The organism is Desulfobotulus sp. (assembly GCF_034006065.1).
Taxonomy (GTDB): domain Bacteria; phylum Desulfobacterota; class Desulfobacteria; order Desulfobacterales; family ASO4-4; genus Desulfobotulus.
Genome location: NZ_JAVETM010000001.1, coordinates 172,155 through 287,497 on the forward strand (window position 1 = coordinate 172,155; position 115,343 = coordinate 287,497).

General features: G+C 53.7%; 102 protein-coding genes and 2 tRNA genes (2 of these 104 cut by a window edge). 43 read left to right on the plus strand and 61 right to left on the minus strand.

Annotated elements, in window-relative coordinates:
• Nucleotides 1-651, minus strand: partial view of a pyruvate, phosphate dikinase gene (gene ppdK / locus RBR60_RS00760; protein WP_320353706.1) — the 5' portion only. The gene continues 2,064 nt to the left of window position 1, outside the view; the window shows 651 of its 2,715 coding nt (coding positions 1-651); the start codon lies at nucleotides 649-651; the stop codon falls past the left edge of the window.
• A gap of 668 nt (nucleotides 652-1,319) precedes the next feature.
• Between ppdK and RBR60_RS00765 the strand changes: the two genes are divergently transcribed.
• The 3 genes from RBR60_RS00765 to RBR60_RS00775 all read left to right on the plus strand — a co-directional run bounded on the left by RBR60_RS00765 (nucleotide 1,320) and on the right by RBR60_RS00775 (nucleotide 5,842).
• The gene (locus tag RBR60_RS00765) at nucleotides 1,320-3,206 is read left to right on the plus strand and encodes an ABC-F family ATP-binding cassette domain-containing protein (protein WP_320353708.1); all 1,887 of its coding nucleotides are present in this window, start codon (nucleotides 1,320-1,322) and stop codon (nucleotides 3,204-3,206) included.
• Between the two features lie 47 nt (nucleotides 3,207-3,253).
• Complete coding sequence (locus RBR60_RS00770; protein WP_320353709.1) at nucleotides 3,254-3,478, plus strand: hypothetical protein; 225 nt, start codon at nucleotides 3,254-3,256, stop codon at nucleotides 3,476-3,478.
• Between the two features lie 72 nt (nucleotides 3,479-3,550).
• Nucleotides 3,551-5,842, plus strand: a complete 2,292-nt coding sequence (locus tag RBR60_RS00775) for an ATPase, T2SS/T4P/T4SS family (protein ID WP_320353710.1) — start codon at nucleotides 3,551-3,553, stop codon at nucleotides 5,840-5,842.
• A gap of 4 nt (nucleotides 5,843-5,846) precedes the next feature.
• On the opposite strand, the gene RBR60_RS00780 is transcribed toward RBR60_RS00775, so the two are convergent.
• From RBR60_RS00780 to mutY, 6 genes are read right to left on the minus strand one after another with little or no spacing between them, the layout of a single operon-like run.
• Nucleotides 5,847-7,688, minus strand: coding sequence for a M48 family metallopeptidase (locus tag RBR60_RS00780; protein ID WP_320353711.1), 1,842 nt, complete (start codon nucleotides 7,686-7,688; stop codon nucleotides 5,847-5,849).
• Between the two features lie 15 nt (nucleotides 7,689-7,703).
• Entirely contained in the window at nucleotides 7,704-8,249 is a 546-nt protein-coding gene (locus RBR60_RS00785; protein ID WP_320353712.1) for an epoxyqueuosine reductase QueH, read from the minus strand.
• 8 nt (nucleotides 8,250-8,257) lie between these two features.
• Nucleotides 8,258-8,944: a YggS family pyridoxal phosphate-dependent enzyme gene (locus RBR60_RS00790; protein ID WP_320353713.1), complete on the minus strand. Its 687-nt coding sequence runs from the start codon at nucleotides 8,942-8,944 to the stop codon at nucleotides 8,258-8,260.
• Between the two features lie 18 nt (nucleotides 8,945-8,962).
• Entirely contained in the window at nucleotides 8,963-9,568 is a 606-nt protein-coding gene (locus RBR60_RS00795; RefSeq protein ID WP_320353715.1) for a Maf family protein, read from the minus strand.
• A 2-nt stretch (nucleotides 9,569-9,570) separates the two neighbouring features.
• On the minus strand, nucleotides 9,571-10,317 hold the full coding sequence (kdsB, locus tag RBR60_RS00800; protein WP_320353717.1) for a 3-deoxy-manno-octulosonate cytidylyltransferase: 747 nt from the start codon (nucleotides 10,315-10,317) through the stop codon (nucleotides 9,571-9,573).
• A 22-nt stretch (nucleotides 10,318-10,339) separates the two neighbouring features.
• Nucleotides 10,340-11,443 carry an A/G-specific adenine glycosylase gene (gene mutY / locus RBR60_RS00805; protein WP_320353719.1) on the minus strand — a complete coding sequence of 368 codons (1,104 nt, stop codon included), beginning with the start codon at nucleotides 11,441-11,443 and terminating at the stop codon, nucleotides 10,340-10,342.
• A gap of 84 nt (nucleotides 11,444-11,527) precedes the next feature.
• On the opposite strand from mutY, the gene RBR60_RS00810 reads away from it, so the two are divergent.
• On the plus strand, nucleotides 11,528-11,905 hold the full coding sequence (locus RBR60_RS00810) for a DsrE family protein (RefSeq protein ID WP_320353721.1): 378 nt from the start codon (nucleotides 11,528-11,530) through the stop codon (nucleotides 11,903-11,905).
• Nucleotides 11,892-12,503 (plus strand): class I SAM-dependent methyltransferase, encoded by a 612-nt coding sequence (locus RBR60_RS00815; RefSeq protein WP_320353722.1) that lies wholly within the window; start codon nucleotides 11,892-11,894, stop codon nucleotides 12,501-12,503. The genes RBR60_RS00810 and RBR60_RS00815 overlap by 14 nt, the downstream gene beginning before the upstream one ends.
• 51 nt (nucleotides 12,504-12,554) lie before the next feature.
• Here RBR60_RS00815 and RBR60_RS00820 read toward each other — a convergent pair.
• Nucleotides 12,555-12,630, minus strand: a tRNA-Ala gene (locus tag RBR60_RS00820).
• Nucleotides 12,631-13,115: 485 nt separating this feature from the next.
• Between RBR60_RS00820 and RBR60_RS00825 the strand changes: the two genes are divergently transcribed.
• Entirely contained in the window at nucleotides 13,116-14,993 is a 1,878-nt protein-coding gene (locus RBR60_RS00825; RefSeq protein WP_320353724.1) for a peptidylprolyl isomerase, read from the plus strand.
• A gap of 48 nt (nucleotides 14,994-15,041) precedes the next feature.
• Here RBR60_RS00825 and RBR60_RS00830 read toward each other — a convergent pair whose 3' ends face one another.
• Entirely contained in the window at nucleotides 15,042-15,239 is a 198-nt protein-coding gene (locus RBR60_RS00830) for a hypothetical protein (protein ID WP_320353726.1), read from the minus strand.
• Between the two features lie 314 nt (nucleotides 15,240-15,553).
• Between RBR60_RS00830 and RBR60_RS00835 the strand changes: the two genes are divergently transcribed.
• From RBR60_RS00835 to RBR60_RS00845, 3 genes are all read left to right on the plus strand, one after another.
• A complete protein-coding gene (locus tag RBR60_RS00835) occupies nucleotides 15,554-16,246 on the plus strand; it encodes a DUF2760 domain-containing protein (RefSeq protein WP_320353727.1) in 693 nt (230 codons plus the stop codon).
• A gap of 1 nt (nucleotide 16,247) precedes the next feature.
• Nucleotides 16,248-18,470: a PAS domain S-box protein gene (locus RBR60_RS00840; RefSeq protein ID WP_320353728.1), complete on the plus strand. Its 2,223-nt coding sequence runs from the start codon at nucleotides 16,248-16,250 to the stop codon at nucleotides 18,468-18,470.
• A gap of 88 nt (nucleotides 18,471-18,558) precedes the next feature.
• Nucleotides 18,559-18,996, plus strand: a complete 438-nt coding sequence (locus RBR60_RS00845) for a bacteriohemerythrin (RefSeq protein ID WP_320353730.1) — start codon at nucleotides 18,559-18,561, stop codon at nucleotides 18,994-18,996.
• A gap of 73 nt (nucleotides 18,997-19,069) precedes the next feature.
• Here the strand turns inward: RBR60_RS00845 and RBR60_RS00850 are convergent.
• Nucleotides 19,070-19,156 (minus strand) — tRNA-Leu (locus tag RBR60_RS00850).
• A gap of 172 nt (nucleotides 19,157-19,328) precedes the next feature.
• Here RBR60_RS00850 and RBR60_RS00855 point away from each other — a divergent pair.
• Both RBR60_RS00855 and RBR60_RS00860 read left to right on the plus strand, forming a co-directional pair.
• The gene (locus tag RBR60_RS00855) at nucleotides 19,329-19,646 is read left to right on the plus strand and encodes a DUF4389 domain-containing protein (protein ID WP_320353731.1); all 318 of its coding nucleotides are present in this window, start codon (nucleotides 19,329-19,331) and stop codon (nucleotides 19,644-19,646) included.
• Nucleotides 19,647-19,987: 341 nt separating this feature from the next.
• Nucleotides 19,988-21,259 carry a valine--pyruvate transaminase gene (locus RBR60_RS00860; protein WP_320353732.1) on the plus strand — a complete coding sequence of 424 codons (1,272 nt, stop codon included), beginning with the start codon at nucleotides 19,988-19,990 and terminating at the stop codon, nucleotides 21,257-21,259.
• Nucleotides 21,260-21,273: 14 nt separating this feature from the next.
• On the opposite strand, the gene RBR60_RS00865 is transcribed toward RBR60_RS00860, so the two are convergent.
• The 9 genes from RBR60_RS00865 to xseA all read right to left on the minus strand — a co-directional run bounded on the left by RBR60_RS00865 (nucleotide 21,274) and on the right by xseA (nucleotide 31,177).
• Entirely contained in the window at nucleotides 21,274-21,747 is a 474-nt protein-coding gene (locus tag RBR60_RS00865; protein ID WP_320353734.1) for a regulatory protein RecX, read from the minus strand.
• Nucleotides 21,734-22,018 carry a hypothetical protein gene (locus tag RBR60_RS00870; RefSeq protein WP_320353736.1) on the minus strand — a complete coding sequence of 95 codons (285 nt, stop codon included), beginning with the start codon at nucleotides 22,016-22,018 and terminating at the stop codon, nucleotides 21,734-21,736. Before RBR60_RS00870 ends, RBR60_RS00865 begins: the two co-directional genes overlap by 14 nt.
• A 170-nt stretch (nucleotides 22,019-22,188) precedes the next feature.
• Complete coding sequence (locus tag RBR60_RS00875; protein WP_320353737.1) at nucleotides 22,189-23,493, minus strand: pyridoxal phosphate-dependent aminotransferase; 1,305 nt, start codon at nucleotides 23,491-23,493, stop codon at nucleotides 22,189-22,191.
• Nucleotides 23,494-23,794: 301 nt separating this feature from the next.
• Nucleotides 23,795-25,861: an elongation factor G gene (gene fusA, locus RBR60_RS00880; protein ID WP_320353738.1), complete on the minus strand. Its 2,067-nt coding sequence runs from the start codon at nucleotides 25,859-25,861 to the stop codon at nucleotides 23,795-23,797.
• Nucleotides 25,862-25,902: 41 nt separating this feature from the next.
• A complete protein-coding gene (locus RBR60_RS00885) occupies nucleotides 25,903-26,769 on the minus strand; it encodes a TlyA family RNA methyltransferase (protein WP_320353740.1) in 867 nt (288 codons plus the stop codon).
• Entirely contained in the window at nucleotides 26,769-28,649 is a 1,881-nt protein-coding gene (dxs, locus tag RBR60_RS00890) for a 1-deoxy-D-xylulose-5-phosphate synthase (protein WP_320353742.1), read from the minus strand. The genes RBR60_RS00885 and dxs overlap by 1 nt, the downstream gene beginning before the upstream one ends.
• A 38-nt stretch (nucleotides 28,650-28,687) precedes the next feature.
• Nucleotides 28,688-29,599 carry a farnesyl diphosphate synthase gene (locus tag RBR60_RS00895; RefSeq protein ID WP_320353743.1) on the minus strand — a complete coding sequence of 304 codons (912 nt, stop codon included), beginning with the start codon at nucleotides 29,597-29,599 and terminating at the stop codon, nucleotides 28,688-28,690.
• Complete coding sequence (xseB, locus tag RBR60_RS00900) at nucleotides 29,596-29,829, minus strand: exodeoxyribonuclease VII small subunit (RefSeq protein ID WP_320353744.1); 234 nt, start codon at nucleotides 29,827-29,829, stop codon at nucleotides 29,596-29,598. The genes RBR60_RS00895 and xseB overlap by 4 nt, the downstream gene beginning before the upstream one ends.
• Entirely contained in the window at nucleotides 29,810-31,177 is a 1,368-nt protein-coding gene (gene xseA, locus RBR60_RS00905) for an exodeoxyribonuclease VII large subunit (RefSeq protein ID WP_320353745.1), read from the minus strand. Before xseA ends, xseB begins: the two co-directional genes overlap by 20 nt.
• A 439-nt stretch (nucleotides 31,178-31,616) precedes the next feature.
• Here xseA and RBR60_RS00910 point away from each other — a divergent pair, with 439 nt between their 5' ends.
• Entirely contained in the window at nucleotides 31,617-32,300 is a 684-nt protein-coding gene (locus tag RBR60_RS00910) for a Bax inhibitor-1/YccA family protein (protein WP_320353746.1), read from the plus strand.
• Nucleotides 32,301-32,399: 99 nt separating this feature from the next.
• Here RBR60_RS00910 and RBR60_RS00915 read toward each other — a convergent pair whose 3' ends face one another.
• From RBR60_RS00915 to RBR60_RS00925, 3 genes are read right to left on the minus strand one after another with little or no spacing between them, the layout of a single operon-like run.
• A complete protein-coding gene (locus RBR60_RS00915) occupies nucleotides 32,400-33,833 on the minus strand; it encodes a mannose-1-phosphate guanylyltransferase/mannose-6-phosphate isomerase (protein ID WP_320353747.1) in 1,434 nt (477 codons plus the stop codon).
• Nucleotides 33,834-33,881: 48 nt separating this feature from the next.
• Entirely contained in the window at nucleotides 33,882-35,234 is a 1,353-nt protein-coding gene (glmM, locus tag RBR60_RS00920; RefSeq protein WP_320353748.1) for a phosphoglucosamine mutase, read from the minus strand.
• Between the two features lie 24 nt (nucleotides 35,235-35,258).
• On the minus strand, nucleotides 35,259-36,449 hold the full coding sequence (locus tag RBR60_RS00925; protein ID WP_320353749.1) for a protein GlmU: 1,191 nt from the start codon (nucleotides 36,447-36,449) through the stop codon (nucleotides 35,259-35,261).
• Nucleotides 36,450-36,528: 79 nt separating this feature from the next.
• Here RBR60_RS00925 and RBR60_RS00930 point away from each other — a divergent pair, with 79 nt between their 5' ends.
• Nucleotides 36,529-38,148, plus strand: a complete 1,620-nt coding sequence (locus RBR60_RS00930; protein ID WP_320353751.1) for a glucose-6-phosphate isomerase — start codon at nucleotides 36,529-36,531, stop codon at nucleotides 38,146-38,148.
• 9 nt (nucleotides 38,149-38,157) lie between these two features.
• On the opposite strand, the gene RBR60_RS00935 is transcribed toward RBR60_RS00930, so the two are convergent.
• Nucleotides 38,158-39,171 carry a beta-ketoacyl-ACP synthase III gene (locus RBR60_RS00935; protein ID WP_320353753.1) on the minus strand — a complete coding sequence of 338 codons (1,014 nt, stop codon included), beginning with the start codon at nucleotides 39,169-39,171 and terminating at the stop codon, nucleotides 38,158-38,160.
• Nucleotides 39,172-39,636: 465 nt separating this feature from the next.
• On the opposite strand from RBR60_RS00935, the gene RBR60_RS00940 reads away from it, so the two are divergent.
• Nucleotides 39,637-40,155 (plus strand): hypothetical protein, encoded by a 519-nt coding sequence (locus tag RBR60_RS00940; RefSeq protein ID WP_320353754.1) that lies wholly within the window; start codon nucleotides 39,637-39,639, stop codon nucleotides 40,153-40,155.
• 20 nt (nucleotides 40,156-40,175) lie between these two features.
• Here RBR60_RS00940 and RBR60_RS00945 read toward each other — a convergent pair whose 3' ends face one another.
• The 11 genes from RBR60_RS00945 to RBR60_RS00995 form a co-directional block, all read right to left on the minus strand.
• Nucleotides 40,176-40,739: a thermonuclease family protein gene (locus tag RBR60_RS00945; protein ID WP_320353755.1), complete on the minus strand. Its 564-nt coding sequence runs from the start codon at nucleotides 40,737-40,739 to the stop codon at nucleotides 40,176-40,178.
• A 129-nt stretch (nucleotides 40,740-40,868) separates the two neighbouring features.
• Nucleotides 40,869-41,339, minus strand: a complete 471-nt coding sequence (locus RBR60_RS00950; protein WP_320353756.1) for a PilZ domain-containing protein — start codon at nucleotides 41,337-41,339, stop codon at nucleotides 40,869-40,871.
• Between the two features lie 20 nt (nucleotides 41,340-41,359).
• The gene (locus RBR60_RS00955; protein WP_320353757.1) at nucleotides 41,360-43,732 is read right to left on the minus strand and encodes a GspE/PulE family protein; all 2,373 of its coding nucleotides are present in this window, start codon (nucleotides 43,730-43,732) and stop codon (nucleotides 41,360-41,362) included.
• A gap of 88 nt (nucleotides 43,733-43,820) precedes the next feature.
• A complete protein-coding gene (locus RBR60_RS00960) occupies nucleotides 43,821-44,192 on the minus strand; it encodes a hypothetical protein (protein ID WP_320353758.1) in 372 nt (123 codons plus the stop codon).
• An 87-nt stretch (nucleotides 44,193-44,279) separates the two neighbouring features.
• The gene (locus RBR60_RS00965) at nucleotides 44,280-45,335 is read right to left on the minus strand and encodes a response regulator (RefSeq protein WP_320353759.1); all 1,056 of its coding nucleotides are present in this window, start codon (nucleotides 45,333-45,335) and stop codon (nucleotides 44,280-44,282) included.
• 170 nt (nucleotides 45,336-45,505) lie between these two features.
• Nucleotides 45,506-46,492, minus strand: a complete 987-nt coding sequence (locus RBR60_RS00970; protein ID WP_320353760.1) for a hypothetical protein — start codon at nucleotides 46,490-46,492, stop codon at nucleotides 45,506-45,508.
• Between the two features lie 40 nt (nucleotides 46,493-46,532).
• Nucleotides 46,533-47,720 (minus strand): HAMP domain-containing protein, encoded by a 1,188-nt coding sequence (locus tag RBR60_RS00975; RefSeq protein ID WP_320353761.1) that lies wholly within the window; start codon nucleotides 47,718-47,720, stop codon nucleotides 46,533-46,535.
• 15 nt (nucleotides 47,721-47,735) lie between these two features.
• On the minus strand, nucleotides 47,736-48,206 hold the full coding sequence (locus RBR60_RS00980) for a winged helix-turn-helix domain-containing protein (RefSeq protein WP_320353762.1): 471 nt from the start codon (nucleotides 48,204-48,206) through the stop codon (nucleotides 47,736-47,738).
• Nucleotides 48,207-48,276: 70 nt separating this feature from the next.
• Nucleotides 48,277-48,918, minus strand: coding sequence for a hypothetical protein (locus RBR60_RS00985; RefSeq protein WP_320353763.1), 642 nt, complete (start codon nucleotides 48,916-48,918; stop codon nucleotides 48,277-48,279).
• The gene (locus RBR60_RS00990) at nucleotides 48,919-49,530 is read right to left on the minus strand and encodes a GTPase domain-containing protein (RefSeq protein WP_320353764.1); all 612 of its coding nucleotides are present in this window, start codon (nucleotides 49,528-49,530) and stop codon (nucleotides 48,919-48,921) included.
• 18 nt (nucleotides 49,531-49,548) lie between these two features.
• The gene (locus RBR60_RS00995) at nucleotides 49,549-49,944 is read right to left on the minus strand and encodes a roadblock/LC7 domain-containing protein (RefSeq protein WP_320353766.1); all 396 of its coding nucleotides are present in this window, start codon (nucleotides 49,942-49,944) and stop codon (nucleotides 49,549-49,551) included.
• Nucleotides 49,945-50,483: 539 nt separating this feature from the next.
• Between RBR60_RS00995 and RBR60_RS01000 the strand changes: the two genes are divergently transcribed.
• On the plus strand, nucleotides 50,484-51,650 hold the full coding sequence (locus RBR60_RS01000) for an ABC transporter substrate-binding protein (protein ID WP_320353768.1): 1,167 nt from the start codon (nucleotides 50,484-50,486) through the stop codon (nucleotides 51,648-51,650).
• Between the two features lie 58 nt (nucleotides 51,651-51,708).
• Here the strand turns inward: RBR60_RS01000 and RBR60_RS01005 are convergent, their stop codons facing one another.
• From RBR60_RS01005 to RBR60_RS01050, 10 genes are all read right to left on the minus strand, one after another.
• On the minus strand, nucleotides 51,709-53,808 hold the full coding sequence (locus RBR60_RS01005) for an SUMF1/EgtB/PvdO family nonheme iron enzyme (protein ID WP_320353769.1): 2,100 nt from the start codon (nucleotides 53,806-53,808) through the stop codon (nucleotides 51,709-51,711).
• A 136-nt stretch (nucleotides 53,809-53,944) separates the two neighbouring features.
• Nucleotides 53,945-55,126, minus strand: coding sequence for a hypothetical protein (locus RBR60_RS01010; protein WP_320353770.1), 1,182 nt, complete (start codon nucleotides 55,124-55,126; stop codon nucleotides 53,945-53,947).
• Nucleotides 55,127-55,236: 110 nt separating this feature from the next.
• Nucleotides 55,237-56,520: a hypothetical protein gene (locus RBR60_RS01015; RefSeq protein WP_320353771.1), complete on the minus strand. Its 1,284-nt coding sequence runs from the start codon at nucleotides 56,518-56,520 to the stop codon at nucleotides 55,237-55,239.
• Nucleotides 56,521-56,583: 63 nt separating this feature from the next.
• Nucleotides 56,584-56,982, minus strand: coding sequence for a hypothetical protein (locus RBR60_RS01020; protein ID WP_320353772.1), 399 nt, complete (start codon nucleotides 56,980-56,982; stop codon nucleotides 56,584-56,586).
• A gap of 419 nt (nucleotides 56,983-57,401) precedes the next feature.
• Nucleotides 57,402-58,289, minus strand: a complete 888-nt coding sequence (locus RBR60_RS01025; RefSeq protein WP_320353773.1) for a phosphoribosylaminoimidazolesuccinocarboxamide synthase — start codon at nucleotides 58,287-58,289, stop codon at nucleotides 57,402-57,404.
• Between the two features lie 33 nt (nucleotides 58,290-58,322).
• Complete coding sequence (locus RBR60_RS01030; RefSeq protein WP_320353774.1) at nucleotides 58,323-58,844, minus strand: metallophosphoesterase; 522 nt, start codon at nucleotides 58,842-58,844, stop codon at nucleotides 58,323-58,325.
• Nucleotides 58,841-59,209, minus strand: coding sequence for a PilZ domain-containing protein (locus tag RBR60_RS01035; protein ID WP_320353775.1), 369 nt, complete (start codon nucleotides 59,207-59,209; stop codon nucleotides 58,841-58,843). Before RBR60_RS01035 ends, RBR60_RS01030 begins: the two co-directional genes overlap by 4 nt.
• Nucleotides 59,199-60,350 (minus strand): DUF4388 domain-containing protein, encoded by a 1,152-nt coding sequence (locus tag RBR60_RS01040; RefSeq protein ID WP_320353776.1) that lies wholly within the window; start codon nucleotides 60,348-60,350, stop codon nucleotides 59,199-59,201. The genes RBR60_RS01035 and RBR60_RS01040 overlap by 11 nt, the downstream gene beginning before the upstream one ends.
• 9 nt (nucleotides 60,351-60,359) lie before the next feature.
• Nucleotides 60,360-60,977 carry a GTP-binding protein gene (locus RBR60_RS01045; RefSeq protein WP_320353778.1) on the minus strand — a complete coding sequence of 206 codons (618 nt, stop codon included), beginning with the start codon at nucleotides 60,975-60,977 and terminating at the stop codon, nucleotides 60,360-60,362.
• A 77-nt stretch (nucleotides 60,978-61,054) separates the two neighbouring features.
• Nucleotides 61,055-61,915, minus strand: a complete 861-nt coding sequence (locus tag RBR60_RS01050) for a hypothetical protein (protein ID WP_320353779.1) — start codon at nucleotides 61,913-61,915, stop codon at nucleotides 61,055-61,057.
• A gap of 312 nt (nucleotides 61,916-62,227) precedes the next feature.
• On the opposite strand from RBR60_RS01050, the gene RBR60_RS01055 reads away from it, so the two are divergent.
• Complete coding sequence (locus tag RBR60_RS01055; protein ID WP_320353780.1) at nucleotides 62,228-63,553, plus strand: FAD-dependent oxidoreductase; 1,326 nt, start codon at nucleotides 62,228-62,230, stop codon at nucleotides 63,551-63,553.
• A 700-nt stretch (nucleotides 63,554-64,253) separates the two neighbouring features.
• Entirely contained in the window at nucleotides 64,254-65,150 is an 897-nt protein-coding gene (locus tag RBR60_RS01060; RefSeq protein WP_320353781.1) for a sulfite exporter TauE/SafE family protein, read from the plus strand.
• Here RBR60_RS01060 and RBR60_RS01065 read toward each other — a convergent pair.
• Both RBR60_RS01065 and RBR60_RS01070 read right to left on the minus strand, forming a co-directional pair.
• Nucleotides 65,138-66,544 carry a GTPase/DUF3482 domain-containing protein gene (locus RBR60_RS01065; protein WP_320353783.1) on the minus strand — a complete coding sequence of 469 codons (1,407 nt, stop codon included), beginning with the start codon at nucleotides 66,542-66,544 and terminating at the stop codon, nucleotides 65,138-65,140. The genes RBR60_RS01060 and RBR60_RS01065 overlap by 13 nt on opposite strands.
• Nucleotides 66,534-68,060 carry a DUF2868 domain-containing protein gene (locus RBR60_RS01070; protein ID WP_320353784.1) on the minus strand — a complete coding sequence of 509 codons (1,527 nt, stop codon included), beginning with the start codon at nucleotides 68,058-68,060 and terminating at the stop codon, nucleotides 66,534-66,536. The genes RBR60_RS01065 and RBR60_RS01070 overlap by 11 nt, the downstream gene beginning before the upstream one ends.
• A gap of 137 nt (nucleotides 68,061-68,197) precedes the next feature.
• Here RBR60_RS01070 and RBR60_RS01075 point away from each other — a divergent pair, with 137 nt between their 5' ends.
• The gene (locus RBR60_RS01075; RefSeq protein ID WP_320353785.1) at nucleotides 68,198-69,085 is read left to right on the plus strand and encodes a hypothetical protein; all 888 of its coding nucleotides are present in this window, start codon (nucleotides 68,198-68,200) and stop codon (nucleotides 69,083-69,085) included.
• Complete coding sequence (locus tag RBR60_RS01080; protein WP_320353786.1) at nucleotides 69,082-70,269, plus strand: RtcB family protein; 1,188 nt, start codon at nucleotides 69,082-69,084, stop codon at nucleotides 70,267-70,269. The genes RBR60_RS01075 and RBR60_RS01080 overlap by 4 nt, the downstream gene beginning before the upstream one ends.
• A 106-nt stretch (nucleotides 70,270-70,375) precedes the next feature.
• Here the strand turns inward: RBR60_RS01080 and RBR60_RS01085 are convergent, their stop codons facing one another.
• The 7 genes from RBR60_RS01085 to RBR60_RS01115 form a co-directional block, all read right to left on the minus strand.
• Nucleotides 70,376-70,567, minus strand: coding sequence for a DUF362 domain-containing protein (locus RBR60_RS01085; RefSeq protein WP_320353787.1), 192 nt, complete (start codon nucleotides 70,565-70,567; stop codon nucleotides 70,376-70,378).
• 196 nt (nucleotides 70,568-70,763) lie between these two features.
• Nucleotides 70,764-71,588 (minus strand): hypothetical protein, encoded by an 825-nt coding sequence (locus tag RBR60_RS01090; RefSeq protein ID WP_320353789.1) that lies wholly within the window; start codon nucleotides 71,586-71,588, stop codon nucleotides 70,764-70,766.
• Nucleotides 71,589-71,660: 72 nt separating this feature from the next.
• Entirely contained in the window at nucleotides 71,661-73,964 is a 2,304-nt protein-coding gene (locus RBR60_RS01095) for a cysteine synthase (protein ID WP_320353791.1), read from the minus strand.
• A gap of 89 nt (nucleotides 73,965-74,053) precedes the next feature.
• Nucleotides 74,054-75,442 carry a deoxyribodipyrimidine photo-lyase gene (locus tag RBR60_RS01100; RefSeq protein WP_320353792.1) on the minus strand — a complete coding sequence of 463 codons (1,389 nt, stop codon included), beginning with the start codon at nucleotides 75,440-75,442 and terminating at the stop codon, nucleotides 74,054-74,056.
• Between the two features lie 3 nt (nucleotides 75,443-75,445).
• A complete protein-coding gene (locus tag RBR60_RS01105; RefSeq protein ID WP_320353793.1) occupies nucleotides 75,446-75,721 on the minus strand; it encodes a hypothetical protein in 276 nt (91 codons plus the stop codon).
• Nucleotides 75,718-76,371: a dTMP kinase gene (gene tmk, locus RBR60_RS01110; RefSeq protein ID WP_320353794.1), complete on the minus strand. Its 654-nt coding sequence runs from the start codon at nucleotides 76,369-76,371 to the stop codon at nucleotides 75,718-75,720. The genes RBR60_RS01105 and tmk overlap by 4 nt, the downstream gene beginning before the upstream one ends.
• 14 nt (nucleotides 76,372-76,385) lie before the next feature.
• Complete coding sequence (locus tag RBR60_RS01115; protein ID WP_320353795.1) at nucleotides 76,386-76,628, minus strand: hypothetical protein; 243 nt, start codon at nucleotides 76,626-76,628, stop codon at nucleotides 76,386-76,388.
• Here RBR60_RS01115 and RBR60_RS01120 point away from each other — a divergent pair, their 5' ends adjacent.
• From RBR60_RS01120 to RBR60_RS01190, 15 genes are all read left to right on the plus strand, one after another.
• Nucleotides 76,629-78,785, plus strand: coding sequence for an LPS-assembly protein LptD (locus tag RBR60_RS01120; protein WP_320353797.1), 2,157 nt, complete (start codon nucleotides 76,629-76,631; stop codon nucleotides 78,783-78,785).
• 38 nt (nucleotides 78,786-78,823) lie between these two features.
• Nucleotides 78,824-79,819 (plus strand): GHMP kinase, encoded by a 996-nt coding sequence (locus RBR60_RS01125; protein ID WP_320353799.1) that lies wholly within the window; start codon nucleotides 78,824-78,826, stop codon nucleotides 79,817-79,819.
• A gap of 42 nt (nucleotides 79,820-79,861) precedes the next feature.
• Nucleotides 79,862-80,983: an SDR family NAD(P)-dependent oxidoreductase gene (locus RBR60_RS01130; RefSeq protein WP_320353801.1), complete on the plus strand. Its 1,122-nt coding sequence runs from the start codon at nucleotides 79,862-79,864 to the stop codon at nucleotides 80,981-80,983.
• Entirely contained in the window at nucleotides 80,980-81,714 is a 735-nt protein-coding gene (locus RBR60_RS01135; RefSeq protein ID WP_320353802.1) for a nucleotidyltransferase family protein, read from the plus strand. The genes RBR60_RS01130 and RBR60_RS01135 overlap by 4 nt, the downstream gene beginning before the upstream one ends.
• Nucleotides 81,704-82,324 (plus strand): SIS domain-containing protein, encoded by a 621-nt coding sequence (locus RBR60_RS01140; RefSeq protein ID WP_320353804.1) that lies wholly within the window; start codon nucleotides 81,704-81,706, stop codon nucleotides 82,322-82,324. The genes RBR60_RS01135 and RBR60_RS01140 overlap by 11 nt, the downstream gene beginning before the upstream one ends.
• Nucleotides 82,325-82,551: 227 nt before the next feature.
• Nucleotides 82,552-82,857 (plus strand): HU family DNA-binding protein, encoded by a 306-nt coding sequence (locus RBR60_RS01145; protein WP_320353805.1) that lies wholly within the window; start codon nucleotides 82,552-82,554, stop codon nucleotides 82,855-82,857.
• A 2-nt stretch (nucleotides 82,858-82,859) separates the two neighbouring features.
• Nucleotides 82,860-83,876: a DNA polymerase III subunit delta' gene (holB, locus tag RBR60_RS01150; protein ID WP_320353807.1), complete on the plus strand. Its 1,017-nt coding sequence runs from the start codon at nucleotides 82,860-82,862 to the stop codon at nucleotides 83,874-83,876.
• 81 nt (nucleotides 83,877-83,957) lie between these two features.
• Complete coding sequence (locus RBR60_RS01155; protein ID WP_320353808.1) at nucleotides 83,958-84,857, plus strand: stage 0 sporulation family protein; 900 nt, start codon at nucleotides 83,958-83,960, stop codon at nucleotides 84,855-84,857.
• 118 nt (nucleotides 84,858-84,975) lie between these two features.
• Nucleotides 84,976-86,907: a methionine--tRNA ligase gene (metG, locus tag RBR60_RS01160; RefSeq protein WP_320353809.1), complete on the plus strand. Its 1,932-nt coding sequence runs from the start codon at nucleotides 84,976-84,978 to the stop codon at nucleotides 86,905-86,907.
• A 33-nt stretch (nucleotides 86,908-86,940) separates the two neighbouring features.
• Nucleotides 86,941-88,347: a penicillin-binding transpeptidase domain-containing protein gene (locus RBR60_RS01165; RefSeq protein ID WP_320353811.1), complete on the plus strand. Its 1,407-nt coding sequence runs from the start codon at nucleotides 86,941-86,943 to the stop codon at nucleotides 88,345-88,347.
• 143 nt (nucleotides 88,348-88,490) lie between these two features.
• Nucleotides 88,491-89,681 (plus strand): DegT/DnrJ/EryC1/StrS family aminotransferase, encoded by a 1,191-nt coding sequence (locus RBR60_RS01170; RefSeq protein WP_320353813.1) that lies wholly within the window; start codon nucleotides 88,491-88,493, stop codon nucleotides 89,679-89,681.
• Between the two features lie 32 nt (nucleotides 89,682-89,713).
• Nucleotides 89,714-90,793, plus strand: coding sequence for an iron-containing alcohol dehydrogenase family protein (locus RBR60_RS01175; RefSeq protein ID WP_320353814.1), 1,080 nt, complete (start codon nucleotides 89,714-89,716; stop codon nucleotides 90,791-90,793).
• A 228-nt stretch (nucleotides 90,794-91,021) separates the two neighbouring features.
• Entirely contained in the window at nucleotides 91,022-94,753 is a 3,732-nt protein-coding gene (locus RBR60_RS01180; protein ID WP_320353815.1) for an SIS domain-containing protein, read from the plus strand.
• A 184-nt stretch (nucleotides 94,754-94,937) separates the two neighbouring features.
• Nucleotides 94,938-95,777, plus strand: coding sequence for a GGDEF domain-containing protein (locus RBR60_RS01185; RefSeq protein ID WP_320353816.1), 840 nt, complete (start codon nucleotides 94,938-94,940; stop codon nucleotides 95,775-95,777).
• Between the two features lie 139 nt (nucleotides 95,778-95,916).
• A complete protein-coding gene (locus RBR60_RS01190; RefSeq protein ID WP_320353817.1) occupies nucleotides 95,917-96,594 on the plus strand; it encodes a protein phosphatase CheZ in 678 nt (225 codons plus the stop codon).
• 25 nt (nucleotides 96,595-96,619) lie between these two features.
• On the opposite strand, the gene RBR60_RS01195 is transcribed toward RBR60_RS01190, so the two are convergent.
• From RBR60_RS01195 to RBR60_RS01205, 3 genes are read right to left on the minus strand one after another with little or no spacing between them, the layout of a single operon-like run.
• Entirely contained in the window at nucleotides 96,620-97,588 is a 969-nt protein-coding gene (locus RBR60_RS01195; RefSeq protein WP_320353819.1) for an electron transfer flavoprotein subunit alpha/FixB family protein, read from the minus strand.
• Nucleotides 97,585-98,361: a hypothetical protein gene (locus tag RBR60_RS01200; RefSeq protein ID WP_320353820.1), complete on the minus strand. Its 777-nt coding sequence runs from the start codon at nucleotides 98,359-98,361 to the stop codon at nucleotides 97,585-97,587. The genes RBR60_RS01195 and RBR60_RS01200 overlap by 4 nt, the downstream gene beginning before the upstream one ends.
• Nucleotides 98,362-98,414: 53 nt before the next feature.
• Complete coding sequence (locus RBR60_RS01205; protein ID WP_320353821.1) at nucleotides 98,415-98,747, minus strand: flagellar brake protein; 333 nt, start codon at nucleotides 98,745-98,747, stop codon at nucleotides 98,415-98,417.
• A gap of 267 nt (nucleotides 98,748-99,014) precedes the next feature.
• On the opposite strand from RBR60_RS01205, the gene RBR60_RS01210 reads away from it, so the two are divergent.
• The 6 genes from RBR60_RS01210 to RBR60_RS01235 all read left to right on the plus strand — a co-directional run bounded on the left by RBR60_RS01210 (nucleotide 99,015) and on the right by RBR60_RS01235 (nucleotide 104,796).
• Nucleotides 99,015-99,719: a histidine phosphatase family protein gene (locus RBR60_RS01210; RefSeq protein WP_320353822.1), complete on the plus strand. Its 705-nt coding sequence runs from the start codon at nucleotides 99,015-99,017 to the stop codon at nucleotides 99,717-99,719.
• A gap of 16 nt (nucleotides 99,720-99,735) precedes the next feature.
• Nucleotides 99,736-100,932 (plus strand): acyl-CoA dehydrogenase family protein, encoded by a 1,197-nt coding sequence (locus tag RBR60_RS01215; protein WP_320353824.1) that lies wholly within the window; start codon nucleotides 99,736-99,738, stop codon nucleotides 100,930-100,932.
• Between the two features lie 83 nt (nucleotides 100,933-101,015).
• Nucleotides 101,016-101,729: a TetR/AcrR family transcriptional regulator gene (locus RBR60_RS01220; RefSeq protein WP_320353825.1), complete on the plus strand. Its 714-nt coding sequence runs from the start codon at nucleotides 101,016-101,018 to the stop codon at nucleotides 101,727-101,729.
• Nucleotides 101,730-101,752: 23 nt separating this feature from the next.
• On the plus strand, nucleotides 101,753-102,817 hold the full coding sequence (locus tag RBR60_RS01225; RefSeq protein WP_320353826.1) for a phosphotransferase family protein: 1,065 nt from the start codon (nucleotides 101,753-101,755) through the stop codon (nucleotides 102,815-102,817).
• 72 nt (nucleotides 102,818-102,889) lie between these two features.
• Nucleotides 102,890-103,651, plus strand: coding sequence for an SDR family oxidoreductase (locus RBR60_RS01230; RefSeq protein ID WP_320353827.1), 762 nt, complete (start codon nucleotides 102,890-102,892; stop codon nucleotides 103,649-103,651).
• Between the two features lie 311 nt (nucleotides 103,652-103,962).
• Complete coding sequence (locus RBR60_RS01235; protein WP_320353829.1) at nucleotides 103,963-104,796, plus strand: FecR family protein; 834 nt, start codon at nucleotides 103,963-103,965, stop codon at nucleotides 104,794-104,796.
• Between the two features lie 11 nt (nucleotides 104,797-104,807).
• Here RBR60_RS01235 and tsaB read toward each other — a convergent pair whose 3' ends face one another.
• Together tsaB and lon are read right to left on the minus strand one after the other, a co-directional pair.
• Nucleotides 104,808-105,494 (minus strand): tRNA (adenosine(37)-N6)-threonylcarbamoyltransferase complex dimerization subunit type 1 TsaB, encoded by a 687-nt coding sequence (gene tsaB / locus RBR60_RS01240; RefSeq protein WP_320353830.1) that lies wholly within the window; start codon nucleotides 105,492-105,494, stop codon nucleotides 104,808-104,810.
• Nucleotides 105,491-107,929, minus strand: a complete 2,439-nt coding sequence (gene lon / locus RBR60_RS01245; protein WP_320353831.1) for an endopeptidase La — start codon at nucleotides 107,927-107,929, stop codon at nucleotides 105,491-105,493. Before lon ends, tsaB begins: the two co-directional genes overlap by 4 nt.
• Nucleotides 107,930-108,316: 387 nt before the next feature.
• Here lon and RBR60_RS01250 point away from each other — a divergent pair, with 387 nt between their 5' ends.
• The gene (locus RBR60_RS01250; RefSeq protein ID WP_320353833.1) at nucleotides 108,317-109,084 is read left to right on the plus strand and encodes a prepilin peptidase; all 768 of its coding nucleotides are present in this window, start codon (nucleotides 108,317-108,319) and stop codon (nucleotides 109,082-109,084) included.
• 35 nt (nucleotides 109,085-109,119) lie between these two features.
• On the opposite strand, the gene RBR60_RS01255 is transcribed toward RBR60_RS01250, so the two are convergent.
• Nucleotides 109,120-109,629, minus strand: coding sequence for a chemotaxis protein CheX (locus RBR60_RS01255; protein ID WP_320353834.1), 510 nt, complete (start codon nucleotides 109,627-109,629; stop codon nucleotides 109,120-109,122).
• 143 nt (nucleotides 109,630-109,772) lie between these two features.
• Between RBR60_RS01255 and RBR60_RS01260 the strand changes: the two genes are divergently transcribed.
• On the plus strand, nucleotides 109,773-111,761 hold the full coding sequence (locus tag RBR60_RS01260; RefSeq protein ID WP_320353836.1) for an acyl CoA:acetate/3-ketoacid CoA transferase: 1,989 nt from the start codon (nucleotides 109,773-109,775) through the stop codon (nucleotides 111,759-111,761).
• Nucleotides 111,762-111,773: 12 nt separating this feature from the next.
• The gene (locus tag RBR60_RS01265; protein WP_320353838.1) at nucleotides 111,774-112,400 is read left to right on the plus strand and encodes a LysE family translocator; all 627 of its coding nucleotides are present in this window, start codon (nucleotides 111,774-111,776) and stop codon (nucleotides 112,398-112,400) included.
• A gap of 6 nt (nucleotides 112,401-112,406) precedes the next feature.
• Here RBR60_RS01265 and RBR60_RS01270 read toward each other — a convergent pair whose 3' ends face one another.
• Both RBR60_RS01270 and rlmD read right to left on the minus strand, forming a co-directional pair.
• Entirely contained in the window at nucleotides 112,407-114,221 is a 1,815-nt protein-coding gene (locus RBR60_RS01270) for an ABC-F family ATP-binding cassette domain-containing protein (RefSeq protein ID WP_320353839.1), read from the minus strand.
• A gap of 88 nt (nucleotides 114,222-114,309) precedes the next feature.
• Nucleotides 114,310-115,343: the 3' portion of a 23S rRNA (uracil(1939)-C(5))-methyltransferase RlmD gene (gene rlmD, locus RBR60_RS01275; protein ID WP_320353841.1), read on the minus strand. The gene runs 361 nt beyond the window's last position; only the last 1,034 of its 1,395 coding nucleotides appear in the window; its start codon lies beyond the right edge, outside the window; its stop codon occupies nucleotides 114,310-114,312.

The following is a 115,343-nucleotide window of genomic DNA, read 5'->3' on the forward strand; positions in this document are numbered from 1 at the left end:
CTGATCCTCGGGCTTATCAGGAAAAGCGACCCCCAGAACTTCTTTAACCTTTTCCTTGAAGGTCTCACAGAGAGCTTTCAGTTCTTCTGCGGGGATGTCCGTGTCGCTGAGGTAGCCTTTTTTCTCCTTCAGCGCTTCCATGATATGATCCAGCTGGCTGCGGATGCCCATGCCATCAACAGGCTCAATGCCCTCAGCTTTTTCCATAACCACATCGGAATACATCATGATGAGCCTGCGGTAGGCATCATAGACAAAACGTTCGTTACCGGTTTTTTTGATCAAGCCCGGGATGGTATCGGGACAAAGGCCCACATTGAGTACGGTTTCCATCATACCTGGCATGGACTGACGGGCGCCGGAGCGGCAAGAAACCAGAAGAGGATTTGAAGCATCCCCGAATTTCATGCCCATGCCGTCTTCAACATGCTTCAGTGCGGCACTCACCTGCTCACGCAGCGCCGAAGGATAGACTCCGCCGGAAGACAGAAAATCGTTACAGCAGGCCGTACTCAGGGTGAATCCTGCAGGGACGGGGAGTCCCATTTGGGCCATTTCCGCAAGATTGGCACCTTTTCCGCCCAGAAGATCGGCCTGGGTCGCATCGCCATCTGCCTTTCCGTTACCGAAACCGTAAACGTAGGTCGTCATGCTTTTTCCTTCCTTTCCAAAAAACAGCAAGCCTGATAAAAGTGTCTTTTTGTGGGCGTAAGGTCCGTTTCCAAAGTCCACAGCCAGGATGGCGATGGCGCGGACAAGCAAAGAGAGATGCTTTTATGGCTGAAGATGCCAATGCCCTTTCCACGGATGGTAGTAAAAAATATATTTTTTACCCCGGACGGGATTCCACTGGTATTTTTTACTGTATATTCCATTGGTTATGAAAAATTATACAAGAAAGAAATATACGGATCTGCGCATTGCATCCACAAAATCCCTTTCTTCTAGGGAGAATCAGCGGGAAGGGGGGATGAATGCCGACCAGGATGCCAGGGACCAGAAATCAGGGTCTCTCTAAGGATTTTTAAAGGTGAAGTCAAGGAAAAACAAGGTTTTTCCTCCCCAGGCCCCAGGCTTTGACGTTTAAAAATACTTTTCCATGCTGCTTTCCCCATGACCCAAGGCGTGGTATGTTCAAGATTTGAAATTTTGCGGGGAACAGGTAGATGGACCTTTTGCCGCATACGGCCTTTGTGTCTTCCCTTTGGTCTCTGAATGCCCAAATAGGCGAACGAGGACTCAAAAAAGGCACCTTAAAAAGATGAAAAATGCCTTTTAACACGCGGCCAGGATCCAGACAAACCCATGGACGGGTATAGATGATACAGATTGAACACCTCAAAAAAAGTTATGGCAACCAGGATCTTTTTGATGATGTCAGCTTCAAGATCAACCCGCGCGAACGCATTGGCCTTGTGGGAAGAAACGGGCATGGAAAGACCACCCTCCTGCGGATTCTTTCGGGGGAAACCCAACCCGATGAGGGGCAGATCCTCATTCCCAGAAATTATCGGATCGGCTATGTAAGCCAGCATCTTCAGTTTTCCCACCCCAGCATCCGTGAGGAAGTTGCCGCAGGACTGCCCAGGGGAGAAGAAGACGCTCTCTGGAAAGTGGAAAAAATTCTCGCAGGCCTGGGATTTTCCGAAAAGGACATGGCCTCTTCTCCCTCAATGTTCTCCGGAGGTTTTCAGATTCGGGTGCATCTGGCCAAGGTCATCGTTTCGGAACCGGATCTCCTGCTCCTTGATGAACCCACCAACTATCTGGACATCACCTCCATCCGATGGATGGAGCGTTTTCTTGCTTCCTGGCCCAGGGAGCTTGTGCTTATCACCCATGATCGCAGTTTCATGGATCGTGTTGTCACCCACGTGGTGGGAATTCATCGAAAACGTATCCGCAAGGTTCCGGGAGACACGGAAAAATATTACGCACAGATGGCCCAGGAAGAAGAAATCTATGAAAAGACCCGCGTCAACGATGAAAAACGCCGAAAAGAAATGGAGTTGTTCATCCGAAGATTCCGGGCCAAGGCCCGACTGGCCGGAATGGTGCAATCCCGCATCAAAGCACTGAATAAAATGGAAAAACGAGATCGTTTGGAAGACATCCGGGATCTTGAGTTTACTTTCCGATATTCACCCTACAAGGGCCGGTACATGCTCCACGCAAAGGATCTCGAGTTTGCCTATGAAGGTCAGCCTCCCCTGATCCGAAACTTTTCCCTCACCCTCAGTGCGGGTGAAAGGGTCTGCATTGTGGGAAAAAACGGCAGGGGAAAAACCACCCTCTTGCAACTTCTTGCGGGTATTGCAAAACCTGACAGCGGAGTACTGACGCCGAGTCCAGGGCTCCAGACGGGCATCTATGAGCAGACCCATATCAGCCACCTCCATCCCAACCGCACCGTGGAAGAAGAAATCCAGGCAGCACACGGTGATTGCGAACGCCAACTGGCGCGCAACATCTGCGGCGCCATGATGTTTGAAGGGGATGAAGCCCTCAAGCCCATCCGCGTCCTCTCCGGTGGTGAAAAGAGCCGGGTGATGCTGGGACGACTCCTTGTGAAACCGAACAACCTGCTTTTTCTGGATGAGCCCACCAACCACCTGGACATGAACAGTTGCGACGCCCTTTTGGAAGCCATTGACGCCTTTGAAGGTACGGTGGTCATGGTCACCCATAACGAAATGTTTCTCCATGCCCTGGCAGACCGCCTTGTGGTTTTCGGAGAAGGGGGGCCTTGGGTTTTTGATGGGGGATATCAGGATTTTCTTGATAAAATCGGTTGGGAGGAAGAACAGGAAGGACGTTCGGTGGGTGCCATGACCACAAGTCTCAGCCTTGCGGCAAAGGCAACCCAGGAAAGGGGCGGGCCCAGCAAAAAGGATCTGCGGAAAATGCGCTCTGAAATCATCCAACGCAAATCCGCAACCTTAAAGCCCTTTGAAAAAAAAATGGATGCGCTGGAAAAACAAATTGAAGATGCTGAAAAAAGCCTCCATGCCCTGACCGTGGACATGCAGGTCTTTGCCCAGAACGGGGAAGGCATGAAAGTGGCTGAAATCTCAAAATCCATAGCCCATATGCAGTCCAGAATAGACGGTTTTTATACCTCTCTGGACGAAGTCACGCGGAGCTATGAAGATCTTAAGGCCTCTTTTGATGAAAAAATGCAGGCTTTGGGAGATGGGGATGCCTGAGTTTTAAAAAAAAAAATCTGCTTTAAAACTGCTAAGGAGTGCGCTGGATGACAAAAGACAATAAAAATCCCCTGGACATCCTCTGGGCCATGGCTCTCATCGGAGCAGGTATTGGCGTCTTCATCAGAATTCCCCAGGTCATGCCGGGGATTCTTGAAATGGAGATTTTTGCAGGCTCTGGTTTTTTCATACGACTCTGCTTTTATCTCATGGGAATCATTCTCATTGGCGGTGGCGTACGTAAACTGTGGTATCGTTTTTTCAAGGCATAGATTCTTTGCATCCGTATTTTGCCCCTTTATGTCTTGTTGCAGCCATAGGACCTGTATTCTGAGGAGCGGATCATGCACCCAGTGGAAAAAAGCCAGGATGTGCAAACCCTCAAGTCCGAGGTCGAATACCGGACACGCCTGCAGGAAATCACCAATAAGATTTACTCTGCCGCACGCATTGATGAGATTTTCATTGATCTCAAAGAGGAAATCACCTCGCTTTTTGCCTGTGAGCGTCTCACCATTTATTATGTGGATGGTATCAAGCGGGAACTTGTTTCCCGATTTAAAAGCGGAGATGAAATCGGGGAAATCCGCGTGCCCATCTCTACCAACAGCATTGCAGGCTATTCTGTATTTAACCAGAAGCTTGTGAATGTGGGCAATGTGTATGATGAAGGAGAGCTCAGACGCATCGACCCCATCCTTTCCTTTGATAAAAGCTGGGATAAGCGTTCAGGTTTTGTCACTCGTCAGGTTCTGGTGGTGCCGATCATCTATAAAAGCTTTCTGCTGGGGGCCTTGCAGCTTATTAACCGCAAAAACGGAACGGTTTTTGATGCGCGGGATGAAATTTATGTCTCGGAGCTGGCGCAGGTGCTGGGGATTGCCCTGCACAATCAGAAAAGACTGGCCAGCAGCCGCAGGGTGACCAAGTTTGATCATCTTCTTGAAAACCATATCATGACCCAAAAGGAACTCAATGATGCGGTCACCCTTGCGAGAAGTCGTAAGACCAGTGTGGAAAGCATCCTGCTTCAGGACTTAAAGATCAGCAAAAAAGATGTGGGCGAATCACTGGCCCGCTTTTACAAGATCGGGTATCAGGCTTACACGGATCTGCTCCCCATTCCCGGAGAATGGCTGGAAGGCCTTAAGGTGGGATTCATGCGGGCCAACTTCTGGGTTCCTGTGGGTACGGAGGACGGCCAGCCCCTCATTGCCATTGACAACCCCCATGACCTGCAGCGTCTCTCAGAGGTTCGCGCCCTTTTTCCCAATCACAGCCCCATTTTCACCTTCTGCTTTCATGATGATATTCTCCGCTTCATTGACCGTTTTTTTCAGCAGAACCAGGATGGGGCATCCATTGATGAGTTGATCTCCCAACTCAAGGAAGCAGCGGAGGAGGAGGAAGAGGCCGAAGCCGGGGTTTCCGAAGAAAGCAGCGCTGTGGTTCAGCTTGTCAATAAAGTAATCCTGGAGGCGCATGCCAGGGGCGCTTCGGACATTCACATTGAGCCCTATCCAGGCAAACAGAGCACCCAGGTCCGTATTCGTGTGGATGGTGCCTGCGCCGTCTACCAGACCATCCCCTACAGCTACAGGAACGCCATTGTTTCCAGAATCAAGATTATGGCGGATCTGGACATTGCCGAACGCAGAAAGCCCCAGGACGGTAAAATCAAGTTCAAGAAATACGGTGGAAAAGACATTGAACTACGCGTGGCCACAGTGCCGACCCAAGGTGCCATGGAGGATGTGGTCATGCGTATTCTCGCTGCGGGTGAACCCATTCCTCTGAACAAGATGGGCTTTTCCCAGCGCAATTATGAGCATTTCATCCAGGCCATTGAACAACCCTATGGCATTATCTTTGTCTGCGGGCCTACGGGCTCCGGTAAAACCACTACCCTGCATTCGGCCTTAGGATATATAAACAAGCCGGAACGTAAAATCTGGACTGCGGAAGATCCCGTTGAAATCACCCAGAGGGGGCTTCGTCAGGTACAGGTCATGCCCAAAATCGGTTTTGATTTTGCAGCGGCCATGCGCTCCTTTCTCAGAGCGGATCCGGATGTCATCATGGTAGGGGAAATGCGGGACAAGGAAACCACGCAGATCGGTATTGAAGCTTCACTCACAGGCCACCTTGTCTTTTCCACCCTGCACACCAACAGCGCGCCGGAGAGCGTGACCCGTCTTCTGGACATGGGAATGGATCCTTTCAATTTTGCCGATGCCATTCTCTGCATTCTGGCCCAACGTCTGGTGCGGACCCTTTGCAAAAACTGCAAGGAAGCATATCAGCCCTCACGGTCTGAGTATGATGAGATCGTTCGGGAATACGGAGAAGGCTTTGAAGAAAAAACCGGACTTTCATATACTCAGGATCTGAAACTCCACAGACCCAAGGGATGTGATCGCTGTAACCACACAGGCTATGCCGGACGTATGGGACTCCATGAGCTTCTTGTGGGCTCGGATTCCATTAAACGGCTCATCCAGCGTAAGGCTCCCATGGAAGAAATCCGGGAGCTGGCCATTGCCGAGGGGATGACAACCCTCAAACAGGATGGAATTGTAAAAATCTTTGGCGGGAATACAGATCTGCTCCAGGTCCGTAAGGTCTGCATCAAATGAGACTTCAGGGGCTATCCGGGTTTTCCGGGACCCTGAACCTGCGGAGCTGTTCTTCGTAGTAGGTTGTATCCTGGCCCCTCTCCCTTTGAAGCCAGAGCGCCCTTTCCGCAAAACCAAGCGCTTCTGTGGCGCGCCCTGTTCTGTGATATCCTTCGGCAAGGGTATCGAGAATGTGGGGTTCTTGTCCTCTGCTTTTCTCCACTGCCTTTTCCGCATAATAGCTTCCAAGGTCAGGATCCGCGACCTTTCTGTCCTCGGCTGTGATGTAAAGCCAGGCAAGGTTATTGAGCAGTTCCGGATCCTCAGGGGTCAGGATCAGGGCCCTGTGATAGGCGCTGCGGGCTTTTTCCCAGGCTTTCTGCTCCTGATAAAGATCCCCAAGGTAACGCAGGACTCCAGGAGTTTCCGGGCTCCGCTCTGCCTCCACTTCAAGACTGCGGGTGAGAAGCCGCAGACGCAGCTCCGTCGCCGCGCCTGTAAAATGCAGATATCCTCCGCCAAGGCCGAGCAGGAAAAGGCCGCAAAGGTAAAGGGCAAGGCTGCGCCTTACCTTGGCGTCATGCTGAAGGATTTTCCGGGGATTCCTTTCACAGGCTTTAAGAAAATCCATGCGCTCTGAAAGACTGAAATGATGCCAGTTGGGTTTATCCGGATCCTGCCCTGTGAGCTGTCCCAGCATTTCAAAGGTATGAATGAGATGATCGGCCCTACCCTGGACACTCAGGGCAAAGACATCGGCCTGGCGTTCAAAATTACGCATGAAAAAACCAAAGACAAAACGAAAATAAAAGAAAAAGAAAAAAAGGGTGAGGGCGATGGCAAGGCCTGTGGCAACACCTGCGGGCGGCAGGAATGGCAGATGGGGAAGGAAAAAAAAGGAAGCACCCAGCAGAAGGCCCTGATAAAAAAAATCAAGCAGGGCCCAGGAGACCAGAAGAAAACCAGCAAGGATCAGGACATATAAGGGCAGGTGATAGCGCTTTGCATGGCCTGCCTCGTGGGCGATGACCGCTTCCAGGGCTTCAGGATAGAGGTGGCGCAAAAGAGCAGGAGTCACAAGAATATAGCGAAAACGGGACCAGGGCCCCATGATACCTGCGGTGAGCATGCGACCGCCAAAAAGCGGCCAGATGAGAATATCCCGGCATCCCGTACCCGTAAGGCGAAGAACCTTCTCAATGCGATGGCGCAGGGGGCCTTGGGGCAAGGGAGTGCAATTCCAGAATTTCTGTATCCCAATGGGCGCAAAAAGAAAGATCGCCAGAAAAAGGCAAAGAAAATAAATGGTTTGACCTGGGGTACTTTTAAAAACTTCCTGAAAGGCAGAAAAGGGCAATAGCAGGAGAAGATCATGGATACCGGAGAGCAGAAACCAGGGCAAAAGGGCGGGCAGGCTGAGCCCCATCTGCTCCCGGATAAAAGCCTTTGCGTCGGTCCCGGTGTAGGCGCCTGCGGATTTTGATGCGAGAAACCATAGGCCGGACTGCAGCAGAAAATAAAAGGCCATGCTGGAAAAATCCCGCAAAAAAGGGAATACCCAAGCAACGACGTCCGGGCAGAGCAACAGGGGCAGATGCAGGATATGGATGAAAAGCGCAAAAAGTATGAGCAGCAAGACCGTCTGTACCTGGAGCCTCCGGTGACAGGCCTCTGCAAAACCTGCATGGAAGGCCCCAAGGGGCAGGGCCATGGCCCGGCGGTTCCAACGGTCAATGAACATAAAAAAAAGCGTTATGCCAAAAAGGATACACAGCCACCGAAGACCAACGGCTCCGGGATTCGCAACCGGGCTGTGGGTGGTGACCAGGACAAGCGCCGCAATGGTGGAGAAGAGGTGATGAAACATGGGGGGCTATTTTCCCTATCTCTGGGGAGCGGGGGCTTTGTAGTAACGATCTCTTTCGCTGTAAATGCACCCGCAGTAGGGCTGGCGATACATACCCCTTTGCCTGGATACCTCAATACCTTCCTGCCAACCCTCCCTGAAATCCCGGTACAAAAAGGTAAGGCCTGTTTTTTTTCCTACGGACTCTCCGATCTCGCGGATGAGGGCATGGTTCTGGAAACGGCTGTAGAGAAGGGTGGAGGAAAAGGCGTCGAACTTTCCCCTTTTGGCCAGCAGGGCAGTGGCGCTGAGACGTTTATGGTAGCAGATTCTGCAACGATCCGGCTCCCGGAAAACCATATCCTGTAAAAATTTTTCGAGAGCATAGTCCTCCTGGAAAATCACCTTCATATCCATTTCCAGGGCATAAGCCCTCAGGGTTTCTTCCCTGCGCAGACATTCAGCGTAGGGGTGGATGTTGTGGCGATAAAAAAAACCCATAACCGTATGCCCCTCCTCCTTCAGTATGCGCAAAGGATAGATGGTACAGGGACCACAGCAGGTGTGGAGCAGGACTTTCATGATATGCTTTACTCCCTGGCTCCGAAAATGGCCGATCCAATGCGGATGAGGGTAGCACCTTCTTCGATGGCCACCCTGAAATCATCGCTCATACCCATGGAAAGGATATGCAGGGGGGCAGGGAGAAGGGCTTTATGGTTTGCGCTCTGCATCAGTTCCCGCAAAAAGGCAAAATGCCTGCGGTTGTCTTCTTCCTTTTCCGCAGGCGGAGGGATGGTCATCAACCCCTGCACGGCAAGGTGGGGGAGATCCGCGAGATCCTTCAGCAGAGAAAACAGATCTTCCGGCGCAAGCCCGGACTTGCTTTCCTCTCCGCCCAGATGGATCTGGACAAGGATTTTCTGGATTTTCCCCATTTTTTCAGCTTGCTTATGAATTTCCTGGGCAAGGCGCAGGGAATCCACGGAATGGATAAGATCGGCCATCTGCACCACAAGACGGGCCTTGTTGCGCTGCAGGTGGCCGATAAAGTGCCAGCAAAGGGAAAGGTCCTGGAGAGTTTCCGCTTTGGATGCCATTTCCTGGACATAGTTCTCACCAAAGATTTCCTGACCTGCGCCATACGCCTCACGGATCAGGGCTTCGGGTTTGGTTTTGCTCACAGCCAAAAGCTTCACTTCCTGGGGCTTTCTGCCGCAGGCAAGACAGGCGTTTCCTATGGCTTCCCTCAGCGTTTCCAGTCTCTGGGCAATCATGGGTGCATCCTCATTTTTTCAGGGCTGGGCAGGATAGGCGGGCAGAATTCCGACCTGGGCAAGGCTTTCCATGACTTCACAGATGGGAAGGCCCACCACATTGGTATAGGATCCGCAGATATTGGGAATAAAGTGGGCGGCAAGACCCTGGATGGCGTAAGCACCCGCCTTGTCATAGGGCTCATCTGTGGCTGTATACCATGCAATCTCCGCATCCGAAAGGATTTTGAAACGTACATCCGTGGAAACCGCATACACAAGGCGCTTTTGCTTTTCATGGCAGAGAAGCGCCACACCGGTGATCACCTGGTGGGTGATGCCGCTGAGCTTGCGTAGCATGGCTTCGGCATCCTCCCGGTCTCTGGGTTTACCGAGTACCTCATGCCCCACAACCACAAGGGTATCTGCGGCAAGCACAAAGCTTTGCGGATGACGCTGGCTCACGATGGCGGCTTTTTCTGCGGCAAGAATCTGGGCCAGCTGACCCGGCGTATCCGCCTGCACACTTTCTTCATCCATATCACTGGAAAGCACGCGGAAAAAAACGCCCGCCTGCGCAAGAAGCTCCCTCCGTCTCGGTGACTGGGAGGCAAGGATCAGTTCAGGGGGATGGGATGGACGCATCTTCATTCTCCTTTGGAAGAATCTTGCATGAGGGCTTCAATGCGGGCAATGTCTTCGGGCAGATCCACTTCCGGGGAATCATGGGAGGTCATCACCACGCGGAGGGTGTATCCCTGCTCTAAAACCCGGAGCTGTTCGAGCTTTTCAATCTCTTCAAGGGTTCCTGTGGGAAGATCCCTGAAAATATCCAGGAAACGCCGGGTATAGGCATAAACACCAAGGTGCTTGATGTAGGTGCAGGGGGTTTCCCGATCCCGGACATGGGGGATGGTGGCCCGGGAAAAATAAAGCGCGTTTCCCCTGGCGTCCATCACCACCTTCACATCTTTGGGATCCGTGATTTCCCTTGGATCCTGGATGACAAAACCCAAGGTGGTCATGGCAAGATCCGACTCCTTCTGAAAAGGTGCCAGAACCTCATCAATGCATCGGGGATGGATGAGGGGCTGGTCACCTTGCACATTGACCAGAAGATCCTCAGGCAAAAGGCCGAGAATGCGGGCAGCATCCGCAACACGATCCGTTCCGGAACGATTTTCAGGCGAGGTGAGTACCGCCCTGCCTCCGAAATTTTCCACAGCTTCAAGAATCCGGACATCGTCGGTGGCCACCACAACGTCGTCCACGGCTGCGGCTCTGCAGCGTTCATATACATGGCGAATCATGGGTTTGCCTGCAAGGGGGCGTAAGGGTTTGCCCTCAAGTCGACTGGAACCCCAACGAGCAGGAATCACAACAATTTTTCTCATAGACACTCCTTATATGGATATTTCAGGCATACCTCTGAAGCCATGAATGAAGGGCGGGCATGCATTTACGGTTTGCCGCGGGAAAGGCCAGGGTCTGCAGTTCATCGGGAAAGATCCAGCGATGTTCCCTCTGGGATAAGAGAGCAGGGATTTTTTCCCGGGTGCGACAGCCAAAGAGGGTCATGGCAATGCGAAAATGGGTATAGGCGTGGCCAATGGTGCAGAGTTTCTCAGGTTTTTCCAGAATCAGTCCTGTCTCCTCCCGCACTTCCCGGATACAGGCCCTTTCCTCACTTTCTCCTTGCTCGCATTTACCCCCCGGAAATTCCCAGAATCCGGGCAGCATGCCGGTTTCCGGCCTTTTGGTGACCAGGATGCGGAAGTTTTCATCCACAATGGCTGCGCAGGCAACGGAAAAAAAAGGAATGGGTCTTTTTTTTTCCCGCAGGGGATACAGCTCCGTTTTTTTCTGTGCCCAAGCCTCACAAAACAAGGAAACAGGGCAGTCTGCACACTTAGGTTTTGCTGGAGAACAGCAGGTGGCTCCAAGCTCCATCACCGCCTGATTGGCGTCCTTGGGATTTTTGGGATCCAGAAGAAGGGAAGCATGGCGCAGATAATGCCTGTGCGCAGTTCCCGCATTAACGGGAAAGGGGTCTGAGAAAAGCCGGGCCATAACCCTTTTCACATTACCGTCCACCACAGCAACCTGTACATGAAAGGCAATGGAAGCCACAGCTGCGGCAATGTATGGTCCCACTCCGGGAAGTTGGCGCAGGTTTTCAGGATCTTCGGGAAGGCGAGACAACCCCTGCTGCCTCAACCTTTGGGCGGTCTTCTGAAGATTGAAAAGTCGTTGATAGTATCCAAGCCCTTCCCAGCTTTTAAGAAGGGATTCGGGTTCGGCCTGGGCCAGAGCATCCAGATCCGGATATTTTTCCATAAAAGCCTGGTAATAGGGAATCACCGTATCCGCGCGGGTTTGCTGGAGCATGACTTCCGAGATCCAGATCGCATAAGGATCCGTGGTGCGTCGCCAGGGCAGATCCCGTTTATGCGTCCTGTACCAGGAAAGGAGGGCCTTTCGAAAAGCCCTGAGCTCATTTTCTTGTGTGGAAAAATGCATGTTTTTTTTCCATAGGATGTTTCATTTTTTCTCTGATTTTTTTATTCTGGGATCCTTATTCAGGGTCCCCCATAAAAAAACAACATGAACATTGAAGGAGGCGTTGTGGCGGAACTGCGTGTGGTGCTGCACATGGATGAACCCGAAGAAAAACGTCTTGCCATTGGTCTGACCAACCTTGAAAACCTGATCCGGGCTGCCGGAGGCCCTGCCCATGTCAATGCCCACTTTGTGGTGAACGGTCCCGGAGTACTCCTTTTTCGTCAGATGGACAAGTCCCTTGCGCAAAGGCTTTTTGCTCTCTCGGAGGCAGGGGTGCATTTTGTCGCTTGTCAGAATGCGCTCAAGGCCAAAGAGGTGGATGTTTCCGAACTCCCGCCTGGGGTGAAAACCGTCCCTGCAGGGATTCTGGAGCTTGTACGGCTCCAGCAGGAGGATGGTTGCGCCTATGTCAAGCCCTGAGGCCTCGGAGGCTGAAATCCGCTATTACCGGAATAAGGCTGCGGAATTTACCCGCAAAGCCATGGCTGCGGATCCTGCAAGCTTTCTTCAGCCCTTTGTCGTAAGACTCAAACCCGCAGCCCGTATTCTGGATGTGGGCTGTGGGTGTGGTCGGGATCTGCGTTGGTTGCGGGATCAGGGATTTTTGCCCCAGGGACTGGAGCGTTCTCCGGAGCTTGCGGATCTCGCTCGCTCCCATTCGGGGTGCAAAGTCCACCTTGAAGACTTCACATCCTGTGCATCTGAGCTTTTCCAGGTGGATGGTCTTCTCTTCTCCGGAGCGCTGGTGCATCTGCCCCCCTTGCAAGTGGCACAAGTCATTGCAAGATTTCTGCCCTGCCTTTCAGAAGAGGGACGACTCTATGTATCCCTCAAAGAGGGAAGCGGCGTGGAGACGGATGGCGATGGACGGCGTTTTTATCTCTGGGAGGAGGATGCGGGTTGCGCGCTCTGGCAAAGCCTGAGTTTGGACATTTGTTACTTTAAGAGACAAACGTCTGCTGTGGGGACACGATGGCTGGCCTGGGTACTGAGGCCTGAAAAAAATATTCCAGGATAAACGCATAAAAAAAGGATCACCTTCATGATGATCCTTACCGTTTTGATATTTTGGTGGAGCTGAGGGGGATCGAACCCCTGACCTCATGGCTGCCAGCCATGCGCTCTCCCAGCTGAGCTACAACCCCACATGCAGATAACGAGGCACCATCTACCAGCAGAGGCGTCAGGCTGTCAATAAAAAAATAGAAAGGAGCCAAGGAATTTTAAAAGGAGGCCCACTTTTACTTTTCGGGCTTGTGCATCTTAAATCCATGGAAAAAATCATTGAAAAAAGATTGGGATTCTATATTCTTCATAATTTGTGGCAGAATAAAAAATATCATAAGACACTGGCTTCAGGAGGTGATCATTTTAAAGACTGGAATACATTAAAATATTTGAGGGCTGTACCCCAAGCGCCGGTTGTGCGCAAAAAACCATTCGTATTCAGTTTTTTGCTGAAAAGAATGGGGTTTTTCAGCAATCCTATCCACCATCATCCACATTACATGTGAAAATCAGTCCTGATGCGGGAAGCTGTGAAGGGCTTTTTCATGAAAATACCCCTTCCGAGTCCCTGCATCAGGTTTTTACAGGGCTTTCAACTTCTGCAAAAGAAAAGGATTCTTTTATGCTGGCACGGATACGGGAGAAAGCTTCCTCCTGGATGGTCAAGTTTATTCTGGGGATTATCGTCCTTGTTTTTGTCTTTCTGGGAGTGGAAAGTTATCACACAGGAAAACAAAACCGGGTTGCCGTTGTCAATGGAACGGTTATAACCGTGGACGCCTATCGCGCGGAGTACCAATCCCTTGTGGATCAGATCCGTCGTCAGTTCGGTGGGGTGGTCTCCCCTGAAATTCTTGAGCTCTTTCAGGTGCAGGAGCAGGCCCTGCAACGACTCATAGACAGGCAGCTTCTCATGCAGGAGGCCAAGACGCAGAAACTGCAGGTAACGGATGCGGAAGTGACCGCCGCCATTGCCGCCATTCCTGTATTTCAGACCGATGGCCGTTTTGACGCAGCTCTTTATCGCCGTCTTCTGGAAGCCAACGGCATGAATGCGGTCTTTTTTGAAGAACGTCAGCGGGAGGATCTTCTCCTTGGCAAGCTGCAGGAGCTGATTTTTGGCGGAGTTCATGTCTCCAAGGCTGAAGCCCTGGATTTTTACAACGCCCAGAACCAGAAAATTGCCATGGAAGCCCTTGTGCTGCGGCCTTTGGATTTCACACCGGAACCTGTCACAGAAAAAGCACTTGTGGCCCGATATGAAAGTCATAAGGAAAGCTACCGAACAGAACCCATGGTGAAGGCAGCTTATCTTCGTTTTGACCCAGAAGAACTCAAAGATCGCATTGAGATCACCGACGAAGAAGTCCGCCAGGCCTATGAGATGCACATCGAAGATTTCCGGGAGCCGGAAAGGGTGTCCGCCCGTCATATTCTCTTTCAGGTTGATGAAAATGCGGACCAGAACCTTGTGGACGCCAAGTATCAGGAGCTTATGGCTCTTCGTGAACGGATTGTCCAGGGAATGGATTTTTCCGATGCCGCCAGGGAACATTCCCAATGTCCCAGCGCCTCGGATGGAGGGAGGCTTGGAATTTTTCCACGAGAAGCCATGGTTCCCGCATTTTCAGAAGCAGCCTTTGCCCTTGAACTCAATGGGATGAGTCTGCCGGTCCGGACCCGCTTTGGTTGGCATCTCATCCATGTGGATGAGCGTCTGCCCGAAGGGGTGAAGCCCTATGAAGCTGTTGCCGGAGAGCTGCGTTCAGCTCTGAAGGAAGAAAAGGCCAAAAACCAGAGCTATGATATGGCGGATGCGGTATATGACGCTACCCTGGCGGGTGCGGATCTCAAGGAAGTGGCCGCGACCTGGAAACTGACCCTGCATGAGACCTCCTTTTTTGGCCGCAGAGGTCCCAGCTCCGGCGTGGTGGATGCCAGACGTTTTGCGGAAACGGCATTTTCCCTGGCCCACGATGAGGTCAGCGAGCTTGTGGAAATCGGAGACGCCCTTTTCCTGATTTCCATTGTGGATCGCCAGGAGTCAAGCGTACCTCCCATGGATGCAGTGCGCGAACGCATGGTGGCGGAACTTGAGAGGGAAGGGCGGGAGGCCATGGCAAAATCCAAGGCGCAGACCATCCTCGTGGCCCTGCAAAAGGGAGAGCATCCGGAGATTCCCCTTGTCGAGACAGGATTTTTTGGCCGGGAGGAGGAAATTCCCAAGCTCGGAGCCCTGCCCATGCTTAACCGTGCGGCCTTTGCCCTGGATAAGGAGAGCACCATACCCGATGAGCCGGTCCGTCTTAATGAAGGATATGCGGTTTTCCGCATTACAGGACGAACTCTTCCCGATGCGGCCAGTTTTGAAACAGAGCGTCCGCGCCTTGAAAGGGAATTGAAAAACCGCAAGCAAAACCGCATGTATGGTCAGTGGATGGCTTCTTTGCGGGAAAAAGCAAAAATTGAGATAGAACCGGCTTTCCGCCAGGAAGGATAAGAATCCGGGGGTTCAGCATCAGGCGCCATGCCGCTGAACCTTCGGCTTTCAGTCTTCGTTTCTGCCCAGTTCAATGCCCGCAGCCAGTATCGTCTGTATGGCGTCCAGTTCCGGACACAAGGCTGCACATGCGGGCAATTTTTCCTTGCGCTTGCAAGCCAGGCAGGGACTTTTTTTAAGATACCCGATTTCAAAATCAAAGGTGTCTCGCTTGATATAGGATTTTTGACTTCCCATGGTTTTCATGATCTGAGGCTTCCTTGACGATAAATCCTGATGGGGGCTGGCCTTTCAGGGAATAAGAGCCCTTTTAAGCCCAGAAAAGACTCAGCGGACAAAAGCCGCTCTGGTAACCGGCGCTTTCCTGATCCTTCAATAGTGAGGGATCAGGGGCCTTTTGAGTTTTTTGGCGGCATAAAAAAGCCGCACATGAAAAATTTAATCTGGATCTATATCATGTCACACGGGGTTTTGCAAAACCCGGATTCTTTGAAGAACTTTCAACACAAACGCCCAATAGGGCAGGCTACATGACCAGCGGTTTTTTATAAGGAGTGATTGTGAACCCTTCTGTTGTGCTTTCAAGACGTGTTTTCTGGCTTGCTCTGATCTTTTTCCTTCCCTTATCCACCCTCACCGGGTGGTTTGCCTCCTCTGCCTCTCCGGATACCCTGGGTACCTTTCATTCTCTGGGCCCTCTCTTGCCCCACTTAGGTGCCCTTGGGGGCCTGATGGCAGCCCTCATTTTCAGAGCCCTGTGCGCTCTTTTTTTCAGACAACTACCTGAAACAAAGGAAAAAAAAGTTCAAAAAAAGGACGCCAAAGCCTCGGTTGCCCAGCCGGTCGAAGATTCTGAAGCAAGAAAAGCCAGGGAGCAGCGCATGTTTGTGTATCTCCTTTCCGCCCTGCAGAAAGAAGCCCGGCTCCTGGATTTTTTTGCCGAAGACCTGGATCTGTATGAAGATGATCAGATCGGGGCAGCGGTGCGTCCTGTTCACGAAAACGCCCGGAAAACCCTGGCCCGATATCTGGATATGATCCCGGTCATGGAAGAGGAAGAAGGTCGACGTCTCACCGTTCCCAAAGGCTTTGATCCTGGCCGGATCAAGCTTGTGGGCAAGGTGGCGGGGGAACCGCCCTTTGAGGGAATTCTCCGGCACCGGGGCTGGCGGGCCAAAGGCATACGCATGCCCGTATTCAGTGACGCCAGAGGCGCGGATGTTCTCACGCCTTCGGAAGTGGAAATCGTCTAACATGCACTCTGTACGGGATTCCCAGAGACCACCCTTGGGTGTTTTTTTCAACCATCCACACCTGAAAAGAATTTTTACAGATCTTTTTTACGTGGGCCTGGGGCTTGTCTTTATCTTTTTTGTCTTTTTTTTATGGAACTTTCCGGAGTTTGAAAAAAAATTTTCCTACCCGGAAATCACAGCCATGGCTTTGGCCTTGGTTTTTTTTCTGTATGCGCTTCGGAGAAGCTGGGATCAGCTTCAGCTTGCAAAAAAACAACAGGATACTTTGGTTCAGCTGAATTCATACAAGGAAAAGTATAGAAAAATCTTTGAAAATATAAGAGATATTTATTGTGAGGCCCTTTTTGACGGTACGGTGGTAGAAGTCAGTCCTGCGGTACTGGCTTTTACCGGATACAGTCGCGAAGAATTTATCGGAAAAAAAATCCACAGATTCTATGCGGATTCGGAAATAAAAGACACCATGGTCCGCTTGCTGCTCGCCCATGGAGAACTCAAAGATTTTGAGGTCAATTTCCGCACCCGCTGGGGGAATATCTATACAGGCTCCTTGAACTGCATCCTGGAAAGGGACAGAAAAGGGGAGCCCGTACGCGTTTACGGAACCCTCCGGGATGTGACGGAATGGCGTAAAGCAGCCCGTCTTCTGGAGGAAAGTGAACAGAAGTACAGAGGGATCTTTCAGAATATCCAGGATGTTTACTATGAAACGGATATGACCGGAAAATTTCTTGAAGTCAGTCCGGCCATTGAAAGGGTTTTCCATTATCAGCGGGAAGAACTCATCGGAAACAGCTTCTTTGGCTACTGTATCCATCCAGAAAAGGCCAGAAAGATGCTTTTTTCCCAGGCTGAAAGGGAAGGTCTGGTCCAGGATTTTGAATTGCAGCTCAAAGACAGGGATGGCCGGATCCGGGATTTTTCCCTGAATGCGGAGCTGATCCGAGATGAGACGGGCGAACCCCTGAGGGTTATTGGATCCATGCGGGATATCAGTGACCGCAAACGGGTGGAAAGTGCTCTGAGAAGATCCAGGGATGAACTGGAAGGGCGGGTCATGGAGCGCACGGAAGAACTCCTGCTCACCAATCAGAAGCTGCTCCGTGAAATCGAAGACCGCAAACGAGTGGAAAGGGAACTGCTCCAGCGGGAAGAAACCTTCCGCGCCCTTACCGAGAATTCCACGGATATCATCATGCGGTTTTCAAGGGATCTTTCCCTTGTTTTTGTCAACAGCGCCGTCACCCGGATTTCCGGTCTAAAACCCCTGGAAATCCGCAATCACGGACTCTGGCATGTGGGCTTTGACGAAGGGTTCTGTCAGATGCTGGTGCGCCACCTGCCCCTTATATTTGACGGAGGCGTAGCCCGCAGCCTCACTTTTTCCTGTCCGGGCAGTCAGGGAGATCGTGTGTATGACTGGCGCCTCATTCCGGAATGGTCCAGTGACGGCCAGGTTATCAGTGTCCTGTGTACGGGGCGTGATATCACCCGCTTAAAGGCTGCGGAACACAGGATACAGATTCTCACCCAGGAGCTGATCCGGGCCCAGGAAAATGAGCGCCAGAGGATCGCAAGGGATCTGCACGATCATATTGCCCAGGACCTGGCAACCCTGAAAATCATGTCCCAGAATCTTTTCGGAGCCTGGGAGGATGTTCCTCAGGCTCTGCGGATAAAGGCGGAAACTCTGAACCGCACCCTGGGCAATTCCATTCAGGCAGTGCGGGATCTGGCCTATGACCTGCGTCCGCCCACCCTGGACGCCCTGGGTCTTGTGCGCACCCTCTTTGTCTATTGCGAGGATCTCAGCAGCAAATATGGTCTGCAGGTGGATTTTTCATCCGCAGGCCTTGATGCGCTGGATCTGGATTTTGATACGGAAATCAACCTCTATCGCCTGTTGCAGGAGGCCTTAAGCAATGTTCGCAAACATGCCTCCGCAAGGCAGGTGACGGTACGTCTTGTGGCCTCCCACCCCCACATTATTCTCCGCATTGAAGATGATGGGCAGGGATTTCACCCAGAGGTCCGCATGGGAGAGGCTCTGCATGAAAAACGGATGGGGCTGCGCAGCATGGAAGAGCGCGTAGCACTTTTGGGAGGAAAAATGAAGATCCAGTCCTCCCCGGGAACAGGCGCCCGGATCCATATCCAGGTGCCCATGCGTATTCGCCATGCACAAGAAGCGGACTATCTTGTTCCTCCGGCTTCCCCATGATATGAGAGCTTGTGCAGTAGGAGTGGCAGAAGTAAAAAAACATCGTTTGAGCCTTTTTCAGGCCAGCGTCCACGGATCAGGAGAGCGTATGGAACGGATCATATGGGAAGAAAATCTGAACATTTGTGTTCAGAATATTGATGAACAGAAACAGAAAATTGCAGACCACATCAACAGAATTTACCAGAAACACGAGGAAAAAGCCGAGCCCCGCGTCCTCTTTGACCTTCTCAACGACTTAGGGGAGGGGCTGCGCATCCACTTTGCCCTGGAAGAAAAAATCATGCAGCAGCTGGGCTATCCCGAGCTTGCGGAACACCGCAAACTGCATAAATTTTTCATCCGCAAGACCCTCAACCTGCGCCGTCTGATATCCGATGACCCAGACAACATCCGGGATGAGGCTCTGGTCTTTTTGGGTCACTGGCTTGTGGAGCATATCCGAACCGAAGATCAGCGCTTTGGACCCTATGCCAGAACCCGTATTTTTGTGGACCAGCACAGGCGGAACAAACGGGTTCGCTGAAAAAAAAGGGCCGCCTCTTTTAAGGGGCGACCCTTTCAATGTTTTTTAAGCCCGATCTGGTAAAATCAAACGTTGGTGCCTGGAGCGGGAATCGAACCCGCACAGCCTTTCGACCGAGGGATTTTAAGTCCCTTGCGTCTACCATTTCCGCCATCCAGGCACTGGAAACAAAGTGCAGGGTTTTATAGGCTTTCCAGCCTTTTTTGTCAATGTCCGGAAAAAGACTTTTTTTGGCTTTTTCCCATATCAGCAAGAAAAGTCCTGATCGATGATCCGGCATGGGATGATCAGGGTAGGTTTGTTAAATATTTTTACTCATAAGGAGCAGGTGCATGGACCAGGTAAAAAACTTTTTCGTTTCCCGCAAAGACATTGCCGTTCGTTTACTTTATACGGTATTTTTCTTCATTGTCTTTGAATTTCTGAAAACCCTACAGATTTTCCTTTCCTGTGTACAGTTCATATGGGCCCTCGCCACACGCAAGCATCTGGAGCCCCTGCGGAACTTCACCGATCGCCTTGCTGTTCTCAGTTATCGGATTCTGCGTTATATTTCCCTGAATGAAAACCGGCGGCCCTTTCCTTTTACCGAGTTTCCCGAAGCCATGGATCGTGCTGAGTCCGTACGCTTTGACGAAAAAAACGGCTAAGCTCCTTTTTCCATATTCCCGGCGCAGCTTCTGCCCATGGGGTAAATCCCAGGGTTCATGCCACCTTTTCACCTGTTTGAAAAGGTAGGGCAGCATATCCGGCGAAACGGTAATTTTTTTGGGCTCCCCCTTCCCAAATCCCATGGACCAGAGCCTGGAAAAACGGGGGGGCACGAAAAAACCCTGTCTTTTGAGAGAGAAGCGGCATCCTGACCCATGAGCGGAGCGGGCCTTTTTCAGGGCTCTCCCGCTCATTTTTTTTCCCGCATTGACAGCCTCCACCTCAGGCGCTATTAGCACAGATTTTGATATCTGCTCACAGGAAGAAAGGTACAATCAGCATGCGACTTTCCGCATTCGGCAAAAAATTCAGCGGTAACAGCGGTATTTTACAATTGATGGAAGATCTGGGGAATGCCCTGGCCGGGCCTGGAGACATGATCATGATGGGAGGGGGGAATCCGGCCCATATTCCGGAGGTGGAGGCTGCCATGAAAAAACGCCTCTGCGCCATTGTGGACAGTCCTTCAGAAACCCGCAGGATGATTGGTATTTATGATCCACCCCAAGGAGAAAAGGCCTTCATTGCGGAACTGGCCTGTCTGCTGAACCGCCGTTTTGACTGGCACCTGAAACCGGAAAATATCGCCCTCACCAATGGATCCCAATCCGCATTTTTCCTTTTGTTCAATATGTTTGCAGGACCGGATGCAGAGGGCGGACAAAAAAAGATTCTCCTGCCTTTGGCCCCTGAATATATCGGTTATGCGGATGTGGGGCTTGTGCCGGATTTTTTCACAGCCCTTAAACCCAGAATCGAATTTCTCAGAAGACCTTTTTTTAAATACCGGGTAGATTTTCAGCACCTTACCTTGTCGCCGGATATTGCGGCCCTTTGCGTGTCACGGCCCACCAACCCCACAGGAAACGTACTCACCGATGGGGAGATCCTCACCCTGGATGGCCTGGCAAAGGAAGCTGGAATTCCCTTGATCCTGGACAGCGCCTATGGCACTCCTTTTCCGGACATCATTTTCACCGAAGCCCAGCCCTTCTGGAATGAAAATATCATTTTATGCATGAGCCTCTCCAAGCTGGGACTTCCCGCAGCACGCACGGGCATTGTCATTGCAAGGGAAGATGTGATCCAGACCCTTTCCCGCATGAACGCTGTCATGAACCTCGCCACGGGAAGTTTTGGGGCCATGATGGCCCTGGACATGGTCAGGACAGGGGAAATCCTTTCCTTGAGTCAGTCTGTGGTGAAGCCCTACTACCGGGAAAGGGCTGCCCAAGCTGTGGCGCTTTTTGAAAAAGCTCTGACTGGAACGGATTATTTTATCCACAAACCCGAAGGAGCCATTTTTTTGTGGCTCTGGTTCCGGAATCTTCCCATCAGCTCCCAGACACTCTATGAGAGACTTAAAGCCCGGGGCGTTCTCGTGGTTCCTGGCCACCACTTTTTCCCTGGCATTCAGGATGCCGCCTGGCCTCACTGCCAAGAATGCATCCGCGTTACCTATGGGCAAGCGCCCTCCCTGGTTGAAAAGGGCATTGGCATCATTGGTGAAGAGGTGAGAAGGGCCTATGAAGAAAACGGATCCGGCTTATAAAAAAAACTCCGGATTCAGGTAGGGGGGTTTTCTTCCATATGGTGAATGAAGTGCAGAATATCCGAGGATGGAAAACCCCTTGAAAGCAAAAAACGATACAAGGCGGCCTTTTTCTTTGCGGGATCCTTTTGATGCATTTCACCAAGCTTTTTCCGGGCTGCGACAGAAAGCATCGCATCCCCCTCGGCCATCAGGGCTTCCATGACCTTTTCTCCCAGTAATTCTGGGATGCCCCGTTGTTTGAGATCCCGACGTACACGTAAAGGCCCATGGCCTGCACGCAGACCCGATCGCACAATCTGAGAGGCCCTTTCCTCCTCATCCAGATAGCCCCTTTCCATACAGACCCGCAGAGCCTCCTCCACAGCCTCCGTCTCCATGCCTTTTCTGCGAAGCCTCTGCCTCAACTCTTCTCTGGAAAGGCTTTTTCTGCCCAAAAGCAGCACAGCCATCCGAAGCGCCTGGGCAGACGGCTCATGCTCTTTCATCGCTGGGCTTTCCCCATGCCTGGATATAGTAATCAAACTGGGCATTGATGAGTTTTTTGTAAGCGCTTCTGCAGGCATTCATCCGCAACCCCAGATCCTGCACCATATCCCGGATTTCCACTGGAATGCCTTGGAAATCCGAGTACATGAAGGCAAGGGTTCTTTCCAGCTCCGCCTGAAGCATCACACAGGAATCAATGTATGCGCCATAGAGTTTTTTTTGATGACCGATGGACTTTTGCATATATTCGGCAAGGGGGGAAGAGTGCATGGAGCCTCCTTTGGACCAGTGAAAGGGCAGGGGAGGTGCAGGCTTATGGCCAGTGCCTTGTTCATGACTTCAGATGAGGTCTTTTCAGCATAAAGCCCGCTTTGCCATGGCCAGCAGCGGATGCCTGAACAAAACGGGCTTTGGAAGACAAATAGGGTATGGAAATCCGGTCAGGGGGCGGACGCAATGTAGCGTTCGATGCTTTCACCAATGGTTTTCCAGATCCAGGGTCGCTTCTGGTCATCGGTTTCCAGCAGCGTGATACGGAAACCCTGCTTTTTGCAGCAGAATCCGGTGAGGGGAACCACACAGATGCCGGTTGCACCCAAAAGGTAATAGACAAAACGCTTGTCCACCTCCACGCCCTTGACCTTGTTTTCCACATAGGCCCTTACTTCAGGGTTTTCGATGGGAAGGGTCTGCTGGGCATTCAGAGCATGCTCATCAAAAAGAACAGTCATATAAAAAGCTCCGCGTGCGGCGACAACGGAAATCCCCTTAACCTGACTCAAAGCCTCATAGGCTTCATTGGACCGCATCTCAAACATCTTGGCCCGTGCGTCCAGATGGGCCCGATAACGGGGATCACCCATGACCTTGGGAATGGAGAACTGGGGCAGGCTTGTGGAGCACACCTCCAGCATCTTAGCATCCCGTATGGTTTTGATGTAGGTGGCAAACATGGGGAAACGATCCTGGTTGAAAATTTCAATCCAGCCGCAGCGGCTTCCCGGCCAGGGATATTCCTTGGAAATACCCCGGAGAGCCATCCCAGGAACATCACCGATCACCTCACTCAGATGGCAGGTCTGAGCGCCGTTGTAAACAATGTGGGCATAGATTTCATCACAAATCACAAAAAGATCATAGCGCCGTGCAATGGCCACAATGGCTTCCAGCATTTCCTTGGGGTAAACCGCTCCGGTGGGGTTATCCGGGTTAATGAGAAGGATGCCTGCGATGGAATCATTATATTTTACCTTGTTTTCAAGATCCACAAGATCAGGCATCCAGCCGTTGTTGGGATCCAGTTCATAGGTCAGGTGCTCATAGCCCGAATGCGCCGCTTCTGCGGAAGAGTGGGTGGAATAGGCAGGAGAAGGTCCGATGACCCGGGCCTCTCGTTTTAAAAAGCCAAAAATTTTGGCAACCGCATCGCCCAGCCCGTTAAAAAACAGAATATCATTGGCGCAGATTTTGTAACCGCCCCGCTCATTGACCTGGGCTGCAAGAAACTCACGGGTCTCCTGTATTCCCGGGGTCGCCACATAACCGTAGGTTACGTCATCCGCCACCAGATCATGGACGATATCCTTGATCCACTGGGGAACCACTTCGCCCTTCTGTATTGGGTCTCCGATGTTTTCCCATGTGATTTCAACGCCAAGCTGGCGTAAATCATGGGCCACAGCTACAATTTCCCGGATTTCATAGGTGAGTTTTCCCGAACCCACGTGAACGATATCTCTGCGCATACTTCCTTCCTTAAAAGATCGGAAAACCTGAAAGATTAAGAAAAAACAGATCCGTGCTCTGTTCCCGGACAGGAACGGAAACGCAGATGTCTGTACGAAAAACATCCCGACGCGCCTTATCCTGTGCCTGCATACGCAAACACTGCCATAAAGATCTTGCCGGATACAGAAGGATCAGGCTGTTTTCATTGGTTCAGGTTCGTACCAGAGCCGCAAGCTCTTGTAAAGAAAAAGGCTTGTGCAGCACTCCTTTTCCCCTCGGGGATGAAAAGAAACGATGCACAAGCCCTCACAGAACAGATTAATCCGCGTCTTTACGCGCCGCATCAATAATTTTCTGGGCTATTTCCGCGGGTACTTCCTCATAATGGGAGAATTCTGACGTGAAGGTCCCCCGACCGCCGGTCATGGATGTGAGATCCGGGGCGTACTTCTGGATCTCCGCAAGGGGAGCCTGGGCATTGATGGTACCGGTTTTTCCCTCCGTATCCATCCCCATCACCCGGCCTCTGCGGGAGTTGAGATCCCCCATAATATCTCCCATATAATCACTGGGCGCTTTGACATAAAGATTATAAATGGGCTCCAGCAAAACAGGTCTGGCCTCTTCCATCCCTTTCTTATACGCAAGGGATGCGGCAATTTTAAAGGCCATTTCCGAAGAATCCACAGCGTGGAAAGAACCATCATCCGCTGTAGCCCTGAAATCCACACAGGGAAAACCTGCCAGCACACCTTTGACAGAAGCTTCAAGAAGCCCCTTTTCCACCGCAGGTATGTACTGCCGTGGAATGGATCCGCCCACAATCTCATCGGAAAACTGAAAGCCTTCGCCACGGGCCAGAGGTTCAAAACGAATCCAGCAATCTCCGAACTGACCATGACCTCCGGTCTGCTTTTTATGGCGCCCCTGCACGCGCACCTTACGTGTGATGGTTTCCTTGTAGGGAATCTTGGGCGTCTTCAGATCCACATCCACTTTGAACTTACGACGGAGTTTTTCAACAATGGTTTCTATGTGTACCTGTCCCACGCCATAAACAAGAATTTCACTTGTGGTGGGATTGCGTTCCAGCCGTATGGCCTTGTCCTCTTCGGCCAGACGGGCCAAAGAAGCATAAATTTTGTCCTCATCCCCTTTTTTGGCGGCGTAGGCAGCAAAACCCATGCAGGGAGCCAGGGGGGCAACCTGGGGGAATAAGACCGGATAGGATTCATCGCAAAGGGAATCAAAGGTGGCTGTGTTTTTCAGCTTGGCAAAGGCCACAATATCCCCAGGGCCCGCCTCTGTGATGGGTTTTTGCTGTTTACCCGCCATCTGGTAAAGCTGGGAATAACGTTCCTTCTCATCCTTGCCGACATTGAGAAATCCACCATCCTTCCCAAGGGTTCCGGAAACCACCTTGCAGATATTGAGAAGACCTGCAAAGGGATCCACCACGGTTTTAAAGACAAAGGCGGAAAAGGGGGCATTTTCATCATAGGCAATGGCGACCTCTTCATCACCTTTCAGGGCAGGGCGGGGGGGCATATCCAGGGGGCAGGGTGTTGACTGTACGACGAAATCCTGAAAAAAGTCCATGGCAGCACCGCTCAGGCCAGAGCCAAGAAGCACAGGAACAAAGACCCGGTCGGTCACGGCTTTCTGGAGGCCCACCGCCAGCTCTTCACCGGCAAGCTCCTCCCCTTCCAGGTACCTTTCAAGCAGGGTGTCATCAGCTTCCGCAATGGCTTCCACCAGGGCCATGCGCTCATTTTCCACATCCCCCTGCAGGTCTGGGGGAATTTCCATTTTTTTGGATTTGCCGTCATCTCCAAAACCATAGGCCTGAAGATGTAAAAGATCCACAAAGCCCGTGCAGAATTCTCCATCCATGATGGGAAGCTGTACCTTGACGGGCCGTATGCCCAGAAGAATCTCCGCATCCTGAAGGATCTGCTCAAAAATGGTGCGTTCCTTATCCATCTTGTTCACAAAAAGGACCACAGGCTTTTTCTGCTCCGCAGCGCTTTCCGCGGCTTCCTCGGTTTTAACGCGGATGCCATCCACGCCATCAATCACAAGGATCACGGTTTCTGCGGCTTGCATGCAAAGGAGGGTATCGGAAAAGAAATTGGCATTGCCTGGTGTATCCAGCAGCATGATTTCATGCTTTTTCCAGGAAAAAGCATGGAGCCCTGTGGAAACGCTTCCCCTGCGGGCAATTTCCTCAGGTTCAAAATCCATCACGGTATTACCGTCTTCGACACGTCCCATACGGGAAAGAAGCCCGTTGTCAAAGAGGAGGCGTTCTGCGAGAACCGTTTTTCCAGAACCGCTATGACCGACCAGCGCGATATTCCGCTTGAACTTGGCTTTTTCGCTCATCCAATTCCTCCTAATCAAAAGCTGTTTTTTCGTTTATACGTCTATACGTCTCCCTCATGCGAACCGGAAGGCAGAGAAGGCCCGTCTGACAATCCCGAAAATTCGGGCGGCAACGGCGGTTCCACAGACTCCGGATGTTCCTCCATTTTCTGACGTTCAGCCTGGGTCCAGAGCGGCAGGATAAATTCCTGGTTACCCTTGGGCCCCTGAATGGGCGAGGCAATGGCCCTGCCTGCAAAAAAACCTTGCTGGGTGAAAAAAGCCCGGAGATCCGTAACGACCCGAGCCTGAAGCTCTGGGTCGCGCACCACCCCGCCTTTTCCCACCTCACCCTTTCCCACTTCAAACTGGGGTTTGACCAGGGCAAGGATACGGGCGTCTTTTTTTAAAAATTTTCTTACCGCCGGCACCACAAGCCGCAGGGAAATAAAACTTGTATCAATGGTGATCAGATCCATGGGTACATCCACCGCATCCTGGGGCATATGGCGGATGTTCATTCTTTCAATGGTTACAACGCGGGGATCCTGACGCAGAGTCCAGGCCAGCTGTCCGTATCCCACGTCCACTGCAAAGACCCTGGCCGCCCCCCGTTGCAGGAGCAGATCCGTAAATCCTCCTGTGGAAGCTCCCACATCCATGCAGACCATGCCTTTTACGTCCAGGGCCAGGTGGTTCAGGGCGGCCTCCAGCTTGAGAGCACCCCGGCTGACATAGGGAAAATCCGGAACATCGGCAGAGACCTGGGATGTCACAGAAACCTGAGCACCAGCCTTGTCCACCCGCAGGCCATCCACCTGAATTTTACCGGCAAGGATCAGTGCCCTGGCCCTTTCACGACTTTGCACCAGCCCCTTTTCCACAAGCAGAGCGTCCAGCCTTTTCCGGACAGCGTGCGTTTTTGCCATCAGGTTGCTGCCTTTTCCAGCATCTGCAAAGAAACCCTGACGATGGAGGCGACATCCAGGCCGCATTTTCTTCGCAGGGTATCGGGATGGTCATGGGGCATGAAAGGATTTTCCACCCCAAGGCGTCTGACCGGGCAGACCATCCCCCGGTCGGCAAAAAACTCCAGCACAGCCGAACCCAGACCTCCCGCAAGTACCCCCTCTTCCAGGGTCACCATGGGTTTTCCCGACAGCCCCAGGTTTTCAAGGAAGGCTTCATCCAGGGGTTTAAGAAAACGGGCATCCACCACCTGAGCCTCAATGCCCTGGGATGCCAGTATCTCTGCGGCTTCCAGGGCCGCCTGAACGGGTCGGCCCAAAGCAAAAAGGGTTAAGTCCTGGCCTGCACGCAGAATCTCCGCCTTGCCCAGGGGCAGGGGAGGGCAGTCCCAGTCCACGGGAACACCAACCCCCGCCCCCCTTGGATATCGGATGGCGGAAGGCCCATCGTGGGAAAGGCCGGTTTTGAGCATGGCCACGAGCTGGGCCTCGTCCCTTGGCGCCATAATGAGCATGCCTGGGAGGGGACGCAGAGAGGCCATGTCCAGAAGACCATGGTGGGTGGGGCCGTCATCTCCCACAAAACCTCCCCGGTCTATGGCAAAAAGTACGGGATGGCCGTCCAGGCAGACATCATGGACAAGGGAATCATAGGCCCTTTGCAAGAAGGTGGAATAGATGGCCACAACGGGCCTGTATCCCTCCGTTGCCATACCTGCCGCAAAGGTAACCGCATGCTGCTCCGCAATGCCCACATCAAAAAAACGTTCTTTGAATCGGGCCGCGAAGGCAGAAAGTCCCGTTCCTTCGGGCATGGCCGCTGTGATGGCCGCAATTCGAGGATTCTCCTTGCCCATACGGCAAAGGGCCTCGCTGAAAACTTCCGTATAGGTTGGGGGAGAGGGGGCAGCGGGCAGCTTTTCTCCGGTTTTGATATCAAAGGGAGCGACACCATGGAAGAAGGTGGGATTTTTTTCCGCTGGCGGATACCCCATGCCTTTGCGCGTGGTGACATGGAGAAGAACCGGCTCCTGCAGCTCTTTGATATTCTCCAGAATGTCAATGAGATGATCCAACCTGTGGCCGTTGATGGGGCCAAAGTAGTCGAAATTAAACGCCTCAAAGAGCATCCCTGGGGTCACAAAGGCCTTGAAGGATTCTTCGGATCGTTTGGCAAGCTGGTACACATCATCCCCGATCCTGGGCAGGGATTTCAGGAATTTTCCGAATTCCGCACGCAGATCCTGGAGGTATCTTGCGGAAAAGGTCCGGCTGAGAAAGGAGGACAGGGCTCCCACATTGGGAGAGATGGACATGTCATTGTCATTTAAGATGACAAGTAGATTTCCCCTTGAATCCCCAGCGTGGTTCAGGGCCTCATAGGCAAGGCCTGCGGTCATGGACCCGTCTCCGATCACAGCCACAACCTTGTGGTTGTCACCCGACAGCCTTTTGGCATGCGCCATACCCAGGCCTGCGGAAATGGAGGTGCTGGAGTGCCCGGTGCTGAACGCATCATAGGGGCTTTCTGAAATGCGGGGAAAACCTGAAATGCCTCCGGGTTTGCGAAGGGTTTCAAAGGCCTGGCTTCGACCTGTCACCAGTTTATGGGCATAGGCCTGATGCCCCACATCCCAGATCAATTTGTCTCTTGGCGCGTCAAAGACATAGTGGATGGCAAGGGTGAGTTCAACGGCTCCGAGGCTTGAAGCCAGATGCCCTCCATTGCGGGAAGTGACATCAATGATTTTTGCACGGATCTCACTGGCCAACCTGAAAAGTTCCGGCCGCTTCAGTTTTTTAAGATCCGCCGGAGAATGGATGGTATCCAGCAAAGCCAATGCACACACTCCTTCATCAAAACAAAACGGCACGAGTGTCATTGTTTCCGTTCCAGTACATAGGCCGCTATGGCCCGCAGGGGATCCGCTCCGGGCCCGAAGGCTTCCAGAGCGTCCAGAGATTTTTGAATCAATTCTTCAGCCATGGCCTGGGCCTTTGCCATTCCCAGAAGGGAAGGGTAGGTCGCTTTGTGGTTCTGGACATCGGATCCTGCGGTTTTTCCCATTACAGCCGGATCACCCGTGACATCCAGAAGATCATCGGTCACCTGAAAGGCCAGGCCCAGATGGCGGCCATAGGTGGAAAGCGCCTGGATCTCTTCGACGCTGGCCCCACCCAGAACACCGCCACTCCAGACCGAAACCTCAATGAGGGCTCCGGTTTTAAGACGGTGCAGTTTTTCAAGATCCTCCAGATTCAGCATCTGCCCTTCTGCGGAAAGATCCAGCATCTGCCCTGCAACCATCCCTCGGTTGCCCGAAGCCCGGGCAAGGGCCACCACAAGGGAAAGCCCAAGGAGGGGATTGTGGCTGTTTTTCCCGAAAGAGGCAAGGACTTCAAAGGCAAGGGCCTGGAGAGCGTCTCCGGCCAGAATGGCGGTGGCTTCATCAAAGGCCCGGTGACAGGTGGGCCGCCCCCGGCGCAGGTCATCGTTATCCATGGCGGGAAGGTCGTCATGGATGAGGGAATAGGTATGGATCATTTCCAGGGCACAGGCCACGTCCAGACAGCGGTCCAGGGCCGTTTCCCGGTCCTGAACAATGGCCTGAGCCGCCGCCACACAGAGAATGGGACGCAGACGCTTTCCTCCGCCCAAGAGCGAATGGACCATGGCCGCGTCCAGTCGGCTGGCCCAGGGCGCGGTGTCTTCCTTAAAAAAACTTTCAAGGCGTTTTTCCACCCGGATGCGGCAGGCATTCAGGTAAGCTGACAGATCGGCTATGCTCATGCCTCCTCCTGGGGTCCCGTTTCAAAGGAGAAAGGCGCCTCCTCTCCGGATTCCGTCAGCCGGGTCAGGCGGGCTTCCGCTTCATCCAGGCAGTCGCTGCAGTATCGGGAAAGCTTCATCCCTTCTTCAAACTTCCGGATGGCCTTTTCCAGGGCGAGATCGCCCTTTTCCAGTTCTTCCACAATGCCCTGGAGCTGGGCAAGGGCTTCTTCAAAGGTTTTTTTTGCCATGTTCAATTTCCTCAATGCGGCAGCGTAAAAAACCCGCCGCGAGCTGAATTTCCACCGCATCGCCAGGGGAAAGTCCCCCTGTGTGGCTGAGGATAGTTTTTTCCGGAAGCTTTCTCGCCACGGCATACCCCCGGCCCAGGATGGCAAAGGGCCCCAGATTCTGCAGACGATGGTGCAGTCCGTTGAGAAGCATGCGTTGGCCGTGGAGCCTTGAGAAGGCGTGGAAACAAAGATTTTTGTGGCAGGCCATGTGGGCCTTGCGTTCCCTGTGCAGTTTCTGAACCAAAGGGGCAGGGGAGAGGCTGCGCAGCATCCAGGCCAGCTGGTGCTGCTTCCAGGTGCGGATTCGCTGGAAACGCCGCAGCAGGGCCTCCTGGGTTTCATCCAGTCGCATGCGGGAAAGAACCAGGTGTCGGCTGGGATGCAGCAGCCTTTCCCGGAGATTTCGGATATCCCGGTGCAGGTTTTGGATGGAGCCGCCAAAGGTCCGGTGAAGGGATATGGTCACAGATTGTAAGGTGGCTTTGAGCTCTGCCTTGTCCGGAACAGCAGTTTCCGCAGCTGCCGTGGGGGTTGAAGCCCTGAGGTCCGCCACAAAATCCGCAATGGTGTAATCCGTTTCATGCCCAATCCCCGTGATCACGGGAATATGGCAGGAAAAAATGGCGCGGGCGACCTCCTCGGTATTGAAAGCCGCCAGGTCTTCGAGGGAACCCCCCCCCCGGGCCAGAATGATCAGATCGCTTTTGCCCTGCATGGCAATGCGATGCAAAGCCCGGGCGATTTCTTCAGCTGCCCCGTTTCCCTGCACCCGAACCGGAGCAATCTCCAGATGCAGATTGGGATACCGTCTGCCCAGAACCTTGAGCATGTCGTGGATTACAGCCCCATGGGGCGATGTGACAAGGGAGATACGGTGGGGTAAAAAGGGCAGGGGACGTTTGTGGGCGGGATCAAAGAGACCCTCAGCCCCAAGGCGCAGCTTGAGCTGTTCAAAGGCCAGTTGCAAGGATCCCGTTCCCATGGGTTCCACATATTCGAGGATCAGCTGATAACTGCCCCTGGGGGGGTAGACGCCAATGCGCCCCAGCCCGACGATGCGCAGACCAGATTGAAGCTGAAAGCGCAACTGGCGGGCTTGTCCTTTGAACAGAATCGCTGCAATCTGGGCCTCGGCATCTTTGAGGGAAAAATACAGATGTCCGGAAGCGGCTTTGGAAAAATTGGAGATCTCGCCTGTGACCCAGATAAAAGGATAAGCGGACTCCAGGCAGGAACGAATCTCCGAGGTCAGTTCGGAGACCGTATAAATTTTCCGTGTTTCCTTTTCCTGAAGCTCTGTCCCCATGGCGTGTGACGCCGCCTTTCTTCCCAAATCCCCATTTCTTTCTGGGGGGCCAAAGCCACAAGCGCAATCCGCATTGTGTCCTGGCCGATCTCTGAAAAACAGGCGGATGCTCGGCAAATCCAGGGGTTGGGGACCCGGAGGGCATCCAGAGCCTGCGGAAATGGGGCAAATCCTATGCTTTTTTATAAAGTTTGACAAGCGTTTCGCAAGGAAGACCTGGGTCTGATTAACCGATAATGTGAATTATGTAAACTTTTATAGTGCATTTTAAAAATCGTAGGCTCAAATTCCGACTTTCCTTGATTCTGAAGCCAGCCTTTCTTATAGTATCTCTTGCTAAACCGCAGATACGCGGGATGCGGTGCATGTCCCCTGGTGTTCATGCGGAACACGTGAAAACACATGAACCACAACATACTTAAAGGAGGAAAAACACAGCATGGAAAAAATCCTTGCTCCCCATCAGTCCGCCCAGGTCCGCGTCAATGGTTTTATCCAGAGTGTGTACAACTGGATGGCCATCGGCCTTGCTGTCACAGGCGGCCTTGCGTACTTTGTATCCGAACACTTCATCGTCCCTCCGGGACTCTTCTTCATTCTGGTCATTGCCCAGCTGGGCATGGTCTTTGTGCTGGCAGGTAAAATCCAGTCCCTTTCCGCCTCAACGGCCACAAGTCTTTTTGTGCTGTATGCGGCCTTAAACGGCGTCACCCTCTCATGGATATTCCTTGTCTATGCCAAGGCCTCCATTGTTTCAACCTTCTTCATCTGCGCCCTGACCTTTGCAGCGGCCAGTGTCTACGGCATGGTAACCAAAAAGGACCTCACAAGTTTCGGCGGCTTCCTGATGATGGGGCTGATCGGCATCATCATTGCTTCCCTTGTGAACCTCTTCTTCCGCAGTTCTGCGGTGAGCATGATCGTCAGCTATGTGGGCGTGTTCGTCTTCATCGGGCTTACGGCATGGGATACCCAGAAAATCAAGCAGATGGCCCTTGCCCAGCCTGCGGATCTGGACAACGCCACCTTGAGAAAAGGCGCTATTTTCGGAGCGCTTTCCCTGTATCTGGATTTCATCAACCTCTTTATCATGATGCTTCGGATCTTCGGAGACAGAGACTGATCTCTTAAAAAAAATCCCTTTGCCGCACGTAAAAGCATCCGGTGCTTTACAGGTTTCCTGGAAGCGCCGGATGCTTCTTCTTTTAAGCAAACCGCCGCATCAGCCTGGATCCGCGGCCCTTCCGTACACATCATCAAAGCGCACGATGTCATCTTCTCCAAGGTAGCTTCCCGACTGCACCTCAATGAGATCCAGAGGAATTTTACCAGGATTCTCAAGGCGGTGCGTCATCCCAAGGGGAATATAAATCGACTCATCCTCCCGCAGAAGAATCTCCTCTTCCCCCCTCCGAACAATGGCCGTACCCCGCACCACAACCCAGTGTTCTGCACGATGGTAGTGTTTCTGCACGGAAAGCTTGGCACCGGGTTTTACGGTAATGCGCTTCACCTGAAAGCGTTCATCCATGGCCACAGTCTCATAGCTTCCCCAGGGTCGATAGACTCGTCTGTGGGAAATGGCTTCTTCCCGCCTGGCAAGGCGCATGGCGTCCACAAGCTTCCGCACATCCTGAACACGGTCTCTGGGAGATACTAAAACAGCATCCTGGGTTTCCACCACAATATGATTTTCAAGGCCCACAGCTGCGATGAGGCGGTTTTCCGCGTGAAGAAAGGAATGTTTCACATCATGGATCAAGACATCCCCCTGCATAACATTGGCATTGGCGTCCTTCTCGCCCACCTGCCAGAGCGCTTCCCAGGACCCAAGGTCATTCCACCCCGCTTCCAGGGGCACCATGGCCCCCCGCGTTGTTCGCTCCATCACAGCATAATCAATGGAATCCGATGGTGAGGCATGAAAACTCGCAGGATCCAGCCGGATGAAATCCAGGTCCACAGTGGCCTTTTTGCGGGCCGCCTCACAGGCGGAGAGAATTTCCGGAACGAGCAGGCGAAACTCTTCAAGAATAGTCGAGGCCTTGAACAGAAACATTCCAGAATTCCACAAGTATTCCCCGGAATTGACATAGGCTTCGGCGGTCTTGCTGTCCGGTTTTTCCACAAAACTTCCAATGGAGAAGGCCTTGGATGGCAGCGGAACGCCCTTTCGGATATAACCATACCCTGTCTCGGGCGCATCGGGTACAATGCCAAAGGTCAGAAGACGTCCCTCTTGCGCCTCCCCAGCCCCGCACTGCACAGCTTCCAGAAAACGTGAAGGATCGGAAATGAAGTGATCGGCAGGGAGAATCAGCAAAAGCGGATCGCCGTAACGCTCCGCAGCCTCAATGCTGCATACCGCAATGGCCGGTGCAGTATTGCGCCCTTCCGGCTCCAGCAGGATGGCTGTGGTGCGAATGCCTACCTCACGCAACTGCTCTGCAACCATGAAACGATGATCATCATTACAGATGACAATGGGATCCGTGGCCCCCTCCAGGCCCTTCAGGCGCAAAACGGTTTCCTGCAGCATGGTGCGGGTGCTGTTAAGGGAAATGAGCTGCTTGGGATGCAGCTGCCGGGACAAAGGCCAGAGGCGTGATCCGGAACCACCCGCAAGGATGATGGGAACAATCCGTATTTTTTTCATAAAAACTCCGCAAGAAATAAGACAGACATCCGGAATAAGAGAAAACTGTTACAAAACCCCGCCAATTGCAGCCAGAAGTGCAGCCTGAATGGGCGCGCAGGCACGGAGGGCTTTTTCTTCCGAGGCCGCTTCCACCATAATTCTGCATAAAGACTCCGTACCAGAATAGCGCACAAGAATCCGCCCTTTTCCATCCAGGATGTTTTCTGAAGCCAAAATACTTTCCTGCACTTCCCTCAGTTCTTCCAGAGGAGGTTTTTCCCGTACGGGCACATTGATCAAAACCTGGGGATAAGTTTTCATGCACAGGGCCAGCTCCTCCAAGGGCGTCTTGCGACAAAGCCTTGCCAGACGCACCGCAGCAAAAAGCCCATCTCCAGTGCAGTGGGGATCCAGAAAAATCATATGTCCGGAGTCCTCCCCTCCGATACGCCCGCCCTTTTCCCGCATGCGCTCCAGAACCTTGCGATCTCCCACAGCCGTGATTTCATGGGAGATCCCCGCACTCCGAAGGGCTTCGGTAAGGCCAAGATTGCTCATCACCGTGCTGACCAGAACCGGGGGATTCAGCCTTCCCCCTTTTTTTGCCTCAAGGGCAAAGATGGCCAGAAGCAGATCACCCCGCAAAACGTTGCCACTGGCATCCACAGCGATCAGTCGGTCTCCGTCGCCATCAAAGGCCATGCCTGCATGGGCTCCTGTCAGCCGGACCTGGCGCGCCAGGGCTTCGGTGTGTTGAGATCCCACGCCATCATTGATGTTCCGGCCATCGGGATCTGCTGCCATCACTTCGACTTCAGCCCCCAGCCGACGCAGCGCTTCCGGAGCCGCCTGGTACATGGCCCCATGGGCCGTATCCAGAACCAGGCGCAGGCCGGAAAGGCTTTCTCCCTCCCCTGCCCTTTCCACAATAAACCGCACATAAGAGGAAAGCCCATCCTCTGAAGCCCGCATACGGCCGATGGAACCCTGTACAAAAATTTCAGCAGACCGCAGAATCCCCTCAATGGATGCCTCCTCGGAATCCGTGAGTTTGAAACCTTCATGGTTAAAGAACTTGACCCCATTATCCCAGAAGGGATTGTGAGAAGCGGAAATCACAGCCCCGCCTGCGGCCTTATGGTCGCGAACCATGAGAGCCACCGCAGGCGTGGGTAATACACCGGCGTCCACAACATCCACACCCGCCTGCATGATACCAGAGGCAAGAGCCGCTGCGAGCATGTCCCCGGATTCACGGGTATCTTTTCCGATGATGACACAAGGGGCCCCTTCCTTCTGTTCATCCTGGGACAAAAGCCATACCCCCCAGGCCTTTCCAAGGCGCACAATGGTTTCCGCATCCATGGGAGGATGGCCCGCCCTGCTCCTGACCCCATCCGTACCAAAAAAATTTTCCATGCCCTTTTCCTTTATTCCGCACCACTAAAGATTCCGCCATGCACCCGCAAGCCTTGTGTGCACAACACTGCTGAGCCACGCACGCCCGGCTTCCCGCTTTTTTTCATCCAACAGGGCCAGGGTGCCAAGGTAGGTTTTGTCAAAAGTCAGATCTTTGAAAAAAAAATCTTTCAGGACAGCGGTCTCAGCATGCACTTCTGCCTTTTCAGTCTCCGCAAGAAAGGCGCAAACGCTTTCTGCCCTTTCAACCCAGGCGCTGTGCAGGGGGCTTGAAGCCAGAGAGGCCCCATCCAGTGTCCGGATTTTTTCCCTTAGCTGAAGAAGGCGTTCCACCCTTTCCGAAATCCCCGCATCCACCATGGTCACAAGGCCTTGGAGTAGGCTTTCCGGAAAAAAAGGAGAAATCAGTCGGCTTCGGAAAAACACATACCAGGCCTTCAGCGCATGAAGATTGGCGATGTAAAAAAAATTATTCTCCAGAATGCGTCGCAGTCCCGGATAAAGCCCCGCCTTTCTTTCCACATTCCCGGCTTTGAGGGAGGAACCGAAGAGCAGTCGATTTTCCCGTAGCTCATCCTTTCGTTGCAGGGTACCTGCAGCAATGACCGTTCCAAAGGCAAGCCGACAGGGCCCCACAAGCCCCCCCTGCCCTCCCAGAAATATGGGCGCTTTGTCCAGCATCACGCCGGAAGGCACATCCCCCAGCATGGAAGCCGTTGCCTTGTCCTGATCAGGCGTGAAGTTAAAATGGATATAACTGCTGCCCACCTCACTGTGATTCTTAGGGCCTGTGCCTCCGGCCATGAAAATGTCACAGAAATTGATCAGGCTTCCCAGGGTGACATAAGGAAATAAAATGGTCTGCTTCAGCCCAACGGTATGGGCTATGGAAGCGCCTTCCTCAAGAATGCTGCCGCCACGCACATGACTGCCTGTCCCTGCCGAGGCTTTTTCCAGAAAGACAGCGTCCTGAAAAAACCCACCTTTCAACCTCACCTCTCGTCCTGTCCGCACATTATGCAGGGTTGCAGGACCTTCTTCTCCGATGCGGGTACCCGTCAGAAGGAGGGTCTCCTCTCCGGAAATGCGGGATCCCGGATACAGGGTCACCCCAGGCTCAATGCGCTCAAGATCCACATCCTCTGCAATGCAGACCTGCAGCGGATCCGGCATCCGAACACCCTTTTCCAAAAGTCTTGCACAGATACTTTTCATCCTGCTATGCTCCACAACCTGAAGATTGAAAATCCCCTCTACCCAGTCCCTGATCCTCAAAAAAAGGAGCAAAATTCCTGTGTCCCCTTTTCATGCAAAGCTCCAAGACCTTGCCCGGCAAGCAGAGCGGCCTTCTGCCCACCTCAGATCCCTCGTCAAAAAAAACACCCGCTGCAGCAACCTGTTTTTCCACGGCGGTGGGCTGCACCTGGATCTTTCCCGTCAGCGCCTGGACCTTCCCATCCTTCACACGCTGGTGGATATGGCAAGGGAAAAGGACCTACGTCAACAATTTCAATCCATGATGCAAGGGGAATACGTCAATATTTCAGAAAAAAGGCCTGCACTTCATACCTTAGCCAGGGATTGTGATACCACCGTATGGGTGGAGGGGAAAAATGTCGGCCAAGACCTTTTTCATGTGCAAGGCCGGGTTTTCTCCTTTGCCGAAGCCCTGCGAGCAGGAAAAATAAAGGCCGATGACGGTGCAGCCTTTACCCATATCCTGGTTCTGGGTATCGGAGGCTCCCGTCTGGGAACCCAGGCCATTCATGACGCTCTGGCGGGTCGCCATGCGCCCGCCATGGACCTTCGTTTTCTCTCCACCATGGATCCCAATGCTTTTCTCCACGAAACCCGCGATCTGGACCCCAGGCGCACCCTGGTGCTGGTGGTTTCCAAAAGTTTTACCACAAAGGAGGTGCATGTAAACCTTGAGCAGGTAAAGACGTGGATGCAGGCGGCGCATGTTCCTGCCTCAAGGCATCTTGTGATCATAACGGCCCAGGGAAGTCCGGGGGATACGGGGGCCGATGCCTGCCTGGATGTCTTTCACATCTTTGACTTCATCGGTGGTCGCTACAGCGCAAGCTCTGCCGTGGGAATTCTGCCCCTAAGCCTTGTGTACGGGCCGGAGGTGGTGAAAGAATTTCTCGCAGGATGCCGGGAAATGGACATGCACAGCGCCAAGGCCTGTGAAAGCGTCAATCTTCCCCTTCTCGCGGCGCTTTGCGATATCTGGAATGGGGACTATCTCGGATACCCCGCCTTTGCCATGATTCCCTATGCCCATCCTTTAAGAAGCTTTCCTTCACACATGCAGCAGCTTTATATGGAAAGCCTTGGCAAAGAACTGACGGTTTCCGGTAAGCCCCTCCCGGCTTCCTCTCTGGCCATGCTCTGTTTCGGAGATACGGGAACGGACGCCCAGCATTCTTTTTTCCAGATGCTCCACCAGGGACGGGGGATTCCCATCGACTTCATTGGTGTCCTGAACCCTCCGCCCAGCCTTGGCAACCATGAAACCAATCCAGACCCCCACCAGGAACTCTGGGCCAATCTCCTTGCCCAGGCCGATGCCTTTGCCATGGGACGCAGTGAAGGCCGCCCGGAACAGATCTGCCCGGGCAACCGTCCTTCGAGCATCCTCACCCTCACAGATCTCTACGCGAGAGACATTGGCCGCCTATTTGCTTTTCTGGAAGCCCGCACAGTTTATGTGGGATTATTAAAAGAAATCAATCCCTTTGACCAGTTTGGGGTTGAAAACGGAAAAAAGCTGGCCGATACCCTGGTCAAGGCCATGCATTCTTCCCAGCCAGGGGCTGATTCCGGAACCACCCCCCAATACCTCCGGGCCCTCCGCTGCGGGGGATTTTCTGGGATGGATTCAGGAAACAAACCCAGGGCCTGTTCATGAGGGATTTCATCAGACCCCAAAACGGTAGACCAGCCCGGCCCAGGTGAGACCTGCGCCCAGGGCGGTGAGCAGGAGTGTATCCTTTTGCGTGTTGATGCGGCCCATTTCAATGGCCTCATCCATAGCAATGGGAATGCTACCTGCGGTGGTATTCCCGTAACGCATGATGTTGTGGAAAACCTTTTCCTCGGGAACGCCGAGGGCCTTCTGGTAAAACTGGTTGATACGGAGATTGGCCTGATGGGGAATGATGAGATCAATGTCATCCAGGGTCAGTCCCGCCTTTTCCAGAACCTCATGGCTCACTTCGGGCAAACGACGTACGGCATGCTTGAATACGGTTTTTCCTTCCATAACCGGATAATGTCGACCTTGCTCCAGCATTTCCACGGTGATCCGTTCCGGATACCGGGAAGCGGGCACTTCCAGCATCAGGCTCTGGGCATGACGCCCCTGGGCATGGAGGGCAGAGGCCAGGATGCCGATTTCCTGGTCCGTCTCCACGCCTTCCACACAGGCGGCTCCTGCGCCGTCACCAAAAAGAACCGCCACATCTCTGCCCCGGGTGCTGATGTCCAGGCCTGAGCTGTGCACCTCCGCTCCCACCACAAGCACACGATTGGCCATACCGGCCTTGATATAGGCATCGGCAGTGGCCAGACCATAGAGAAATCCCGTACACTGCTGCCGGATATCCAGAGCTGGGGTGGTGTCCAGTCCCAATTTATCCTGCAGAAGGCAGCCGGATCCCGGAAAAAAGATATCCGGACTCAAGGTGGCAAAAATGATGAGATCCAGATCCTGGGCCTTCCACCCTGCCCGGTCCAGAGCGATGCGGGAAGCTTCAAGGCCCAGGTCCGAAGCCCCCACTCCACCCTCTTCCGGGATCCAGTAGCGTTGCTCAATGCCGGTTCGCTGCTGAATCCATTCATCCGAGGTATCCATGTACCGGGTGAGATCTTCATTGGTAACCAGACGGGGGGGAATATAACGACCGGTGCTGCGGATCAGACTGCGCTTCATGAAAACTCCTTTGGCTTCGGGTTCAGATCATGGGGTTAAAGGCATGGGCGGATAGGGAAGGATTGGGACGAGACGCGTGAAGACAGGATAAGATGGTTTGGCTCCCGCATCGGGTGATGCCTGCCCTGCTGCTCAGGGAAGATAACAAAAGCCTTTTCAAATGAGAAGAAAAAGCTTTGTGGAAATTTCATCCCCCCATCTTTACAAAGGCGAACCCATCCAGGCCCTGTGAATGGGATACCCGCGGGAAAGCAAAAAGAAAAGCCCCTTCCAGCCAGGTAAATTTTCTGGGTATGACTGGCGTCCTGGGTCCATCCTGTGATAATAGGTCGCATAGGTCAGACACCACCATCCCACGTAAAACAAGGCTCTTTCTCCGTTGATCCAAGGTTTTCCCTGCACTCCCGCTTCTCGTTTTTTTACGCAGGCGGGATCAAACCTCTCATGAAAGAATGGATTTTTTGAATGGAAGACAAAGAAAAAATCGCTGCACTTTCCGAAGCCCTTGTCGCCTATGCCACGCGCAGCAACGATATCCTGCCCCTTGTGGAGGGGCTTCCCGAGAGCAGTCATATCCCAAGGCCCGCCATGGAATATGAAATGCGCATGCTGAAAATTCTCTCGGTAGGATGGGGGCTTGCTTTTCTTTTATCCGAACACCCGGAAAAAACTTCGCTGAGTGAAGGATTCTGGCAGAAAATCGCCCTGCTTTCCAAGGAAATTGACGCCCTCTGCAAGGATTCCGGCACGGAGATTGATTATTTCGCCGCCTTGCGCCGCCGTCTGGATATGTACGTTTCTGCGCTTACCGAGGCCCAAAATCCCGAAGATCCGGGCCGTGAGGTGGGACTTTGCTATGCCAAACTCTGCGGAGACGCAAAGGATGCCTATGCAGGTGTTGCGGGGAAGCGTGTTTTTACAGGAGTTCTGACCAGTATCCAGGCCTATCTGCAGGAGCACTTCGGGCCTCTGAAACCCCTTTGACAACCATGGACCCAGGGGTTTTAAAGGCCTTGTGGGCATACGGGATCCGGAATACACTCCCGGGCGGGGGCATAGCCCGCCATGAAAGCCTTCACATAGGATGAAAACCGGATACGGTTTCTGGGACTGATTTTCTGGGCAAGGGGGCACTCTGCATGGTGGAAACGATGGGAGCGTCGATTGCCGATGACAGGAAAGGGGTTGTCCGGAATTTGTGCCCAGAATCCACTCCTGCTCCGCACAGACACTTCTTGCAGCCCCATCCATCGGAGCAGGGTCTCATCGGGTTTCCCGTGAAAAAACACCCATGCCATGCCCAAGCGGATCATCTCTTCATTCACGCACAGACCGTTTTCAAGGTAAATCCTCGCGAGAAGACGCCCATATCGGTCCTTGCCCTCGCTTTGAAGATAAAGGTCCTTGCCTGTAACCTGCCTCTTCAGAGCGCGGCGTGAGACTTCTCCTGCGCAACTGCCTTTTTTTTGTCCATGCCCCACTTCCGGCGCATCCAGTCCCCAAAGCCGTACCCATCGACCATCTTTAAGGCGCAGGGTGTCTCCATCCGGAATAAAGTCAGCACGCACCTTTTCCATGGCATGGAGGGGAAAAAACGCCCCAGAGATTAAAAAAAACATAAAAAATGCAAGGATAGAAAGGCCAGCCCCCCCTCCTTGCGTTTTCATACGCCCCATAAGCTTTACTCCCGGATTCTGCTACAAAAAAGCCAGGTAAGGCCCCAGGGAATCCGTGTGTTCCATGGATAAAAATTCCAGCCCCACGGATTTTTCATGGATGTTACGGACAATGGCCTCCCGCTGAATGAGCGGCTGGGCTCCCCTGTCAAGGCGGAACTCAATACCAAGGAGGTCTCCCGGAAAAAGGGGTTGATATACGGGAATCATTACCCTGACTCCTGAGCGGGAAAGATCTTCCACAGTCATGAAACCCTGAATCTCGGTATTTTTGAGCTTCCAGTAAAGGCCTGCAAAGGAAAGGGGTTTCCGGGCAAAACGCCTGCGCTCCAGAAGTACAGAATCCATGCGCCCGCATTTTTTACAGGTGCGCCGTATCCGGACCTTGGTCTGAATCGTCAGGAAAGCACTCACATCCCGGACTGCAGAAAAACCGCAATCCGGGCAGATGAAAGTGGCCTTCTTGTCTTTCACAAAAATTCTCTCCTCCATGGCCCCTCCCCTTTTCCGAGTCAGCTTGCACAGACGCGACGCACTTCTTCAAAATCGGTCATTCCCTGGAAAACCTTGGCAATCCCATCCTGGATCAGCGTGGTCATGCCGTCCGCAGCCCCCTGGATGAACAGCTCTTCTGTGGGGGCGGCCCTTTTGATTAAGAGCTTAACCTTCGGAGTACCCAAAAGCAGTTCATGAATGCCAAGCCGCCCCTTGTACCCCGTATTGCTGCACTCCGGGCAGCCCATTTTTTTATAAAGGTACAGATGTTCATCATATACCAGTCCGGCTTTTTCCATGCCCTCGCCATAGAGCATGCGGATTTCTTCAAACATCTCAGGCGTGGGATGGTACTTTTCCTTGCAGTGATCACAGAGCCGACGCACCAGGCGTTGGGCCATAACGCCCAGGAAAGCATCGGAAAAATTTAATGGATTCAGCCCCATATCAAGAAGACGGGTGACCGTTTCCGGAGCACTGTTGGTGTGGAGGGTAGAAAAAACCAGATGCCCTGTGAGAGAAGCCTCAATCCCGATGGCGGCGGTCTCATGATCCCGCATCTCACCAATCATGATGACATCCGGGTCCGCCCGGAGAAAGGCCCGCATAACCCTTGCAAAATCAAGCCCGATCTTAGACTGGCACTCCACTTGCCTCAGACCTTCCTGGGAAATTTCCACAGGATCTTCCGCAGTCCAGATCTTGATACCCGGTTTGTTAATCTCGCCCAGGGCCGCGTGGAGGGTGGTGGTTTTACCGCTTCCTGTGGGACCCACCACCAGAATCAATCCATAGGGCTGGCGGATAATTTTTTTCAGATGGGTAAGATTCCGATCACTCATCCCCATCCTGCCCAAAGGCATGGCGCCGGACTCTGCAAGGATACGAAGAACCGCATCCTCAAATCCCCCTGCCGTTGGCAGAGTGGCCACCCGGAGTTCAAAGGGTCTAATACCCTTGCGCCGGAATTTAATCTTACCGTCCTGGGGCATGCGACGTTCCGCAATGTCCAGGCGCGCCATAACCTTGATCCTCGAAATGAGCGGTTTTGCCGCCTGGTTGGGCAGTTGCAGGACTTCTTGACAGACACCGTCAATGCGGTAGCGGATACGGGTTTTCTTACTGATGGGAGAAGGCTCGATATGGATGTCTGAAGCTCCTTTGCGGTATGCATTGATGAGAATCTGGTCCACCATGCGCACCGTGTGGCTGGATCCGGCATCGTCATGATCATGCAGACGACTGTCCGTTTCTTCCTCCACCTCCTCAAAGGCCACATCCGGAAGCATGTCAAAGCCCTCTACCGCATCCTCCGACTGCTCCGCATCCACTTCGTCGTGGTTTTCTTTGTAAAACAGGTGAATATACGCTTCAATATCTTCCCTGAATCCCACAAAGAGCCTCAGGTGTGAAGCCTTGAGCAGGGCCTGGGCCTGGTCTGTTTTGATGATGTTTTTGGGGTCATCAATGAGCACATCCACAGCATTCAGATCCCATGCAAGGGGAACCCATTTGTTTTCAAAAAGAAAACTTTTCTTAAGCTTCTGGATCAGTTCAATGGGAACCGGTGTCTTGGGATCAAAGGCCTTGAAGTTGACATTGTAAAAAAGTCGCAGGGATTCCGCAATCTGGGTTTTGGGGATGCGGAACTCTTCCTGAAGCACAGCTTCCACGCTTTTGCCGCTTTTTTTCGCCATGGCCAGGGCCTGCTGGAGCTGCTCTGTGTTGACCAGCTTGTTTTCCAATAAAAAAGCGTAGCGTGAATCATATCGCTGGGAACTGCCAAAACGCGCCAATTCCGCAGCAAGCCCCGGATATCTTGGATTGTCTTCTTTGACCACGTTGAAAAAGGCTTCTGCCACCTCGGTCATCTGACGCTTGCACAGCTCTTTTCCGCAGGCAAAGATCAGATCAAGGCCAAGCTTTGCCTCCACTTCCGCTTCCTTGAGCGCGGTCTGCAGTGGTTCCAGCATGCGGCCTCCGGGATGGGCTGCGCACAGACTGTCCAGTATCCATCGCACGGACTCTTGTAAGGGATAGTCTTTGCTGAGGAGCTTGATGAATTCTCCAAGGGCTTCCTTGTGCAGGCCCAGCTCACCAAAGGCTTTGCCGCTTTGGAGTATATCCGAGGGTTTTTCCTGCTTGCCCCAGGTGCTGCGGATACAATCCAGATCCCTCGAGGAAAGCACCTGGCGGTCGATGCTTTCCATTTCTTTGATTTTTTTATCAATTTCCCGGATTCTTTCGGCAATGCTGTCCGCAGTCTCCGGATCCAGGGATGCTTCGGAAAGAAGGCGTTCATACAACTGACTGGCTTCCGTATACAGGCCGTGTCGATAATATTCCTCTGCTTCACGAATCCGGATCTGCGTATCTGCCGGGGCATTCATGGAGATTCCTTCCTTAATTTTTATGACTTTGAACAAATCTGTATCTATCCGGTCTTAAGGACACGCCGGGAATGCGTTCTCATCCCATTTACAAACGGAATAATTTACTGAATTTTTTTGCTTTTACAGCTTTACGCAGACTTGGCATCAAGGTATCGGAAACCAAACGGATCATATCCGTTGAAGCGTTCCGCCCCATCACCACAATGAGATGGTTGGTTCCAGCCCTTCGCAGCAGTACCTTTTTCTCTTCAAAAAAAAGCTCCACCTCTTCCATTCCTTCAAAACTCTGGATCATTCTGCGCACGCCATCGGGATCCAGGACCGTCTGCCAGGTCCCCTGTTCCATTTTTGAACGAAGCACGGGGGCAAACTCCCATCCGAGAAGTTCTCCCTGTTGGGAAAACAGAACAACCCCTTCAACATCCTGGAGGGCAAGGATTTCGGAAAAAATTTTCATAATTCTCTCGCATACGGATTACAAAACCAAAACAGGCCATCCATCGGCCGTACTCCCACCCCTGATCATCTGATGCATTCGGCGTTTTTACCACTGAAAACGGGGAGGGTGATGGGCAAGCACAGCCACAATCTGCTCCCGTTTGCACCCAGGCAGCAGGGCAAGGACCGTATCCTGTTCATCGGGAAGGAGAATGGATTGGGATCCATGGCCCGCATTGAGATAACAGGCCTTGAGTTTTCCTGCGTCAAAGACCGAACCGATAATCTGGGCATGGGTCACAAGATCCCGCCATGCGGCATCCTGGTAAACACTTTCAATGCCAAGGGACTGCGCTCCGATGGTTTCCAGCCAGGCATAAACCGGGTCCTGAGGAGCAGAGTTGGGCTTATGAACATCTTCTTCAGATTTTGTAGGCAAGGTAGATCGAGGGGCAACAGGAACTTCCGTACGCCTTTCCGATCTTTCATCCTTCAGACGCATGGCCTCCATGAGCAGGGCCTGGAGGTCGGCCTGAATGGCCTCGGTCTGAATCCTGCATTGGTTTTCAATCATAAGCGATACGGGCTGCCAGGCAAGGATTTCGTAAGCTGCGTCCACTCCCCCCAGACCACCCGGCATGCGCGCATGTACAATGTCCCCGTTTTTAAAAAAAAGAAGCCCATAGCCCTGGCTTGGTGGGTGAAGTACGCGCAATGTGCAGGTCTTTTGTTCCATCTCGATCATCTGGGCAAAGGTATCCAGAGAGGCACCATTGAGCGAGCCTCCTTCCTGGATGCGGCGTGCGGTGAGGTCAAAGGTCTGAAGAAATTTTTTTGCCTCCAGAGGTTTTTCCAGAAAAGCCTGGGCGCCCTTGCGGATGAGAATTTCACGCGTTTTTGGCCTTCCGTGGGAAGAAACCACAATGACGGGAACTTCTGGGCTGTGGGTGTTGATGAAATCCAGCAGCCCGAACCCGTCCAGGTCGGAAAAAATCAATTCTGTGACCAGAATCCCGATGTTTTCCTGACGCAGAAGATCCGTTGCGGCCTTTCCCGTACTTGCGGTGACGCACTGAAAATTTTTCCCATACTCTTCAATCCAGGCAAGCATCTGTCTTGCGGATTCGGGATCTGGATCTGCGATTAAAACCTTGATACGCATTGAACCTCCTGCTCGATTCCGTGGCCGCACATCAAAACAGGGACAAAAACACGTTCAGAATAAATGGATTTTTCTTAAAACACCTGAAAAAATATTTTTTTTACAAGGTAAAGGACGCTTTCATGTTCCCATCCCCTTAAAACCCACAAAAGACAAAAAACACCTGTGATTCATGAAAAACGAACCTGCAGTTCGGAAATCCGTCTGTGGTGCTGATTTTTCCATGCTTCAAGGTGGGCGGCAAAATCTTCCCCCAGATTCTCGGATTTCATCAATTCCGTGAGAACGCGACAAAGGCCCTCGATAACCTCTCCGTCTCCGGCCTGACCTTTAAATATCAGAGTGCCTTCCCTGTATTCCAACTCAGCTGCAAAAGGATCGAGAAATTCATAGAAGTCCGCCCATTCCACGCATATTTTACGAAACTGGATGGGAAAGGGTCCTTTGCTGGTACGGGATTGGCCAAAAACCCCTTCGGCCTTTTGCATGAGGTCCTGGAGCATGGCGATGGTTTCCTGGGAGGCAGGGGGCTTGAGCTGGCCCTCGGATCCTTTGCTTTCCACAGGAAGGGCCCAGGCATCGATGCGTATTTCCGAGGCGTTTCGAAATCTTTCGATGAAATCCGGCATTTCTTCAGGCTCCATCCATACAGCCCTTTCGCCGGGAAGACGAAAACCGTAAATCCGTTTTTCCTGGAAAAGAACCCAACCCAGCTGCCTGCGCTTATCCCCCTGCACGCGAAAATATCCCGTATGGGGTCGTCCCTCATACTGTTTTTCAAGCATGCTGAGAAGTCTTGTGAAGGAAACGGACTGGGACAGTCCGAAGGGCGTGGCATGGATAAGGCCTGCCCAATAGGGAAGAGCATCAGGCCTTATGCCATATACCGAAACCCTGAAATCCTGCACCTGAATTTCGCTTTTTAAAAACTCCGTTGCCGCTCCTCCCGTGGATTTGCCCTTTCCATCCCAGAAAAGGGCTTCCACAAGACGATTTTTATTGAAAAAAAGTAAGGCCTCGACCGAAGAGCCTCTGAAATGAATGCACCCACAGCCCGTTTCACGCTGATAATACTCCATCAGCCGGTTCAAAAGCAGGTAAGAGCTGTTCATGCCGGTTGCCACGGGCGTGTCATTGGGAAAAAGGATCTCGGACATAGGGCAAACTCCGCAGCTTTTTTAAAACGTCATTTTCTGGCTAGCGACGACGGCGAAGGCGTTCAATGGAAAGCTTGAGACTGTCTTGCATACGGGAAATGGCATCCGCCAGGTTGCCGATTTCATCCTTTGCATATACACGGATTTCCGTATCCAGCTCTCCTACGCTGATGCGGTCTGCTGCATGGGTAAGGTATTTGATGTTTCGGGTGATGCGGTATCCATAAATGGAGATGGAAAGGCCGATGACCAGAAGGGAAAAAAGCAGAATGCCCAGGGCAATATTCCGGGTTTGCAGGGCCATGGCACCTGCTTCCGCCTCAAGTTTTCTCACGGGTATGGTAAAGTCATCAATGTAGGCCGTACTGATGATAAAATACCGGGTGCCTTCCACCGGGCTGATCACCATGAACTTCTGGCGAAGCTGTCCATCCCGTTCGATCCAGGTATAATATCCCCTTGCCTCCCGCCCCAGGCGAGCCTCTTCAAATATTTTTCTGAACTCGCTGAAATACTGGGCACCCAATGCGGCCCGGAGGCTGTCCAGAACCGGGACCCCGATGAGACGGGCATCTGGATGCGCCCAGATACGGAATGCCTGGTCCGGCTCATCCACCCCAGGCCGTTCAAACAGTACGGTATACCCCGAGTCTCCCACACGCTGGACCGCAATGCGGCTGAATTCCGGATCATAGTTAAAATCCATCTTTCCCAGCTCCGGATGGCTGCGGAGGTAAATCTTGGTCTGAAGCGCTACGGAGCGGGCCTTTTCAGCAATGATTTCCTCAGCCATTCCCTGGACCACCCGGGTACTCTCATGGGTAATGCGCCGTGCCAGCTCATTGAGCTGGTTCTGGGAAAAAACTCCCGACGCAGCCATAAGAAGAAGGGGAACCACAAGGAAGAGGAGGAACATTTTGGTTCTGAGGCCCATTCCTTTGGTTCCTGAACCCTGTTTTTTGGGTTTTGCGCTGGACTTTCTTTCCGGGGCCGGGGGACTTGGACTGGGCGGCGTTTCCATTTTTTCTGCCATGGGCGGCGTTTCATCCGCAGGCGCCTGTGGAGGCTTGGTATCTCCACCGTTTTCCAGCTGCTCTCTGGAAATGCGGATCAGGTGCCCACACTCCCGGCAACGGGTTTTTGCCTCATCCCCGGAGAGCTTGCCCTTAAGCTTTTCAGGATCCAGGTGATAAATCTTGCCACACTCTTCGCAAATCAGGGTTGTCATGGGATCTCCTCGACCTTAGCGCGCCATATCCTTGAGGAATGGAATCATCGCCTGCTGAAACGCAACGCGTTTTTCTTCCCTGGGTATCTGTCGGGCCAGTAAATTCACAAGTTCCGGCGCACGCTCCATTGGAAAGGCACTCCAGGATTCCTTCATTGCATCAATCTCGTCATCAATGACAACGGATGCAATGGGTCCAATGGCTATGGCCAGATGTTCTTCGATGGTGTGCATGAAAGCGGCTGTTTTCCCATTTCCCGGATCCTGCACCGTTTCTGCCAATCCGGCTGCCAGGAGCCGGTGGACGACCTCTTTCAGAGATTTCAGGGACATTCCGGCATGGGCGGCAATATCCGAAAGATTCCGTTTTCCATCAATGGACGCAAACACCTTCAGCATGTCCCGATCCATGGAAAAGGCGCGGTCATTGTCAAAATCACTCTGCCGGAGGATTATTTTGGATGGATCGTCAGAAAAGAATGCCATGGCTGCCCCTTGCGTCAAAACGTTCCGGCTTCCACTCCAAGCCTTATGTCCGCAACCGTCTTTTTTTCTCTCAGGAACGAAGATCCTGGAGCAGACGCTGACGGAATTTTTCAAGTTCTTCGCGGACAATTCCGCGAATCAGCCCGGAAAGCTGCTCTTCCTTGGCCTTGGCCGTGGATGAGAGATCCCCTGTTTTCCCTGTGATCTGTTTCCGGAAATCCTGAAAATGCTGGTAGGCTTTCTGGAAATGCTCCTTTCTCTGTAAATCCTGAAGCGTCTCTCCCTTATCCATGAGCATGCCCAGCTCACCCTGTATTTCCTGAAGGAGGCGCAGGGTGTCCTGATGCGCATGCACCTTTTTCTGCTTAAGATAACTGCCCAGGGCTTCCAGTATGCGGAAAAAATTCAAAACAATACGATCCTTTTCCCAGGTCCCCTGCAATCGCTGGATTTCCCCAAGATATTGATCCATGACACTGTCATCAATCTCCCACTCCATAGAGAGCAGAAGGGCATTGAGACCCCGGAGGGGATCCCCCCCTGGCTTCTCTCCCCCGGCAAAGCGGAGATCCGGATTCTTTTTGCTGGTTTCTTTTCTGACGGGCTTGGGAGGAGAGGAGGATTTTTCAGGCTCCATAAGCGTGTCCTCATCAAAAAGATCTTCCAGACGCTTATCGAGTTCCATCGTGAGCGTATCTGTTTTATCCGTCACTTATTTTTCCTCCAGCTTTTTTTTGAGGGATCCAATGGTGATGGAGATAATCTTTTTCATGGTCAGTGCAACGTTTTCCCCTGAGATGGCGCTGGCTTCAATGTAAGGCGCATTGAGTTTGGCGTTAAGATCCTGCTGCATGGTTTCAAGGGGAAGCAAGGCAATATTGTGGGAGGCAAGATCCCGCTTGTTGTACTGGAAGACAAGGGGGATCCTCGAAAGATCTTTATTGAAGGAGCGCAGGTTTTCTTCAAGATTCTGCAGCGAGCGGATATTCATTTCCCGACGCAGCGTCATGGAGTCTGCAACAAAAACAATCCCGTCAACACCTCGAAGAACCAGTTTTCGGGTGGCATTGTATTTCACCTGTCCCGGTACGGTATAAAACTGGATTTTGATGTTATAATCATTGATTGTTCCGATATCCAAGGGAAGAAAATCAAAAAACAGGGTGCGGTCACCATAGGTTTTCACCGTGACCATTTCAGACTTAATGCGGCTTTTGAATTTCTGATTGATGTATTCTAGGTTGGTTGTCTTGCCGCCCCGACCTGGGCCATAATATACAATTTTTACCTGCACTTCTTTTTTTTTAGGATTGATCAGCGCCAAGGTAAGCCTCCGATTATTTTATCCAAAAAGCGATTCGATTTTTCGTACGGCCTCCGTGACCTTTAACCGGAGAAAACCAAGAGAAACCTCTTTGCCGAAGATGGATAACAAAAGGAGGTCGTCTGTTACCTTACTGAAATGGATGCTGTCCGTTTCTCCTTTATGGAAAAGCAGGGAAAACTCCTGTTCTCCGATGAGGTTGGCCATGGCGCTGACAGCGCCAAAATTCCCTGCCGCAAGGGCTGCCAGGGAATACACATCATGCTGGGTATTGCCGTTATCCAGATTCACAATGACGTTCCCGGCAAGATCCAGAAGAATCACATTGCTGACGCCAAGATCAATGAGCTCCTCATCAAGAATCTTTTCAATTTTTTCAATCTGACGTCTGTCCAAATCAAGGGTAAACTCCATAGTCCCTTCCTCGAATGCTCCCTGGGTCATGAGTGATCAATGCCTCTACCGCCTGAGAAGGCCGGAGAGATCGCATTGCAATCCATTCAAAGCCTTGTTGCCATCTTGTCTTGCCGAAGGCATGCCAAAATCTCACATCCACGAAACTTTGTGCGTATTGTATAGCCTAAATCTCCGGGAGAGGCAAACCTTAAGTTTCTGTATTTATATGTCAGACAGGGGACCTTACCTCAGGTACGGGATGAAGAGGTGGGGCCTGTTTTTTTATATGTGACCCCAAAGGTTCTTCCGAGGATCGATGCAGATGGAAAAACCGTTTTTTCACATCAAACCCCTTGGCAGGGCTACAAAAATCTCTTTGACAAAACATTGGCCTTTCTTGACAAGAAAGGGCTTGAATCGTATGTATGGCAAACATTATTGTCCTGATCCGCCACCCAGCTTATTCGTCATTTTTTTTAAAACCACATATCTTAAAAAGCAACAGAAATGGTGATGATATGACATGCAAGGCATTGCCTGGATGGGCAGGCTGCGTTTTGAGCCTACTTCTTCTTTTTTTCTTTATGCTAACCACAGACCTTGCTTCTGCGGATAGCTCTCCTTCCCCTCCCCTTTCCATTGGCCTCAGCCTTCCTTTAAGCGGCAATGAAGCCTCACATGCGGGTAAATGGCTTCAGGGAATGTCCGCTGCGGTGGCGGATATCAACCGCAGCGGCGGCGTACACGGAAGAACCTTACGCATCCTTGCTCTGGATGACGCAGGAAATTCCAGGCAACGACAGGCCAACCTGGCAGAGCTTACGGAAAAAGAAAAGGTATTTGCCCTCTTTGGCGCCTTTGGCCCTTTGGGAACCCGTGAAACCCTTCTCCATGCCCAACGCACCTCCACCCTTTTTTTTGGCAGCAGCACAGGCCTTCGCGGCCTTTCCACCCCACAAGCCCTTCCGGCCTTTTCCATCCGTCCGGATGTGGGGGGTGAGGCTGAAACCCTTGTACACCGATTCATTGATGAAACCGGCAAAAACCGGATTTCTGTTTTTTATGGGGATGATGTCCATGGAGCCGAATATCTGGATGCCGTACGTTCGGCTCTGGAAAAAAAACGACTGACGGTTCACAGCTTTGCCAGCCCCGATGAGAATAGTGATACAAAGACGGCGGCTCAGAGGCTTTTAAGCTCAAAACCAGATGCCATTGTCATCTCAGCCCCCCCGGAAATCACCGCGAACTTTATCCGGAACATACGGGAAAACGATGGGACTATTGTTCTTCTTGTGGTTTCCCACGCAGATCCCATTGCATTGGCCGATACCCTCATGAATCGTGGCCTCGGGGTGGTCTTAAGCCAGGCGGTCCCCTTTCCCTACTACCGCAGGATTCCGGCCGTTAACGCCTATGCGGCGGCCGTTGACGCTTTCAAAAAAGAAGACCCCACCATAGAAATGGATTTTCCGGGTTTTGAAGCCTATCTCAATGTCCGGGCCTTTGCCCATATTCTGCGTCAAAGTCCCTCTCCCCCAGCCCCACCAACCTTTATTCAGACGGCTTACAAGCAATTTGAAGTGGATCTTGGTGGCTTCCGTTTCAGTTTTTCTGAAAACAGACATGCAGGTTCTGAAGAAATTTATCTGATCCAGATCGCACCGGGTGGCTTTGTGTCCCCCATCCGCTCCTTTTCCGAGCTTTACGCCTTCCATCCCTGAAACAACGGGGGCCGTCCGCATGCGGACGGCCCCCCTCAAAAACAAAAAGACCTAAAGTTTAAGGCTGAATCACAAGGCGAAAACCAATATGGGTATAGGCCAGAGAGGGGTCCATGCTATAACGATTGGCCACACGGCTTGAATCCATATCCGTATCCCATCCTCCCCCACGTACAACCCGTTTCTGCCCGGTTGGCGGCCCCACGGGGTCTTTACGGGAATCGCCTCCTTCGGGATACTTGCCATACCAGTCCCTGCACCACTCCCACATATTGCCATGAATATCCCAAAGACCCCAGGCGTTGGGCGCAAGACTTCCCACGGCAAGGGGCTCTTTTCTGAACTGGCCCACGGCACAACCCGGACGGAAAGAGTTGGCGGCAAAGTTTGCCTGACTATCCGTGAGGCAAGCCCCATAGGCATAGGCAGATCCACTGCCCGCCCTTGCCGCATATTCCCACTGTGCTTCTGTGGGCAGATCATAGGGCAGGCCTTCTTTCTCACGCAGCCACTGGATAAACGCCTGGGCATCATGATAGGAAACTGCGCTCACAGGCAAAGTATCCTTCAGCGGATAACCGGGATTCCGCCAGTCATAATCGGGATCCCGGACCCAGCGAAATCCGCTTTCAAAACCATAGGCCCCGCCCCCCTGCTCGGCCTGGGTCTTATACCCCGTGGCCAGGATGAATTGCCGCCACTGCCCCACAGTGACTTCATGGGTCTGCATAAAAAAAGGTTTTGAAAGGGTCACCGGGTGCTGTTCTTCGTCGCTGTTTCTTCGAACCTCGCCCCCAGGGCTTCCCATGAGAAAATGACCTTCCTCGATTCGTACAAAATCCATTCCCAGGCTATTTTCGTGGCGGGGAACAAGGGAAAGCCGAATATGGGTTTCTTCTTTTTTTCCTGCTTCAATGCGCAGATTGACGCGACTTTCTTCGTAAAGGGGCGCTGTGATCCGTAAAGGATAGAGGCCTGGACCAAGGGACATATCCGGAGAGTAGGTAAGTGCCCTGTTCTCAAACCGGATGGTGGCATGTTCCGGGCTTGTCAGAATGGAAAGTCTGCCCTCTCTGGGTTTTTCCGGATTCAGGGTAACGATCAGCTGCCGTTCTTCTCCCGGCCCCAGTCGCAACTCCTCGCGCAGATCCTCATGCCCAGGAGCTGTGATATCCAGACGATAGAGGCCTGCTTCCAGTGCGCCCATCCGCACCGGAAGAAAACCGCGGTCCTGGCCATTCACACGAAGTTTTGCCCCTTCTGTCCGGGAGCGGATTTCAAGGCTTGCCGACAAAACCTCCTGCACAGGCGGTGCTGCGGCCGTGGGTGTGACCAAGGGCAGGGAAGCGGGTTCCCGCAGAAAAACCACATCATACCCCCCCCTTCGCCCTGTCCGTAAAGCCCGGTAATCCAGATTTTCTCCTGAGGCTTTGGCCGAGGCCTGGGCATACGTAAAGAGTTTGTATCCTTCGATGCGTCCTTCAAGCCTGGGCAAGGCCTCCAGGAGGGCTGAGACGAGAACCCCGTTTTTTCCTCCACCCTCTGAATTCACCACCCTGTTTCTGCGTAAAATGGTATGGCCGTATGCTTCTTCCTGGGAACCCGGAAGCACTTTGTCCTCAGAGGGCGACACCTGGGGTCCGCAGGCGGAATCCGGAAAGGGCGCATCCGAGATGACCAGAAGCCGTCTGGCCTGGGTCTGCCGGAGGGCCTGCTGGATGGCGCTCACCTCCACATAGGTCTCGGTTTCTCCCTTGCGGGCATCGGCACCCAACCACCAACCGTACCCGTACAGATTTTCCGTTTCCCCAGCCCCAGAGAAATAAATGAGAAGCCCATCTCCGGGCTTTGCTGCTCTGGCCATGGTTTCAAGGCTTTTTAAAATCGCCTCCCTTGTGGCGGAAGCGCCCAGAAGACGGGTCACCCTGAAATCCAGATGGCGTTCCAGATAATCCCCGAGAACCGCTGCATCCTTTCCAGCCGTAGCGGGAAACAGGATGCCTGGGTCCTGGTATTGATCAATACCGATCACAAGGGCCCGATTTTCTCCGGCAAACACACCGTGGGATGTGATCATGAGAAGGCAAAGGGCAAAAAAGATCCTTTTTACCATGTAATAAAACTTGCCCTGATTGTGTGCTGATGGATCTGGATTCATAAAAATTCCTCACACATCACCGGCAGGTCTGCCGGATACGAAAAGTGAGCGCAAAAAACAGACTTCGTTGAGGAAGAACATCAGGACCTGACACCCATGACCCTATAAAATTCCCAGGCCTGCGGGTCAGACCTTTTTATTCTCCGGTGAAATGGGGATTGCTTTTCAGTACTGCCCGATTCTCTCCGCCGGAAATAATGGAGCGATCCCCCTCCGCCTTATTGCTGCGCCCTCCCAGGACCGCAGCAAAATCGCCGCCCGCCTGATTGCCCTCGCCCCCCAGGGCCAAGGCGGATTTGCCGCCAATGCTGTTGTTTTTACCGGCAATGGCAGCACCATATGAACTTTCCACCCGATGCCCGCTTCCCGAAATAATATTCCCATATCCTGAACACTGGTGCCCTTCTCCGATGATGAGGTTATGGGAGCCGGTCACTTTTTCTGAGCTGTTGTATCCGATGATGAGATTCCCGCCGCCATTGGCGCTGGCGGTTTTTCCGTCTCCGTTCACAAGAACGAGGTTGAGGCCCTGAAGCTGTAAATCCTGGCCTGTTCGTTGCACGCCTTCGAGCAGACGGGTCAGCCGGGTCACCTGGGCCTCGAGAGTTGCAATGCGCTGCTGCAACTGCTCCGTTTCCCCCCCCCCTCCGGGAAGGGCCACAGCTCCCACAAGAAGGGGTTGAACCAGGTGAAAATCCGCTTTGGTTTCCAGGGCGGCCTGAAGTTCGGATCGGCGGACCAGGGAGGGATCCATGCGCTCCGCAGGGATGATTCCCGTGAGTGTGCTGGCGTCATGGGTATGATTCTTGTCCGCCTTTTCGGAAAGCATCTGCTTCCATTTGCGCTGGGTGAATACGGGAACGCAGTCGCTCACGCCCATTTCACGGAAATACCCACAGATCCCGGCGTCATCGATGCGCTCATAGGTGGCAATGTCCCCAGCCCCCACAAAGAGAAGATAAGGAAAGCTTTTCGGCATGATCAGCGTGGAGGCTCCGCGTTCAAACAGGACCATGGCAATGGCGGGAGTATCGGGGACAATGGTGGCGCTGTAAGCCACCGCCGCATACTTGTCACTTAAGTCAAAAAAATCCCGTATGCCGTGTATGGCAAGGCTGCGCCCTCTTCGGGTCTGGCGCTGCACAACCTGCTCGCGCGCCTGGGCAAGGGTATCGGCGACAGATGCCGTGTCAGAAAGCTCCAGAAGCAGGGCCACTTCCTTTTCCGACTGCACGGAAGTGGCCATGGCCTGGGCGGCCAGAAAAAAACAGAAAACGGTTATCGCGCCTATGCCGCACCAAACGATCCTGCGCCCCATGATCCCCCCGTCTTTTTTTGCGATGGCAGGGCTCCGACCTGACTTTCAGGATCCGGAGCCCTGCCACGTTTCATGGATAATAAAACACTCAAGCCGTTAAACTTTTTTCATTAAAAGCTTACCGTCATTTTGGCGGCAAAAAGGAACCAGTTTTCCGAGGTGTTCAGCTTGTTATTATCATCGGAGTTGATGTCTTTCATCAGAATGGCCGCCCCATTCATGGCATGCCCTTCCAGCTTGAAGACCCAGTTATCCGTCAGATCGAAGCGGGCTGTGAGGGCTGTGTCCTTAAGCCAGGCGTCATGCTTTTTGTATCCTGCGGCCACACGTCTTGGGTCCGTTACGTTCAGGTTGCCGTCTTTGTCGTTCTTGTCCGCATAGTATTCTGAATAGGAAAGCCCCAGCTCCAGCCAGTCCGTAAAGCGGTAGGCAATGGCCGCGTAGTAGCCTTCCGTATCCAGATCAATGGGCTTGTTGGCATTAATGGCCTGATCAAAGGGGCTGTTGCCCTTGGCCCGTGTAGCAAACTCGTAGGTGGCACCCATGTACTCCGTCACAAAGGTGAAGGGACCCCGGATGTACTCCAGAGAAGCCGTATACACCTTGGAATTGGTGTTGGTGCGCACATTGGCCTGCGCCTGAGTATCCATCTGAGAAAAGACGCCGTCGGTGTCAAATTCCACCACCCAGCCTGTGGTGCTCAGGCGAAGGCCGTTGATGGGGGTCGACCAGACAAGGCCACCGGTGAAGGAATATTTGGTGTGCGTGGACTGCGGGGTTGAAAGGATATTGTTCAGACGAGACTGGTCTTTGGTTGTGGTGACAACACCTCCGTCCACGGGAAAATCCGTTTCCCCGCCCTGGAACTGATAAGCAAGGGAGCCTGCGCCGCCAAGGTAGATATCCCCATAAATCTCCGCGCCGCTGATGGCCGCAACCGTGTCCCGCCAGGCCTCGTTGTAAATACTCTGGGGGAGAAAAATACTGTTGCGGAGCATGTCTACGTCACGGGTGGTATTGTAAAGACCATGGGTCAGTTTCATCTTACCAAAGCGCAGGCCCAGCCAGTCTTTCCAGCGGTAGTCGGCAAAGCCCCAGTCAATTTCAGGCTCACCCTTTCCGAACTCGCCCAGGTTTCTTGCAAAAATCTGAAGTCCCACCCGGAGCCTGTCACTCACCTGGCTGCTCACGTTGATACCAAATTCGTTGAAGCGCGTGCTGCCATCTTCGGTTTTTGCAAAGAAATTGTTGTTATCGCTTTTCAGATAGCCCTGGGAGATAAAGCCGTGTACGGTGACGCCGCCATAAAAATCATCGCCAAATTCAATGGCCATTGCCGGGCTCGCCAGGCACAGCAGGCTCAGGCCCACCACCACTGCTCGTAAACTTTTCATGCAAATCCTCCTTTTGCGTATGAGAATCCGTTTTCATTTTTTTTTAAAAAACAGACCCGTTTCTTAAGGGGTCACTCCCAGTACCTTCACCTCATCCGTACGCGTGCCTTCGGGCACAAAACCAATGGCCCCTTGCGTGTTGGCCACAAAACTCACCACATCCCTTGGCTTGTCCAGCATGGGCGGCATCTGGCCCTTTCCCGTAAAAACCTGACGTTTCCAGTGCTGGGCAAACTGGGCGGAGGTGGTCCGTACATAAGAAGACAAAAAGGTGTCCATGGTGTCGTCCCTGAGCACGACAAAATTGATGCGGCTGCCATCTTCCCAACGGCTCATTCTGCCAAGGTAGATACGCTCCACTTCATCTTTGGAAATACTTGCTGCGGGCACGCCCCTGTTGGCAATCACAAGGATATCCGCCAAAGCGCTTCCCATGAGCCCCACCAGCAGAAGCAATACCAAGCCTCCTCTTTTTGCATATCGCATCATCGTCCTCCTGCGCATGGCCTGCTTGAACGACCTTTCCCAAAGGGCCCTTGCCAGCTTTTTGAAACCTTGCCGGATGGGGCGGGCATACCGCATGCCCTTATCCTCTGCCCTCAAATGGGAGAATCGGGTCTTTTTTCAGTCAGGCATTTTCCAGATCAAGATTCCGCCACCCCCCATGGGCAGCAATCTTTTTTTCAGATAAACAGCGTTTACACGTATATATAAGAAAATTTTTTCAAAAAAAATCACAGAAATATCAGATCGACCCCATCTTCAGGGGGAATCGCATGCAGAATTCACAGGCAATCCATTCAGATGGAAAAAATCCACGGAAGGGATTGATACCGCCCAGATCCCAGAAATTAACATGCGATTCCCTGCCTTCCCTTCCTTCAGCGCTGACCACTCAGGAGGAAAAGGGCTTCTTCGTATTTTTCAGCGGTCTTCCGGATCACCGCCTCCGGAAGCCTGGGACCGGGCGCTTCCTTGTTCCAATCCAGGGTTTCCAGGTAATCCCGCACAAACTGTTTGTCGAAGCTCTGCTGAGCACCACCGGGGCGGTAGCCCTCCTGCGGCCAGAAGCGAGAAGAATCCGGAGTCAGCACCTCATCGATGAGGATGAGTTTCCCGTCCACAAAACCGAATTCAAACTTGGTGTCCGCAATGATGATGCCCCTTTCAAGGGCGTACTCCGAAGCTTCCTTATAAATGGCAAGGCTTAAGTCCCGCACGCGCTCTGCCGTTTCCCGACCCACAAGATCAACGGCCTGGCCAAAGGAAATGTTAATATCATGGTCCCCCACATCCGCCTTGGTGGAGGGGGTGAAAATGGGCTCAGGCAGGCGATCGGATTCCGTAAGCCCGGCGGGCAGGGCAATGCCGCACACGGTCTGATCCTTTTTATAAGATTTCCACCCGGAACCGGAAATATACCCCCGGACCACGCACTCAATGGCAAGGGGCTCGGCTTTTTTCACCCACATGCTCCGATCGCGCAGATATTCCTTATGGGGTTCACAGACCTTGGGAAACACATCCACATCCCCACTGATCAGGTGGTTGTCCACAAGGGACTTCATCCGGTCAAACCAGAAAAGGGAAAGCTGGGTCAAAACCCGTCCTTTTCCGGGAATGGCATCCGGCAGCACCACGTCAAAGGCGGAGATACGGTCTGAGGTCACCATGAGAAAACTGTCTTCAAGCTCGTAAATATCCCGGACCTTACCGCTCCGAAGCCGCTTTAAGCCGCTGAGTTCCACATTGGATTCAGGAACGCTCATCGTTCAGACATCCTTTCATTTCGTATTCAGGGGTTATACAGAACAAACGGGAAAAATGTCCCCGCTGATATCCCCATTGGGAAAAATTGTCAATATCCCCACCGTACCGGGCCAGGGTCCCCCGCGATTGTCTGAAAAGCTCCCTGGATTGAACATGAGCACCCCTTCAACCTCGCAGCATTCCGGAACATGGGTATGTCCGAACACCACAGCCTGAACATTTTCAAAAAAATTTCTTGCCCGCATGCGAACGCCGCTGCGCTCGCCCCAGCCGTGAATCAGGCCGATGGAAACACCCCCCACGGAGATAACCCTGGATACCGGATGATGCGCACGAATTTCCGGGCCGTCGCAGTTACCCGCCACAGCCAGCACCTCCACATCATAAAAAGCATCCAGAACTGCGGGTGAACCAATATCTCCAGCATGGAGGATGAGGGAAACATCGGAAAAAAGTCCCTGCCGCAGGGTAAAAAGGTCTGCCTCTGCCCTTCGCATGTGGGTATCGGAAAGCACTCCCACCCGCACAGGACCTTGGTCTTGAATGCGCATCATGTATCCATTTCCATTTCAAAGCGTTCAATGAAAAGGGATAAAAGCCTGGCCTTGGGGCCTGTCATGGGTAAAAAAGCCATGCCCGCCTGCCAAAGCTTTTCTTTCACTGGCCGGGCATGGACGATGATGACTTCCAGATCCAGGATCTCATCCCCCATGCCAATGGAAAGCTGCACCCGGCTTTCCTCAGGAATGGGGCTGTGCGCCTCAAGGAGAAGTCCTCCCCTGCTGATATTCAAGGTTTTTCCCATACCCTGGTTCAGAATCCTCCCATTCTCGCCCAGCACAGAAAAATGAACGAGGTTCCGTGTTTCTGGTCGAAAGGGAAAACGTCTTTTTTCCGATATCCCCTGATCATGCGTCATCCTGCTGTCCTTTGCATTCTATGGCTTCTCCGATCAGCTCCAGGCTGGTCTGAATGGAACTGACCGAAAAACCCAGCATTTTACGAAAAGTGGGAGAAAGCCTGTCCCAGAGCATACCTGCATCCCCGTCTTCCAGGGGAAGAATGCGCGTTGTGGCGTTTCCGAAAAAAGCCATCCCATCCCGGCATATGCGGGTGGCGGGCATGGGGTCGGCAAAGACGACACCTTCCGGAAAGGAAGCCAATTCTGAAAAATGATTCCCGATCTTGTATCCCAGTACAACCTTTCCACGCGCCACGCGACAAAAGGAGGCGCCTGAAACCCCCTCAGAACGACGCAGGATTTCCCAGGATTCGGGAATAAGCGGTAAGGGCGCCGAAGAGGACCGCAGGCGGGCAAGCAGATCCCCCAGCTGGCTGAGTTGCCGGTCGAGTCCCAGGACGAGATCCCTCAGGCCCGGACCCAAGGTGGTGAATTCCCTTGCCAGTCGCTGGGAATCGAGTACCCCCAGAAGGGCCTCTCCCACCACATGCACGGAAGCACTGCGGGGACGGTTCATCAGGGCAAAGCTTGCGGCACTCCCGATGAAAGCACCCTTTCCAAGGCAGAACAAAGGAACACTGCGTCCCCCCACTTCCTTATAGAGACGCACCTTCCCCTCAAGGATGACCCAGAGCCAGGAGCCAAAACGTCCCTGACGCACCACCACAGTTCCATCCCGGTGAAACTCCTCATCCACCACATCGCTATATTCAATGGTCGGGCCTTTAAGGCAGAGATCCCTGGAAGATTCCGTATCTTTTCCCGCATGAATGGCCTGAAACTCGTCCATGCGGCGCAGGGCATCCAGAATGAGTCCTGTGAGATTGCGGTGAATCTCACGTTTTATCTCAGGATTGCCGGGAATGAACAAAAAACGGCCTTCCTGCCAGGTAAAGAGGGTATGAAAGGCCTCTTCACCCTGTTCCCGGCCGATTCTTGCGTCAAAAACCTCACCATTTTTCATGAAAATGACGCCTTCAACGCCATTTTCCGCAAAAATACGCAACTCCCCTGCGGCCACCGCAGCTCCCAGAAACTGGAGAAGATCGGCAAGGCCCACAAAGGATAATCGTCCGGAGAGTACGTCTGCCGTCTGCATGAGTCCGCCCTATCTTCCCGCCCAGTCCAGTTCCTTCTGCAGATGCCGCAAGGTGCTTTCAATGCAGGCCTTCAGGGTTTTTCCCACCCCCTCACCCGTCACAGCGCTGGCGGGAAAGGAAGGTACCTTGAGTTGACGATTGAGGTCCCTTTCCATCTGTTCGATGGACATGACGGGAAGACCGGCGTTCGCCAGATCCCGCTTATTGTACTGTAAAATCAAAGGAACTTTCATGATGTTAAGGCCATAGGACTTCAGATTCTCATGCAGATCCTTAAGGGAAAGCATATTTTTTTCCCTGCGCACAGCTAAGGAATCGGCAACAAAGACAAGGCCGTCAGCGCCTTTGAGTACAAGCTTTCTTGTGGAAGCATACTGGGGTTGGCCGGGAACCGTGAAAAGCTGTACGCGCACATCGCAGCCGTGGATCTTGCCAAGGCCCAGGGGAAGGAAGTCAAAAAAAAGCGTTCTGTCCCCTTCCGTATCAATGGAAACCAGATCGCCTTCGGTCTGCTTGCGAAACAGCTTATGAATGGTTTCAAGATTTGTGGTTTTACCACATCTGCCTGGACCATAGTAAACAATTTTGCACTCGATGACCCGCTTTTGCATATTAAAAACGGCCATAAAGACCCTCCACAATTCTATTGTATCCCCTTTATGATCGCGGGATATCGGGATCCATTCACCCCAAAAACACGCCCTCAGCTCTTGATTTCAATATTCAGGCACCAGTCCCCTTTTTTGGGACCTGCGTCAATCTGATGTTTGGAAGCCACAACACCGGAGCTGCGGAATACGGCCACCGGAGAATAACAGCGCATGTCATTGAGCCGCAATCCGACCTTCAGGTCATCAATCAGCTTTTTATCCTTGCTCGAAATAATCAGGCTTACCAGATTGCCGGACTGAAAGCTCACATCCAGGTCAATCTGTTCATTGAGATCCTCAGGAACATTTTCAAGACGTATGCCCACAGAACTCACGGGAAGAAGCTCCATCTCATTGTCTTCCACAGCCTCCATGCCTGACGTCATACCCGGCACAAGGTTTTTACAGCGTGCCAGATGTTTTTCCGGTAAAAGCCCCTGAGTTTCCCATTTCTGTACAAGGTTTTTTGCGTCCTTTTCCTTGCCATCCTTCACCATGGCCGTGATCAGACCGATGGCCGCCTCATCCCGCACCTCCTTTTTCCGGATCAGTACGGAAAAAAGTGCGATGGCCGCTGCATAGGATCCATAGCGCGCAAGCAGCTTTGCCTTTTCAAGACGCATTTCCACAGGGGTTTCCTCGGTGTCCGGCAAAAGGGTGTTCACAAGGTCCGACTCCTTTGCCGTAAAGGTACGCACCTCGTTTTCCGATGAAACCGCAGCAATTTTTTTATCAAGCTCCGCAATCCGATCACGGATATCCGCCAGAAGACTGTCCCGGTTCCGGATAGCCTCCACAGACTGAACAAGCTTTGCCAATGTCTCAAAACGAATACGAGCCTCGTCATAAAGCCCCTGGGAGCTGTAAAGACGGGCCTCTTTGATGATGGCCTGAAATTTTTCTTTCACCTGCATGGAATCCCCCGCCAAAGCACTTGGTGATGGCTTTTGACTACAAAGGTTTACACCGTACCAGAAGCTGAATGGGAGTACAATCCTTTACCTGCAGGAACAAAGCCTTTATCCGTGAAGGCTTTTTCCCCCCTTTTTTCATGAAAATGCCTTGTATTGGTTGTGGCTTATTCAAATCCGGTATAAAAAGGCGCGGGCCCTTCTCCCTATGGTTTATAAGAGGTGAAGGAAACGGAACAGAGAATGGGGCCGGATCGGATTTTTCCGAAGAAGGCGTCTTGTGCCATAAACATTCATGATAAAAAGGCTTCACACATGACAAGCACGACATACGACGTTCTGATTGTTGGGGGAGGCATTTCAGGGGCCTCCCTTCTTTATACCCTGGCGCGGTATACGGACCTCAAACGCATCGGGCTCCTTGAAAAATATGAGGATCTCTCCCAGGTCAATTCCGCAGCAAGCAACAATTCCCAGACCCTGCACTGCGGAGATATTGAGACCAATTACTCCCTTGAAAAGGCCATCAAGGTGAATAAAGCCGCCCACATGCTGATCCACTATGCAAAGGCCCAGAAAAACACCGACAGGCTCATGAAAAAATATCCCAAAATGGTCTTAGGCGTTGGGCCTGAGGAGTGTGCGCTGCTCCGAAAACGTTTTTCCCTGTTCAGCCCCCACTTTCCCCATATGCGCCTGTGGGAAAAGGAAGACATTGCAAGGATTGAACCCCTTGTGGTGAAAGACAGAAAAGAAGAAATCGTGGCCCTGGGCGTGGAAGGGGAATATACGGCTGTGGACTATTACGCCCTTGCCCATTCCTTTGCCCGCAATGCGAAAAAACAAAACGAAAAGCTTGTGGACGTGCGCCTTGGGGAAACGGTTCTCTCCATCACGGAAGAACAGGGGCTTTACAGTGTGAAGACCTCCAAAGCCCGTCTTTCTGCACGCTTTGTTGTGGTTTCTGCGGGCGGCCATTCCCTTCTTTTTGCCCAGCGCATGGGGTACGGTCATGAATTCAGCTGCCTGCCCGTGGGCGGATCCTATTACTTCACTCCTCCCTACCTTAACGGCAAGGTGTATACGGTGCAAAACGACAAGCTCCCCTTTGCTGCCATCCATGGTGATCCGGATATCACAGCACCGGGCCTCACCCGCATCGGACCCACAGCCCTCCTCCTCCCCATGCTGGAGCGTTACAATGTCCGCACCATTTTTGATTTTTTCAAGGTTCTCAGGCTGGATAAGGGCGTTTTCAAGGTACTTTTCAGTCTTTATGGGGTCAGCGATATCCGCAATTACATCCTGAAAAACTTTCTTTTTGAAATCCCCCATATCAACAAGCGCCTTTTTCTTAAGGATGTGAGAAAGATCATTCCTTCCGCCAAACTTGAGGATCTCACCTTTGCCAAGGGATTTGGCGGGCTGAGACCTCAGCTCATTGATAAGAAAAAGGGCGAGCTTCTTCTGGGAGAGGCAAAAATCGACACGGGCAGGGGGATCACCTTCAACATGACCCCGTCGCCCGGTGGAACGGTCTGTCTTGAAAATGCCCACAAAGATCTCAGGATTATCGTGGATTACCTGGGGTGCGGATTTGACGAAGCCCTTTTCACCCAAGAACTGGTTCACGGGCATTGAAGTGAAACCCTGCATCCGGAAAGCCCTTTTATTTCAAGGCTTTCCAGCCCTGCGGAGGGAGTGAAAAAATCGAAGGGCTGCATCCTGGGGATGGGATGCAGCCCTTCAAGGGAGGAAGTAAGGCGGGAGGATGGTTTGCAAGAAGGTGTTTGCACTGAAAGCAATCTTTTCTATGCGAACATCGTTCACTTCTGGATTCGACTCTCCCACAGCTTAAGCTTTTCTGTCAAGAAAAAAATCATCCCCAACTGTGGTTTTCAACAGCCCATGGAACCCTGGACACCACGCCGAACCCCAAGGGGTGTAAAAAAAAAGAAAAAACTGTCTGAAAAAAGACAGATCCTGGAAATCGCCAGGATCATAAGGATCGGTTGCGCTTCAGAAAAACAAAAAAAATCAAGCTGTTTTTCCTGTACAGGGAAAAATAAAATAAAGATTCATTTTTTGCATCTTTTTTGCATACAAAAAGGCGATGAAAAGCCCTTTTCCCCTGTTTTCTGGAACAAAATACTTCAAAAACAGCAGGCGGATGCGGACCCAAAGGCTTTCCTGGGAGACGCCGGATGATCCCGGAATCCGCCTGCCCCCCAAGAGGGGCTTGACGCACAAACTCCTTGGGATTACGTACAGGAAATTCACCAGATGAAAATGGAAAAAAGATACGCCGCACCCCTGATTTTTTACCCCAAAAAAGGAGATCATGACGATGGAAATTTTTTTTCCCGTATCCGGGCTCAGCCTGAACCCCTTCATTCCCGTGCTGGTGGGCTTTGTACTGGCCTTTTTCTGCGCCATGGGCGGAATTTCCGGGGCCTTTCTGCTCCTTCCCTTCCAGATGAGTTTTCTGGGCTTTACCACCCCTTCGGTCAGCGCCACCAACCAGCTCTACAATATCGTGGCCATCCCCAGCGGAGTCTGGCGTTTTTACAAGGAAGGCCGACTCATCCCTCCGCTGGTACGGGCCGTGGTGATCGGCACCCTTCCGGGGGTCTTCATCGGTGCAATCATCCGAATCTATTATCTGCCCAACCCTTCCCTCTTTAAACTCTTTGTGGGGTGCGTACTTCTCTATATCGGCACCCGCATGCTCAAGGATCTTCTGGGAAAAAAAGCCCCTGCCCCCCCAGGCGTCCAGGGAAGCGGCCGGGTGGAAGTGCTGCCCTCGGGCCTCTTTGAAGTACGTTTCATCTTCCGGGAAAAGGAATACCACGTCAGCGCGGGCGGCATCATGCTTTTAAGCGGCATTGTGGGGATCATCGGCGGGGTCTACGGCATTGGGGGTGGGGCGATCATCGCACCCTTTTTTGTCTCCGTATTCGGGCTTCCCGTGTACACGGTGGCGGGTGCGGCCCTGATGGGCACCTTCATCACCAGCGTGGCAGGTGTCATCTTCTATCAGGGGCTTGCCTATTTTAACCCTGAGCAGGCCATTTCGCCGGACTGGCTCCTGGGCATTCTTTTTGGCATAGGCGGATTCTGCGGCATGTACTGTGGTGCAAGGGTTCAGAAATTCGTTCCGGAACGATGGATCAAGTGGGGCCTCTGTCTTGTGATCGCCTGGACCTCCCTTTCCTACATCCTTGGCTATTTCCTCTGATCCTTCCCCAGAGAAATACGCCGCAGGATGGAAACCAGAAGCTCTTCAACTCTCTGGGTCAGATCCCCATCCCTTTTCTCCCTGGCCGCATCCTTGATAAAGGCGGCCAGGGTTTTTCTTTCCTCATTGTCAAAAACATTGAGAAGCCCCTGCCCCGCTTCCTTCTCTCCCTCCCTGGCCGCATGGGTGCGAGTCACCAGGGCATGGAAGAGAAGCAGGCTTCTGTCCAGCACCATCCAGGGAATCCTCGCATCCCGGACCGGGCCTGCCGAAACCTCAAAGCCACTGACCCGTATTCCCGCCACCCTGCGCACATCCCCACTCCGCGTACCCAAATAACTCCAGGCCGCACCCGCAAGGCCTCCCGCTGCGGTGACCAGCCCCAGGGCCGCTCCGCCCAGGGCGATATCCACCCCTGCGGCCACAGCAGCGCCTGCGCCTCCGCCGATGGCGGCCAACTGTAATCTGGAAAGCCCGAACACACGAAAGGCTTCGCGCGAAAGCAAATCCGTTTCCACAAGGGCCAGAAGGTCTGGCGAAGGGGCAAAAAAACGATGGCGGAAAATTTCCCTCAACTGCTCCCAGCAGTCTTCTTCCAGACCTCGCACCCCCTCCTGCCAGCGCAAGGTCAGTCGTGCGGAAAGCACCTCAACTTCTCTGGCATCCACAGCTTCCGCCTTCAGAGCATAGGTGGAAACGGCAGTCACCAGATCCTGAATCTTTTTTGCAGAAAGACGAATACGTTTTTCCCAGTCCTGCTCCAGCTCATGAATCACCGGGTGAAGAATGGGCTCCACGTCCGGGTCCATGGCCTTCAGAGCGGAAAGCAGTCTCACCCTTTCACTGAATCCTGCGGTCAGGGCGTTAAACACATGGACAGCGTTAAAGGTTTTACGCAGGGCGGTCTTCCACTCTTCCACGGAATCCGATCCGCCCTTAGGATTGATGAGGGCCATGCGCGGTAAACCCACAAGACGCAGGATTTCCATTTCCGCAAGATCGGTTTTCCGCACAGGCCGTGCCGCATCCACCACATATAAAATCCCAGCCCCCCGGGCCAGGGCCGAAAAAATCTCACACTCATCCGTAAAATCCAGATCTCTGGCATGGGCCGCGCAAAAGGCCCGGGCAAGATCCCTCCCTGTCATCTGTTTTTCATGTTCCTGTATCCAGGCAAGGGTTTTTTTGGGAGACTGGAATCCGGGGGTGTCCGAAAACAAAAGGCGCACCGTATCGCCTGCACGCACGGGATAAGCCCGGCTTTCACGGGTCTCTCCGGGCCAGGGACTGATGCGGATGGCATCATCTTCCACCAGGGTGGCCACCACGGAAGATTTGCCCTCATTGGGATGTCCCACCACGGCAAATTCCAGTCTCAGCGCTTCAGCGGCCATGGTTCACCTCCCCGTGAAGAAGGGGTCTGGGTTCCTGAAGGCCTTCCAGGCGTTTTGACCAGATGGCCACATCTTCCGGATCCGGGCCTTCCATCCTCGCTTCTTCCCCAGGAAAAATCCGAGGCCTTCCCACGGGAAAAATCCAGAAAGGTGCCTTGTTTTTTACTGCCGCCTCCCGGAGCATCTGCAGATCCTCCCGCACAGGCGGCATGAAAACTTCCAGAGCCAGCACCCTTGTCAGGGGAGCCTCCATATTCATCGAGGAAAGCGCATCCATGTCCACGGTAAAAACGCCGCAAGGCTCTATGCCCATCAGCGCTGCGGCTTTTTCAGCAATCCTTTGGTGAAGGCTTTCAGGAATTTCATTGATAATCCAAAGCTCCCAGGCCTGCGGTCCAGGCACAGGCTTTTCCGTTTTTTCCAAAAAAGGCCCTTCAAGGGGAGTTTTCTGCACCGGACGAGGGGGCTCTGGGGAAGGCGTTCTGTTTTTCTCTTCCCCCCTTAAGGCCGCACGCCGGAGGACAAAGCCAAGCCTTTGCACCCGAGAGTCCTGAATCCCTGCCTCCCTGACCCTCTCCCCTAAACGCCACAGGGCAAAAAGAGCCAGAAGCGCCCTTGGAAAAACACCGTACAGCAAAAGGGACATCAGGAGAAAAGACCACCAGGCCGTGAGATGACGGGCATCCAGGCCCCCAATACCCTCTTTTAAAATCACCCGCGATCCCTCAATCTGTGCGGGATCCGGAAAGGCCTGAGGCAGAAAGAAACGCCAGGGTGCAGACAGGGTGCGGGTCAGGGTTTCAACCAGCTCAGCCCCTGGCATCAGGGTACTCTGCCAGGCAAAGGCCAGATCGGTTCCAATCACCTTTAATACAAAGGCGCACATCATACCCAAAACCAGGGCAAAACCAGCCGCCTGAAAGGCAAAAAAAGCAAAGGCCCGCACAAGATGACCATACTGTGCGGAAAAGCGCTCCATCTGCCTCCCCCTCACCGCAAGCAGATTCTGAACCTTCAAGGGTATTTTCCGGCCCGCACTTTTCAGAAGGCGGAAAAGAAAAGCTATGATCAGGGAAAGAAAAAGCCGGTAACTAAGGGGAAGACTTTTTTTGCGAAAAAAGAGAATCAGGAGGCTTAAAAAAACACTGATGAGGGGCAGGCCCACCAGGAGCAAGAGGGCGTAGAGAAGGTTCACAGGGGTTTTTCCGTCATAGGTGAGAAGCCCGAGGGCCACGGAAAATCCGCAGATAAAACCCAAAAAGACCAGTAAAAAAACTCCCAGTTTCAGAGCAAAAACCACCTGCTCCCCCACAAGGGGCCGCTGGCCTTCCGCAGTCGCCCTTTTTCTCTGGAAAGCAAGCCAATGGCTGAGACAAGCTGCGTCCGGCATCTCCGGCAAAATCCCCTTCACAAGTTCTGGATCTGAAAGGGTTTTCTCCCCAAGCTCCGTATCCAGAGCTAAAAACCACTCCGTATCCACCATATCCGAAATTTTTGTCGCAATTTTTCCGGCCATCATTCTCTTCCAGGGTTATGGGCGGCAATCATGGACAGCCCCCTGATAATATGCTTTTCTCAGGATGCAGGGCAGAACAGTTTTTTACTGTAAAGATGAAACCGCCTTTGTTCAAGGCTTCTTCCAGGAGTGTCGGAATGAACGAAAAACAGCTTGTCGGAAAAATCCTTTCCCAGTATCGCCTGAATCCCTTTGGCACCCATGGGGTTTCGCACTGGGCCAGGGTTCTGGAAATCGGTCTTTGTCTTGCCGAACAAAATGGCGCGGACAGGGCGGTTGTCACCTATTTTTCCCTTTTCCACGATTCCCGCAGAAAAAACGAAGGTCTGGATTTCAATCATGGCCTCCGGGGAGCTAACCTTGCAAGGCGTCTGCGCCATCACCTGATGGATCTGGATGATGCCCGTTTCGCCCTTCTGCTGACCGCCTGCACGGATCACACCAAAGGAAAGACCAAAGGGGACATCACTGTGCGCACCTGCTGGGACGCAGACCGTCTCGATCTCGGGCGCGTGGGCAAAATCCCCGTACCTGAACGTCTGTGTACCGATGAAGCCCGCAAACCCGACATGATCCGCTGGGCCACGGAACGGGCTTCCCGACGCATGATTCCCGAAAGGGTATGGAATGTCTGGGAACTGACATCCCTGCGATTCAATGAACGGGGACTTCCCTGGCTGGACGCGGATATGGTGGATCGCATCCTGGAACGGGCCACCCTGGGTTTTATTTCAAAGGAAGCCCTGCGTCCCTGTGAAGACAAGCAGATCCGCCACTTTCTCAAAACCCTGACCACCATGCAGCACTACAACTACCGCTACCGCTCCGAGGCCTTCATGGAGCTGCACCCCGCCTTCGCGCATCTGATCCCGGATACGGCCCACACGGACATCGTTCGCATGTGGCTGGCTCTGATTCTCGCCCTCAAAGACCTTTATCACATGCGGCGCAGCACCCTTGCCACCATTCTCTCCAGGAGTCCCTACACCCAGAAAACCGGCAACAACCAAGGAGCCTTCCCATGAAACCCAAAGAAAACGGCATTCCCATCCTTTCCTGGTGCCCGGATCCCGACCCCTTAGCCATGGCTCAGGCGGAAAACCTTTCCCGTCACCCCAGGGTCATGGGCCATATCGCCCTGATGCCGGACTGCCATGCCGGATATGGCATGCCCATCGGAGGGGTTGTGGCTGTGCGTAACGCCCTCATCCCCAATGCGGTGGGGGTGGACATCGGCTGCGGCATGTGCGCCCTTGCCACGGACTTTCAGGAGATCCCGGAAAAAAAGACCCTGGAAACCATCACCCGCCTCCTCTTTTCCCGCATTCCCACGGGTTTTGATCGCCATCGGATGGCCCAGAGATGGAAGGGCATGGAAGACTATGCCCAGGCCCTTTCCCGGACTCCGGGATGGATGAAAAAGGATACACTCCACATTGCGGCCCAGAGTCTTGGCACCCTCGGGGGAGGCAACCACTTCATCGAAATTCAGTGTGACACCCAAAACCGGATCTGGGCCATGATCCATTCGGGTTCCCGCAATCTCGGAAAAACCATTGCGGAATTTTACCATCACCAGGCCCTCAGGGAAAACCAGCGGGAAAAAATTCTTCTGCCCTCCGAGGATCTGGCCTTTCTGGATGCGGATACGGCCAAGGGCCGGGACTACATACGGGATATGACCTTTGCCCTTGATTTTGCAAGGGAAAACCGAAAACGTATGATGCTTGTTGTAAAGGAAGTGCTGGGGGAGGTGCTGGGCTGTGGCTTTGGCGAGGAAGTGAACATCCATCACAATTACGCAGCAAAGGAAAGGCATCTGGGGGCAGAGGTCTGGATTCACCGCAAGGGAGCCACTTCGGCCAGGCAGGGGGAAAAGGGCATCATTCCCGGATCCATGGGAACATCTTCGTATATTGTGGAGGGCCTGGGTAATCCCGACGCCTTTTTTTCCTGTTCCCACGGGGCAGGCCGAACCATGGGTCGCAACGAGGCCTGCCGCATGCTCAGCCCCGAAGCCGTGGCAGACTCCATGCGGGGCATTGTGCATGCGCCCTTCCCGAGAATCCAGAAGGGCTCCCTCCGAGGACGAACGGATTTCGGAGAAGCGCCGGGTGCCTACAAAGACATTGACCTTGTCATGGAACAGCAAAGGGATCTCATCCGAATTCTTGTGCGGCTGCGCCCCCTGGCCGTGGTCAAAGGCTAGGGTCCAAGACCCGGCCTTTTCAAAAAAGCGAAGACCCGGCCTGCCCTTAAAAGGGCGGGTCCGGGTCTTCGGGCAGAAGCCACAAAACACGTCAAGGAAAAGAGAATTACAATCCCTGGATAACGATGGCGCCGGGCTCACAAACTTCGATGCAGCTTTCGCAGCCAAGGCACTCATCCGCATTCACGGGAACGGACTTGCCACCCTGCATTTCAAAAACATCCACAGGGCATACGTCCACGCACTCTTCACAGCCTACGCACTTCTCTTCATCCACAAGGGGGGCGTACTCACTCATTGGTCCTGCTCCTTTTTAAAAAAATTTAAGGTTAACACACAGAAGGGATGTAGCACATCTTTATCCAAAGTCCAGCGGAATGTCCATACGAACCATTACCGCATGCCGAACCGAGTTGCCACAAGCCTGATTCTGAAAAAACCAACGGTTTTATAGGGGCTTCTCCAAGCTTCTGTCAACTCCATATTTCCTTCCTTCAATCCACAGCGGATTCCGCCTCCAGGCAGGCCACCCACAAAGGCGGAATCTCAGCCTTTTCCGAAAAACCCGAGCCCAGAATTTCCGCATTCTCAGCCCTCGAAATCCGAAAAAACCGCCCTTTCGCCTGTGGAGAGAGCCAGGAAAACCCTTCGGTTCCGTGGACAGCTCTTTCTTCACAGCCCACGGGAAAAAGGGTCTCCAGCACATCGGCAAGCCCTGGCATATCCGTCACCCAGAAAGAGGGAAGGCCTGAACAGTGCCGCGCAAGGCGGAGCCAGGCCCGCATCCGTGCTTCAATGCGGCAGGCGGATTGAGTGGGAGAGGGAAAAATGACCTTTTCCTCTTCCCCTTTAAGGGCGGCCATCATCCTCTGTCTTGCCCTGTCCACCTGAAAGAGGTCTTCATCAAGCTCCTGCTGCATGCGATCCAGGGCTTCGGCCTCTATGAGAAAAAAAGCCGCCATGGCCAGTTTTATGCCCTCTGGCTCCCTTGCCTTCTTTTCAGGAATTTTTCCGCAGATTTCAAAGGCAAGCCCCGCAGGAGAGAGACTTTCCTCCTCTGGCTCCGAAAAAAAATCCAAAAAAGCCTCTTTTCCCAGAAGGTGAAGACGCGCCTTGAAGTCCTGGAGCATGGCCTGCAAAAATTTTTCATCCAGTCCCTGAGGCCTCAGAAATCTCAGATCCGATTCCGAAAAAGCCAGGTCACCCGTATCAGGGGGAAGCTCAACGGGGGCAAGGAGCCAAAGCTTTGGAAAAAGCCTTCGCATACGAGAAAGGGCCTGGGGGGCTGGATCCAGAAAGGGAAAATAAAGGGCTTGCATCAACTCTCCTTGACTCATTCTGCGGTAAAAGGCGCTTTTATGGATCAGCGCCTCTCTTTTCTATATGCAGGGTCAGCTTTCCTGGGGAATCAGAATCTCATGTTCCGTCTTGCCATCCTGGATAATCCATCCCATGCGCCCGAGTTCTGCCCGGAGACGATCCGCAGCCTCCCAGTCTCCCCGATTTCGGGCGGCCTCCCGCTCGATCAGTTTCCGGGCAATATCCGGATTCTCCTGAAAATCCACCACATTGAAAAAACCCAGCACCTGATCCATTTCCCGGAAAACCTGAAGAATCCGGCAAGCTCCCCTGCGCCCCATGCGGCCTTCACTGAGCAGGCGATTGATGCTTCGGATCTGATTAAAAATTCCCCCCATGGCTGCGGAAATGTTGAGGTCATCATCCATATCCCGGATAAAATGGGCTTTCAGTTCATCGGCAAGACGCAGGGCCTCCCCATCCTCCCGCTCTCCGGTTACAGAAGAAAGGCGCTGCAGGCAGCTGTCAATGCGGGAAAGGGAGCGCCGTACGGAAAGCTGGATGTCCTGGGTGAGCAGGGCTGGTTTGCGGTAATGGGCCGAAAGCAGCCAGAAACGCATTTCCCGATCCGTCATACCCCGGCCTTCCAGATCCCCGAGGTGCAGGCGGTTTTCAGGGCCCACGGCCTGACCATCCACAAAAACCCGGTCACAGTGCATCCAGAAACGGGCCAGGGGCGCACCCGTTGCTGCGGCTGCAATGGCGATCTCGTTTTCATGGTGGGGAAAGACCAGCTCCCTGGAGCTGGTGTGGATGTCAAAGGTCTGGCCCAGATACTTCATGGACATGGCTGCACACTGAAGGTGCAGGGAAGGCCGCACATTTCCCCATTCCGTAGACGCGTAAATCCCCCTTTTGAGCTCAGAAAGCCGGATACGCTTTAAAAGGGTGAAATCCCTGGGATTGTCCTTTTCATATTCTTCCAGATCCACGGTAGCGCCCAGATGGATTTTATCCAGATCCACGCCGGAAAGGGCGCCGTATCCGGGAAAGGCGGAAATGTTGAAATAGATGGAGTGATGCTTTTCATAGGCAAGGCCCGAGCTGACCAGCTTGCGCGTAAGGGCCACCATATCCTCAAGGTGTTCACTCACCCTGGGATAATGCTTGGCCGGTTCCACCCCAAGACGGGCGAGATCCTCATGAAAAATCCGGATCCAACCTTCTGTGAACTGATCCAAAGGAAGGCCTGCGGCTTCGGAGCCTGCGATGGTTTTGTCATCCATATCCGTGATGTTCATCACATGGGTGACATCAAAGCCCCTGAATTTCAGGTAACGGCAGAGCAGATCGCTGAAAAGCGCCCTTCTGCACCCTCCTAAGTGCATGCGGTCATGCACCGTGGGACCGCAGGAATAAATGGATGTCTTGCCTTCATGAATGGGAGCGAAGGTTTCCCGTGAACGCGTGAGGGTATTGTAGAAACGAAGGGAAGCCGGAGCCTTACTGGCAAAAAGTTCGGTGGAAAGGTAGCGCTCCCCGCTGTCCGGCAGCATGACCACCACCACGCCTTCTTTCATGGAAGCGGCCACATCCTGGGCAACCGCCATGGCCGCACCACTGCTCATGCCCACAAGAAGCCCCTCCTCCTTTGCCATGCGTCTTGCGGTTTCAAAGGCCCGGGCATCCTCAATGTTCACTTTCACATCCAGTCGGTGCTTTTCATAAAGCTCAGGCTGATACGCCTCCTTCATATTCTTAAGCCCCTGGATACGATGGCCGAGGTAGGGTTCCACCCCGATGATGCGCACCTCGGGATTCAGAGCCTTCAATCCCCTGGAAAGTCCCATGAGCGTGCCTGTGGTACCCATGGTAGCCACAACGGCATTCACCCGACCCTGGGTCTGCTCCCAGATTTCCCTGGACGTGCCTTCGGCATGGGCACGCCAGTTGGCTTCGGTATTGTACTGATCTGTCATGAAATACCGCTGAGGCTGCTCCCGCACCAGACGGTAGACGGCCTCAATGGCCCCATCCGTTCCCAGATGACCGGGAGTCAGAAGAATTTCAGCCCCACGGGCCTTCAGAATGCGACGGCGCTCGAGACTCACCGCCTCGCTCATGGCCAGCATGAGACGATAACCCTTCACAGCACAGACCATGGCGAGACCAATGCCCGTGTTTCCGCTGGTGGCCTCGATCACCACCTTGTCTTTGGTGAGAATCCCCGCCTCTTCGGCCATGCGGATCATGTAGAGGGCTGCCCGATCCTTTACCGAGCCGCCGGGATTCATGTATTCAAGTTTGGCGAGAATCCGCACCGCAGGATTGGGGTTCATGCGCCGGATTTCCACCAGCGGGGTATTGCCTATGAGATCCAGAAGGGAATTTGCCATAAAAAAATCCTGATGGGTTGCAAAATAAGATCAAAGCCCGGACCTCTGGCCCAGGGCCTGGTCCGGAGACGGACCCAAACATAGCAGGCTCACACAAGGGAATCTACCCAGGATACATACTCTCCGATTCGGCTTTTGCGCTCCAGCCCGGAAGCGGCCATGAAACGAACGCTGCCGAATACCGGACGGCTGGGCCAGGGCCTGTCATGCAGACCGAAAATCCACCCGCAGCCTGCGTAGGAACAGGGATCCCGACCGTCGAGAAAATAGCGGTTGTTGAGAAAAATCAAACGTTCAAAGGCTTCTTCCGGGGAAGAGGACCATTCCAGAACCTTTTTTCCCCAGTACATGCGCATCACATTGTGCATGTAGCCCGTCCGTCTTGCCTCCATCATGGCCGCATTCCAGTAAGGGTCATGGGTTCTCGCATTTTCAAGATCAGAAAGACTATAGACAAAGGCTCGGGCATCCTTTCGGTGGGCATCCAGGGTCTCAAGGGCCCAGGTCGGCAGGCTTCCGTAGCAGTCATAGTCTTTTGTGTAGTACACAAAATTCATGGCCAGCTCCCGCCGCACCACAAGCTGTTCCAAAAAAGCGGCCTTTGCCTCCGAAGGAATAAGGGACGCTTTTTCTATCCGCCGTACCACAAGACTTGGGGCAATCATGCCAAAGTGCAGATAGGGCGAAAGGCAGGAAACGGCCTGACGGTGGGGCAGACTGCGCGCCTCCGCATACAAGGCTGCCTTATCCGTGATAAAGACATTGAGCCTTTCCCCTGCCGCCCCTTCGCCTCCCCGGAAAGACCAGGCAGGAGGCATGGGTGAAAAGGGCACCCCGGCCCGTCGCAGAAGATTCTCCCCTTCTTCCGGATCTTCACCGCCGGGGGGGAGTCCGCGAAAGGCCGGAATCGGCCCCAAGAGGGGCTCTTCAAGGAAAGCCCGCCACCGGACGCCGAGACTCCGCCGCAGCACATGGGCCCCGTACGCCCTGCGGTCAAGGGCAGAGGCAACCGGGGTCACCACATCAGATTCCACGGCCATCACAGCGCATCCCGCCTTTTGTCCGAAATGCTCCCGCCACTCCTTCTGGTGACGCAGGTAGCCCACATCCAGGACAAGGGCTCCAGCCTTTTCCACCAGAGGAGGCAGTACGGTGAGGGGATCTCCGATGCGCAGAACAAAAGGAAGTCTTAACGCCTCAAACCTTCTGGCAAGCTCCCTCAGACCTTCCAGCATGAAGACAAAGTGGGGCCACCGGGCTTCAGGATAGGCCCCAAAAAGGCAGAAGGCCACGACCAGGGGCTTTTCAAGATAGGCCGCTGTCTCCATGGCAAAGGCTAAGGCATGATTCTCCTCCACCCGCTGGGACTGCTGCATCCAGTAGAGAACGTATTCCCCATCCTTACGAAAGGGTCGGTCATTGTACCGACGAACGCGCGCTCCTGCCACCCTGGATCTGGAAAAGCCCAAATCCCCCATGACTCAGATCCGTTTTAAGGGGGAAAGTCCGCCCCGCCATTCCGCAAGCAGGGATTCAAGGGCCGCGATTTCCGCAGAAAGTCGCACCTCCTGCACCGGGCTGCCTCCATCCCAGCCATGTCCATGGCTCAGGTAGCGATCATTGAGGCGGGCTTCAAGATCCGTCATGGAAAAACGGGGGTTGGCCGCCTTCTGCCGTCTCACCTCCGCACAGATGCGGTCAAAGGTTTCCTCAAACAGGGTTTCCCGCCATTTTTCCGTTTCATCCAGACTGTTCATGGGGTCTCCTTATGTCGTTTTTCAAGAAGAACGAGGCAGCGTTCAAGCATTGTTTCCGTGATGGCCTCCACAGGCTTCAAGGCGTCCACAAGCCAAAAACGATCCGGCTCTTCGGCCGCCAACGCAAGAAAACCTTCCCGGATCTTCTGATGAAAGGCAAGACTTTCCTTTTCAAAGCGGGTTTCACAGGCGTTTCTGCCGCCTGCATCGATCTGGGCCATGGCCCGGGCAAGACCCTTTTCAGGAGGCAGATCCAGTAAGAAGGTGATATCCGGTTTTAAACCCTCAAGCACCAAGGCATGCACCTTACGGATGCGGTCCGCATCCAGCCCCCTCGCCACGCCCTGGTATACGGTGGTGCTGTCAGAAAAGCGGTCACTGATGACCACCTTTCCCGCGGCCAGGGCGGGTCGCACCACCTCGCTGAGATGCTGACAGCGGTCTGCGGCATAAAGAAACAGTTCGGTTTCTTTGGCCATATGGATATTTTCAGGATCCAGCAGCAGCGCACGGATTTTTCTTCCAATGGCCGTTCCGCCGGGCTCACGGGTGCAGACCACGGCAAACCCCCGTTTTTCCAGTTCTTCGGCAAGCCGCCTTGCCTGGGTGCTCTTGCCTGCGCCTTCGCCGCCACAGAGGGTGATGAGCATGATGTGTCCTTATTTCAGAATCCGGCCGTCCAAGGCTTAACCTTGGGCTTTGCATCCTTCCCGGATCGGGGTTTTTTGGGCTTTACGGCCTGTTCAGAAGCCTTACCCAAGGTCTCTTTTGCGTTTTTACCTGTTTTTAAGACTCCCGACCCTTGTCCGGTGGGGAAAGTGCATGTATAGTCCATAACCTTCAGAGGTTCAAGGGAAAGCCGGAATCCCTTCTTCTCCTTCATCAAGAACATCAGGATTCTTTCCATATGCGCTCATATCTCTGTCTGGGCATTCTTTTCTGCTGTCTTGCGGCGGCTTTGAACTCCGCATCAGCCGAGGAAGCCCAGCCCTATGACTTTTACGCCGACGCCATGGGCTATGATCCCGCCTCAGGCCTCTATACGGCAAGGGGCAATGTCCGCATTGAGGGCGAGGGCCTCATCATCACGGCGGATCAGGTCTCCTATGCGCCGGATCAGGGTATCATCCATGGGGAGGGCTCCATTGTCATGCGCATGGGTCAAGACCGCATGGAAGGGGATCGCCTGGTCTATCATCTCGAAGAACAGAGGGGCTTTTTTGAAAACGGCCGCCTTTTTATCTCAGAATCCCAGTTCCGGGTGAGGGGCCGCCGCATTGAGCGCACAGGAGAGCGGACCTATGTGGTAGACGATGCCGGGCTCACCACCTGTGAGGGAGAAAGGCCGGACTGGGAAATCACCGCCTCCCGCATTTCCCTGACCCTGGAGGGCTATGGCACGCTGAACCACGGCGCTTTCCGCATCCGCGGTCTTCCTGCGCTGTACACGCCCTGGCTTTTCTTTCCCGCCAAGACCAAACGCCAGAGCGGCCTTCTTTTGCCTGAAATCCACCTTTCCGATCGCCACGGCTATGAGCAGCTCCAGCCCCTCTACCTGGCCTTAAGCGAGAGCTCAGATGCCACCTTATATTACCATTTCATGGGAAAAGGCCCGGATCGCCTTGGCCTTGAATACAGAAAACTGTGGAGCAGTGAAGACAGGCTCACCCTGCGCCTGGATGGTCTCAAAGATGAGGATCCCACACAGACGGCTGTCCAGGAAGGGATTTCCCGGGACCGCTACTGGTTTCGCATGAAACAGAATCTCGCCTTTGCCGGAGGTGTGCAGGGTTTTATGGATCTCGATCTGCTCAGTGATATCCGCTATATGGATGATTTCAAGGGCGGGACCCTGGGCTTTACCAAAACCAACGCGCTCTTTCAGAAGGAATTTGGCAGGGAGCTCGATCCGGAAAAAGAAGACACCCGGACCAATCGTCTTCTTCTCACAAAAACCGGAGAGGTATTCCGCATGGAAGGGGAGGTCATCTGGGAAGATGCGGTGAGAAGACGCACCCAGGATCTTCAGGACGATACGGTGCAGCGCCTGCCAAGACTCTCCCTGAGCACCCGCCGCCAACGTCTTCTGGATCTGCCCCTTTACCATGTATTTGAAGGAGAAAGCGTCTATTTTCATCGCATTGATGGTGAAAGGGGGACACGGCTGGATCTTGCTCCCCGGGTTTACGCCCCTTTCCGCCTGGGACCGATTTCCGCAGAACCCTCCTTGGGACTGCGCCAGACCTTCTGGCACAGTGAAAATCCCCTGGAAGAGACTTCCTCCGGATACCACACCGAAAATCGTTTGCTTTATGACGCCCGGATGGATCTTTTCACGGAAGTTTACAGGGTCTTTGATGGCGGCCCCATCGGTGCGGACAAAATCCGCCACAGCCTGCAACCCCGGCTCACCTTTGAGTATGTGCCTGACAAGGACCAGAACCATCTTCCATTTTTCGATGACCTGGATCGTATTGAGAAAAAAAGACGCCTTACCTACAGCCTCACCCAGACCCTCACCGCGCGTTTCAAAGAAGAAAGACCCGGAGAAGAAGGCCCCCAGGACACATACAGGGATTACATGCGTTTTAAAATTTCTCAGGATTATGATATGGACAGGGCCGAGACAAGAGGAGAAAAACCCTTCTCCGATCCCAAGGCGGAGCTTTCCCTCTGGCCCTTGCCCTACGTCCGCCTCTTCGGGGATATCACCTGGTCTACCCAGGAGGCCAAATGGAGCGCTTACAGCTCAGGGGCAGAAATTACAAGGGATGCGCATTACTTCTATGCAGAACATCGCTATGCCAGTGAGATTTCCGCTTCCCTGCACCTGCGGGGCTATCTGGCCCTGCGGGAGGATCTGGGGCTTCTCTGGGATTATGAGCGCAACCTCAAAGAAAAAATCATCCAGAAGCAGGATTACGGCCTGCGCTACAATGCCGGATGCTGGCAGCTGGATCTCATCTACTCCGATGACAAGGACGACAGAAAAATCGGTTTCTACTGGACGCTCACGGGTCTTGGGGTTCTGGAACACAGCCTGGATGAGAGCTTTCTGCCCTGACACACTCTGAAATGACGTTTTTTGGCCGAAAGGTGATCATGATCATTGCACAAACCCCCTTACGCTTAAGTTTTGTGGGCGGCGGGTCCGACATGCGGGCCTTTTATGAACGGCAGGATGGCGCTGTCATCTGCACAGCCATTGATAAATATGTGTACGCCATTGTGAAGGAGCGCTTTGACGAAGACATCTACCTCAACTACTCGGAAAAGGAGAGGGTCAGGCGGGTGTCCGATATCCGGCATGACCTGGTGCGGGAAGCCATGCGCATGACCGGCGTGGAAAGTGGGGTGGAAATCACCACCCTTGCGGATATTCCCTCTTCCGGTTCCGGCCTTGGCAGTTCCAGCGCCATTACCGTTGCTCTGCTCCATGCCCTGCACACTTATAAAAATACCCTTGTAACCGCAGAGCAGCTGGCGGAAGAGGCCTGCCACATTGAAATTGACATCTTAAAAAAACCCATCGGCCGTCAGGATCAGTACGCCGCCGCCTATGGAGGTCTCAATCGCTTTGTTTTCCGGAAAAATGCCCAGGTGATACGCAACCCCGTCCACCTGGCTCCCTCCTTACGCCGCAGGATCTGCGAAGGCATGCAGCTTTTTTTCACAGGGGTCACCCGCAGTGCGGACACCATTTTGTCCGAACAACAGCAGAATCTCGGGCAAAAAGAAAAGTTTGAGGCCCTCTGTGCCATGGTGGACCTTGTGCTTCCCTTCTCGGAAGCCCTTGGGGAAGGAGATCTTGAAAAATGCGGTCTCCTTCTCCATGAAAACTGGCAGCTCAAGCAGAGCCTTGCTGCAGGCATTTCCAATGAAGCCACAGCCCATATGTACCAAAGCGCCAGAGATTCTGGTGCCATCGGTGGAAAAATCGCCGGTGCGGGCGGCGGCGGCTTCATGTTTTTTTTCACGCCTCCCAGCCAGCAGGCTGCGGTGCGCCAAGCGCTTTCCGATTTCAGGGAGTTTCCCTTCCTCTTCAGCGAGTCGGGCAGCCGCATTATCTTTGATGGCCGTTCCTATTCCGCCAAATAGCCTTACTTTCACGCCCCTCGGGCCCAAAGGCAGGAGAAGTCCATGCATATACTCATCACCGGCGGCGCAGGATTCATCGGCTCCCATACGGCCGATGCCCTCATTCAGCAGGGACACAGGGTCCGCGTGCTGGATTGCCTCCAGAAAAACGTCCACCCCAAAGGCCTTCCCGATTACCTGAATCCGGAAATCACCTTTATCCAGGGGGATGTTCGCAACAAAGAAGACTGGATCCGCGCCCTTGAAGGGGTGGATGCGGTCTTTCATTTTGCCGCTTACCAGGATTATCTTCCTGATTTTTCAACCTTTTATCATGTGAACGCCGTGGGCACGGCCCTTTTGTATGAGGTCCTCGCAGAACAGGGCGCAGACCGTCGCGTATCCAAGGTGGTGGTGGCGGCCAGTCAGGCCGTCATGGGTGAAGGTCGTTATGTCTGCCCCCACTGCCCCTGGGAGGGAATTCCCGACATCCGCAGCGAAGAACGCTTACGCCAGGGACGCTGGGATCATTCCTGCCCCCTCTGCCACAAGACCCTTCAGTGGCAGCCATCGGATGAATCCATTGCCAACCCCTGCAATCCCTACGCCCTTTCCAAGGATGCCCAGGAGAAAGCCGCGCTCCGCCTGGGCGCCCGGGAAGATATTGACACCACGGTGATGCGCTATTCCATTGTGCAGGGGCCGAGACAGTCCTTTTTCAATGCCTATTCCGGGGCCATGCGCATTTTCTGTTTAAGCCTCTACTGCGGCCGCAGCCCCTTTATTTTTGAAGACGGCATGCAGGTGCGGGATTTTGTCAATATAAAGGATGTGGTGGACGCCAACCTTCTTGTGTTGGATCATCCCCAGGCCAAAGGCCGGATTTTCAATGTGGGAGGGGCAAAGGCCTGCACGGTGAACACCTTTTATGAAAAACTCCAGGAGATCACGGGAAAACGTCTTCCCGCCCAGCGAGGGGGCCATTATCGCTATGGCGACACCCGCCATATTTTTTCTGACACCCGCGCTCTGGAAAGCCTTGGATGGAAACCCCGCCGTGGCATTGAAGAGAGCATTCTCAGTTATTGGGAGCATCTCCATGAGCAGGAAGCCAGAGAAGAAATTCTCGCCTATGCGGACCGTCACATGAAAAAACTCAAAGTCATCCGGGAGGTTCAGGGATGAAGGCCTTTTTGCTGGCCGCAGGGCTTGGAACCCGCCTGAAGCCCCTCACGGACCATAGCCCCAAATGCTTAGCGCCCATCGCAGGCACCCCCCTCATGGCTATCTGGCTGGACCACCTGCACACCTGCGGAGTGCGCGAGATTCTGATCAACACCCACCACCTGGCGGAAAAGGTCGAGGCCTTTGTCCGGGCCTGGCCACAGCAGAATCTTCGCATCCGGACCGTCCATGAACCGGAGCTTCTGGGCAGCGCGGGCACCCTTCTTCAGAACGAGGCCTTTGTTGAGGGTGAAAAAAACTTTCTCATCGTTTATGCGGACAACCTCTGTAATTTTGACCTGAGACGCCTTGCAAGGGCCCATGGAGAAAATCGGAAAAAAGGAGGCCTGCTGACCATGGCCCTTTTTACCGCGCCCTGTCCTTCGGCCTGCGGCATTGCTGTTCTCAATGCCCAAGGCCTTGTTACGGATTTTGCGGAAAAACCCGAAAATCCCCTCTCTTCCCTGGCCAATGCGGGCATTTATGCCGCAGGCCCCGAAATTTTCACCTCGCTCAGATCCCATGCCTCCCATCGCCCCTATGACTTTGGCCTGCATGTTCTGCCCCATATGACGGGAAAAATGTACGGTCTTCCCATGGAGGGCTACCTCCGGGACATCGGAACTCCCGATGCCCTGGCCGCCGCCCAGAGGGAATGGCCCCTTGCTTCAAGGAGATCCCATGGACTTTAATGCCTTTGCAACCCAGTATGTGGAAACCTTTCACGGGGCCATGGAAAGGATGGATAAAAAGCCTTTCTCCGCCCTCTGCGAGGCCATGCTGGATGCCTATGAAAACGAAAAAACCATCTTCATTCTGGGAAACGGCGGCAGTGCGGCCACCGCCTCCCACGCCCTCTGCGACATCAACAAGGGCGTTTGCCTGGAGCTTGAAAAAAAATTCCGCATGCTTTCCCTTGCCGACAACATGGCCATGATCACAGCCATTGCCAATGACCTGGACTACAGTCAGATTTTTGTGGAGCAGCTGAAAAACCACCTCCGTTGCGGGGATCTCATCCTGGCCATTTCCGGAAGCGGCAATTCGGACAATGTGCTCCGCGCCACAGCCTACGGCAAGGAAAGGGGCGCTAAAATCGTGGGCATTTCAGGCTTTGACGGCGGGCGTCTCGCCCAGGTTGCGGACATCTCCATCCTCATTCCCATCCACGACATGCAGAAGGTGGAAGATGGGCAGATGATGGTGCTGCACATGCTCATGCAGGCCCTGCGCAGAAGCCTCGGGCTTTCCACCCCTGGATGCGCCCCCCGGGATAAAACCGAAGCTTCCATGGCCATATGATTTTTTTTATATTCTTATCAAAAACTTAAAAGAGCCCTTACATGGCTTGACAACAAAACAGATTCCCTGGCATACCGAAGGCGGTTCTTCGCAGCAGGGTTTTTCGGAAAAAAAGAGCGACATTTTCATGCCCCTGCACGCAGGATATGGCATAAGTCCTTGACTTCCGGAAACCTTCCCACTATGTACTGCGCTTGAATTTCTTTCCGCCGGTGAGGAGGCACACGATGAATAAACTGGAGCTGATTGCAACGCTCAAAAATGAAGCCGACATTTCCAAAGCAGAGGCTGCGGAAGTGGTTCAGATTTTTTTTGACTCCATGACCGAAGCCCTGGCCCAGGGAGAGCGGGTGGAAATCCGGGGGCTTTGCAGCTTTTTTATCAAAGAATACAAAAGCTACACGGGCCGCAACCCCAAAACCGGAGAAAAAGTGCGTATCCAGCCTAAAAAACTGCCCTTTTTCAAGTGCGGCAAGGAACTGAAGGAACGCGTGGATTATCCGCAGAAAACGGAAAAAAGCGTTAAAGGCTGACTTTGAACCCTGAAGCTCTGCCTGCATACGGATTTTGGCATCTTGAAGGCCAGCATACCGCCATTCAGGCTCTGGAAGGCATGATTCACTCCCAACGCCTGCCCCAGGGCCTGCTTTTTTCCGGCATGCCCGGATGCGGTCGTCTCCTTGCCGCCAGGACGCTGATGATGATGGGAAACTGCCAGGGAGAAAGCCCTCCCTGCGGAGTCTGCCGCTCCTGCCGTAAAATCCTTGAAGAAAAACATCCGGATTTTCTGAAACTTGCGCCCGTAAATGGTATCCTCCGCATCGAGGCTGTACGCGGGCTGACGGAAAAACTCATGCGCAGGCCCTACGAGGCCCGCATGCGCTTTGTTCTTATGGAAGAAGCGGAAACCCTGAACCGGGAGGCGGCCAACGCCCTGCTCAAGGTGCTTGAAGAACCACCGGAGGCCACCTATTTTGTGCTCCTCAGCAGCCAGCCCCACTGGCTTCTGGAGACCATCCGGTCCAGATGCCAGGAAGTCCGCTTTACGCCCCTCTCCGTGGAGGCCCTTGCGGCCCGCCTTCTTCCCCTTTCTCCGGATGCTGAGGCAGCCCTTGCTGCGGCAGAACTTGCCTTTGGCAATCTCAGGCAGGGCGAACGGCTGGCCCAGGAAAGCCATAAACGCCGCCTGTTGGCGCGCCTGCTGGCAGGCGGTTTTCCCCTGGCTGCCGCCACTGCCTTGCTCCTTGCGGAATGGCTGAGCCAGGACAAGGTCAGCGCTGAAATCACCCTGGATATTCTGGAAGGACTCTTCCGGGACATCTGCCTTGCGGCAACGGAGGCGGACGTGTTATGCACCCATGGGATTTCCCTTGATTGTCGGGAAGAACTCCTTAACGCAGGAAAAAAAATTTCTGCCCAGCAGGCTCTGGACATTGTATACCGTATCCGTGAGGTCAGACGGCGCATGGGGCAAAACGCCCTGCCCCGTCTTTCACTGGACGTGCTTCTGCTGGGCCTTCAGCCAAAGGGTTCCGGTTTCCCTCTGGGATGAGAAGACCGTATTTTATCTGAAACAGGCCGAGCGCCGGCATCAGGCTTGCCCTGAATCCGGCTTTCCGGCTTTGGGGGTGCCATGATCCGAATTGCAGGTGTCCGGTTTAAAGCCGCAGGCAAAATATATGATTTCAGCGCCGAAAACCTGGATCTTTCCCTTGGGGATGCGGTGATTGTGGAAACGGAGCAGGGTCTTGGCTTTGCCACTGTCGCCACGCCGGTTCGCGAACAGAAAACGCCCTACACAGGTTTTCCCTTAAAAAAAATGCTTCGCCTTGCACAGCCCGATGATTTTCTCCGTGTGGAGGAAAACCAACAGATTGAGGAAAAGGCCGCCCATTTCTGCAAAAAGGAAGTGGAAAACCTCAGCCTCTCTATGAATCTTTTTTCCGTGGAAAGCACCTTTGATGCTTCCAAACTCACCTTTTTCTTCACTTCCGAAGGAAGGGTGGATTTCCGCCAGCTGGTGAAAAACCTCGTCAAGGAATTTCGGGTGCGCATTGAGATGCGCCAAGTGGGCATCCGCCATCAGGCCAAAATGTGCGGCGGCATTGGCCGCTGCGGCCGTCAGACCTGTTGCAGCGCCTTCATTGAAAAATTTGAGCCTGTTTCCATCCGCATGGCCAAAGAGCAGGGATTGTCCCTGAATCCCACGAAGATTTCAGGGCTCTGCGGTCGGCTGATGTGCTGCCTCACCTATGAGAACAGCACCTACAGAGACCTCAAAAGCGGTGTTCCCAAGGTGGGCAAACTCGTGGAAACGCCCAAGGGGAAGGGACGGGTTACCCGTCACAATGTCATTGCCGGTCGCATGGCCGTGCGACTGGAAGACGGCCTCGAGGTTGAATTTTGTGTTGCAGAGGTGAAATCCCTGCATCCCTCCCCCCACTCCCACGGGCTTCCCGTACAACTTCCGGAAGACCTTTCAGAGGGTATGGATGAAGGGCTTGAGACGGAACTTTTTGATGACCCAGAATGATTTTTCCCCTTTCCCCCGCATCCGGGAGATCCACCATCCCCTTGCGGCATATCTGTTGTGGATGGAAAACCCTGGCAGGTCCATCCGCATGACGCCATGATTTTTCGGGAATCCCACCATGTCCGAGGCTTTTTACATCACAACGCCCATTTATTATGTGAACGCCCGTCCCCATCTGGGACACGCCTATACCACCATTGCTGCGGATGTGGCCGCCCGCTTTGCACGCATGCAGGGTAAGGCCGCCTATTTTCTCACAGGCACGGATGAACACGGCGACAAGATCGTCAAAGCCGCAACCAAGGAAAACAAAAGTCCCCGCACCTATGCGGATGCCATCAGCGCCGAATTCCGTAACCTCTGGCCCGCGCTTTCCATCTCCAATGACCAGTTCATCCGCACAACGGATCCCGCCCATATCCGCGTGGTTCAGCATCTGCTCCAGAAAATCTATGATGCAGGGGACATCTATTTCAGCGAATATGAGGGGCTCTACTGCTACGGGTGCGAACGCTTTTATACGGAAAAGGAGTTGGTGGACGGCAAATGTCCGGATCACCTGACAGCACCTGAAAAAATCCAGGAAGCCAACTATTTTTTCCGCATGAGCCGCTACCAGGAGTGGCTTGTGGATCACATTCAGAAGCATCCGGATTTTATCCGTCCGGAACGCTACAGAAATGAAATCCTTGCCTTTTTGCGGGAGCCCCTGGAAGATCTCTGCATCTCAAGACCCACCTCCCGACTGCAGTGGGGAATCCCCCTGCCCTTTGACGCACGCTTTGTCACCTATGTGTGGTTCGACGCCCTCACCAACTATGTCTCCGCTCTGGGATACCCGGATCATGAAGCATTCCAGACCTTCTGGCCCGGCGCGCAGCATATTGTGGCCAAAGATATCATCAAACCCCACGGCATTTACTGGCCCACCATGCTGAAAGCCGCAGGCATTCCCCTTTACCAGCACCTCCATGTGCATGGCTACTGGAATATTGCTGAAACCAAGATGTCCAAAAGCCTTGGCAATGTGGTGGATCCTCTGGCCATGAAGAACACCTATGGGGTGGATGCCTTCCGTTATTTTCTCATGCGGGAAATGGTGTTTGGCCTCGACGCTTCTTTTTCCGAAGAGGCCCTGGTGGGACGGATCAATGCCGACCTTGCCAACGATATCGGAAACCTTTTCAGCCGCGTCATTGCCATGACCCACAAATATTATGGCGGCAAGGTTCCTGCCCCGGACGTCTTTCAGGAGCCTGCCATGGACTTCGGTCTTATGGCAGGGGCTCAGGAGGCGGTGGATCATTTCATTGTCGAAATGCAGGCCTTTGCCTTTCACAAGGCCCTGATGGCCGTATGGGCTTTCATTTCCCAGCTGAACAAATACATTGATACCACAGCGCCCTGGGAACTCCAGAAACATGGCCAGCACCCTGAGCTGGATACGGTCATGTATAACCTCCTCGAAGGGCTGCGTATCATTTCCGGACTCATCTCTCCTGTGATGCCGGAGACAGCGGTGAAAATGCAGCAGCACCTGGGCCTTTCGGATCCGGATTTCAACAGTATCGACAAACTGAAAACCTGGGGACTCCTTCCCACAGGCCATACCCTGCCCAAGGCCGTACGCCTGTTTCCCCGTATTGAAACAAAAAAGGAAGACACGCCCCCCCTCTCCACGCCCCCTGTGTCTGCCCCTCCTGCCAAAGGACTCAAGGAGGCCAAACCCCCTGTCTCCATTGAAGAGGTACAGCGCCTGGATCTCCGGGTGGCCACCATCTCTGCGGCGGAAAGGGTTCCCAAATCCGAAAAACTTCTCAGGCTGGAGGTGGACCTTGCAGGGGAAACCCGGCAGGTGGTTGCGGGCATCGGACAGGACTACACCCCCGAATCCCTGGTGGGCATGCAGGTCATTTTAGTGGCCAACCTGAAGGCGGCAAAGCTCATGGGCGTCCGGTCTGAAGGCATGATTCTGGCGGCCAACGGAGAACAGGGGCTTTGCCTTGCAAGCTTTGACAAACCCCTTGAATCCGGAACCGTGGTCAGGTAGCTTTTTTTGAAACAAAGGGTGGGCTGGATTTTCATGTCGAACGTCTCTTACAAGCCGGAACCTTCATGGCGGAGGGAGCAGAGCCAGAGAATACAACAGCAGCGATCCGGAAAAAAGCGACAGAAATCCTTTAAGCGGGCAACGCGCATCCTGCTGGGTTTTTTCATTTTTTCCTTTGCTTTCTGGCTTGTTTCCCTTCTGTGGCAGAATGTCTCCAGGGAAAAACCTCCCCAAAAGGTGCAAGAGGAAAAAACCCTGCCCGCTGTTCCGCTTCTTTTCTCCGATAAGGAGTTGCGCCAGGCCCTGGAAAAACTTCCCGAGGCCAAGCAGGTGGAAACGCACATCCCCCTTTCTCTGTACGGCCTTTCTCTGGAAGCCCGGACCACATTGGATCCAGACCTCCAGCATCGCCTTGAAACCTATGTCCAGCAGGCTGAAGCCGCAGGACGGGGAAGACCGGAACTGCTTTCCCTGGTGGTCATGGAACCCAGAAGTGGAAAAATTCTCGGCCTTGCGGGAAGCCGCTCTCAGGTTCAGGGAGGGGATGCGGGCGTGGCCTTTACCCTGCATCCTGCGGCCAGTCTCTTCAAGATTCCCGCAGCCGCTGCTGCCATGGAACTCCATCGGCTGACACCGGATAGTCCCCTTTTTTTCAATGGGGAGATGTACACCCTTTACAAAAGGCAGATGACCCAGCAGGTTCATCGCCAGACCAACCGCATTTCCCTGAAGGAAGCCTTTGCCAAAAGCGTGAACCCCGTATTCGGAAAACTCGGGTACCACGATCTCCAGAAATCCGGTTTAAGTCAGTATGCCCAGCGCTTTGGTTTTGGCGATCTTCCCACCGGAACCCTGCCCGTGCCCGCCAGCAGCATACAGCTCAGCGAAACGCCCTACAGCTGGGCGGAGGTTGCCTCGGGTTTTAACCGCAGAACACGCATCACGCCCATCCACGGAGCCTGCATTGCCGCTGTAATTGCAGCCGATGGCATTCTGCCTCCTGTCCACATCATTGAAAAAGTCATGGACGCGGATGGAGTGATCCGCTATCAAGAATCCACAGCTGCCGGGCGGCATGCCATCCGAAAAGAAACCGCCGCCACCATGCGGACCCTGATGGAAAGCACCATCACATCGGGTACGGCAAGCCGGATCTTCCGCGGGCATCAGAGGGATCGCGTGCTTTCTTCCTTGCGCATCGGAGGCAAAACCGGCTCCATCTCCAATGACGCAAGGGACATCCGCTACGACTGGTTCATCGGATATGGCATCCATCCCGATGGCCGAAAAATTGTGGTGTCCATCATGGTCGGTCACGGCGCCTATATTGGAAGACGGGCCGGTGAATATGCAAAGAGCATCCTTTCCTTCTGGTTTGATCCGAGACGCATCTCCCTTGCATCGGATTCAAAGACTCCCACGGAAAAAGAGCTCCCTTAAAAAAAACTTTTTACGACTTTCCGGGGGTCCGTCAGGCCTCTGGAATTTCGTCTCTTGCTTTGTGGTATGGCATGGCGCCCTTGCGGACCCTGTGCTGACCCTGTTTCTGTTCGGACACTGTTTAGCCTTATAAGGAGATTCACATGCCGGGTTTTGAAATTTTCGGAGAAGAAGAACGCAGAGAAGTGCAGGAAGTTCTCCAGACAGGCGTTCTCATGCGCTACAATTTCGATGGCCCCCGCAAAGGCATCTTTAAAGCCCGGGATTTTGAAAACACACTGGCTCAGCGCCTGAGTGTCCGTCACGCCCATCTGGTTTCCAGTGGCACAGCGGCGCTTCAGGTCATGCTGGCTGCCTGCGGTGTGGGCGCAGGCGATGAGGTCATTGTTCCCACCTTTACCTTTGTGGCCACCATTGAGGCCGTTGTGGCCGCAGGCGCGGCCCCTGTTTTTGCAGACATTGATGAAACCCTCTGCCTCTGCCCCAAGGCTGCCGCCGCAGCCATCACGCCGAGAACCAAAGCCATCATGCCGGTTCACATGTGCGGATCCATGGCCCGCATTGACGCCCTGGCCGACCTTTGCCAGGAAAAAGGACTTCTTCTTCTGGAAGACGCCTGCCAGGCCCTCGGTGCCAGCTACAGGGGAAAGGCCCTGGGCAGTTTCGGGAGCATGGGATGCTTTTCCTTTGATTATGTCAAAACCGTCACCTGCGGTGAGGGCGGCGGACTCATCACCAACGATGAGGATCTTTACTTCAAAGCCCATGCCTTTTCCGATCATGGACACGATCATGTGGGAACAGATAGGGGAGCTGAAAGCCATCCTTTCATCGGTCTCAACTTCCGCATCAGTGAAATGAACGCCGCCGTGGGCCTGGCCCAGCTGCGCAAGCTCGATACCATCCTTGAAACCCAACGCAGGCACAAAGCCATCCTGAAGGACGCCCTGAGCCAGATCCAGGGGGTTCGTTTCCGTGAGATTCCCGATCCTGCGGGCGATTCTGCAACCCATTTAAGCTTTTTTATGGAAACCGAGGACAAGGCCCGCGCCCTGGCCAAAGCCCTTCCCGCCCATGGCGTGGACGGGGTGTTTTACTGGTATGACAACAACTGGCATTATATCCGCCGCTGGGATCACATCCGCAACATGACCAGCCTGGCCCGCCTCCCTCTGGAGCTGCGCCATGACACGCCGGACTATACAGGCCTTTCCAAGCCCGTTTCCGACGCCATCATGGGTCGGGCCCTCTCCATGCAGATCCGTCTGGCATGGACTGCAAAGGATCTTGAAGCACGCATCCAGGGCATGAAAAAGGCTTTTGCCTCCCTCTGACGCCCTTTGATACATCCATGAAAGGAAACCTTATGTATCGCAATCTGAAAGTTGTACCCCGTGTCGTGTTTGGCCGCGGCTCCTTTGACCAGCTGGACGCCATTCTGGAACCCCAGCGGAAAGGCAGCGGCATCATGGTTTTTATTCTGGATGATTTTTTTACGGGTAAGGCTCTGGATAAACGCCTGCCCCTGCGCGATGGCGACCTCGTCTTGCGGGTGAATGTGGACCATGAGCCCAAAACCACAGGCATCGACGCCCTCACTCAGCAGGTCCGGGATTTCTGCGGTGAAGGACGGTTGCCCGACGGCGTCATCGGCATTGGCGGCGGATCCATTCTGGACACGGCCAAGGCCGTTTCCCTCATGCTCACCAACCCCGGCCCCTCCCATGAATATCAGGGATGGGATCTCATCAAATTCCCTGCGATCTATCATGTGGGCATCCCTACCCTGGCAGGCACAGGTGCCGAGGTTTCCCGGACGGCCGTACTCACAGGGCCTGTGCGCAAGCTGGGCCTCAACTCCGACCACACCGTCTATGACCAGGTGGTTCTGGATCCCGATCTTCTCGAAGGCGTCCGCGAAACCATACCAGAACAATGGTTCTGGACTGGCATGGACTGCTACATCCATAATGTGGAAGCCCTCTGCGGCACCTTTGTCAATGAATACGCCAGGGCCTTTGGGGAACAATCCCAGGTGCTCTGCAGGGAGGTTTTTCTCGACCACCATGCCGAATCCGACGAAAAGCTCATGATGGCCTCCTATTTCGGCGGCATGAGCATCGCCTATTCCCAGGTGGGAGCCTGCCACGCCCTTTCCTATGGTTTAAGTTATGTCCTGGGACTGCACCATGGCATTGCCAATTCCATCGTGTTTGACTACCTTGAAGATTTCTATCCTGAGGGGGTGAAGGAATTCCGGGCCATGGCGGAAAAAAATCACATCCAGATCCCAAGGAATCTCACCTCCGGCCTCACTGAAGCGCAAATGGAAAAAATGGTGGAGGTTTCCATGGGCATGATTCCCCTATGGGAAAACTGCCTGGGCAAAGACTGGCAGCAGAAAATGAGCCGGGACCGCATGCGTCGCTTCTTTGAAAGAATGTAAAAAAACAAAAAAAAGGCCCGCAGGTCTTAAAACACCAGGGCCTCTGCCCAGAGTCCTTTAAATCCGTACAAAGTGCTTTCCCCTGTCAGGGGAAAGCACTTTGACAATCCTGCCATTATCGCGTAAATTCTCTTCTGTTTGCCATCCTTACGCTTCATGCCTGCCCCCATGGGCCGCACCCGAATGTTTTTTTTATGTATGATCTCCATAACCCTTTCAGAGGTATCCATGAGTTTTAAGAACGCCTCCCTCAGGGGTCTCCTGAAACGCCTGAAATTCGGCCGCAGTCTCGCCAGCGTTCCAGCAGGAAGCCTTGTGCTTTTCCCCCTTTGCCCAACCGAGCTGCATTGTGGTCTTGCCGGGCTCATCGCCTACAAAAAACAAGAGCAGAATATTCAGCCCCCGGCCTTATCCCAGGCAAGCCTCGAGACCATCGTCGCCGAAATTCGCCAATCAATTACAACCATGCCCTTTGCCGATCTTAAGGTGCTTGAAGAAAAAAACTTTGCTGAGTTTCTCGGAGGCGAAGCCCGTTTAGCCGACATGGCCCGCAAGGTTGACCTTCTGCGCAGTGAGGCCGCCATATTCCGGCTTTTCTCCGACCCAGACCTGCGCGAAGATCTGGAAGCAATCACCCGGATCATGGGTGAAAAAACTCTTGCACAGAGGGAAATCCTCACAGCAAAGCAGGCCAGGCTTTCCCAGGACAACCTGGTCCTTCTCCGATCCAGACTGGAAAAACTGCAGGACATGCACTGGCACCTTTCCAGAGACCTTCTGGCCAACCTCGAAAAAACACGGACGCTTGCGGGCAATGTTTCCCTGCCTCTTCCGCCCGAACATCTCAGCGTTTTTCACCGCACCCAGGCAGTTTTGAACAGCATTGAAATTCTTGAGGTCCGGGGCCGGGATTCCGCAGGCATTTCCCTTTTCTTTGTTCTGGATCCCGAGCACTTCGCCCTGTTCCGCAAACGCGTACATGAAGAGGGGCTCACCCCCCAGCTTGCGGAACGCAGCAATCCCAGGGTCCTGACCAACCAGTCCATCAGCATACAGAACCAGGTGCGCAAAGGCGCACACAAGATCAGCCTCGCCTTTACCTACAAGGTGGCAGCCGAAATCGGTTCCCTGGGTGACAACGGCGCATTTTTACGCAGCCAGATCAAAAACGATACCCTGCTGCACCTCCTCAGCCCCCTGCCCCGCCTGCATTTTTCCGTGGCCGCCCATACCCGATGGGCCTCTGTGGGGGAAATTTCCGTGCCCAACTGTCATCCTGTGGACAATCAGACCCAGGATCCGGGCAGTATCCGCTCAGGCATCATACAAGTGGCGCTGAATGGCGACATTGACAACTACATGGAACTCAAACAGCGCTATGAAAACCGCTGGGACACCATTCCTGCGGAAATTTCAACGGATACCAAAATCATCCCCCTCCAGGTGGAGCATTATCTCAGGGAAGGGGAAAGCATTGAGGAGGCCTTCCGAAAGGCAGTCTCAGATTTTGAGGGTTCCCATGCCATATGGATGCAGACAGATCTGGCGCCGGGTCAGCTCTTTTTAGCCCAGAAGGGTTCGGGGCAGGCCATATTTGTGGGAATCGGAAAAGACTATTACCTTGCGGCATCGGAAGTCTATGGTTTTGTGGAAAGTATGCCGACCTACGTGAAGGTGGAAGGCGAAAAGGTGGTGGAAGGCGAAAAGGGCAAAACCCAGGGCCAGGTTTTCATCCTGGATGAGAACGCCGAGGATCCTGTGGAGGACATCCGCGCCTTCTACTACGACGGAACGCCCTTTCCCATCCGAAAAGACATGGTCAAACATACGGCCATCACCTCCAGGGATATCGACCGCCAGGATTTTCCCCACTATTTTATCAAGGAAATCAGCGAATCTCCCCATTCCGTTGCCCAGACCCTTGCAGGCCGCTTTCGGATGGAAGATGCCGAAGAAGGTCGTTATACTGTTCTTCTGGAGCCTTCGGCCGTGCCGGAAAGTCTTGATCAGGAATTTCGTTCCGGGAAAATCCGCAGGGTCTTTTTCATCGGTCAGGGAACGGCCTCCATTGCAGCCCAGGCCTCTGCGGATCTGCTGCGGCACTATATCGGAGATCCCTCCATCCAGATCCAGGCCCTGAAAGCTTCGGAACTCAGTGGTTTTTTCCTTGATGACAAAGACCTCGCCGACGCCATGGCCGATTGCCTCGTCGTTGCCATCAGCCAGTCCGGCACCACCACGGATACCAACCGCAGCGTGGATATGGTACGCAGCCGCGGCGCAAGGACCATCGGCATTGTGAACCGCAGAGATTCGGACCTGACCTTCAAAGTGGACGGGGTGCTTTACACCAGTTCAGGCCGGGACATTGAAATGTCTGTGGCATCCACCAAGGCCTTTTACTCCCAGATTGTGGCTGGTGCCCTCCTCGGGCTTCACCTGACCAAGGTGCTTGGCAAAAGAAACGAGGATTTCATTGCCTCGGAAATCCGGGAGTTGGTGGCCATCCCCGACAAAATGCGCAAAGTTCTCTCACTGAAAACAGCCATCGGAGAAGGGGCAAAAAAACTCGCCGTTTCCCGAACCTACTGGGCCACTGTGGGATCAGGCCCCAACAAGAGCGCTGCGGATGAAATCCGCATCAAACTCAGCGAACTCTGCTACCGCACCATCTCATCGGATTATGTGGAAGACAAAAAACACATCGATCTTTCCGCAGAGCCCCTGATTTTCATCTGTGCTGCGGGTACGCGCAGCGCTGTCATGGGAGATATCATTAAGGATACAGCAATCTTCCATGCCCATAAAGCCCTGCCCGTGGTGGTGGTGGCCGAAGGGGATGATCGCTTTGATGGCTACGCCTCCCAGATCATTCCCGTTCCTGACCTGCCCGAGCATCTGGCTCCACTCCTCACCACCCTCGCGGGTCATATCTGGGGCTACCATGCAGCCCTGGCTATCCATGACGCTTCCCGCTTTCTCTATGAACAGCGTCAGCGCATAACAGGGGTGGTTCAGGAATTTTCCCGCAAAGGCATGGACATCCATGAGATTGTCCTTGAAAAGCGATTCCGCGAAGAGGTGGCCGTATTCGGCGCCCTGTTCCGGAAGGCCTTGTCCGAAGGTCCCCTCACCTTCCTTCTCAACGCCAGGGAGGCAACGGATATTCTGCTTCTCAGCAAATACCTCGCCGGACGACTGCCCATTGCGGATGTGGAAGTGGATTTTGCAAGGGTGAAGAGTATCCAGGCCGTTCTGGATCTCTTTTTTGAAAAACTTGGAAAGGCCATCAACCTGCTTGCCCGACCGGTGGACGCCATCAAACATCAGGCCAAAACCGTCACCGTGGGCACCAGCCGCATCAGTGAAAAGGTGGAAGGCCTTCTCTTTGATGCCCTGGCCGAACACGACATTCGCATCTCCCAGCTCAGCAGCCGCAATATCCTTGTCCTGCGCAACCTGCAGTCCGTGATTGCCAGGGTGAATGGCGCGTTTCTCTACAGAATCCAGGGCCTCAATCTTCTGGGAGAGGCCAATGGCCAGACCACCATTTCCCTGATCCGGAAAACGGGAACCCTGGTTTCCATGTCTTCCAGGACAGAAACGGATCCCACCTTAAGGGGCAGCAAGCGCATCATTGTCCATGAAGGCAATGTCTTCATCGGCCAGGGAAAAAAGGATGGCCGAAGGATCCTCATCATTCCCGCCTTTTCCGAGTCTGCCGAAGGGCACAGGGTGGTCGAATACCTGCTTTCCCTGGACGTAGCCTTCCATCCCACGGTACCGCTTTTTGCCCGGATGAAAGCCTTAGGCGGTAAACTGGATCGCATACGCAACAATGTGAACGAATACTCCGTAGGATGGAAGGATGAGTTTCTGGATCTTTTCACCACAGAGGAGCTGTTTGGCTTCAGCGCGGATAAAATCGTGGAGGAAATTCTGAAACGTCGGGCCGTCTGACTTCAGGGGGAGGCCTTGGGGTCTCCCCTTTCCCCGTTCTTACACGCCTGCAAACACAGCGCCTTCTGCCGGTCTTAAGGGAACCATGTCTCAGGATGCGGTAAAAGGGCTTCACCTGCAGCCCGGATCCTTGCCGGATTCTGTCTTCAAAAAACCAGAATTCCAGACCATAAAGGCTTTCCCCATGGACCCTCTTAACCTGGCCCTTTTCCATGAGATGATTCCCCTTGAAATGTGCATTCTCAATGCGGATCTGACCATTCTCTACGCCAATGCCCCCCTGACCCGAAGCACGGGTATCCATGATTTTTCAGGACGGAGCATGCACAGCCTGATTCCCAAGGCCCGTCTGGGCACCTTGCAGGTTCTCCTGGAAAAGGCCCGCATTGAAAAAAAGGAAGTCCGGTACACGGCCGAAGGGCTCATTGCAGAGGAAGATCGAGAAGTTATCCTCAGACACAATCCTGAAACCAACAACTTTTATGTGGTTTTACTCCGACATGCCTGTGAGCCCGTACGGGAGAATCTGGATGCCCTCACAGGCCTGCCCACGCGGGAAACCTTTATGGAACGCGCGGAACAACTTCTCCAGCAGGGACGCAGGACCAAAACCAAAATTGCCTTTGTTTTCATGGACCTTAATGGTTTCAAACCCGTAAATGATACCCATGGACATAAGGCAGGCGACGTGGTACTCCGGGTGATTGCAGACCGTCTGCAGGATACCATTCGTCAAACCGATATTCTGGCCCGCTTTGGCGGGGATGAATTCGTGATGGGCTTGAGCGACCTCAAAGCCGGCATTCACGCCTCCTTAAGTGTACGACGCCTCATGAAGGCCGTTGTCCAGCCCATTGACATTGAAAAATTGCAGGTTTCCGTTTCCGGAAGTTTTGGGGTGGCCATTTATCCCGATGACAGTAAAGACATCAAAACCCTGATCCGCTATGCGGATGAGGCCATGTACAGGGCCAAGACCGCAGGCCTGGGATATGCCTTTTTTGCCCCGCCCGATGAACTTTGAAGATCTGCCCAGCTCTTAGCTTTTTCCTGACCGGGCGTATTCTGGCCCGGCAGCGGCCTTTTCCTCGCTCCAGAAAGTAGGCGGATTGGATCCGGACAGAAGCGAATCCACCTTTTTAACCACCCTCCACAGGATGCTTATGGAAGAAGAAATACTCTCAAGGCTGGCCGAGCGCCTCAACCAGGATGTTTCCAAGACCATCAAGGAAACGCTTGAAAAATCCGTTGCCGTGGAAGTGCAGAAAGCCCTTTCCAGGGCCATCAATGACGGAGAATTTTATCAGAGTATTTCCACGGATATCAAGGAAGGGCTTGAGGATCTTGTGAGGGAAATGCGCAAACTCCGAAGGGATACATCAGGAAAAAACGCGGCCGAGGACGCGCCCGGAGAGGCTTTCAACCAGACCGCCATTCAGCTCGAAGATATTCACAGACGGACCGAAAATGCCACCTTTTCCATCATGGACATTGTGGAGCGGCAGATGGAGGCCCTTGAAAACCAGCGGGCTGCGCTGAAGGAAAATACCCCGTCAACATTTCCTGCGGATGCCTATCTCAACGGACTTCAGGAAGATTTCATCCATATCCTCACAGCCTTAAGTTTTCAGGATCTCATCGGACAAAAAATGCACAAGGTGATTCTTTTCATCCGTAAAGTGGAAGAGATCATCAACCGGCTTTATGTTTCCCATAACCTCATGCTTCAGGATAAGGAAGCCAATCCCGAGAAAAACAGCAAGGAGATCCGGGAAGAGGTTCAGCACAAGATTTCCCAGGAGAACATCGACGCCCTTCTTTCCGAATATGGAATTGACTGATTCAGAAATAAGATTTTTTTTCTTCTTATTTCTTTTTTTCCTCAGCGAGAACCTCGAGAAGCCTTGGTAAGAAAGCGCCCAGATCTTCCACAATTCCCACATCCCCATGCCTGAAAAAAGGTGCGGCAGGATCCTTATTCACCACCACCACCAGGCCGGAACGCCCCATACCGACTAAGTGCTGGGATGCTCCGGAAACTCCGCAGGCAAGATATAGCTCCGGCGCCACGTCCGCACCCGTCTCTCCGATCTGGCGGTCGTAGGGGAGCCACCCGCAGTCACACACAGGCCGGCTGCCGCCAAGGATGCTGCCCGGCAGGTGGGTTGCCAGCTTCCCAAGCAGATCCAACCCCTCCGGTCCTCCCACTCCCCGCCCCGCAGCCACTATGATGCGCGCTTCTTTCAGGCCCAGAGCCACCCCCGCACCGGGTTCTTCACCGCAGAATCGGCTCTCTCCCCCAGGGATGAGGGGGGCAAAGGAAGTGATGGATCCGGATTTTTCTCCCCTTTCCCCAGGGAGAAAGGCCCCTTGGGCCACGGTGAAGACTCCGGGGCCTCCCCTGAGCCCCAGCCAGGCCAGACGTCTTCCACTCCAGGTCTGACGCCCGAGGAAAAGCTCTTCTCCCTCCCAGCGCAGTGCGCGGATACCGGCTGCGAATGCAGCTTCCAGATGAAAGGCCAGGGCCGGAGCCACCGCTCGCCACATGGCGGCGTCGGGCATCAGTACAAAATCTTCTTTTCCCGGCGCCATACAGGCGCGCAGACAAAAAAGGGCCCCTTCCGGGGTCAGGTCATCGCCCTTTCCCCCTGGGGCAAAAATCTGCACATCCGCACCCAGGGCGGCAAAATCCTTTGCCTGCTGTGCCCCATCTCCAAAGGGAAAGACAAAGGTGGGGCAGGCGGATCTGTCTTCCCCAATCTGCCTGGCTGCGGCCAGCATCTCTGCCCCTGTGGAGAGCTTTTCCTTCGAGCCGAGAATCATCCAGATCTTCATGGGCCTTCCTCCAGCTTACCCAAATCCAGCCATCCTCGCTGATCCAGAAGAGCCACCAGCTCCCTGGCTTTCTCTTCAGCGCTTCCAGTCAGCATATGCACCCTGCGGCTCGGGGGCGGAGATTCAAAATATGCAAGGCGCAGCCTGGGCAGGGCCTTTGTCCGGGAAAAGGCAAGAACGGGGATTTCCATTCTGTCGGCTTTGAGCATCAGGGAAAGCCTGGGATATCGGGGGGGGTAAATGCCCGTCTGCACGGTGATCAGGCAAGGCAGAGGAAGAAAATAAATGCGCCGTTTTCCGCCCTCGTCCTCACAGGAAACCCGCAGGCCTCCCGCCTCACGGTCCATGGACATGGCCATGGTACAGAAAGGAAGCATAAGGGCCGCAGCCAGCATGGGGCCTGTGGCAGCCTGCATGCCATCCTCCCCCATGGCGCCACAGAGGATGAGATCGGGATTCAGCTGCGCCATACCTGCGGCCAGAGCCCTCGCCCCTGCTGAGGGATCCGCCGATTCGGATGCATAATCCACGCGTAGGGCGGCATCCACGCCCATACCCACAGCACGTCGCAGCACCCCATCCCAGGAAGGAGGCCCTGCGCACAGGGCTGTGATGCGAAGATCCTTTTCCTTGGCACGCATCTGCAGGGCTGTTTCCACGGCCACACTGTCCCATTCATTCATGTGCAGTCCTTCGGTGCCATCCTCCTGCCCCGAGGGCCCCAGATCGGGCAGACGATCCGCCACAGCCTTCACACACACCACAACATGCATTTTGATGTCTCCCATAACTTCCGGGAATGGCGCTTCCGCCGTCATTCACAGCATCAGGATTCCGCGCGCAATTTGCGACGCAGCACCTTATCCGGGTACTCCAGTACCACCACCCGTATGGGTTTCAGAAGAAAAGCCTTGATCTGTACCCCAAACACCACCACCGTATCCCCACTCTGGTATTGGGCAATCACCCGGTTGCCGGGAAAAAGCTTAGGCTTTGTGGTGGCAAGGGGCGTGGGGTGGGTGATGAGGAGGTACTCATCTTTGAGCATGCCCACCAATTGGCTTTTTATTTCAACGGGAATCAGGATCCCGTCGATTTTAAGCTTCAGCATGGCCCCGAAGGGGATGTGAAATGCGCCTTCCTGCGTCTCTTCTGCCATATCCGCCATCATCCGCCCCATTCTTGTAAATGATTCCGCCTCACATACCTTGCCCCACATCCTTACCTTCACAAGCCCCACAACACAAGCCCCAGGATCGCACCCTCCCTCGTTTTTCGCTTACAATCTTTAAAAAAAAGCCTTTTCCTCCGCTCTGCCATAACAAAATCGAACGTTCGTTCTTTTTTATTGACGCTCCCACCTTCCCCACGTATACTCCCCCCATCAGAACACCTTGAACCCAGAGGCTCAAAAAAAGGACTCCATATGGGCATGCTCTACCTCATCCGTCACGGTCAGGCCTCCTTTGGTGAAGCCAATTATGACAGGCTTTCCCCAAGAGGAGAGAAGCAGGCAGAGCTTCTGGCGGATTACCTGATACAGACGGACACCCGTTTTGACCTTCTGGCTTCCGGAAGCCTGAGCCGCCAGGAGAAAACCGCCCGCATTCTCATGGAAAAACTAAAAAGCCGGGTTCAGTCTCCTAAGCTTTCCCTGCTGCCCGCCTTTAATGAATATGATTCCGAAGGTGTTTTCCGGGAAATGCTTCCCGCTATCCTCGCGGAAAACAAGGAAGCTTCCAGGGATCTTGAAAATATGGTGGCGGACAAGCAGGCCTTTCAGAGAATTTTAGGCCAGGTCCTGGATCGCTGGATGGACATGGAAACCGCAAGCCTTCCTCTGGAAAGCTGGTCTGAGTTTCGCAGCAGGGTACACAGAGGCATTCTGGATCTGGATCTTAAGGGGCCAAAAAAGACAGCCATCGTCACCTCCGGAGGGGTCATGGCTGCCTGCCTGCATCTTTTTCTCCAGGTTCCGCCCAAAAAAGCCATCACCATGTCCTGGCAATGCTTCAATACCTCCCTGAGCATCTGGGTCGCGGGCAAAGGGGAAAATTTCCGCCTCCACGCCTGGAACCTCGCCCCCCATCTGGAGCTCTGCCACAAGCCCGATCTGATCACTTACCGTTAAACGATAAGGAGAAACAATGGATTTTACCGTATCCGACAAGATGCAGACCATCTTAAAGATGATCCACGAGTTTGTGGAAAAAGAACTTTTCCCTTTGGAAAAGGAATTTGTTAAAAAGGATTTCCATGAACTCCTGCCCGTCATTCGGGAAAAACAAAGAATGGTCAAAGAAATGGAACTCTGGGCCCCCATCTATCCGCCGGAGCTGGGCGGTATGGGCCTTTCCATGGTGGAACATGCCATGGTGTCCGAAGCCCTGGGCCGTTCCCCCCTGGGCCATTATGTGTTCTGGTGCCAGGCACCGGACGCGGGCAATGCAGAAATTATTCATATGTACGGCACCAAGGAGCAGAAGGAGCGCTGGCTGGCACCCCTTGTGGCCGGCGATATCCGGGGCTGCTTTGGCATGACAGAGCCGGACATGCCAGGCTCCAATCCTGTCCTTCTCGGCACCACCGCCGTAAAAGACGGCAAGGATTATGTCATCAACGGGCACAAGTGGTACACCACCGCTGCGGACGGTTCCCAGTTCTGTATCGTCATGGCGGTCACCAATCCGGAAGCGCCCACCTACGCCCAAGCCAGCATGATCATCGTGCCCACAGACACGCCGGGCTTCAACCTTGTCCGCAACATTCCCGTGATGGGGCATGAAGGCACGGACTACGCCAGCCATGGAGAAATTATCCTTCAGAACTGCCGGGTTCCCCAGGAAAATCTTCTGGGTCCTGAGGGACATGGCTTTGTCATGGCCCAGGATCGACTGGGGCCGGGTCGCATTCATCACTGTATGCGCTGGATCGGCATCTGCAACCGCTCCTTTGATCTCATGTGCAGGCGGGCCAATTTCCGCAAAATCACCCGGGATGGGCAGACCCTGGCCTCCCGCCACATCGTCCAGCAGTGGGTGGCGGAATCCGCTGCGGAAATCCAGTCCGCCCGGCTCATGACCCTGCATGCGGCCTGGTGCATTGATCAGGTGGGCGCTGCCAAGGCAAGGGATGAGATTTCCGCCATCAAGTTCTATGTGGCGGGTGTCATGCAGAAAGTCATTGACCGGGCACTCCAGGTGCATGGGGGTCTTGGCATGACCGACGACACCATCCTTGCCTATTTCTTCCGCCATGAACGGGCAGCCCGCATTTATGACGGAGCAGACGAGGTGCATAAAACTGCCATGGCCAAACGCATTCTCAGACGCTACACAGACTAAAAAAAGCCCTTTCCATTCGCAAGGATCAGAAAATCCCTCCTATGCGGAAAAAATCTGAATTTCGTTTCAGGTGGTATTTGCCCATGGATTTTGAAGCCTTCAGGAAACATTATGACATTTCCCTTGAAACCCTGTGTCGGGATATGTTCCGTCAGAGAGCGGATGTCATACGTGTTAAAAAAGAGGAAACCGCTGTCAGAAATCTCGTACTCATCGTGGATGCTGCCTTAAGTCTTGCTGTGGAAAAGGGCTTTGACGCCATGAGTCTGCGGGATCTTCAGGCAAAATCGGGCTTAAGCATGGGCTGCCTTTACTCCTATTTTTCCGGAAAGGAAGCCCTGCTCAATCTCATGCAGGAACAGGGGCGCAGGCTCGTCAGCTCGGTCATGGCCGAGGCCCTGAAAGCCCCTGTCCATCCCATCGAAAGACTGGAAACAGCCATACGCACCCACCTCTATCTCAGTGAAATCATGCATCCGTGGTTTTACTTTTCCTACATGGAAACCAAAAATCTTGGCAGGGAAGAAACCCGAAAAGCCATTGAAAGCGAGTTGCTGACAGAATCCATTTTTGTGGAAATCCTGGAGCATGGAAAAGCAGCAGGGGATTTTCAGGTGCAGGATACAAGACTCACGGCGGCCATGATTAAGGCCATGCTCCAGGACTGGTATCTGAAACGCTGGAAGTACAAGAGACGAAAAATCCATGTGGATGCCTACGCCACATTCCTCATTTCCTTTATCCATGCCGCGCTGACCCCTCCTGTTTCCAAAGCATCAGGAGATACCCGGTATTGAGAACGTCCAGCAGGAGAGAGATCATGACCATTCGGGATGAAGCCACAGTCGTCCGATCCGGAGAGGAATTGGACCTGGAGCGCCTTTCCGCCTACCTCAGAAAAACCATAAGCGGCATGGATGGGGAAATCCGGGTTCACCAGTTTCCCAGCGGATTTTCCAATCTCACCTATCTTCTGAAATCCGGAGACAGAGAGATGGTTCTGCGTCGCCCGCCCTTTGGCAAAAAAGCAAAAACCGCCCACGACATGGGCCGGGAATACAGAATTCTCAGCAGCCTGAGACCCATTTTTCCCCTATGCCCTGAGCCCCTGTGCTTTTGCGAGGATCCTGCGATCATGGGCTGTGACTTTTATGTCATGGAAAGAATTCCCGGCATCATTTTACGCAAAGAGCTGCCCCAGGGTCTCAGCCTCTCTCCCGAGCAGGCCCGCAGACTCTGTGAAAATCTGGTGACCGTGCATGCGGACCTTCACTCCCTTGACATTCAGGCCGCAGGCCTTGAAAACTTCGGCAAACCCGAAGGCTATGTGCGCCGTCAGGTGGAAGGGTGGTCCAAGAGATTCCGCGATGCCCGCACTCCGGATGTTCCGGATTTTGAAACCATCATGGAATGGCTTGCCAGAAAACAGCCCGAAGATACAAAAAAACCGGGCATTATCCACAATGATTTTAAATTTGATAACGTTGTGCTGGATCCCAGGGACCCCACGCGCATCATCGGTGTTCTGGACTGGGAGATGGCCACCATCGGCGACCCGCTGATGGATCTTGGAGCTTCCATGGCTTACTGGATCAATGAAACGGATTCGGAAAACCTGAAACTCACCCGACTCATGCCCACCACCCTGCCCGGCATGATGAGCCGGGAAGAGGTGGTGGCAAAGTATGCGGAAAAAACAGGCAGAAATGTCAAAGGCTTTGATTTCTATTACGCCTTCGGCCTTTTCCGCCTGGCCGTCATTGCCCAGCAGATCTATTATCGTTTTTATCATGGTCAGACCCAGGATCCGCGCTTTGGTTTTCTGGTCTATGCCGTGGGTTTTTTTGAGGAAGCCTGCCGGGATATCGTGGCCCGGAATCCCTGATGGCCTCCTTGTACTGTCCCATAGGGTCCAAACGTCTGCCTGTCCCCCCTCTTTCCCATGAAAGGAGTTGTTATGCAGAACCTGTTCTCCCTTGAAAACAGAGTTGCCCTCATCACAGGCGCAAGCCGCGGCATCGGTGAAGCCATCGCCAAAACCCTCGCAGCCCAGGGTGCCCATGTGGTGCTTTCCAGCCGCAAAGCCGAAGCGCTGGAAACCGTAGCCGAAGGCATCCGCAAGACCGGAGGCAAGGCCACGGTCATGGCCTGCCACATGGGGGAGATCGAGGCGGTGAAAGCCCTTGTAAACCGCATCGATCAGGAACTGGGACGCCTGGATATTCTCGTCGCCAATGCGGCCACCAACCCTTACTTCGGTGACCTCTTCGGTGTGGATGAGGGGGCCTGGGACAAGATCATGGACGTGAACGTCAAGGGTCCCTTCTTCCTCATCCAGGCCGCAGCCAGGGTGATGGATAAAAACGGCGGTGGATCCATTGTCACGGTGGCTTCGGTCAACGGTGTCAGCCCTGCCCTTTTCCAGGGCGCATACTCCATTTCCAAAGCCGCTGTGATCTCCATGACCAAGGCCTTTGCCAAGGAGCTGGCACCAAGAAAAATCCGCGTCAACTCCCTTCTTCCCGGTCTTACGGACACCAAATTCGCGGGCGCTCTCATTCAGAACGACGATATCCGGGAATATGCCGTCAAACAGATTCCCATGGGCCGCTATGCCCAACCCCAGGAAATGGCGGGTGCTGTGCTCTATCTGGTCAGCGATGCAGCGAGTTTCACCACAGGCACCACACTGATCTGTGACGGAGGTCAGCTGGCCTGAGAGCTTTTTCAAAATGTTGTTTGAGGGATGCCGGGATAAGCTCTTCTGGGTGCGTTTAAAAGGAAAAGGCCCCAGACTAAAACCACCTGCTCCAGGCATCCCTTGCTGATTGCACCAGACCAGCCTCCTCTTTTCTTTTCTCCGGAAAAAAGCAGCCGAAAAAGCATGCCGCTCTGCGCATGCTTTTTCCTTTCCTCCCCAAGCACTTCCCTGGTATAGTTTCTCTGCCGTAAAAACCCGGCGCACACAATCCGTTACCCCTTTTCTCACGGGTGCCCTAGGCACATCCACCAAGACCCACGGAGGCCTCCATGCGTCCTTTCCCGTCCTTTTTCACCTGCCTTTGCACGGCTTTTTTCCTTTTCACTGCCCCCGCTTTCGCCCAAGCCGTTCAACCGCCAGCAGCGCCAAAGGATCCTCCTGATCTTCAAACTCTGGTTCTCACCCGTACAGAAGGGGCGGTGCGTATTCTGGAACCCGATTCTCCCTTCCCCAAACCCCCCGGAGACCTGCCCCGCATCCTCAACCCCGGAGAAAAAGTCCAGACCACCCGCAATGCCAAAGCACTGATCTTCTCACAAAACGATGAAATTCTTCTGGACGGAGACAGTCTTCTCACGGTTCTTGCTTCCGATGGGGCAAAGCTTGAGTCCGGCGTTGCCCTCTTTGAAATCACAGCCCGGGATGGGCGCAGAATCACCGCCCAGACTCCCCTTGTGGTCATTGGCGTCAAAGCCACCCTTTTTCTCGTTTCTTCCAATGAAAAACGCGAGGATGTGGCCCTGATCAAGGGGGCCATTGGCGTGGAGCGCCAGGACAAACAAGCCATGGCCCTTTTTGAGGCCAAAGATCCAAGAGAAATGACTTTTTCAGAATATGTGGAATTTCAGAGGAAAAGTTTTGGAGATTACAAGGCAACGCTGATGCAGGATTTTAAAGATTATAAGAGTATTATGGCTGCGGAGTTCAAAGCCTTTAAGGAAGAAATCGACCTCAAGCCCGGCAGACGCCTGACCCTGGGTACAGGGGAAAAACCCGAAGCTGTGGAAGCCGCCATGGACAAAGCCACAGAGGAAGCCGTTGAAGCGCTTCAACGCTGGAAAATGAGAAAAGCCCTCCAGCCATCGGGTCTCCTCCAAAACTGAACAACCCACCTTCATGCATCCTGCCGCCACTTAAGCTCTGCATCGGATTTTCGCAGATACAGAGGAAGGATCTCAGCGGGCGGCAGGGCCCCCTCCCTTCCCCGCAGCACGGCCAGGGCGGCCAGATCCCTGGCATCCGGATCCTGGGAAAGAATTCCCGGCCACAAGGCCCTTTCTCCCATATGGGCAAGAATGGCTTCCCTGTACACCTCGGTTCCGCTCCCAGCAAAGAGCATGGGACCCTCAAGTCCCGTAAGGATGTCCCCAACGGAGGCCACCCGTGCAGGCCCCAGGGGTTCCGGGGCCTTACCTGAGACCCGGAAAACCTGGGCATACACTTCCTTTCGCCGGGCATCCAGCATCACGCAGACGGGAAAGGGAAAACATAAGAAGCGGCAGGCCATAACCTCCAGAGTGGAAAATCCGAACATGGGAAGCTCTGCGGCCACCGCAAGCCCCTTCAGGCTGGTGATACCAATGCGAAGTCCTGTGAAACTCCCAGGCCCCAGGGTGCAGGCCAGGGCCTGCATCTCCCCAAGCCCCAGGCCCGCATCTTTCAGCACCCCTTCGATCATGGGCAGAAGGTGTCGGGAGTGGGTTTCTCCGGGGTTACGGAAACGGGCGGCCAATACCCTGAAACCTTCCACAACACAGACGCTCGCCGATGCGGTTGTGGTGTCCGCAGCCAGAAGCCTCATGCTTCCGCCTTTTTTTTCCGGGGTTTTGCTTCCCTGGGTTTGGGCGGCGTTGCGGAGAGTATATCTTCCGCAATGGCTGTTTTCAGCACATCTGCCACATCCTTCACAGCAATAAAGGCCATCTTCCGTTTGAGAGAGGTTGGAACCTCCGCAAGATCCTTGCGGTTTTTCTCTGGAATCAGAATGGTTTTCACCCCACCCCGCAAAGCGCCCAGGGCTTTTTCCTTCAGGCCACCGATGGGCAGAACCCGACCCCGCAAGGTCACCTCTCCGGTCATAGCGATGTCCTGATTCACCGGTTTTCCCGTGATGGTGGAAGCCAGCGCCGTAATCATGGCCACGCCAGCGGAAGGCCCATCTTTGGGAATGGCCCCCGCAGGCACGTGAATATGGATGTCAAAATCATCCAGATAATGGGCATCCTTTCCCATATGCCCCAGATTGGCCTTGATGTAAGTCAGGGCCGCCCGGGCTGATTCCTGCATCACCTCGCCGATCTGTCCTGTGATGATTAATTCTCCCTTTCCCGGAAGGAGCGAGGCCTCAATGTAAAGCACTTCCCCTCCCACGGAAGTCCAGGCCAGGCCTGTGGCCAGTCCCACCTGGTTCTCGTCCTTGTCCATCTCAGGTTGAAACTTGGAAATTCCCAGATACTTAGAGAGGTTGGATCGGTCAATCCGTATCCTGCCCTTATGGCCCTCGGCCATTTTCCGGGCCGCCTTGCGGCATACCGTACCGATTTCACGTTCAAGATTCCGGACGCCAGCTTCCGCTGTATATTCTTCAATGATGAGCTTTAAAACCGCATCCCCCAAAACCAGGGTATCCTCCTGAAGTCCGTTTTCCCTGATCTGGCGCGGCAGGAGGTAGCGTTTGGCGATCTCAAGCTTTTCTTCCGGCGTATACCCCGGAATCTCAATAATTTCCATCCGGTCCAGCAGGGCTGATGGAATGGTGTCCGTGATATTGGCCGTAAGGATAAACATTACCCCGGAAAGGTCAAAGGAGAGATTGAGGTAATGGTCTGAAAATTCTGCATTCTGCTCCGGATCCAGGGCTTCGAGTAGTGCGGAGGAAGGATCGCCCCGGTAATCCGAACCGATCTTGTCGATCTCATCCATCATGAAAACAGGATTTTTCGATCCGCATTGCTTCAATCCCTGGAGGATACGACCGGGCATGGCCCCAATATAGGTTCTGCGGTGCCCCCGGATTTCCGCCTCATCCCGGATACCGCCCAAAGAAAGCCTGTAGAATTTCCGCCCCATGGCCGAGGCGATGGCCCGCCCCAGGGAGGTTTTTCCAACGCCCGGAGGTCCCAGAAAGCACAGAATGGGCCCCTTCATGGTGGGGTTCAGTTTGCGCACACTCAGGTAATCAAGGATGCGTTCCTTGACCCGCTCCAGGCCAAAATGTTCTTTATCCAGAAGCTTCTGGGCCTTTTTGATTTCTAAGACATCTTTGGTGATCTTACTCCAGGGCATGTCCAATAACCAGTCGAGATAGGTGCGCACCACAGCGGTTTCCGAAGAATCCGGATGCATCTGCTCCATTCTTCGCAGCTGTTTGGTGGCCTCCTCCTGGGCAGGTTTGGGCATTTTGGCTTTTTTGATGCGCTTTTTGTATTCTTCCACTTCCTGGGTACGCTCGTCTGCCTCGCCCAGCTCCTTGTGGATGGCCCGGACCTGCTCCCTGAGAAAGAAATCCCGCTGAGTCTTGGAAATCTCGTCCCGCACGTCCGAATGGATCTTTGCCTGCATGGCGGAAAGCTCCACTTCCCGGATCAGAAGATCACTGACCCTGCGCAGCCGGGCCACCGGGTCTTCAATTTCAAGAAGCTCCTGGGCTTCGGAAAGCTTTAACCGTAAATTGGATCCCACAAGGTCCGCCAGTCGCCCCGGATCTTCAATGCTGTCGAGAATGGTACCCACATCCCCTGTGAGCTCTCCGCGGAAGGCCATGATTTTTTCACTCTGATCCCGCACCGTGCGTATCAGGGCTTCCGTTTCCATGGAAAGCTCTTCCACTTCCTTTTCTTCCATGCGCTCAATGCGCACCATGAGCGGACCTTTATCCGGAAGATACTCCAGGATCCGGGCCTTGCAGATCCCCTGAACCAGGGTCTTCATACGCCCATCGGGCAGCTTGAGCATACGCAGGATACGCCCCACCGTACCCACCTTATAAATCTCATCGGGCTCGGGATCTTCACTCCCGGGATCCTTCTGGGTTGCCAGCATGAGATAGCGGTTGGAAGAAAGGGCCTTGTCCACCGCATAGATGGAACGCTCCCGTCCAATGAAAAGCGGCAGCAGCATATCGGTAAAAATAACCACATCCCGAACGGGCATGAGGGGAAGGGTTTCGGGGACATCTTCCACATCATGTTCTTCTTCTATGATGCTGATAAGATCATCCTTATCGATTTCTGCCATGAACTCTCCTTAAATCTTATCCCACCGTCCAAGAGATGGGGTTCTGTACACAAAAAAACAGACCCAGAACATCCAGAAATTAAAAAAACTCCGCCGCAGATCCAAAAAAAGACCATTTTTAACATCGTTCAGGGGTTCAGATTTTTTTGAACACCGACGTAGTATTATAGTGAAGAAAGTTCAGGGTGCAAGGGTCAGGCTCAAAAAGATTGGGAAGAAACGGCCCAGGAAAACTTTTAAGGATTGATTTTTAAAAACCCTGCTTTCATAATACGGAATTTTCATATGCGCTTTTGGCCTGTCCTTCACTTCCCTTTTCAGCTGCAAAAGGCTCTTCTGGGCTTTGATTCACCCTTTCATCTTCATTCTTTCTTTAAGGATATTCCCGTGACTTTCTTTCTTGTTTCCGCCTTTGTTTTCGGGGCTGTTGTGGGCAGTTTCCTCAATGTCTGCATCCTGAGGATTCCTGCGGATCTCTCCATTATTCATCCCCCGTCCCGCTGCCCTTTTTGTGAAAAACCCATAGCTTTTTATGACAACATCCCCATCCTCTCCTGGCTTCTGCTCCAAGGCAAATGCCGCACCTGCAAAAAAAAAATTTCCCCGCGCTACGTGCTGGTGGAAATTCTCACAGGCTGCCTGGCTGCGGCCCTGATGTGGCGTTTCGGGCTTCAGCCCATCACGCTCATTCTTTTTGTCTTTAGCGCGGCCCTGGTGGTCATCACCTTCATTGACCTCGATCACCGCATCATCCCGGATGTGATTTCCCTTCCCGGCATCCCCCTTGGCTTTCTGGCCAGTGGTTTCTTTTCCATTGGTTTTCTCAACGCTGGCATCGGCGTTCTTGTGGGCGGCGGCAGTCTCCTTGCCGTGGCCCTCACCTACCGCCTTTTTACCGGAAGGGATGGAATGGGCGGCGGAGACATCAAGCTTTTGGCCATGATCGGCGCTTTCATCGGATGGCAAGGCGTTCTTTTTACCATTTTCGCCTCTTCCCTCACAGGAACGCTCATCGGTCTGCTTGCCATGGTGAAGCAGAAAGAAGGCATGCGCCTTGCCATTCCCTTCGGCCCTTTCCTTGCTGTAGGCGCTCTCCTGTATATCTTCTGGGGACCGCAGCTCATTCGGCTTTACCTGGAAAGCCTGGGCCGCTGATCCCGTGATTTTCAGATCCTTACGAAGGGATTGCTTCAGGAATGGAAAGAGACTTCCATGAAAAAAGCGCCTGAAGCGGTATGAATGGGAACGGCCAGAACCGGGCCTGAAGCCCCGTGGTCAATGACATGCGCCTTACCGGAAAGCACCCGGTCAAAGGCTGCCTTGCGTGAAATCCCCGCCTGGGCCAGGCTATTATTCGCCTGGCCACAGACCATATTCATCATCTCTCCCACCGCATCCCGGACCTCATCGTTGATCTCCCTCATCTCTTCCCCGAACATATGGGAAACCGCACTCAGAATGCAGGATTCTGAAAAAGTCAGGGCCAGGGAAATCTTAGGATTCCCAGTGAGACGGATGCAACCTGTCACAGGCCCCAGGGATGTGGTGTTTTCCTTGAGATAGGGCTTCTGGGTTCGACCTTCAAGGGTGGCGGTGGTTTTCATGACATTCAGGACCGCCTCAATGAAAGGATTGATCAGCGCAGCATCCACAAGATTTTTCTCCTTCCCGTAAAAACCAAGACCATCCACACCCGCCATGGGAGAAAACCCGGGTAGGCGACCTTGGAGCCCTTGCCAAACCCTTCTCCCCCAGGCATATTGATACCCCGACTATAAACGTCGGCGTCCCAAACCGCAACACAGCCCTGCGCTGAGTCCATTCTTTCCGCTAAGGAGCACCCATGACCGAGCCTCGCCATCCCCTTGCTTCCAGCCTTTCTTCCACAAGAATCAAAAAAGGTAAAATCGTTTCCGCCAAGGAAGCCATCCGGGTTATCCGCGAGGGTGATACCATTGTGGTCAGCGGTTTTGTCACCACAGGTATTCCCGAAGAAATTCTCATCGCACTGGAGCAGGAATTTTCAGAGTCCGGAAAACCTAAGGATCTTACCCTCATCTACACCGCAGGCATCGGCGACCGCAAGGACCGGGGCATGAATCGCCTCGGTCATGAAGGCCTTGTGAAACGGGTCATCGGTGGACACTGGGGACTTGTGCCCAAACTTCAGAAACTTGCCATGGAAAACCGCATTGAAGCCTACAACCTGCCCCAGGGGGTCATTTCTCACATGTACCGGGACATTGCCGCAGGCAAACCCCGCACCCTCACCCGAGTGGGCCTTGGCACCTTTGTGGATCCCCGCCTGGAGGGAGGGAAAATCAATGCCCGCACCACGGAAGATATCGTGGAGCTCATCCACTTTGACGGCAAAGAATACCTTGCCTACAAAAACCGACCCATCCATGTGGCCATACTCCGGGGTACCACCGCAGATCTGGACGGCAACATCACCATGGAAAAGGAAGCCCTCACCCTGGAAGCCCAGGCCATGGCCATGGCCGCCCACAATTCCGGGGGATTTGTCATTGTCCAGGTGGAACGCATTGCAGAGCGCAACAGTCTCTCCCCAAGGGCTGTGAAAATCCCAGGGGTGCTGGTGGATTGCGTGGTGCAGGCCAGCCCGGAAAATCACTGGCAGACCCTTTCCTCCTTTTACAATCCCGCCTACAGTGGAGAAATCCGTGTGCCTTCCCAGTCTCTGGGGGAAATGCCCATGGGGCTGCGCAAGATCATTGCCCGCAGGGCCGCCCTGGAGCTTCGCCCCAACAGTGTCGTGAATCTTGGTATCGGCATGCCCGAAGGCATTGCCTCCGTTGCCCACGAAGAAAAAGTGCTGGATTACCTCACCCTCACAGCAGAACCGGGGGTGATCGGCGGCATTCCTTCCGGTGGTCTTGATTTCGGCACGGGTGTCAACACCGACGCCATCATTGACCAGCCCTCCCAGTTTGACTTCTATGACGGCGGAGGACTCGATATTGCCTTTCTCGGCCTTGCCCAGGCGGATCGTTTCGGCAATCTCAATGTCAGCCGATTCGGAAAAAGCCTTACCGGCGCAGGGGGGTTCATCAATATCAGCCAGAATTCCAAACGTGTGGTTTTTGTGGGCTCTTTTACCGCAGGTAGCCTGGACGTAGACATCCGAGACGGAAAGCTTTTTATCCTGAAGGAAGGGGAAAACCGCAAATTCATCCGGGATGTGGAACAGGTCACCTTCAGCGGAAAGGTCGCCAGTCAGAACGGCCAGAATGTGCTGTATATCACAGAACGCTGTGTCTTCCGCCTCACCTCCGATGGCCTGCTGCTCACGGAAATCGCGCCCGGCATGGATCTGGAAAGGGATATCCTCAGCCACATGGATTTCAGACCCCTCATTGCAGAGCATCTGCAGGTCATGGATCCCAGAATCTTTTCCACCGAAGCCATGGGCCTGAAAAAAGACCTTCTGGAACTTCCCCTGGCCCATCGCCTGCACTACGACGCCAAGGCGCATCGCTTTTTTGTCAATTTTGAGGGCTTTTCCATCTGGAGTCCGGAAGACATCCATGAAATCGAAGAAGCGGCAGCCCAGATTCTGGAACCCCTGGGCCACAAGGTGGCGGCCATTGTCAACTACGACAACTTCCGTATCCACCCCGAACTCATGGATACCTACATTGATATGGTGGACCGCCTGGTCAAACGCTTCTACACCGGCGTCACCCGCTACACCACCAGTGCTTTCATGCGCATGAAATTAGGTGACGCCCTGGCCAGACGTCAGGCCGCTCCCCACATCTATGAAAGCCCGGAAGAGGCCAGAAAGGCCCTGGAAAATCTTAAACCCTGAAAAGAGGTTCCCATGATTCCCCTGGAAATTCTGATTCCCTTTTTCACCGCATCCCTGCTTTTAGCCCTGGCTCCGGGTCCGGACAATATCTTTGTTCTCACCCAGTCGGCCCTGCACGGCCGCGCCGCAGGCCTTGTGGTCATGCTGGGGCTCTGCACAGGCCTTGTGGCCCACACGACCGCCGTGGCCCTTGGCGTGGCGGTGATCTTTCAGACCTCAGCCATGGCCTTTTCCCTTCTGAAATTCGCAGGAGCAGGCTACCTCCTCTGGCTGGCCTGGCAGGCGTTTCGCGCTTCTGGCACCCGGATTTCTTCTGGAATGGAACCCAGCCCCGGTCTTCTGGCCCTTTACAGCCGTGGAATTCTCATGAACATCACCAATCCCAAGGTGGCCATTTTTTTCCTGGCCTTTCTGCCCCAGTTCGCCTCTCCATCCAGAGGGTCAGTTCCTCTCCAGATCCTTCTTCTGGGTGGCCTTTTTATCCTGGCCACCCTTGGGGTATTCGGCGGCATTGCCCTCATGGCCGGAACCCTCGGCCAGTGGCTGAACCGTTCCCAGGGCGTACAGAAAATCCTCAACCGCCTTGCAGGAACGGTTTTTCTCGGCCTTGCCCTGACCCTTGTGCGGGCACAACGCTGAAAAATTCTAGCCCTGGGCCTCTTCCCGCAGGCGCTCCAGCTCCTCCCACCTGGCATAAAGAGCCTCCACCTCCCTTCCTGCCTCTTCCATGGTGAGGCAGAGGGACTGGAGGGCGGCCCCGTCGGATTGGATTTCCGGCGCTGCCAGCCGGGTATTGAGCTCCTCAAGCCGGGATTCGGCCTCAAGAATCCGCTCTTCCATCCCGTCCAGCTCCCGTTGCAGCTTGTAGGAAAGCTTGCCCGCGCCCCCCTTCTTTTCCTTTGCCTGGGCCCTGGGTGCCGCACTCTTTTTTTCCTTTGGCCTTTCCTTTTCCTTCAGATGGGAAAGCCACTGCTCCATGGTGGCAAAAAGCCCGGTCTCCCCGTCGCCGTCAAAACCTAAAACCCGCTGACACACCGTATCCATAAGATAGCGATCGTGGGAAACCAGCACCACAGCACCGGGAAACTCCTGAAGACTGTCTTCCAGCACCTCAAGGGAGGGAATGTCAAGGTCATTGGTGGGCTCATCCAGAAGCAGGACATCCGCAGGACGCCGCATGAGATTGGCGAGAAGAATCCTTGCCTTCTCACCACCGGAGAGTTTTCCCACGGGCTGGTTCATCTGCTCAGGACGGAAGAGAAAACGTGAAGCCCAGCTGATGACATGAAGGCTGCGGCCCTGGTAGAGCACGCTGTCCCCGTCCGGGCATAGGGCCTCTTTCAGGGTGATGTCCGGATTGAGATCCTCCCGGCTCTGATCAAAATACACAAGGGAAAGCCCGTCCGCCCATCGCACTTCCCCCCCATCCGGACGCCTTTCACCGGCCAGCATGCGCATGAAGGTGGATTTTCCCGCTCCGTTTCTCCCCGCAAGGCCAAGGCGCATCCCCGGAGACAGGAGAAGGGAAACATGGGAAAAAAGCGTACGCTCCTCCACCCTTGCCCCAATATCCAGCACTTCCAGCAATTTCCGGCTTTTGCGCTCCGTACTGTCGAACTCCAGGGTCACGCGGGTCTGCTGGCGGTTCCGGAAACGCACGGCAGAAAGCTCATCCTCCAGTCTTCCGGCGGCATCAATGCGGTACTGGGCCTTGGTGGTTCTCGCCTTGGGCATACGGCTCAGCCAGTCCGCCTCACGGCGCATGCGGTTTTCAAGGCGTGCTTCCTTCTCCTCCTGCTGCTGGAGAAAAAGCTCCCTCTGCTCCCTGAAGCGCTCGTACCCGCCCGTCATGGAAAAAAAGCCATCGGGATAATAACGGCCCAACTCGACGATCCTCCGAGACACCCGATCCAGAAACCGGCGGTCATGGGACACGGTGATAAAGGCAAAATCTGCGGTCTGAAGCTGGCCTTCCAGCCAGAGAATGCCCTCCACATCCAGATGGTTGGTGGGCTCATCCAGCAAAAGGAGTTCCGGAAGACGCACCAGGGCGCACACGATGGAAAGCCGCTTGCGCCAGCCTCCGGAAAGACTCTCCACAGTGGCCTCAAGATCCGGAAACCCCGCTTCTCCCATGATGCGGCGTATCCTGCCGTAGGCCTCGGGATCTTCAGGGCCGGATACGGCGGCCTTTTCGAGAATGTCCCGGATGGAAACTCCGGAAGGAAAACTGTCCTCCTGGGCAAGGTAGGCCATCCTCAGCCCCTTTCGCATCAGAACATCCCCGGTGTCCGGGCTTGCAAGCCCGCCGATGATTTTCAGCAGGGTACTTTTACCCGATCCGTTGGGGCCGATCAGCCCCAGATGTTCTCCTTCGGCTACGGAAACCTGAAGGCCCTCAAAAAGAATCTGCTCCCCATAGGTCTTGGAAAGACCCTTCCACGTTATCAACGCCGCCATATCCTGATCCCCTGAACCCCGCGCAGATCTGCGCCTTGCTGTAAAAACTTTTTTTAAAAAAAGAGCCCCTGACTGCCACGACACCTTTTTACAGTTTACGCCTGAGCCTCGCCACGGCCTCGATGTGAAAGGTGTGGGGGAACATGTCCACGGGCTGCACCTCCAGCACCTCGTACGCCTCCTTCATCATGGCAAGATCTCTGGCCATGGTGGCGGGATTGCAGGACACATACACCATGCGCTCCGGGGCAAGGGTCAGAATCCTCGCCACCACATCCGGGTGCATACCGGCCCTTGGCGGATCAATGATGATGACGTCCGGCTTCACATCCAGCCCCGGCAGCACGTCCTTCATGTCGCCCAGAAGAAAGCGGCAGTTTTCCACTCCGTTTTCAAGGCAGTTTCTGCGGGCATCCGCCACCGCACTTTCCACAATCTCAATGCCTGTGATCTCTGAGGCCTTTTCGGACAGATAGATGGGAATGGTGCCCGTTCCGGAGTAGAGATCCAGCACCCTTTCCCCTCCGCTCAGGGCCGCATATTCGGCGGTTTTGGCGTAAAGCCCTTCCGCTGCACGGGTGTTGGTCTGAAAAAAGGAATTGGCGGAAATTTTAAAACGGAAAGGTCCGATGGCATCATAAATGGCCGCTTCTCCGGAAAGCAGAATCTCCTCTTCTCCGATGGCAACCCCTGCCTTGCGGCGGGTCACGTTGTTCACCACGGAGGTTACGGAAGGAAAGGCCTCCCGGAGGCGCTCCGCAAGGGGCTTCAAAAGGGCTTCATCCGGCTCCTTTGTGACGAGATTCACCATGAAGACATCGTCGGCCACACTGTGGCGGAGGGTGACAAAACGCCAGAAGCCCTCATGGCTTCTCAGCCCGTACATGGGCCGCCCCGAAGCAAGGATCTCTTTTCGGATAAAGGCCAGAATCCCGTTGGCCATTTCCGGCTGAATATGGCAGCGCTCGATGTCCAGCACCCGGTCGAAGGCTCCGGGCACATGCAGCCCAATGGCGCTGTCCTTTTTGATATCCGGATTCTGAAGCTCTTCCGGCAGAAGCCAGCGGCTGTCCGTGCAGGTAAACTCCATCTTGTTTCTGTAATGAAAAATCTCAGGAGAAG

Coding starts and splice junctions, on each gene's coding strand:
- RBR60_RS01115 (WP_320353795.1), bottom strand. CDS start 76,628: ATGGAAAGAATCCTGATGTTCTTGATGAAGGAGAAGAAGGGATTCCGG.
- RBR60_RS00925 (WP_320353749.1), bottom strand. CDS start 36,449: ATGAAAAGTATCTGTGCAAGACTTTTGGAAAAGGGTGTTCGGATGCCG.
- RBR60_RS01015 (WP_320353771.1), bottom strand. CDS start 56,520: ATGAAAAGTTTACGAGCAGTGGTGGTGGGCCTGAGCCTGCTGTGCCTG.
- RBR60_RS01170 (WP_320353813.1), top strand. CDS start 88,491: ATGCCGGGTTTTGAAATTTTCGGAGAAGAAGAACGCAGAGAAGTGCAG.
- RBR60_RS00935 (WP_320353753.1), bottom strand. CDS start 39,171: ATGAAGCGCAGTCTGATCCGCAGCACCGGTCGTTATATTCCCCCCCGT.
- RBR60_RS01080 (WP_320353786.1), top strand. CDS start 69,082: ATGAAACCCAAAGAAAACGGCATTCCCATCCTTTCCTGGTGCCCGGAT.
- RBR60_RS01255 (WP_320353834.1), bottom strand. CDS start 109,629: ATGGCGGGTGTGGATGGTCTTGGTTTTTACGGGAAGGAGAAAAATCTT.
- RBR60_RS01225 (WP_320353826.1), top strand. CDS start 101,753: ATGACCATTCGGGATGAAGCCACAGTCGTCCGATCCGGAGAGGAATTG.
- RBR60_RS00765 (WP_320353708.1), top strand. CDS start 1,320: ATGATACAGATTGAACACCTCAAAAAAAGTTATGGCAACCAGGATCTT.
- RBR60_RS01185 (WP_320353816.1), top strand. CDS start 94,938: ATGGACCCTCTTAACCTGGCCCTTTTCCATGAGATGATTCCCCTTGAA.
- RBR60_RS01120 (WP_320353797.1), top strand. CDS start 76,629: ATGCGCTCATATCTCTGTCTGGGCATTCTTTTCTGCTGTCTTGCGGCG.
- RBR60_RS00895 (WP_320353743.1), bottom strand. CDS start 29,599: ATGAGCATAGCCGATCTGTCAGCTTACCTGAATGCCTGCCGCATCCGG.
- RBR60_RS01085 (WP_320353787.1), bottom strand. CDS start 70,567: ATGAGTGAGTACGCCCCCCTTGTGGATGAAGAGAAGTGCGTAGGCTGT.
- RBR60_RS01055 (WP_320353780.1), top strand. CDS start 62,228: ATGACAAGCACGACATACGACGTTCTGATTGTTGGGGGAGGCATTTCA.
- RBR60_RS00875 (WP_320353737.1), bottom strand. CDS start 23,493: ATGCGCAGAGATATCGTTCACGTGGGTTCGGGAAAACTCACCTATGAA.
- RBR60_RS00825 (WP_320353724.1), top strand. CDS start 13,116: ATGCTGGCACGGATACGGGAGAAAGCTTCCTCCTGGATGGTCAAGTTT.
- RBR60_RS00815 (WP_320353722.1), top strand. CDS start 11,892: ATGTCAAGCCCTGAGGCCTCGGAGGCTGAAATCCGCTATTACCGGAAT.
- RBR60_RS00860 (WP_320353732.1), top strand. CDS start 19,988: ATGCGACTTTCCGCATTCGGCAAAAAATTCAGCGGTAACAGCGGTATT.
- kdsB (WP_320353717.1), bottom strand. CDS start 10,317: ATGAGAAAAATTGTTGTGATTCCTGCTCGTTGGGGTTCCAGTCGACTT.
- RBR60_RS00915 (WP_320353747.1), bottom strand. CDS start 33,833: ATGAAAAAAATACGGATTGTTCCCATCATCCTTGCGGGTGGTTCCGGA.
- RBR60_RS01270 (WP_320353839.1), bottom strand. CDS start 114,221: ATGGCGGCGTTGATAACGTGGAAGGGTCTTTCCAAGACCTATGGGGAG.
- RBR60_RS00785 (WP_320353712.1), bottom strand. CDS start 8,249: ATGAAAGTCCTGCTCCACACCTGCTGTGGTCCCTGTACCATCTATCCT.
- RBR60_RS00980 (WP_320353762.1), bottom strand. CDS start 48,206: ATGGCATTCTTTTCTGACGATCCATCCAAAATAATCCTCCGGCAGAGT.
- RBR60_RS01205 (WP_320353821.1), bottom strand. CDS start 98,747: ATGGCAGAAGAGACGCAGGAAGGCGCATTTCACATCCCCTTCGGGGCC.
- RBR60_RS01045 (WP_320353778.1), bottom strand. CDS start 60,977: ATGGCCGTTTTTAATATGCAAAAGCGGGTCATCGAGTGCAAAATTGTT.
- RBR60_RS00795 (WP_320353715.1), bottom strand. CDS start 9,568: ATGCGTCCATCCCATCCCCCTGAACTGATCCTTGCCTCCCAGTCACCG.
- RBR60_RS01260 (WP_320353836.1), top strand. CDS start 109,773: ATGACCGAGCCTCGCCATCCCCTTGCTTCCAGCCTTTCTTCCACAAGA.
- RBR60_RS01145 (WP_320353805.1), top strand. CDS start 82,552: ATGAATAAACTGGAGCTGATTGCAACGCTCAAAAATGAAGCCGACATT.
- RBR60_RS00780 (WP_320353711.1), bottom strand. CDS start 7,688: ATGTTTCATCACCTCTTCTCCACCATTGCGGCGCTTGTCCTGGTCACC.
- RBR60_RS01195 (WP_320353819.1), bottom strand. CDS start 97,588: ATGAAGATCTGGATGATTCTCGGCTCGAAGGAAAAGCTCTCCACAGGG.
- RBR60_RS01075 (WP_320353785.1), top strand. CDS start 68,198: ATGAACGAAAAACAGCTTGTCGGAAAAATCCTTTCCCAGTATCGCCTG.
- RBR60_RS01105 (WP_320353793.1), bottom strand. CDS start 75,721: ATGAACAGTCTGGATGAAACGGAAAAATGGCGGGAAACCCTGTTTGAG.
- RBR60_RS00975 (WP_320353761.1), bottom strand. CDS start 47,720: ATGACAACCCTGATTTGCGAAGAGTGTGGCAAGATTTATCACCTGGAT.
- glmM (WP_320353748.1), bottom strand. CDS start 35,234: ATGGAAAATTTTTTTGGTACGGATGGGGTCAGGAGCAGGGCGGGCCAT.
- RBR60_RS01025 (WP_320353773.1), bottom strand. CDS start 58,289: ATGAGCGTTCCTGAATCCAATGTGGAACTCAGCGGCTTAAAGCGGCTT.
- RBR60_RS00955 (WP_320353757.1), bottom strand. CDS start 43,732: ATGAATGCCCCGGCAGATACGCAGATCCGGATTCGTGAAGCAGAGGAA.
- RBR60_RS01035 (WP_320353775.1), bottom strand. CDS start 59,209: ATGACGCATGATCAGGGGATATCGGAAAAAAGACGTTTTCCCTTTCGA.
- RBR60_RS00910 (WP_320353746.1), top strand. CDS start 31,617: ATGGAAAAAATCCTTGCTCCCCATCAGTCCGCCCAGGTCCGCGTCAAT.
- RBR60_RS01220 (WP_320353825.1), top strand. CDS start 101,016: ATGGATTTTGAAGCCTTCAGGAAACATTATGACATTTCCCTTGAAACC.
- RBR60_RS00970 (WP_320353760.1), bottom strand. CDS start 46,492: ATGTCCGAGATCCTTTTTCCCAATGACACGCCCGTGGCAACCGGCATG.
- RBR60_RS01135 (WP_320353802.1), top strand. CDS start 80,980: ATGAAGGCCTTTTTGCTGGCCGCAGGGCTTGGAACCCGCCTGAAGCCC.
- fusA (WP_320353738.1), bottom strand. CDS start 25,861: ATGAGCGAAAAAGCCAAGTTCAAGCGGAATATCGCGCTGGTCGGTCAT.
- RBR60_RS00790 (WP_320353713.1), bottom strand. CDS start 8,944: ATGATTGCCCAGAGACTGGAAACGCTGAGGGAAGCCATAGGAAACGCC.
- RBR60_RS00775 (WP_320353710.1), top strand. CDS start 3,551: ATGCACCCAGTGGAAAAAAGCCAGGATGTGCAAACCCTCAAGTCCGAG.
- xseB (WP_320353744.1), bottom strand. CDS start 29,829: ATGGCAAAAAAAACCTTTGAAGAAGCCCTTGCCCAGCTCCAGGGCATT.
- RBR60_RS00965 (WP_320353759.1), bottom strand. CDS start 45,335: ATGCGTATCAAGGTTTTAATCGCAGATCCAGATCCCGAATCCGCAAGA.
- RBR60_RS01090 (WP_320353789.1), bottom strand. CDS start 71,588: ATGCAAGCCCTTTATTTTCCCTTTCTGGATCCAGCCCCCCAGGCCCTT.
- RBR60_RS01070 (WP_320353784.1), bottom strand. CDS start 68,060: ATGGCCGGAAAAATTGCGACAAAAATTTCGGATATGGTGGATACGGAG.
- RBR60_RS01095 (WP_320353791.1), bottom strand. CDS start 73,964: ATGGCAAATTCCCTTCTGGATCTCATAGGCAATACCCCGCTGGTGGAA.
- RBR60_RS01100 (WP_320353792.1), bottom strand. CDS start 75,442: ATGGGGGATTTGGGCTTTTCCAGATCCAGGGTGGCAGGAGCGCGCGTT.
- RBR60_RS01190 (WP_320353817.1), top strand. CDS start 95,917: ATGGAAGAAGAAATACTCTCAAGGCTGGCCGAGCGCCTCAACCAGGAT.
- RBR60_RS00995 (WP_320353766.1), bottom strand. CDS start 49,944: ATGGAGTTTACCCTTGATTTGGACAGACGTCAGATTGAAAAAATTGAA.
- RBR60_RS01060 (WP_320353781.1), top strand. CDS start 64,254: ATGACGATGGAAATTTTTTTTCCCGTATCCGGGCTCAGCCTGAACCCC.
- mutY (WP_320353719.1), bottom strand. CDS start 11,443: ATGCATTTTTCCACACAAGAAAATGAGCTCAGGGCTTTTCGAAAGGCC.
- RBR60_RS01005 (WP_320353769.1), bottom strand. CDS start 53,808: ATGAATCCAGATCCATCAGCACACAATCAGGGCAAGTTTTATTACATG.
- RBR60_RS01010 (WP_320353770.1), bottom strand. CDS start 55,126: ATGGGGCGCAGGATCGTTTGGTGCGGCATAGGCGCGATAACCGTTTTC.
- tmk (WP_320353794.1), bottom strand. CDS start 76,371: ATGCTCATCACCCTCTGTGGCGGCGAAGGCGCAGGCAAGAGCACCCAG.
- RBR60_RS01265 (WP_320353838.1), top strand. CDS start 111,774: ATGATTCCCCTGGAAATTCTGATTCCCTTTTTCACCGCATCCCTGCTT.
- RBR60_RS01155 (WP_320353808.1), top strand. CDS start 83,958: ATGATCCGAATTGCAGGTGTCCGGTTTAAAGCCGCAGGCAAAATATAT.
- metG (WP_320353809.1), top strand. CDS start 84,976: ATGTCCGAGGCTTTTTACATCACAACGCCCATTTATTATGTGAACGCC.
- RBR60_RS01030 (WP_320353774.1), bottom strand. CDS start 58,844: ATGATGCGCATTCAAGACCAAGGTCCTGTGCGGGTGGGAGTGCTTTCC.
- RBR60_RS00840 (WP_320353728.1), top strand. CDS start 16,248: ATGCACTCTGTACGGGATTCCCAGAGACCACCCTTGGGTGTTTTTTTC.
- RBR60_RS01230 (WP_320353827.1), top strand. CDS start 102,890: ATGCAGAACCTGTTCTCCCTTGAAAACAGAGTTGCCCTCATCACAGGC.
- RBR60_RS00870 (WP_320353736.1), bottom strand. CDS start 22,018: ATGCACTCTTCCCCCCTTGCCGAATATATGCAAAAGTCCATCGGTCAT.
- RBR60_RS01125 (WP_320353799.1), top strand. CDS start 78,824: ATGATCATTGCACAAACCCCCTTACGCTTAAGTTTTGTGGGCGGCGGG.
- RBR60_RS01140 (WP_320353804.1), top strand. CDS start 81,704: ATGGACTTTAATGCCTTTGCAACCCAGTATGTGGAAACCTTTCACGGG.
- RBR60_RS00855 (WP_320353731.1), top strand. CDS start 19,329: ATGGACCAGGTAAAAAACTTTTTCGTTTCCCGCAAAGACATTGCCGTT.
- RBR60_RS01130 (WP_320353801.1), top strand. CDS start 79,862: ATGCATATACTCATCACCGGCGGCGCAGGATTCATCGGCTCCCATACG.
- RBR60_RS00865 (WP_320353734.1), bottom strand. CDS start 21,747: ATGAAAGAGCATGAGCCGTCTGCCCAGGCGCTTCGGATGGCTGTGCTG.
- RBR60_RS00885 (WP_320353740.1), bottom strand. CDS start 26,769: ATGGCAAAAACGCACGCTGTCCGGAAAAGGCTGGACGCTCTGCTTGTG.
- xseA (WP_320353745.1), bottom strand. CDS start 31,177: ATGGGGACAGAGCTTCAGGAAAAGGAAACACGGAAAATTTATACGGTC.
- RBR60_RS00845 (WP_320353730.1), top strand. CDS start 18,559: ATGGAACGGATCATATGGGAAGAAAATCTGAACATTTGTGTTCAGAAT.
- RBR60_RS00940 (WP_320353754.1), top strand. CDS start 39,637: ATGGAAGACAAAGAAAAAATCGCTGCACTTTCCGAAGCCCTTGTCGCC.
- lon (WP_320353831.1), bottom strand. CDS start 107,929: ATGGCAGAAATCGATAAGGATGATCTTATCAGCATCATAGAAGAAGAA.
- RBR60_RS01040 (WP_320353776.1), bottom strand. CDS start 60,350: ATGCAGACGGCAGACGTACTCTCCGGACGATTATCCTTTGTGGGCCTT.
- RBR60_RS01235 (WP_320353829.1), top strand. CDS start 103,963: ATGCGTCCTTTCCCGTCCTTTTTCACCTGCCTTTGCACGGCTTTTTTC.
- RBR60_RS00950 (WP_320353756.1), bottom strand. CDS start 41,339: ATGGAGGAGAGAATTTTTGTGAAAGACAAGAAGGCCACTTTCATCTGC.
- RBR60_RS01180 (WP_320353815.1), top strand. CDS start 91,022: ATGAGTTTTAAGAACGCCTCCCTCAGGGGTCTCCTGAAACGCCTGAAA.
- RBR60_RS01165 (WP_320353811.1), top strand. CDS start 86,941: ATGTCGAACGTCTCTTACAAGCCGGAACCTTCATGGCGGAGGGAGCAG.
- RBR60_RS01050 (WP_320353779.1), bottom strand. CDS start 61,915: ATGCAGGTGAAAGAAAAATTTCAGGCCATCATCAAAGAGGCCCGTCTT.
- RBR60_RS01200 (WP_320353820.1), bottom strand. CDS start 98,361: ATGCATGTTGTGGTGTGTGTGAAGGCTGTGGCGGATCGTCTGCCCGAT.
- RBR60_RS00770 (WP_320353709.1), top strand. CDS start 3,254: ATGACAAAAGACAATAAAAATCCCCTGGACATCCTCTGGGCCATGGCT.
- RBR60_RS00810 (WP_320353721.1), top strand. CDS start 11,528: ATGAACATTGAAGGAGGCGTTGTGGCGGAACTGCGTGTGGTGCTGCAC.
- RBR60_RS01215 (WP_320353824.1), top strand. CDS start 99,736: ATGGATTTTACCGTATCCGACAAGATGCAGACCATCTTAAAGATGATC.
- RBR60_RS01175 (WP_320353814.1), top strand. CDS start 89,714: ATGTATCGCAATCTGAAAGTTGTACCCCGTGTCGTGTTTGGCCGCGGC.
- RBR60_RS00830 (WP_320353726.1), bottom strand. CDS start 15,239: ATGAAAACCATGGGAAGTCAAAAATCCTATATCAAGCGAGACACCTTT.
- RBR60_RS01210 (WP_320353822.1), top strand. CDS start 99,015: ATGGGCATGCTCTACCTCATCCGTCACGGTCAGGCCTCCTTTGGTGAA.
- tsaB (WP_320353830.1), bottom strand. CDS start 105,494: ATGAGGCTTCTGGCTGCGGACACCACAACCGCATCGGCGAGCGTCTGT.
- RBR60_RS00960 (WP_320353758.1), bottom strand. CDS start 44,192: ATGAAAATTTTTTCCGAAATCCTTGCCCTCCAGGATGTTGAAGGGGTT.
- RBR60_RS01065 (WP_320353783.1), bottom strand. CDS start 66,544: ATGGCCGCTGAAGCGCTGAGACTGGAATTTGCCGTGGTGGGACATCCC.